Annotated in this window: 86 protein-coding genes and 6 pseudogenes; 44 read left to right on the top strand and 48 right to left on the bottom strand. The window is 55.5% G+C overall.

Going from position 1 to position 98544, the window contains the following annotated elements; translation table 11 throughout:
- Positions 1–239: 239 nt before the first annotated feature.
- Positions 240–1172 (top strand): plasmid replication initiator RepA, encoded by a 933-nt coding sequence (gene repA, locus MHZ97_RS15910; protein ID WP_309242194.1) that lies wholly within the window; start codon positions 240–242, stop codon positions 1170–1172.
- Between the two features lie 1302 nt (positions 1173–2474).
- Positions 2475–3608 (top strand): glutathione-independent formaldehyde dehydrogenase, encoded by a 1134-nt coding sequence (locus MHZ97_RS15905; protein WP_239314994.1) that lies wholly within the window; start codon positions 2475–2477, stop codon positions 3606–3608.
- Between the two features lie 315 nt (positions 3609–3923).
- Here MHZ97_RS15905 and MHZ97_RS15900 read toward each other — a convergent pair.
- Positions 3924–4656: pseudogene (locus tag MHZ97_RS15900) on the bottom strand (mechanosensitive ion channel family protein); the annotation flags it as partial.
- Positions 4657–4850: 194 nt separating this feature from the next.
- On the opposite strand from MHZ97_RS15900, the gene MHZ97_RS15895 reads away from it, so the two are divergent.
- A complete protein-coding gene (locus MHZ97_RS15895) occupies positions 4851–5177 on the top strand; it encodes a four-helix bundle copper-binding protein (RefSeq protein ID WP_103793601.1) in 327 nt (108 codons plus the stop codon).
- Between the two features lie 529 nt (positions 5178–5706).
- Here the strand turns inward: MHZ97_RS15895 and MHZ97_RS15890 are convergent.
- The 4 genes from MHZ97_RS15890 to MHZ97_RS15875 form a co-directional block, all read right to left on the bottom strand.
- Positions 5707–6006, bottom strand: coding sequence for an XRE family transcriptional regulator (locus tag MHZ97_RS15890; RefSeq protein WP_071668522.1), 300 nt, complete (start codon positions 6004–6006; stop codon positions 5707–5709).
- Positions 6003–6362 carry a type II toxin-antitoxin system RelE/ParE family toxin gene (locus tag MHZ97_RS15885; protein WP_239314993.1) on the bottom strand — a complete coding sequence of 120 codons (360 nt, stop codon included), beginning with the start codon at positions 6360–6362 and terminating at the stop codon, positions 6003–6005. Before MHZ97_RS15885 ends, MHZ97_RS15890 begins: the two co-directional genes overlap by 4 nt.
- Before the next feature lie 401 nt (positions 6363–6763).
- Positions 6764–7498: a metallophosphoesterase gene (locus tag MHZ97_RS15880; protein WP_239314992.1), complete on the bottom strand. Its 735-nt coding sequence runs from the start codon at positions 7496–7498 to the stop codon at positions 6764–6766.
- Positions 7499–7950: 452 nt separating this feature from the next.
- Positions 7951–9390, bottom strand: a complete 1440-nt coding sequence (locus tag MHZ97_RS15875; protein WP_239314991.1) for a PLP-dependent aminotransferase family protein — start codon at positions 9388–9390, stop codon at positions 7951–7953.
- A 96-nt stretch (positions 9391–9486) separates the two neighbouring features.
- Here MHZ97_RS15875 and MHZ97_RS15870 point away from each other — a divergent pair, with 96 nt between their 5' ends.
- Complete coding sequence (locus tag MHZ97_RS15870; protein WP_239314990.1) at positions 9487–10257, top strand: arylamine N-acetyltransferase; 771 nt, start codon at positions 9487–9489, stop codon at positions 10255–10257.
- Between the two features lie 143 nt (positions 10258–10400).
- On the opposite strand, the gene MHZ97_RS15865 is transcribed toward MHZ97_RS15870, so the two are convergent.
- Positions 10401–11270 (bottom strand): MBL fold metallo-hydrolase, encoded by an 870-nt coding sequence (locus tag MHZ97_RS15865; RefSeq protein ID WP_239314996.1) that lies wholly within the window; start codon positions 11268–11270, stop codon positions 10401–10403.
- 24 nt (positions 11271–11294) lie between these two features.
- Positions 11295–11804 (bottom strand): annotated as a pseudogene (locus MHZ97_RS15860) (sugar ABC transporter); the annotation flags it as partial.
- 163 nt (positions 11805–11967) lie between these two features.
- Here MHZ97_RS15860 and MHZ97_RS15855 point away from each other — a divergent pair.
- A complete protein-coding gene (locus tag MHZ97_RS15855; protein ID WP_239314989.1) occupies positions 11968–12867 on the top strand; it encodes a LysR substrate-binding domain-containing protein in 900 nt (299 codons plus the stop codon).
- A 777-nt stretch (positions 12868–13644) separates the two neighbouring features.
- A complete protein-coding gene (locus MHZ97_RS15850) occupies positions 13645–13830 on the top strand; it encodes a general stress protein (RefSeq protein WP_239314988.1) in 186 nt (61 codons plus the stop codon).
- A gap of 171 nt (positions 13831–14001) precedes the next feature.
- Here MHZ97_RS15850 and MHZ97_RS15845 read toward each other — a convergent pair whose 3' ends face one another.
- Both MHZ97_RS15845 and MHZ97_RS15840 read right to left on the bottom strand, forming a co-directional pair.
- Complete coding sequence (locus MHZ97_RS15845; RefSeq protein WP_239314987.1) at positions 14002–14760, bottom strand: alpha/beta fold hydrolase; 759 nt, start codon at positions 14758–14760, stop codon at positions 14002–14004.
- Between the two features lie 302 nt (positions 14761–15062).
- Positions 15063–15640, bottom strand: a pseudogene (locus MHZ97_RS15840) (hypothetical protein).
- A gap of 607 nt (positions 15641–16247) precedes the next feature.
- Between MHZ97_RS15840 and MHZ97_RS15835 the strand changes: the two are divergent.
- The gene (locus tag MHZ97_RS15835; protein WP_239314986.1) at positions 16248–16412 is read left to right on the top strand and encodes a hypothetical protein; all 165 of its coding nucleotides are present in this window, start codon (positions 16248–16250) and stop codon (positions 16410–16412) included.
- Between the two features lie 979 nt (positions 16413–17391).
- On the opposite strand, the gene MHZ97_RS15830 is transcribed toward MHZ97_RS15835, so the two are convergent.
- From MHZ97_RS15830 to MHZ97_RS15820, 3 genes are all read right to left on the bottom strand, one after another.
- Positions 17392–18240 carry a hypothetical protein gene (locus MHZ97_RS15830; protein ID WP_239314985.1) on the bottom strand — a complete coding sequence of 283 codons (849 nt, stop codon included), beginning with the start codon at positions 18238–18240 and terminating at the stop codon, positions 17392–17394.
- 166 nt (positions 18241–18406) lie between these two features.
- On the bottom strand, positions 18407–19504 hold the full coding sequence (locus MHZ97_RS15825; RefSeq protein WP_239314984.1) for a DUF3696 domain-containing protein: 1098 nt from the start codon (positions 19502–19504) through the stop codon (positions 18407–18409).
- Positions 19497–20699 (bottom strand): DUF262 domain-containing protein, encoded by a 1203-nt coding sequence (locus tag MHZ97_RS15820; protein ID WP_103797209.1) that lies wholly within the window; start codon positions 20697–20699, stop codon positions 19497–19499. The genes MHZ97_RS15825 and MHZ97_RS15820 overlap by 8 nt, the downstream gene beginning before the upstream one ends.
- Positions 20700–21084: 385 nt before the next feature.
- On the opposite strand from MHZ97_RS15820, the gene MHZ97_RS15815 reads away from it, so the two are divergent.
- On the top strand, positions 21085–21261 hold the full coding sequence (locus tag MHZ97_RS15815) for a hypothetical protein (protein WP_158253405.1): 177 nt from the start codon (positions 21085–21087) through the stop codon (positions 21259–21261).
- Positions 21262–21367: 106 nt separating this feature from the next.
- On the opposite strand, the gene MHZ97_RS15810 is transcribed toward MHZ97_RS15815, so the two are convergent.
- The 3 genes from MHZ97_RS15810 to MHZ97_RS15800 all read right to left on the bottom strand — a co-directional run bounded on the left by MHZ97_RS15810 (position 21368) and on the right by MHZ97_RS15800 (position 25967).
- On the bottom strand, positions 21368–21655 hold the full coding sequence (locus MHZ97_RS15810) for a hypothetical protein (protein ID WP_239314983.1): 288 nt from the start codon (positions 21653–21655) through the stop codon (positions 21368–21370).
- A 244-nt stretch (positions 21656–21899) separates the two neighbouring features.
- Complete coding sequence (locus tag MHZ97_RS15805; RefSeq protein ID WP_022542389.1) at positions 21900–22904, bottom strand: IS110-like element IS4321 family transposase; 1005 nt, start codon at positions 22902–22904, stop codon at positions 21900–21902.
- A 78-nt stretch (positions 22905–22982) separates the two neighbouring features.
- Positions 22983–25967 (bottom strand): Tn3 family transposase, encoded by a 2985-nt coding sequence (locus MHZ97_RS15800; RefSeq protein ID WP_021242989.1) that lies wholly within the window; start codon positions 25965–25967, stop codon positions 22983–22985.
- Between the two features lie 159 nt (positions 25968–26126).
- On the opposite strand from MHZ97_RS15800, the gene MHZ97_RS15795 reads away from it, so the two are divergent.
- The 4 genes from MHZ97_RS15795 to MHZ97_RS15780 all read left to right on the top strand — a co-directional run bounded on the left by MHZ97_RS15795 (position 26127) and on the right by MHZ97_RS15780 (position 28520).
- Positions 26127–26711: a recombinase family protein gene (locus tag MHZ97_RS15795; protein ID WP_012695450.1), complete on the top strand. Its 585-nt coding sequence runs from the start codon at positions 26127–26129 to the stop codon at positions 26709–26711.
- A gap of 185 nt (positions 26712–26896) precedes the next feature.
- Positions 26897–27454 (top strand): OsmC family protein, encoded by a 558-nt coding sequence (locus MHZ97_RS15790; protein ID WP_000108589.1) that lies wholly within the window; start codon positions 26897–26899, stop codon positions 27452–27454.
- Positions 27455–27595: 141 nt separating this feature from the next.
- Positions 27596–28177 carry a TetR/AcrR family transcriptional regulator gene (locus MHZ97_RS15785; protein WP_000210409.1) on the top strand — a complete coding sequence of 194 codons (582 nt, stop codon included), beginning with the start codon at positions 27596–27598 and terminating at the stop codon, positions 28175–28177.
- A 4-nt stretch (positions 28178–28181) separates the two neighbouring features.
- Positions 28182–28520 carry a carboxymuconolactone decarboxylase family protein gene (locus tag MHZ97_RS15780; RefSeq protein ID WP_000888080.1) on the top strand — a complete coding sequence of 113 codons (339 nt, stop codon included), beginning with the start codon at positions 28182–28184 and terminating at the stop codon, positions 28518–28520.
- Between the two features lie 29 nt (positions 28521–28549).
- On the opposite strand, the gene MHZ97_RS15775 is transcribed toward MHZ97_RS15780, so the two are convergent.
- On the bottom strand, positions 28550–28879 hold the full coding sequence (locus MHZ97_RS15775; RefSeq protein ID WP_002431133.1) for a co-chaperone YbbN: 330 nt from the start codon (positions 28877–28879) through the stop codon (positions 28550–28552).
- A 213-nt stretch (positions 28880–29092) separates the two neighbouring features.
- Between MHZ97_RS15775 and MHZ97_RS15770 the strand changes: the two genes are divergently transcribed.
- The 3 genes from MHZ97_RS15770 (at position 29093) to MHZ97_RS15760 (ending at position 31805) form a co-directional block, all read left to right on the top strand.
- Complete coding sequence (locus MHZ97_RS15770; RefSeq protein ID WP_006687059.1) at positions 29093–30199, top strand: alkene reductase; 1107 nt, start codon at positions 29093–29095, stop codon at positions 30197–30199.
- A gap of 65 nt (positions 30200–30264) precedes the next feature.
- Entirely contained in the window at positions 30265–30966 is a 702-nt protein-coding gene (locus MHZ97_RS15765) for a DsbA family oxidoreductase (protein WP_001194072.1), read from the top strand.
- Between the two features lie 65 nt (positions 30967–31031).
- On the top strand, positions 31032–31805 hold the full coding sequence (locus tag MHZ97_RS15760) for an SDR family NAD(P)-dependent oxidoreductase (RefSeq protein WP_004729618.1): 774 nt from the start codon (positions 31032–31034) through the stop codon (positions 31803–31805).
- A 210-nt stretch (positions 31806–32015) separates the two neighbouring features.
- Here MHZ97_RS15760 and MHZ97_RS15755 read toward each other — a convergent pair.
- Positions 32016–32363: pseudogene (locus MHZ97_RS15755) on the bottom strand (EamA family transporter); the annotation flags it as partial.
- A gap of 240 nt (positions 32364–32603) precedes the next feature.
- Here MHZ97_RS15755 and MHZ97_RS15750 point away from each other — a divergent pair.
- Together MHZ97_RS15750 and MHZ97_RS15745 are read left to right on the top strand one after the other, a co-directional pair.
- On the top strand, positions 32604–33356 hold the full coding sequence (locus tag MHZ97_RS15750; protein ID WP_065884240.1) for a S9 family peptidase: 753 nt from the start codon (positions 32604–32606) through the stop codon (positions 33354–33356).
- 26 nt (positions 33357–33382) lie between these two features.
- Positions 33383–33696 (top strand): annotated as a pseudogene (locus MHZ97_RS15745) (Tn3 family transposase); the annotation flags it as partial.
- A gap of 17 nt (positions 33697–33713) precedes the next feature.
- Here the strand turns inward: MHZ97_RS15745 and MHZ97_RS15740 are convergent.
- Positions 33714–33980: a hypothetical protein gene (locus tag MHZ97_RS15740; RefSeq protein ID WP_239314982.1), complete on the bottom strand. Its 267-nt coding sequence runs from the start codon at positions 33978–33980 to the stop codon at positions 33714–33716.
- The gene (locus tag MHZ97_RS15735) at positions 33973–35286 is read right to left on the bottom strand and encodes a nucleobase:cation symporter-2 family protein (RefSeq protein WP_239314981.1); all 1314 of its coding nucleotides are present in this window, start codon (positions 35284–35286) and stop codon (positions 33973–33975) included. Before MHZ97_RS15735 ends, MHZ97_RS15740 begins: the two co-directional genes overlap by 8 nt.
- A gap of 107 nt (positions 35287–35393) precedes the next feature.
- Here MHZ97_RS15735 and MHZ97_RS15730 point away from each other — a divergent pair, with 107 nt between their 5' ends.
- The gene (locus MHZ97_RS15730; RefSeq protein WP_239314980.1) at positions 35394–36308 is read left to right on the top strand and encodes a LysR family transcriptional regulator; all 915 of its coding nucleotides are present in this window, start codon (positions 35394–35396) and stop codon (positions 36306–36308) included.
- A 214-nt stretch (positions 36309–36522) separates the two neighbouring features.
- Positions 36523–37797: an amino acid permease gene (locus tag MHZ97_RS15725; RefSeq protein WP_239314979.1), complete on the top strand. Its 1275-nt coding sequence runs from the start codon at positions 36523–36525 to the stop codon at positions 37795–37797.
- Between the two features lie 39 nt (positions 37798–37836).
- Here MHZ97_RS15725 and MHZ97_RS15720 read toward each other — a convergent pair whose 3' ends face one another.
- Positions 37837–39390 (bottom strand): sensor domain-containing diguanylate cyclase, encoded by a 1554-nt coding sequence (locus MHZ97_RS15720; protein ID WP_224481799.1) that lies wholly within the window; start codon positions 39388–39390, stop codon positions 37837–37839.
- A 271-nt stretch (positions 39391–39661) separates the two neighbouring features.
- Here MHZ97_RS15720 and MHZ97_RS15715 point away from each other — a divergent pair, with 271 nt between their 5' ends.
- A complete protein-coding gene (locus MHZ97_RS15715; protein WP_033755676.1) occupies positions 39662–40027 on the top strand; it encodes a hypothetical protein in 366 nt (121 codons plus the stop codon).
- Positions 40028–40076: 49 nt separating this feature from the next.
- Positions 40077–42131 carry a pyrroloquinoline quinone-dependent dehydrogenase gene (locus MHZ97_RS15710; RefSeq protein WP_369799195.1) on the top strand — a complete coding sequence of 685 codons (2055 nt, stop codon included), beginning with the start codon at positions 40077–40079 and terminating at the stop codon, positions 42129–42131.
- Positions 42132–42208: 77 nt separating this feature from the next.
- Here MHZ97_RS15710 and MHZ97_RS15705 read toward each other — a convergent pair whose 3' ends face one another.
- From MHZ97_RS15705 to budA, 3 genes are read right to left on the bottom strand one after another with little or no spacing between them, the layout of a single operon-like run.
- Positions 42209–42982: a (S)-acetoin forming diacetyl reductase gene (locus MHZ97_RS15705; RefSeq protein WP_033792418.1), complete on the bottom strand. Its 774-nt coding sequence runs from the start codon at positions 42980–42982 to the stop codon at positions 42209–42211.
- A gap of 23 nt (positions 42983–43005) precedes the next feature.
- Complete coding sequence (gene alsS, locus MHZ97_RS15700; RefSeq protein ID WP_033755671.1) at positions 43006–44685, bottom strand: acetolactate synthase AlsS; 1680 nt, start codon at positions 44683–44685, stop codon at positions 43006–43008.
- A gap of 14 nt (positions 44686–44699) precedes the next feature.
- Positions 44700–45482, bottom strand: coding sequence for an acetolactate decarboxylase (gene budA / locus MHZ97_RS15695; protein WP_103797213.1), 783 nt, complete (start codon positions 45480–45482; stop codon positions 44700–44702).
- Positions 45483–45586: 104 nt separating this feature from the next.
- Between budA and MHZ97_RS15690 the strand changes: the two genes are divergently transcribed.
- Positions 45587–46510, top strand: a complete 924-nt coding sequence (locus MHZ97_RS15690) for a LysR family transcriptional regulator (protein WP_033755669.1) — start codon at positions 45587–45589, stop codon at positions 46508–46510.
- A gap of 3 nt (positions 46511–46513) precedes the next feature.
- Here MHZ97_RS15690 and MHZ97_RS15685 read toward each other — a convergent pair whose 3' ends face one another.
- Complete coding sequence (locus MHZ97_RS15685; protein WP_103797214.1) at positions 46514–47377, bottom strand: SDR family oxidoreductase; 864 nt, start codon at positions 47375–47377, stop codon at positions 46514–46516.
- A gap of 108 nt (positions 47378–47485) precedes the next feature.
- Here MHZ97_RS15685 and MHZ97_RS15680 point away from each other — a divergent pair, with 108 nt between their 5' ends.
- Positions 47486–48361: a LysR family transcriptional regulator gene (locus tag MHZ97_RS15680; RefSeq protein ID WP_033755664.1), complete on the top strand. Its 876-nt coding sequence runs from the start codon at positions 47486–47488 to the stop codon at positions 48359–48361.
- 37 nt (positions 48362–48398) lie between these two features.
- Here MHZ97_RS15680 and MHZ97_RS15675 read toward each other — a convergent pair whose 3' ends face one another.
- Both MHZ97_RS15675 and MHZ97_RS15670 read right to left on the bottom strand, forming a co-directional pair.
- Entirely contained in the window at positions 48399–49181 is a 783-nt protein-coding gene (locus MHZ97_RS15675) for a carboxymuconolactone decarboxylase family protein (RefSeq protein WP_224481800.1), read from the bottom strand.
- Complete coding sequence (locus MHZ97_RS15670) at positions 49159–49644, bottom strand: cupin domain-containing protein (protein WP_103797216.1); 486 nt, start codon at positions 49642–49644, stop codon at positions 49159–49161. The genes MHZ97_RS15675 and MHZ97_RS15670 overlap by 23 nt, the downstream gene beginning before the upstream one ends.
- A 134-nt stretch (positions 49645–49778) precedes the next feature.
- Between MHZ97_RS15670 and MHZ97_RS15665 the strand changes: the two genes are divergently transcribed.
- Complete coding sequence (locus tag MHZ97_RS15665; protein WP_103797217.1) at positions 49779–50675, top strand: LysR family transcriptional regulator; 897 nt, start codon at positions 49779–49781, stop codon at positions 50673–50675.
- Positions 50676–50924: 249 nt separating this feature from the next.
- On the opposite strand, the gene MHZ97_RS15660 is transcribed toward MHZ97_RS15665, so the two are convergent.
- Entirely contained in the window at positions 50925–51956 is a 1032-nt protein-coding gene (locus tag MHZ97_RS15660) for a tyrosine-type recombinase/integrase (RefSeq protein ID WP_239314978.1), read from the bottom strand.
- Positions 51957–52374: 418 nt separating this feature from the next.
- Positions 52375–53658, bottom strand: coding sequence for an oxalate/formate MFS antiporter (oxlT, locus tag MHZ97_RS15655; protein WP_103797219.1), 1284 nt, complete (start codon positions 53656–53658; stop codon positions 52375–52377).
- Positions 53659–54101: 443 nt separating this feature from the next.
- Between oxlT and MHZ97_RS15650 the strand changes: the two genes are divergently transcribed.
- Positions 54102–55175 carry an aldo/keto reductase gene (locus tag MHZ97_RS15650; RefSeq protein ID WP_239314977.1) on the top strand — a complete coding sequence of 358 codons (1074 nt, stop codon included), beginning with the start codon at positions 54102–54104 and terminating at the stop codon, positions 55173–55175.
- Positions 55176–55338: 163 nt separating this feature from the next.
- On the opposite strand, the gene malG is transcribed toward MHZ97_RS15650, so the two are convergent.
- Genes malG through malE form a run of 3 tightly spaced genes read right to left on the bottom strand, consistent with a single transcriptional unit; the run spans position 55339 to position 59021 of the window.
- Entirely contained in the window at positions 55339–56229 is an 891-nt protein-coding gene (gene malG, locus MHZ97_RS15645) for a maltose ABC transporter permease MalG (protein WP_033792433.1), read from the bottom strand.
- Between the two features lie 9 nt (positions 56230–56238).
- Positions 56239–57771 (bottom strand): maltose ABC transporter permease MalF, encoded by a 1533-nt coding sequence (malF, locus tag MHZ97_RS15640; protein WP_084885377.1) that lies wholly within the window; start codon positions 57769–57771, stop codon positions 56239–56241.
- 59 nt (positions 57772–57830) lie between these two features.
- Positions 57831–59021, bottom strand: a complete 1191-nt coding sequence (gene malE, locus MHZ97_RS15635) for a maltose/maltodextrin ABC transporter substrate-binding protein MalE (protein WP_146053864.1) — start codon at positions 59019–59021, stop codon at positions 57831–57833.
- A 362-nt stretch (positions 59022–59383) separates the two neighbouring features.
- On the opposite strand from malE, the gene malK reads away from it, so the two are divergent.
- From malK to MHZ97_RS15610, 5 genes are all read left to right on the top strand, one after another.
- A complete protein-coding gene (gene malK, locus MHZ97_RS15630; RefSeq protein ID WP_033755647.1) occupies positions 59384–60493 on the top strand; it encodes a maltose/maltodextrin ABC transporter ATP-binding protein MalK in 1110 nt (369 codons plus the stop codon).
- Positions 60494–60534: 41 nt separating this feature from the next.
- Entirely contained in the window at positions 60535–61836 is a 1302-nt protein-coding gene (locus MHZ97_RS15625; RefSeq protein WP_033755645.1) for a maltoporin, read from the top strand.
- 118 nt (positions 61837–61954) lie between these two features.
- The gene (malM, locus tag MHZ97_RS15620) at positions 61955–62869 is read left to right on the top strand and encodes a maltose operon protein MalM (RefSeq protein WP_103797222.1); all 915 of its coding nucleotides are present in this window, start codon (positions 61955–61957) and stop codon (positions 62867–62869) included.
- 143 nt (positions 62870–63012) lie between these two features.
- Positions 63013–63243 (top strand): type II toxin-antitoxin system VapB family antitoxin, encoded by a 231-nt coding sequence (gene vapB / locus MHZ97_RS15615; protein ID WP_048782087.1) that lies wholly within the window; start codon positions 63013–63015, stop codon positions 63241–63243.
- Positions 63240–63656, top strand: a complete 417-nt coding sequence (locus MHZ97_RS15610; RefSeq protein ID WP_103797223.1) for a type II toxin-antitoxin system VapC family toxin — start codon at positions 63240–63242, stop codon at positions 63654–63656. Before vapB ends, MHZ97_RS15610 begins: the two co-directional genes overlap by 4 nt.
- Before the next feature lie 71 nt (positions 63657–63727).
- On the opposite strand, the gene malQ is transcribed toward MHZ97_RS15610, so the two are convergent.
- Together malQ and malP are read right to left on the bottom strand one after the other, a co-directional pair.
- Positions 63728–65797, bottom strand: a complete 2070-nt coding sequence (malQ, locus tag MHZ97_RS15605) for a 4-alpha-glucanotransferase (RefSeq protein WP_103797224.1) — start codon at positions 65795–65797, stop codon at positions 63728–63730.
- Between the two features lie 8 nt (positions 65798–65805).
- Entirely contained in the window at positions 65806–68208 is a 2403-nt protein-coding gene (gene malP, locus MHZ97_RS15600; RefSeq protein WP_239314976.1) for a maltodextrin phosphorylase, read from the bottom strand.
- Positions 68209–68489: 281 nt separating this feature from the next.
- Here malP and malT point away from each other — a divergent pair, with 281 nt between their 5' ends.
- The gene (gene malT / locus MHZ97_RS15595) at positions 68490–71192 is read left to right on the top strand and encodes an HTH-type transcriptional regulator MalT (RefSeq protein WP_103797226.1); all 2703 of its coding nucleotides are present in this window, start codon (positions 68490–68492) and stop codon (positions 71190–71192) included.
- Between the two features lie 172 nt (positions 71193–71364).
- Here the strand turns inward: malT and MHZ97_RS15590 are convergent, their stop codons facing one another.
- On the bottom strand, positions 71365–72795 hold the full coding sequence (locus MHZ97_RS15590) for a cytosine permease (RefSeq protein ID WP_103797227.1): 1431 nt from the start codon (positions 72793–72795) through the stop codon (positions 71365–71367).
- 310 nt (positions 72796–73105) lie between these two features.
- On the opposite strand from MHZ97_RS15590, the gene rluF reads away from it, so the two are divergent.
- The 3 genes from rluF to MHZ97_RS15575 all read left to right on the top strand — a co-directional run bounded on the left by rluF (position 73106) and on the right by MHZ97_RS15575 (position 75776).
- Positions 73106–73981, top strand: coding sequence for a 23S rRNA pseudouridine(2604) synthase RluF (rluF, locus tag MHZ97_RS15585; protein WP_033755631.1), 876 nt, complete (start codon positions 73106–73108; stop codon positions 73979–73981).
- Positions 73982–74391: 410 nt separating this feature from the next.
- Positions 74392–74997, top strand: coding sequence for a TetR/AcrR family transcriptional regulator (locus MHZ97_RS15580; protein WP_103797228.1), 606 nt, complete (start codon positions 74392–74394; stop codon positions 74995–74997).
- A gap of 98 nt (positions 74998–75095) precedes the next feature.
- On the top strand, positions 75096–75776 hold the full coding sequence (locus MHZ97_RS15575; RefSeq protein ID WP_103797229.1) for a type 1 glutamine amidotransferase domain-containing protein: 681 nt from the start codon (positions 75096–75098) through the stop codon (positions 75774–75776).
- Positions 75777–75861: 85 nt separating this feature from the next.
- Here MHZ97_RS15575 and MHZ97_RS15570 read toward each other — a convergent pair whose 3' ends face one another.
- Positions 75862–76611, bottom strand: coding sequence for a DeoR/GlpR family DNA-binding transcription regulator (locus MHZ97_RS15570; protein WP_103797230.1), 750 nt, complete (start codon positions 76609–76611; stop codon positions 75862–75864).
- Between the two features lie 81 nt (positions 76612–76692).
- On the opposite strand from MHZ97_RS15570, the pseudogene MHZ97_RS15565 reads away from it, so the two are divergent.
- Positions 76693–77276, top strand: a pseudogene (locus tag MHZ97_RS15565) (NUDIX domain-containing protein).
- Entirely contained in the window at positions 77273–77632 is a 360-nt protein-coding gene (locus MHZ97_RS15560; RefSeq protein WP_239314975.1) for an NUDIX hydrolase, read from the top strand. Before MHZ97_RS15565 ends, MHZ97_RS15560 begins: the two are co-directional and overlap by 4 nt.
- Before the next feature lie 73 nt (positions 77633–77705).
- On the opposite strand, the gene MHZ97_RS15555 is transcribed toward MHZ97_RS15560, so the two are convergent.
- Positions 77706–78632, bottom strand: coding sequence for an Rpn family recombination-promoting nuclease/putative transposase (locus tag MHZ97_RS15555; protein ID WP_033755621.1), 927 nt, complete (start codon positions 78630–78632; stop codon positions 77706–77708).
- 183 nt (positions 78633–78815) lie between these two features.
- Here MHZ97_RS15555 and MHZ97_RS15550 point away from each other — a divergent pair, with 183 nt between their 5' ends.
- From MHZ97_RS15550 to MHZ97_RS15535, 4 genes are read left to right on the top strand one after another with little or no spacing between them, the layout of a single operon-like run.
- Complete coding sequence (locus MHZ97_RS15550) at positions 78816–79379, top strand: peroxiredoxin (RefSeq protein WP_216493880.1); 564 nt, start codon at positions 78816–78818, stop codon at positions 79377–79379.
- Between the two features lie 23 nt (positions 79380–79402).
- Complete coding sequence (locus MHZ97_RS15545) at positions 79403–80641, top strand: protein-disulfide reductase DsbD (protein ID WP_103797232.1); 1239 nt, start codon at positions 79403–79405, stop codon at positions 80639–80641.
- A gap of 60 nt (positions 80642–80701) precedes the next feature.
- Positions 80702–81256, top strand: a complete 555-nt coding sequence (locus tag MHZ97_RS15540) for a sigma-70 family RNA polymerase sigma factor (protein ID WP_033792446.1) — start codon at positions 80702–80704, stop codon at positions 81254–81256.
- Entirely contained in the window at positions 81243–81896 is a 654-nt protein-coding gene (locus tag MHZ97_RS15535; protein WP_033755617.1) for a DUF1109 domain-containing protein, read from the top strand. The genes MHZ97_RS15540 and MHZ97_RS15535 overlap by 14 nt, the downstream gene beginning before the upstream one ends.
- Before the next feature lie 23 nt (positions 81897–81919).
- On the opposite strand, the gene MHZ97_RS15530 is transcribed toward MHZ97_RS15535, so the two are convergent.
- Positions 81920–83071: a glycosyltransferase gene (locus MHZ97_RS15530; protein ID WP_084885405.1), complete on the bottom strand. Its 1152-nt coding sequence runs from the start codon at positions 83069–83071 to the stop codon at positions 81920–81922.
- Between the two features lie 443 nt (positions 83072–83514).
- Here MHZ97_RS15530 and MHZ97_RS15525 point away from each other — a divergent pair, with 443 nt between their 5' ends.
- The 3 genes from MHZ97_RS15525 to MHZ97_RS15515 all read left to right on the top strand — a co-directional run bounded on the left by MHZ97_RS15525 (position 83515) and on the right by MHZ97_RS15515 (position 85292).
- Entirely contained in the window at positions 83515–84735 is a 1221-nt protein-coding gene (locus tag MHZ97_RS15525) for an MFS transporter (protein ID WP_048782062.1), read from the top strand.
- Positions 84735–84905, top strand: a complete 171-nt coding sequence (locus tag MHZ97_RS15520; protein WP_071997469.1) for a DUF2256 domain-containing protein — start codon at positions 84735–84737, stop codon at positions 84903–84905. Before MHZ97_RS15525 ends, MHZ97_RS15520 begins: the two co-directional genes overlap by 1 nt.
- Before the next feature lie 162 nt (positions 84906–85067).
- The gene (locus tag MHZ97_RS15515) at positions 85068–85292 is read left to right on the top strand and encodes a hypothetical protein (RefSeq protein WP_033755612.1); all 225 of its coding nucleotides are present in this window, start codon (positions 85068–85070) and stop codon (positions 85290–85292) included.
- A 232-nt stretch (positions 85293–85524) separates the two neighbouring features.
- Here MHZ97_RS15515 and MHZ97_RS15510 read toward each other — a convergent pair whose 3' ends face one another.
- The 11 genes from MHZ97_RS15510 to MHZ97_RS15460 form a co-directional block, all read right to left on the bottom strand.
- Positions 85525–86535 (bottom strand): substrate-binding domain-containing protein, encoded by a 1011-nt coding sequence (locus MHZ97_RS15510; RefSeq protein ID WP_033755610.1) that lies wholly within the window; start codon positions 86533–86535, stop codon positions 85525–85527.
- Between the two features lie 29 nt (positions 86536–86564).
- Positions 86565–87974, bottom strand: a complete 1410-nt coding sequence (locus MHZ97_RS15505) for a sucrose-6-phosphate hydrolase (RefSeq protein ID WP_033755608.1) — start codon at positions 87972–87974, stop codon at positions 86565–86567.
- The gene (locus tag MHZ97_RS15500) at positions 87974–89344 is read right to left on the bottom strand and encodes a sucrose-specific PTS transporter subunit IIBC (protein ID WP_103797233.1); all 1371 of its coding nucleotides are present in this window, start codon (positions 89342–89344) and stop codon (positions 87974–87976) included. Before MHZ97_RS15500 ends, MHZ97_RS15505 begins: the two co-directional genes overlap by 1 nt.
- A gap of 66 nt (positions 89345–89410) precedes the next feature.
- Positions 89411–90964: a carbohydrate porin gene (locus MHZ97_RS15495; protein ID WP_255729601.1), complete on the bottom strand. Its 1554-nt coding sequence runs from the start codon at positions 90962–90964 to the stop codon at positions 89411–89413.
- Positions 90965–91095: 131 nt separating this feature from the next.
- Positions 91096–92022, bottom strand: a complete 927-nt coding sequence (locus tag MHZ97_RS15490) for an aminoimidazole riboside kinase (RefSeq protein ID WP_373688006.1) — start codon at positions 92020–92022, stop codon at positions 91096–91098.
- Between the two features lie 270 nt (positions 92023–92292).
- Positions 92293–93030: an anti-sigma factor gene (locus tag MHZ97_RS15485; protein WP_048782055.1), complete on the bottom strand. Its 738-nt coding sequence runs from the start codon at positions 93028–93030 to the stop codon at positions 92293–92295.
- Entirely contained in the window at positions 93027–93536 is a 510-nt protein-coding gene (locus tag MHZ97_RS15480; RefSeq protein WP_227741457.1) for an RNA polymerase sigma factor, read from the bottom strand. Before MHZ97_RS15480 ends, MHZ97_RS15485 begins: the two co-directional genes overlap by 4 nt.
- Positions 93537–93545: 9 nt before the next feature.
- Positions 93546–94085: a cytochrome b gene (locus tag MHZ97_RS15475; RefSeq protein ID WP_033755600.1), complete on the bottom strand. Its 540-nt coding sequence runs from the start codon at positions 94083–94085 to the stop codon at positions 93546–93548.
- Positions 94082–95140 carry a catalase family peroxidase gene (locus tag MHZ97_RS15470; protein ID WP_048782053.1) on the bottom strand — a complete coding sequence of 353 codons (1059 nt, stop codon included), beginning with the start codon at positions 95138–95140 and terminating at the stop codon, positions 94082–94084. The genes MHZ97_RS15475 and MHZ97_RS15470 overlap by 4 nt, the downstream gene beginning before the upstream one ends.
- 138 nt (positions 95141–95278) lie before the next feature.
- Positions 95279–96295 carry a substrate-binding domain-containing protein gene (locus tag MHZ97_RS15465; RefSeq protein ID WP_048782051.1) on the bottom strand — a complete coding sequence of 339 codons (1017 nt, stop codon included), beginning with the start codon at positions 96293–96295 and terminating at the stop codon, positions 95279–95281.
- Positions 96296–96369: 74 nt separating this feature from the next.
- Positions 96370–97869: a PTS transporter subunit EIIC gene (locus MHZ97_RS15460; protein ID WP_239314974.1), complete on the bottom strand. Its 1500-nt coding sequence runs from the start codon at positions 97867–97869 to the stop codon at positions 96370–96372.
- 609 nt (positions 97870–98478) lie between these two features.
- On the opposite strand from MHZ97_RS15460, the gene MHZ97_RS15455 reads away from it, so the two are divergent.
- Positions 98479–98544: IS1 family transposase (locus MHZ97_RS15455; RefSeq protein WP_239315659.1), on the top strand; the 66-nt coding region annotated here is incomplete at its 3' end.

Here is a 98544-nt window from a genome sequence, read left to right as displayed (position 1 = left end):
ACTGAGCGGATTCGCGTTTAAACTCTGCGCTGAAATTTCTTTTTTTCATTGAGGCACCTGTAATGTTCTGAGGTGAGCATATCACCTCTGTTCAGGTGGCCAAATTCAGTAAACCACTTCACGGGGCACAAGAGAACCGCATAGCACGATTGCTCTATGCGGGGAGTATAGATTTATGCCCGGAAAAAGACAATCCGTTCTGTGCATACTCCTCCCGTGCAATTTAAGCGCAGGGCGGGGTGGATAAAAACATTTCACTTATTCAGGCTAAACGTCCTGATAACCGCCACCGTGGCGATCATTCCACTGCCTGCAAATGCTCTAATCCAGAGTGGTTCGCACCAGCAGGTTACCGGCGTCTTCCCGGACAGATGGGGCACGCCATGAGCCGACTCGTGGTTAAGGACAAACGTACCGGCAAAATGACACTGCGTCAGCGCATGTCACGCCATCCCTATTTTGTGCAGCTACGCGAAGCTGCAGGACGTAAACGCGATTTTCGGCCCGAAAAGCAGGCGCTATATGACGCTATGTGGCCGCTGTGTGTCCAGCGCGCGGATCTTGCCACCTCTGTTGTAACCTTTAACGGCAGCAAGCTGGCCGACGAACTGAGTCCGAAAGACGAAAACGGCAACGTCATTCCGGAAACGCGTGTAGAACCCAGCCGGTTGTCACGCCTGTTTGAGGAGTGGGAGCGTTACGGCCTGATTGAGCGGCCAAACCTTGAAATGGATCCCGTAACCGGTTACTGCATGCCGCGCCATATCGTGCTGACCGACCAGTTCTGGCAGCTGTGCGGCATCGACATGGACAAATTTCTGGCGGAGCGCAACGAACGCCTTGCCGCGGAGGCTGACGGCATTATTGAGCCGGGTACACACGCCTCTGTTCGCGCAGCGCGCCGGCGCTGGTATGAAAATATGCGCATGGCCACGTTGATTAGCCGCCGTGATAAAGCTTCTAGGCAGAAGCGTCGTAAGCGGCTCAGTAAACTGCCGATCGATGACAGGCGTAACGCAATGGCCAAACTGCTGCGCGCACGTCCGGTCCACGAGTGGAAAACACTTCCCCCTGAAGACTTTGACCGCCTGGTGTGGAAATGTCTGCGGCAGCTGGAGCTGGGCCTCGACCATGAGCCCGCGCGGCCAGAGATACCCGCTATCGTTCACTGACGTTTACCTCTTGTTTTTACCGCCTTGACTGGCGGTGGTGGCGTTTGTGCAGGGAGCTGAAAGCGCGCAGCGGTGCCGGCAGCGGGTCACAGGAAGCGGAGAAAAGTGGCCACGCGCAGCATCCGCATTTTTTTATCACAGTTACCTGCAATCAACATCAGAAAATTACCAGCAACTACAGCCAGCACTACGCGCAAAACAGTCCTGACTAACGTCAGAAAGAATAATCAAAATAATAAATAAGGTTTTCATTCTGACATCTGTCGAGGATAAATTTGATGACTTCGCTTGCAGCGGCCGCAGGCGTCCGCGCCGCTCAGAACCTGAAGTAGCTCCCGCCGACAGGCGGCGGGCAAAGCTTATTAGTTACATCATTCATAAATGCTTCCTTTTAACCCCCATCCGAGCAGAACCTGAAACCCCGCGCCCCTCTCCGGCAAAACCCCAGAGTCGGACCTGAAGCCCGGTTGCCCCCACTGACCAGCCCCGGCCGCCCGGCCCGCAGGGCCGGTACTGCAGTGGCTGATTAATGGGTGCTGTAACTAATTGCTTGGGTGTCGCTGTGGGTGATGCCGCGGGGGCTTTCTTTCGTCTGCGACCGTCTGGCTTCTGTGTGCCTGACAGGCCGCTGCTTCAACGGCGGTCGGGCAGGGCGTGGTGGGGCCGGGGATATACGCGTCGAAGAGCTGCGACTTTGCGTTACATTAGAAAGAAAGGTTGAAATAACCTGTGGCAATGAGATAGCTCATCAAGCGAAGCCCTCCTCTGTTTGTCCGGTAACCTTTGAGTCTTAATTAACACATGCACGTCGCTAAAATCAGGACACAGGTCACCGCTCCAGTTTCAACGTCATCTGGGCGCAGATTTTCAGCAGTGCCGACGGCAGGTACAAAATTATAAAACGTGTGCGGTTTACAACTATGAGGGGAGAGTTTTGAATATGACATCATGCGTGGTCTTCATCCTGAAGTATTAGAGCGAGATATCAGCCAACCCTTAGCAGGAATAAGTGAACTCTCCGTGTGGGCTCGTAAATCCATTTCAGGCAGGAAAATCGGAAAATTGCCTTGTGGTGCTGAGGTTTCGCTTGGCGAGAATACAACCGGGCTTTGAGCGAAGCGGTTATATATTTCAATTAGTTACATAGTATTAATCTCGTCCGACTGTTCCATGAGCTGTTCTACACTTATACCTTCAGTCACACAGCCTGATTGAAAAAACAGCATCAATTAGAGGGTGGCGACAGCAACGAGTCACGCAATCGCAGCCATCAAAACTGATCGTGCATGAGAGGAGAACACCATGAAAGCAGTTGTCTATAACGGGCCTTTTGACGTTTCAGTAAAAGAGGTTCCGGACCCCAAAATAGTGCGCCCAACCGATGTGCTTGTCCGTATTACCACCACCAATATCTGCGGTTCCGACCTGCATATGTATGAAGGGCGAACCAGTTTCGAACAGGGCCGCATCTTCGGCCATGAGAATCTGGGACAGGTGATTGAGATCGGCAGCGGTGTTGAGCGGATTAAAGTCGGTGATTACGTCTGCTTGCCCTTTAACGTCGGCTGCGGATTCTGTGAAAATTGCGAGAAAGGGTTAACCGGCTACTGCCTGACGGCAAACCCGGGTGCGGCCGGAGCCGCCTATGGTTTTGCTGAGATGGGGCAGTGGGACGGCGGACAGGCAGAATTACTTCGCGTTCCCTTTGCTGACTTTAACTGTCTGGTGCTGCCTCCGGATGCAGTTGAGAAGGAAGAAGACTACGTTATGCTTTCCGACATCTTCCCGACCGGCTGGCATGCCACTGAGCTGGCAGGATTACGCCCGGGAGAGAGTGTTGCTATTTACGGCGCTGGCCCGGTCGGCTTAATGGCTGCGCACTCGGCCATGATTAAAGGCGCATCACAGGTGTTTGTTGTCGATACCCATCCCGACAGACTGGCGTTAGCCGAACAAATTGGCGCTGTGGCGATCAATGGCGTGGGTGATGATGCGGTAAATAAAATTCTCGAATTAACCGATGGGCGCGGCACGGATTGCGGCTGCGAATGCGTAGGTTATCAATGCTGCAATAAGCATGGCCACGAGGATAACTCCGCCACCTTGAATAGCCTTGTCGCGTCAACCAAAGCCACGGGCGGCATTGGTGCGGTAGGTGTTTTTGTTCCTCAGGATCCTGGGGGGGCGACCGATCTGGCTAAAGAAGGTAAAGTGCCTTTTGATTTTGGTACTTTCTGGTTCAAAGGTCAGTCAATTAAGACCGGTCAGTGTAACGTAAAAGCCTACAACCGCCAGCTCGCAAGGCTTATCCATCAAGGGAGAGCCAATCCGGCGCAGATCATCTCACATCGTCTCGCGCTGTCAGAAGCCCCTGAGGGATATAAGCATTTTGACGATCGTGATAATGGCTGGACAAAAGTCATTCTGAAACCCTGAATTATGAACCAACAGAATAAAAGCCATATTCAGGCCGTGGTGATAGTGAGAATAAAAACCGTCTGTCTGTGGCTTAATGTTTTACATCGCATATTATGGAAAAAAGGAGAAGTGAAAGAGTTAAAGTGTCTCGCAAATCAAGCTTCAAGGACTTTATTTAAAAAAAATTACGTTAAGCGAAACATGATAGTAGTAATGGCCTTTAAGTTCTTTCCCTGCAAATTTTGAGTCACATTCCAGACTTCTAAGCACGGCCAACATACAAGGGTGGGGTTGGATTTGCAGTATATGAAGGGGGAGGGCGGCTGCGCCGCGCTACCGGCGCCGTTCAGCTACCGGGTGATATGTAGGACTGGCTGGCGCCTTCATGCCGCTGCGCGGCATAGGGAGGGCAATCGGGTAAAAACATAATCGCGTCTGAATGCTGGCAAATTGCGAGGCGGTATCCGGTTTCGCTGGAGGCGTAAACCAGTCCGGCCTGGTCACAATCACCGGCTGATCAGGCTGGCTGACGAAGTTAGGCGACATGATCTGCACGCCGAATTCACTGAACACATCCTGTATATAGCCATGAAGAATACTCCTTACCCCGGCCAGTGATTCACCTGCCTGAAGCCGGACCTGCAGTTCGTATGCCACATACCAGTCCTGCAGCGCCAGCTGACGTACCAGCGGAGCAATGCTGTGGTTAATCCCCGGAGTGCGACTGGCGGCCAGCTCCAGCATCGCTTCAACCTGCCGCCAGAACCGTAACCTCGTAGTTCTCGCGGGTCAGAATTTTCGTTGCCAGCATGCCAACCTCGCTGACGACGCCCTCATGATCGGCAATCCTGATCACTTCGCCTTTGCGCAGCGCGCGGGAATAGGTCAGCACCAGGCCGCTCATGGCATGGTTCATCACGCCTGCCGCTCCGGGCGTCAGCATCAGTCCGAAGAAAACGCTTATTCCTTTGAAGGCGAGCGAGTCAGCGCCGGGCAAAAACGGATAAGCCGCCGACAAGGCGAATAACCATATGACGACGCTGATGAGTTTACGGATAACGCCGACCTATCTTACCGTTCGCTCCTGGCGCTTGTGTCTGTCCGCTCAGTGCCAGAAGCGGACATTGGTGCTTAAGTAATCCTAAATTTGCATTTAAAATTAAAAGCGTGAAACATTGAAAAGGTTATTACCTAATTCCAAAATTGCATAATCAGTTATCTCATCCATGTTTAATATGTAACCTTAGCTGAGGAGATATTATGTTAGACGAATATAAAAAATGCATCGAATCCTGTTACCTATGCGCAACTGCATGTGATAACTGTGCGGCTTCGTGTCTCGAAGAAGAGAATCTTGAGATGATGCGCGAGTGCATAAAACTGGATATGCAATGTGCAAATATCTGCCGTCTTGCAGCTCAATTCATGACACTAAATAGCGATTCAGCCCAAGCGCTCTGCCGTCTTTGCGCTGACGTTTGTCAGAAGTGCGGCGATGAGTGTGGAAAGCATGAACATGACCATTGCCAGGAGTGCTCCAGAGCTTGTCATCACTGCGCCGAACAATGCAGAAAGATGGCCGCCTGAGAATAAATTCAAATTACTAAACCCGCTTCGGCGGGTTTTTTAATCCCAGTGATAAGCCGTAGGTGGGTGAGACAGGTGAGTTTAAAGGGGCGGGCGGGAAATGGATCTACTCGAAAGGGCTGGCCTTAATGACAAATTCTGGCACAGATTATTTGAATGACTCAATGTCCGCTTTTCGCTCTTAGCGGACTATAGGCCAGCTGCAGAGCTGTTTGCCATCAGACCCAGCCGGGACCCTCTGGCGACGACGCTTGTGACGTCTGGCGGAGCTTACTGATTCTGCCGGTAGTGCATCAGGGTTGATGACCTGGCCCTACCGGGGAGCTGGAGAACACCAGCAGGATGGTTATGCTTTTAATCATCAGAGGAAGAAAACCGGTGGAGCTGCTGTCACACAGCAGCATTAAGTGAAGAAAGCAGACCGTGAGACAGCGCGTTGGAGAGAGGAAGCGCAGGCGAAGGGAAATAACCGGTACGTCAGTCCCACCTTTCCAGGGAACACCGTAAACGACCAGACTTACGGGTGCAGTTAAAGTGTGAAATCGACGTGCTCGCCGCCGGGCATATTAACACCGATAGTTAGCTGGCCGCCGAGCGCTTCAACATATCGTTTGAGCGTCGCGATTTTCAGATCCTCGCCTCGCCCTTCGATAGCCGCCACAGAAGGTTGCGCGATCCCCATAGCTTCTGCCTGCTGCTTCTGCGTTTTAGCCAGCGCCTCGCGAAGTTTATACAGCTGAGAATCAAGCCGCATTTCTGCAACTTTATCATTCACCTGAGTCAGTTCCTCGGGTGTCAAATCAGCCATCAGATCATCCAGCGTTTTCATTTTCCACTCCGTTTCAGTTGGTCCAGGTGTCGGTGATACTCGCGTTCAGCCGTTTTAATCATGGTCTTGTAAAAACGCTTTTCATCAGCGCCTTCTTTGTTACCCGCGCAAAGGATGATGGCTTTGCGAAGAGGATCGAACACAAAAAATCCTCTTACAGGTCGGCCGTTGCTCTGTACTCTGAGCTCTTTCATATTGGGGATTTTCGAGCCGTACAGCGTATCGACATGCGGCCGCCCGAGGTGTGGACCTTCCTGCTTCAGAAGGTTCAGTGCGGCAATAAAGTCCAGCTGCATTGCTCTGTCCTGCTCTTTCAGCCATTCAGCGAACAAATCCGTGGTTTCAACAATCCACACAGGCCCACCTTTATAAATTACAATCTATATAGAATATATATTAGAGTCTATATTTTCAACGCTGTTCTGTATCAGTTTGAGCATGTGATGGTGGGCTTTGCTGCTGGCGGGTTCTGTTACAAATTCTGGACAGACCGGAGCCGCCTCGCTACTCGGGCCTTTTGTGTAAAACCTGCGGCGTCATTACCGGCCCAGCCCTCAGCGGCTGAATCTTTCTATGGTCTGAACGCGCTGCTGCTGGCCCGCTGCAAGGGTTGATCTAAAGTGCGCCATCGGAGCCGGCAAAACTGGAAAATTGGGAGCCTTAGAATTTTGATGCTAATGTCCGCTTTGTACCAGAAGCGGACGTTGCAAAGTCCATAACGGTTCATTGAATGACAGGGGATAAAGCAGGACAAAGCTTACATACGTCCTGTTCTGAGCGCATTTAACCAGTCGGGACGGTTATTCGCGCTCGCAACTAAAGCGGCTGATTCCCAGTCATACTCAACCGCTCTGAGTTCTGCATTCCATAACCCGTTATGTTGCTCCACTATTGCATAGCGGGCATGGGGAGAACCACTTTCCATGACATGCGCACAGGGTGTGTCATCATCATAGGCCTGTAACCCTACGCTGCCAGGGTTGACAATCAGTCGGCCGTCAGCCAGCCGCATTTTTCGGGGGATGTGCGTATGGCCGCACAGGATGAGCGATTCGCTTCTGCTTGCAATAAGCGCTAAAACGCGCGCTTCAGACGACGGCCGCACACCTGAAGCAGTGACTTCTTCGAGAAGATAAACAAGGTCGTCACCCGGGACGCCGTGCACCATCAGTATGTCCTCACTAAAAGTTAACTCTGCCGGCAGGTTTTTAAGCCATCTCCAGTGCGCAGCCTGAAGGCTTTTGAACGCATGCCTGTCAGACAAGCTCATATCTGAAAAATCCAGTTCGAGGAGTTGTCGTTCGTGATTACCTCTTACAGTTGGAATGTCAAGAGGCATCAGCCTGTCAGCGGTTTCCGCAGGGAACAGCCCTCCCGAAACAATATCGCCCAGGTTCACAATCTGATCGACTCCCTGAGACTGAATGTCCGCCAGCACAGCATCCAGCGCCGGAAGATTCCCGTGAATATCTGATATCACTGCCAGTTTCATACTGTTTTCCCGGTTATGTTTAATCTCACAGATTCCCTCACCTGAGCGGCCTGCAAAATGGATAAAGACACTGTCTGCGATTAACCTGTCCGAAGAATAACGCGGCGTCTGTCCTGATGCACAGTTCAGAAGTATGGGCAGTCAGCTGAAAGGTTGTATGACGGCTTTGCAGATTATTTCCCAGTATATGAAGCGCTTATCACGCTTGCACTTCTCATGTCGGCTAACAAAGGCGGTGTAAGCCCAGGTCTACCTTGTCAGGGCTGGCACAGCAGCTCTGAGCCAGAAACAGACGTTGAAAAATCCATAATGTTTCATGCTGCTTCCCCCTGTTTTGTCTTTACTCACCCGACTTATCATTCGGGCATTCTGTAAGCTGACAAGAGATCCCCGCATTATATTCATTACGGGGAACAGGCATGAGGGTAACCCTTATCTCTGCCCGGTATGATTCACCGGGACTTACTGGCCAGTTCGATGCAAAGCGCGCCGATCTGCTGCACAGCCTTCAGAAGTTCAGGTGTGGGTTCATTTGCGCAATTCAGTCGAAGAAAATTATGTAAGTCGCTCCCACCAGGAGAAAACAAAGCGCCTGGACTTACGCCAATGCCCAGCGCCAGCGCGCGGCGATGCACCTCCAGGGTATCTATCGGGTGCGGGAGTTCTACCCATAGCAGAAAACCCGCTGCTGGCATGGCAGCATGCGTTCCCGGCGGGAAACTCGACCTGACCTGTTCCAGGACAGCCCGCATCCCCTTTTCAATCCGTAACTTCAGATGTCGCAGGTGACGCTCGTAGTGACCACTTGCCAGAATCTCACCCGCTGCTGCTTCAAGCTGCGGCGCGCCCGCCCAGTCGCCAGCCATGCGAGCCTGCAAAACCTGATTATGATAGCGGCCAGCCGCAACCCATCCGATTCGCCAGCCCGGAGCCAGCGTTTTGGACAGGGAACTGCAGTAAATAACATTCCCGCTCTGGTCGAATGCCTTACATGCCGGAGGACGTTGCTCCTCACCAGCCAGGTCACCATACACATCGTCTTCGATGAGAGGTATGCCCGCTTGTTCAAGCAAAGCAACAAGCTTGCGCTTGCGTGTGACAGACATGCTGGCCCCAAGCGGGTTCTGCACCGTAGGTGAAGCCAGCACAGCAGCAGGCCGGTGAATGCAGACAGCTTCGGCAAGCGGTGCCAGCATTAAGCCCTCAACAGGATCGGTAGGAATTTGCAATGCTTTCAGACCTAAATCCTCCAGAAGCAGAAGCGTTCCAAAGTAAGCAGGCTGCTCAATCGCCACCGCATCACCTGGCTGGCATACTGCCCGCAGAGCCAGGCGCAGAGCCTGGGTTGCGCCTGCAGTAATGATGAGATCATCTGCATTAAAACGGGCGCCCCACAGCGCTGCGCGTGTAGCAATCTTACTGCGTAGTTCTGCTCTCCCGGGCGGCAGGCTGTAGCTCTGCCCGCCTGCTTTAAGACGGCGACCTGCAGCCTGCAGCGCCCGCTGCAGAGTAACAGCAGGCAGCCAGTCTGCATCAGGCAGCGCTGCGCCAAGTGGCACCAGACGAGTCTCTGCGTTGCTGAACAGTGAACGCGCTATGGCTGACATGGTGACGGGCACAGGACCACGCAAGGTATGAAGAAGCTGTATGTCCCGGGAATCCTTTATCTGACGCACAAAGTAGCCCGAGCGCGGTCGCGCTGTAATCAGGCCCTCTGCCTCAAGACAACGGAGTGCCTCCAGTGCTGTCGGAAGGCTGACCTGCTCGCGTTCAGCCAGCTTACGTGTGGAAATCATCCTGTCGCCGGGCCGCAGGACTCCTGACGCAAGGGTGAGCCGTAGCATCTCAGCAATGCGGCGATAATGAGGTAGCGACGTGAGCGGAGCAGACATTGCAATCTGTATAGTCGGTTTTTTGATAAATCTGACTATACAGACGATGAAGCACCGCATCTATAGTGTCGAATATGATTCAGACAAGGAGGGACTATGCTTAGCAAGAACTTTGATCTTTCTACCTATTTCCGTCGTATTAACTATACCGGAGCAGCGACCGCTGATACTGCCACTCTGCATGCTATGATGCGCCATCAGCTCTTCTCGATACCCTTTGAGAATCTGGATGTGCAGGCAGGTAAAATCGTCTCGCTGTTACCTGAAGATATTGCTGACAAGTTGCTGCAACAAGGCCGGGGCGGCTACTGCTATGAAGTCAATGGATTGTTTGCCATGGCGCTGGAAGCATCAAACATCCCGTATCGTTTCGTTGCAGCGCGACCCATGTTCTATCCGGCCAGGCGCCCCAAAACCCATATGGCGTTAATTGCTGAAGTTGATGGTCGACAGTGGCTTTGCGACCTCGGTTTTGGCAGTTATGGCATCCGCGCACCCGTGGCCCTGGACATTCTTGATACTGAAATCAAACAAGATTTCGATACCTTTCGACTTACTCGTGACAAGCATGATAACTATCTGCTGCAGGCGAAGGCAGAGGGTGAATGGTGCAACCAGTACAGCTTTGACCTCTCACCCTGTGAGTGGACAGATTTTGTTCCGGCGAACTACCTCAACTCTACTCACCCTGACGCCATCTTTGTGCAGAAACTGCTGGTTATACAGCACCGGCCTGAAGGACGCCTGATTTTGCTGGGCGATATGCTGAAATGGGTTTCAGCGGATGGAGTAGAAAAGCAGCAGCTGAAGCAAAGCGAGATCTTTTCTGTGCTGAAAAACCGCTTTGCTTTGCAAATGCCGGAATAAACCAGAGGCCATCTTATTTTTATAACACTTCCTGCTTCCGTAGTTTGAAAAGACAAAGGGCCGCGTGGATACGCAGCCCTCTGGCCGGCTCCCTGCTCAGAACAGACCGCAGTCTCGCTTAATCCGCCAAAAGTTCGAAATGTTTAAAGGGAGGCAACGGCGTCAGTTTCGTTTGCTGCAATGGCGATATGGTATCCATTACCACTCCTGCCAATACGTGCGAAGCCGTCCGGGCCTAAGTGCATGCCAGCCACCAGCGTTTTTTCTCTGAAGACGTGTCCCAGCAATGCTTTCCGCGTTTCCCTGGCTTGCACAGGATTTGTGTCAAAGGTAATGGAAACATCCGGATGTGCGGATTGAATATGGGGAAAGTGAACGATATCGCCCCAGATTATTAAACGGCTGTCACCGGAATCAATACGAAAACCGGTATGCCCGGGCGTATGGCCGGGCAGCCACACAGGCGAAATGCCTTCCACAATTTCTTCATGGCTCAGGAAGTGCAGATTATGCGCATAAGCCTCTAACGTCCGGCGAGCCAGTATAAAATTGCGCTGAACGCGTTCACTGGCTCTTTCTTTTTCTTCCTCGTTCCACCAGTAACCTGCTTCAAGAGGATGCAGATGAAGTTCAGCATTTTTGTAGACAGGTAATCCTTTATCATCCAGCAGGCCGCCAATGTGATCAGGATGAGCGTGCGTCAATAAAACGGTATCGATATCGTCAGGGCTGACTCCGGCGGCCCTGAGGCTTGATTTAAGCATGCCACCCGCATTATTGCTGCCTCCTGTACCGGCATCGACAAGGATGGTTCTTCCCCTGCCGCGAATGAGGTAACAATTAATGTGAATATCGCCAGGTTCAGTGATACCTGTACTGAGCTGAATATTTTCGGCATCCGCCGTTTTGATGTCTGACAACAGCGCCAGGCTGGCTGACATCACTCCATCACTGAGAGCAGTCACCAGAAAATCACCGATCTGACGCGACTTCAGCGTCAGCTGCTTCCTCATCTCGCCCTCCGCAACGGCCTTATGAAGCTGCGGCGTGACAGGTTCATAAAGGCGAGCATCAGGAACAGACTGAGACAGTCGTACCGCAGCGTCGCGATCAAGCACACAGGCAAAGCGCCGTTGCTGAACGTCGGCCTGTCCTGTCGCATTCATCACCGTTGCCGGGCATCCTGTTTCCTTCCTGATGAAGTCAATTGGCTGCGTGCTCAGCAGCAAAACCTGCCCGTCTGATACTGCCGGAGCCAGTCCTTCACATTCATACAGGCTGCGCTGCCAGTCAGTGACAGAGGCCTGCCAGTGAGAAAAATTACCGCCGCCTTTCAGACGGTATTCTTCGCCATTAAGTACCCGGGCATCTGCAATGGTATGAATGGCGAGGTAAGCAGGACAGCCAGTACCGAGTGCGCGAAAGCGCTGAGAAGTGATGAATCCGGTTACAGAGATGAGCGCTGGCAATTTTTCCAGACTGTAAAACGTATTCCAGTCCTTCTCGCTGGCGGGGTCGGCATATGAGCATTCTACGGTATACAACACGGGCTATCCTCGGCATCAACAAACAGCAGGACTTGCATGACCTGCTTAATGAATTTTCATCATGCTAAAGGCGTTTTATTACTCTTTATATCGATACTTTCTCACCATGCGTTTACATTCAGTCACTGAATGAATTTTAGCTAAAAGGGGAGGGAATAAATTTATGCGCAGAAAAATCCCGAGTAGCACTTCTCTACAGGCATTCGAAGCTGCGGCCCGGCATAACAATTTTGCGCGTGCGGCGGAAGAACTGTCGCTAACGGAAGGGGCCATCAGTCGCCAGATCGCACGTCTTGAATCGCAGCTGAACTGCAGGCTGTTCGACAGAACGGGAAGTCGTGTAAAGCTCAACCCTGCCGGAGCGCGTTATGCACACCATGTCCGCGAAACGCTGGAAAGGATTGAACGAGACACTCAGTACATAATGGGAATGCCTGCGGGCAGTACCAGTCTGGACATTGCCGTATTACCTACATTTTCCACACGCTGGCTCATTCCCCGTCTGAGTCGCTTTAAGGCAATGCATCCGGGAATAACGTTGAATATCGCAGCCAAAACAGACCCTTTCATTCTTACCGAAAGCGGCTTCGACGCCGTCGTTCATTTTGAGCATTCTTCATGGACCGGTATGCGGACACGCTTCCTGTTACAGGAAAAGCTGGTGCCGGTATGCCATCCCGGGCTGCTGACGGGTAAAGATATTAACGTTCAGCTGAACGAACTGCCGCGAATCCACCGTCGGCAAAATCCGGATGCCTGGCATCACTATGCTAATGAACACGATATAAAGCTGGATAATCCGGCGCAGGGTTCCCGATATGACCTTCATGAAATGGCAATAGCCGCAGCGCTGGCAGGGCAAGGCGTAGCATTAGTACCGCACATGTATGTTGAAAATGAACTCCACAGCAGAGTACTTGTAGCACCATGGCCCGAATCGAACAGCCTGAGCAAACGTTTCTGTCTGGTTAAACCGGTGGAAACAGGACTGAATGAAGCGGCCCTGCAGGCTTTTGAAAGCTGGATGCTGGCTGAAGCCACCAGCAGGAATCTCACTACATGAGAGTAACGTCCGCTTTGTGCCAGAAGCGGACTTTTCCCACATCTGCATGCACTAATCCCTGGAGAACAGATTTTACTGCGTGGCCATGAAGACGCGCCGAAATCATCAGGCGCGTTTTTTCACAATATGGACAGGGAAAGGTGCCGAAAACGGCCCGCTCGCATCAGAAGCGCGCTGAGGGCCTCTTAGGGGATGCGCCCAAGAACTCTTATCTTAAATCCGGGTGCCTGGCCGGTTCACCCGGGGTTGCCGCGTTCGGTGCAGAATTGACGCCTGTTCTGTTGCCTTCCAGGACTGCCGCCTGAACGCTTCTGATGGCGTCGCGTATTACAGTCTCTCGCCACGTTTCGTCTGCAGCGAGCAGAAAAAGCGCAGCTTCAGGAGCAACCGGGCGTTAGTACAGGTGCGCGCTCATCGAGTAGCGCAATCACGGCCTCACCCATTACTGTGTCAGACAGCCTTTTCTCTTCGTTGCTGTACATGCGTGAACTGCTTGCTGTGAAAGCTCTGCCCGTACGGCAGGAGAAGTTTACAGAATACGTGAAAACTGCCACTCAGGCAGGGAAGGAACTTAAATAGTTTCACGTTGCCCTATTAGAGACAGAGATATTCCTCTGTAACGAATTTTCCCCGCCCTGAGCGGGTTTTTTTTGCCTTAAAAACGTCAAAAAACGATCGGTGCGGCCGTCTGAACGCTGCGCACGCCTTATCAGGCGCAGAGAGTAAAGGTTAAGGCTATGCTTTATCTGACTTTACTTAACTCAAACCGGAGGCGTTATGGCGGTACGTAGAGGCGGTGCCGGCAATTTTGCGGAAAATCCAGAGCGGGCTGCAGAAGCTGGCCAAAAAGGTGGCCGTATAAGCGGTGGGAACTTCAAGAATAACCCAGAGCGAGCCCGTGAAGCGGGCAGAAAGGGAGGGCAGATCAGCCGGAAAGGTGCTCCTGAGCGCAAGGTTTCCTGAAATAAGTTGCTGAAGACCCGCCCTGGCGGGTCTTTTCATGCCCTGCGTAAAAGGGTTGTTATGTTTAATGTGGCAGAGCTTCCCTGTCACTGTCATTTTGACGTTCGCTTTTCGCTCACAGGCGACAACCCTACACATCCCCTGGCTTAATGAAAATATTTCCCCGAAGCGTTACTTATTCAAAAATGCCTCAACCGCGCTGGAGAACCGTTCTGGCTGATCGAGCATGATAAAGTGAAAACTGTTATCAATACGCGTGAAATGAATATCCGGTGCAGAGACATAAGCTTGACGGTACATTGCATCCACGCCGGCGGCAGACACCCCGAACAGGGTATCCCAGGCGTAGACGAGCTCAATCGGCGCTTTAATGCGAAAAAGCTCCGGACGCAAGTCGGTAATCATCAATTCATACACCGCATCGGCAACGGTTTTGCGATCGGAATTGATCCCCGCAGCGACCAGAACAGGCCTCACCGTCTCGGTTTTTGTTAAGCGAGCTACGGATACCTTCTGAGACGCCATCCTTTGCTCTGGCGACTGCGCGAGTAGCCAGTCTCGCGTAGCGGTGGCCTGACTCACAGCCTTTTCACTGGTCGCCGCAGGGTCAATCATTAACGTATAGAACGGCAAGGCATCGACAATCATCAGGCGACCAACCTGGTCGGGATGGCGGGCACCCAGCATCAGGGCAATTTCCCCGCCGAGAGAGTGGCCAATAATCGCCGGTGCGTTGATTTGCTGGGTGCGGATGTATTCTGCGATGGCGTCAACTGCCGGAGCAATAACCTTTCCATCTGGGTTAGAAATGGCTGGCGTGCTGGCAAAGCCCGCCAGTTCTACCAGATGAATGCGGTGGCGCTTACGTAAATCTGCTGCTAAACCGGCCCAGACGTCGCGTGACGAGGCCAGTCCTGGAATCAATATCACATCCGATCCTGAGCCTTGCGTCTGTACAGAGATACGCTGCGAGTCTGGTTGTTCTGAAACTATAGCCGGTGACTGAGCTGTGGACGCCGAAACGCAGAGTGACGTCAGTAAAAGCGTTGATACGAATGTGGTACAGATATTTACGGTATGCATCATACTTCCTTGTTTACGCTAAGCGGTATGAGAGTAACAAGCACCGCGCTCGGCCGCGAGTCGCGAATGCATTGGCGTAATGGCCAGTCTTTGATAGTAAGGTCCGCTTTTCGCTCATAGCGGAAGATGTTTTGCGCCTGTCTCTGTTATCAAACGCTGGACTGAACAGCCATAAGCGTCCTTTTTCGTATCCATCCACTGCCCGCCCGTATTGCCAGCCAGTAAGCGGTCATTTTCAGCTGTGTAGCTCGATCCGGACAGTAAATGAACGTTTCAGTTCGCAACTCATGTTGCCCTTCTTTGATTTCCGTTAGCCGATAGCGCAGTAAAAGCTTTGCGCTGCCTGGAGTGACAGGCGCCAGATAAGCGTCAGTATCCGGCACGTTTTCCAGGCCGAAATCTGGACGCCAGAATTGTCCGCGCAAGCCATAGCAGAGCTCGGATGCTGACTTTTCCAGGAGAGTAAAACTGTTCAGGCCAAAGTTTTTAACCGACTGGGATGGTCTATTACGCCGAAATTTTGCGGAATTTGTCGCACAGACATTAATAGTCGGATGACGGCGTCCTGCTGAATATCGAATCCTGCCACTAATGGCAGAATTTTTTCAGGCGAATACGTTTTGATGACGGCCTGATGTTTTTCATAAAACTGAAACTGTGGCAAAAAAATAGGGATATTCTGCCATTGAGTAAGTGCTCTGCTTGTAACGAATCCGGGGTTCAGCATGTGACCTCCTTGTTATTATTTCAGCTTAGTCAGAGTAACAGATGCCTTTTCACAAACAAGAACCTGCAGAAGATCTTGTGATTTTTAGAAGCGTTTACGCCAGTAATGCCTGATGCCAGCTATAGAGAAAAAAGCCCTGCACGTATCTTCTGCATGTGGTTGGAACATAATGTCCGCTAATCGCTCATAGCGGACTTTAAGCGTTAGCAGGGATTTCCCTGACCATTTGCCATCAGGGTGTTGATGGGGACAAACCCCGGCAGGTAGCCGTAACTCAGCTAAGAGAGAAAGTGGAAAGACGGCAAGGATGCATGCAAAGCCAGGAATCTTTTGACTGCTTAATCAGTCATTTGTTGCTGAAGGCAGGACGATAAATTTTTATCATACCCCTGAAAAAAACGGCCCTCCTAGGGCCGAAATTTGGTGGTAGAGTCTATTTTGTTTTTGTACTGTCTTCACATTTTGGTACTCATTTTCTTTGCCACAAGCACAGGCGGCTAAAAAATAAATTTATTTACGCTTAGCTCACATACCGGTTAAACAGCCGCCATTTCTTTAGTTTGTGCATATACAGTTAAAGCCCCCCGGCAGAAAACCTGAGGTCACTATGTCTGAACGTCCCGATCCTGATTATGTAGAACCGGTGCCTGATGATGCTGAAAGCCCGGCTTATCGTGATGAAGACGATGAGGAAGAAGAACAAGACGAAACAGAGGACAAAAATCCTTTCCATGAAGATGTCGATTTCCCGAATCCAGCGAAAGATATCTAAGACCGCCTCCGGGCGGTTTTTTACTGACGTCTGTAATGCCTCTGTGAGGCCAGGGTAATTCCTTGCGTTGAAATAAATCCGCAGCAACAGACGGGAAACATAAACACAAAATCATCAGGCAGTATGGAAGCTGCCGACAGCCGTTTTACATATTTCTATTCGAAGATTAAATAAAAAGGCTGTTGTGCCAGTTAAACGGCGCGGCTTATCGCCGCTCCGGTCCCCGGTGGCCACAACTTTTCGTGACCAGCCCGCTGCAGGGGGTGACCTTGCCGTTGTCATCAGACCTCAGCTGGCAGGCTCCGAACGCCACGCTAACCGGCTCTGCCGGTTAGTGCACCAGAGCTGACGAACGGGCAGCGGCGGGAAGCCGGAGGGGGCCATCGTGCTGTTCATGCTTTCAACCTTTCAACCTTTAAAGAAAGGGAAATCAAGAAGCAGCTGCAGCCCAACAGGAAGCAGAAAGAAGGCAGGGAGACAGCGTCCATGAGAGAGAAAGCGAAGGCGAAGCGGTCGACCGGTGCGTCAGCACCGGCTTTCCCCGGCCCGCAAGGCCGCCAGGCTTTTAGCTGCAGAGGAGAAGCCGACACATAATCTCCTGCAAAGAATATGCGCTCTGTATGGTAGCTTCCTAGACTGAAGAACTTTCGCAACCGGCCAAAGGGTTGGTGAAAGATACAGTCAGATATCAGAGCGGTACGGGCGGGTGAGAATACAGTTGATTGCAGGGTGTCAGCCTTGCGCTTATTTAACAGAAACTGCGGTATGCGAACTGATAATATGGTAGCTAAATTGTGATGTCCGCATCTGACCATATACATGTCCGTGCTATAGCCTCACTCCAGCGATCATTGCTTTCAAAGGATGAGACACGGAATGGAGTTTTTTTCGATGAACGATGTGAACCGACTCGGGATCCTTCAGGACGTGATTGACCGGCGTCTTACTACACGTCCCGCGGCCAGCCGGCTCGGTACATTTATTTATGCTTGGGCAATGATAGATGCTTACAAAAAATAGCAATAATAAATTTCCCTGCAGAATGTGATGTTGGGCCATGTACATGAATTCTGTTTTGATGTGGCTCAAACTTACCATGCCATTCACAATAATGCGTGGTTTTGTTAATAACAATCTCTCTTTCTTTTCGACATTTTTCATTTTTTCTAACATCTGGTTTTTCAGGCGCTACACATAATCCTAAGGCTTGGAATCGTTCTTCAATTAGTTCATTGGTTGGCTTCTGACCTATTGTTGAATTAATTGTATCGCTAATATGTATCGCAGGAGGTGGAGCGGAATAAATCCAATTACCATAATCGTTGAATATTTCTAAATATTTTTTCAGTTTTTGATAAACAGAAGAATAGCCGCCCTCAAACGAGTCTATTCCGTCCCAGACACCTTTGAAGAAATATAAATCAGGATACAGATGGCTTGAAAGAATATGTAAGTTTTCCTTGGTATCCCTTACTGTCGATAATGCACACTCTCTCCAGAATGTTAAATTGCTTTTTTCAGAATTAACAAAGTAAATTTCTAATTGCCCATATGTTGACGAAACCGGAAGCTTTGATTTATCCCTGAGTGATATACAGGCGAAAGGGGTATTGTTAATCAAGTTATGATAAGCATAAGCATAAGCATAATCAAGTCCGACAATTGTACCAGAACTATCACTGACATCACTTTTTAGAAAGGTAGGGGGCCATAAATTTTCCACATCCTCATAAAAACATCCACGATTTATATATGACGCTAATTCATCTTTGATTCCCTTGTCGATTTCAGCTGATTCTGGAGAACAAAGGAATGTCCAAAGATCCATTCCCCTACATACTTTTTTGCTCTGAAATTCATTTCCGAAAAAGAAATCTTCTCCACGTTCCTTAGCGATATATAGTCTATCTAGGAAGTTTTATAAAATATTAGCAATTTCCGGACATGAGAGATTTATAAAATCCCAGTCAGATGAATCAATAACGAATGACATTTTATATTCTGCTCCGTCTAAATTTACCGAGAGTAGCTGTATCTATTTGGTATTGATCGAAGAAAGAGTTTGGCCATCCAGATAAACCGCCATATTCAGTAAAATGTAACTCAGTAATTGATGGTTCTTTTGCGTTATTATCAAAAAATAAAACATTTGCATCTTTATGTGAAATGTTATTTTTAGCTGCTATAGATTTTCTTATACCATTAAGGACATGATCTGAGTGAGTCTCCACTAAAACCTGAACCCCTTTCGCAGATAACCAACCAATATACTCTCCAATTTTTGATTGGCCAGCAGGATGCAAATGAGCCTCTGGATTTTCAATTATAAGCAGACCATTCTCTTTAATCACTAAACCTGCAAGAATTATTGGTAAAACATATGTTACCCCAAACCCCATATTTGAAGCTTTAACCCACTCCCCATTTTCAACTTTGAATTGTAGTGAGGAAGATGTATTAGAGCCATATTTTTCTGAGCGTACTTTAATAGGTCTAAAAATTTCAGAAAGCCATTTTTCCAATTGGTAATTCAAAAAAACAGCTTCATTTTCTGGGGTGTCAGGATGAGTTCTGGAGGCATAATTAATAGGCATTAAACCAATGCTATCTATAAGCTGTGCACAATATTCCCCTCTAATTCCAAGCTCTAGTTCTTGATGATGCTTTGACGTGAATTTATATTCTGTTTTTGGGCCAAATCGTTCCGCTGACAAATATATAAATGATCTATTTCCTGTAATAAAATGCTCTCCAGAGTAAAAATACTTCACATCCAAATATAAAGAAAATAAATTTGAAGATGTAAATTTGAACTCACCATGCACTCCATTATTAAATTCAAGGGAGATATCAATCTCTTCCTTTCCGTTACGCCAGTTCATTATATCTTGTACTGTCCCAAGATCAACGCCATAAGCGGTGTCTAATGGTACTGTATTGTGACCTTTAGAAGCTTCATGAGATAACAAAATTGCTTGAATAAATGATGATTTACCTGCACCATTTAATCCAGCTAAAATTGTTAGATTTTTTAGTGGAAAGGTTTCACAAATGAATCGCTTGAAACCTTCAATCTTCACTGTTTTAATCATTAAGTATACTCTTTAACTCATTTATTGGTTTGGTTAATCTTGCTATTACCGCGCTAGGTGATCCGGTGCTCACAGTTACAGACTTCAGATAGTTTTCATCTTTGAATAGCTCAAGTAAGGATTGTTTTACTTCCTCTTTCTTATCTAGAAGTTTGTTATAAGAAAATAAAGACAAAGCGATACTTTGAGATTCAAAAATAGCTCTATTTATAGGTCCTCGTTTTTTACCTTCCTCTATTCTTCGAAATGCGTTATCGCCAAGAATATCATATGCACTTTTCATTGACGATATGAAGTTTTGATAAAGTAAACCTAACTCATCGTCACTAATAGGGGCTAGATCTGACTCCTCAGATTTTTTTCCATCAAGCCGACGTGTGAAATCAATCAAAAAACGGTCTAAGCTTGCATAATTTTTATACTCATCAATAGAAGTCATTTTGAATGCGCAATACCGTAAGACCAGCTCCTGATTAGTCATACGTCCGCTATCGCGTACTTTTATACCATCAACTGAACTCCAAAAATTCCAGCCGGTAGCATTATCAAAAAATTCATTCTCTGAAAGTAATTTCAAATATTCTCTTGCACGTGAGGTGCTCATAGCATGTCTTATTTCTTGCGGCTTGAGCGGGCTACCTAAAGTATTTACCCTGCTAAATATATCGTATTTAATACCATTGGGTGTTGATGGTTCTATTACATGAACTACAATTTGAGTAGCCCTGAAACGCCTCAATTCTAGAGAAGGAAGATTTTCAAAATTAATTCCATCTAAATGCTTAAGATACTCTAAATGTTGGGATTGCAATGAATATAAATTATTCATGAAAGAAGATATAGTACTTAATCTTTGCACTCCATCGACTATCTGAAATGATCCGTCAGATTCCTGATTGAAATAGAAAGCTGGCAAAGGAATACCTAATAATACTGATTCAATCAATCTAATCTTTTGTTGAGTGCTCCAGACGTAATCACGTTGGAAGTCGGGTGAGAGATCAATATCCTTATCGTTTATTTGGTCCACTACTTCACGTAGAGAAAAATGCTTTGTTGTAATTCTTATTTTTTCAGGATCCCAAGGATGTGCAGATGGAGAATCATCAAGTTTCTCCATTTCGACTTTCAGTTCTTTGTCTATGGGTACTACAACATTAGCGTTCGCTTCGTCAAATTGTTCATCAGCAATCATTTTTTATCTCACATAACTAAGCTTGTATTTTACATTATATCTTTAAAAAGTTGCTCTGGAAAACCCGTGTATGATTTTGTTCTAAAACATCTAAAATTTTCTTTTCTACTTACTAAAATGTATGTTTGAATAAGTAGTTTTACCAGAACCAATCAGGCAGGAGATAGTCCGGTCAGATTTCAGCCTGTAGCCAGGCGGCTCACCCCATCAGACTCAGGGCCAGCATGACTGACTCTGTCAACAGCAGCGTCATTCCGTGCAAATTGTCGCTTTACTCTACAGAAACTCTAGACGTGTTCGCTCTGGTTGCTATTAACAGCAGCTCCTCACTGAACCCGGCACAGTCCTACCTGATTGGTCTGTCGTCTGCGCCAGCTTGCAGACGATGAAGTCATTTCTGAACATCATTGCGGGCATGCCCGGCTTTACCTCTCAGCACAGCTGCGCCAGGGACAGCCTGCGCAGTCACTATATTCGCGGCCTGCTGGAAATGCTACAGGCCAACGGCAGGGCACTAACCACCATCAATACCGAGCTGCTTTTGCTGTCTACTCACCCGTAGCCGTGACGAAATATTACTGCTATTCTGACCATCATTGTCGTTGAGAACGTCACTGAAATATTTAAAGCTGTTCGTATAAGCTGCAATGCCTTCACGATGTTTTCATTTACCCTCTCGCCTGCCAGAATGCCTGCTGCAACGACAGCGTTTCCTCTTCAACCTCCTGAACCGGCCCGATCAGCACAATATCTTTCTGCCCGTGCGCAAATACCGACGAGGCTGGCAGACTCATGGTGGGATTTTCATGATGGTTGCCGGTGCACGCCAGCAGGCGCGCTTCGCTCATGCCATACACCACCCGGCCGATATTCGCCCAGTAGATTGTGCCGGCGCACATGCAGCACGGCTCGACGGCGGTATAGGGGTCCGCTTGGAAAACGGAATCTATGGTCACTCCCGTTTTTGCAACACCGATTTTGACGACAAGTTGGCTTGCTTGAATCTATCCGGCGTCTGAATGGGATTTTATTCCCGCGCCTTGATGAGTTCCGCGCCTGATGAACCTCCAGAAAATATACGGCTTCAATGAGCCTTTCCGTTTTACAGGTTCCTCAACAGGCCGGTGGGCCGTTAGTATCATCAATATCAGTATTCGCAAAACCAGATCAGTAATTCTTTAAACCGGTGTATTTCTGCCGTTATGCTACATAAGTTTGCTGTCGTGCCGTTAGGGCCCAGGCTATTCTGGCCAGCTTGTTTGCCAGAGCACAAGTGACGACAAAGTTGCTTTTCCGGCACAGTAAATCCCTGACCCAATCGGCCAATTTGCCAGACTGGTGTTCCAGTTTTTGTATGAATACCCTGGCACATTGAACCAACAAAGTTCGGATCTTTTTATTACCTCGCTTACTAATTCCCAGCAATGTCGTCCTACCTCCCGTGCTGTACTGCCGAGGTACAAGCCCTGTTGCCGCCGCAAAGTCACGGCTGCTGGCGTACTGCTTCCCGTCGCCAATCTCAGTTGAAATAGTACTCGCTGTCAGTGTTCCGACGCAGGGAATGCTCAGCAAGCGCTGTCCAACCTCATCTTCGTCCAACTTTCGTTTCAACTGGGATTCCAAATCTTTAATCTGCTCAACAAGATAGTGATAATGCTGTTGTAATTTCAGCAATAACTGGCTGAGGTAAAGAGGCAAACTATTGTCCTCAAGAAGGGTACTCAGTCGGCTAATAACGGCAGCTCCTCGGGGAACGCTAATGCCAAATTCCAGCAGAAAAGCATGCATTTGATTGGTTGTTTTTACCTTATCCTGAACCAGGGATTCACGGACACGATGCAGAGCCCGCATTGCCTGCTGAGATTCCGTTCTGGGCTGCACAAAACGCATAGACGGACGCGATGCAGCTTCACAAATAGCTTCGGCGTCGACAAAGTCGTTTTTATTGCTTTTAACGAACGGGCGGACAAATTGTGGTGATATCAGCTTTGGGGAATGCCCCAACTCTTCCAACTTGCGTGCCATAAAGTGAGAACCGCCACAGGCTTCCATTGCGATGGTTGTAGCGGGGCATGTCGCCAAAAATTCGATCAACTTTGGCCGGGTAAATTTTTTACGGTAAACAGCCTTCCCGCGACGATCCTGGCAATGAATATGGAAAGAGTTTTTACCCAGATCGATACCAATGAGCGCAATGTTTTCCATGATAGTTCTCCGAATGAAAGCCTGTCCTCAGCATAATACCGGGAAGGAGGGAGTGACCATCTCATTAATTATCCCACGCTAAGACTGTTTTTTGTACAAAGCGGTATCGACTGTACGTAATGAGCGGTATTTTCCGGATCCCAGCTTAAGATTATTACGCCAGACGTAATCTCCACTCAGATTGATATGTTCCCAGCCCAGGGGAGAAAGATGAGAGACCAGTTGCTCATTTATCGGGATACCCTTTCGTTTTAGTGACTCAATAGCTCTTTCTATATATACCGTGTTCCACAACGTGATCGCTGCTGTCAGTAATGTCAGCCCGCTGGCGCGATAACTCTGATTCTCCAGCCCACGATCCCTTATTTCACCCAGACGGTGCAAAAAGACCGCTCGCGCAAGGGCATTACGGGCCTCACCCTTATTCAGCCCCGCCTGCACGCGTCGGCGCAGACCGGGATCACGGAACCAGTCCAGCATAAATAGTGTCCGTTCGATGCGGCCAATCTCTCTCAGCGCTTTGGCAAGTCCATTCTGTTTTGGGTAACTGGCTAACTTTTTCATCATCAGTGATGCGGTGACTGTCCCCTGCTTAATCGAGGTTGCCAGGCGCAATACCTCATCCCAGTGCGACTCAATGTCTTTGATATTCAGGCAGGTTGTTGATATGACAGACTGAAGCCCCGGATAGCGCTCGGCCTTTCCATGAATAAACAGCCGCTTGTCATGAAGATCACGGATCCTTGGCGCAAAAGCGAATCCCAGCAGGTGCATCAGGGCGAAAACATGTTCAGTGAAGCCTGCGGTATCGGTGTAATGCTCGGTAATTTCCAGATCGCTTTCATGGTACAGCAGGCCATCAAGCACGTGGGTTGAGTCGCGCACCCGGCTGATCACTTTGGCGTAGAACGGGCTGTATTGGTCTGAGATATGCGTATAAATCTGCACGCCCGGCTCCTGACCATATTTAAGATTGACCTGACCGGCATAACGTCCGTGACTGCCTACCCGAAAGTTCTGCCCGTCTGACGACGATGTTGTCCCGTCGCCCCAGAATGCGGCCAGAGGCCGCTCTTTCTGTGCGTTGACCAGCTCGGCCAGTGCCGCTGAATAAGTTTCATCCCTGATGTACCATGCCTGAATACCTTCGAGTGACGATCTTGTGGCCCCAGGGCAGGATTCCGCCATTTTTGTCAGCCCAAGGTTGATGCCGTCAGCCAGAATGGTGGTCAGCAACAGTCTTCCGTCTTTTGGTCTGACGTTATTATTTTTGAGGTGCGCGAAGTGACGCGTAAATCCCGTCCAGCTATCAACTTCTTCCAGTATCTCCGTAATTTTCGGATGGGGAAGCATGCCATAAACCAAATCTGCAAAGGGCGAAACACCTGAAGGAACGCTGTTCTCCAGTGGAGTGATTTTTACGCCTTTATCTGAGATATCTACATCGGGCAAATCACCGGCAAGCGCCATCGCGTTAACTTCTTCCAGCCGAGATGCAAGAAGAGTCATACGGGCCTGAAGGTATGCCTGGCTATCGGTCTGAACGGCCAACTGTAACTGGTCATTATGTCGGGATTTCTCAAACTCAGCAGTCGGGATGAGATAATCATCAAAATTTTTGTAGCGGCGCGATCCTTTTACCCAGATATCACCGGAACGTAATGCACCCTTGAGTTCATTCAGTACGCAAAACTCGTAGTACTTGCGGTCGATGCCTGAAGGCGTGAGCACCAGTTTTCGCCAGCTTTCAGGGATAAACCCTGTTGGCGCTGATGGCGGCACTTTACGAAGTTGTTTACGGTACATTTCCGTTATGGTGTCCAGCGCATCGCTGAGCGCCTGCGCCGCAGGTGTCGCCATGAACTGCAATGCTGACAGCATACGCGGGGCATATTTACGCAACGTACTGTATTTTTCGGTGATCAGATGAAGCGCGTCGAAATTGCCCTTACGGGAAAGAAACCGCGTTTCTTCCACGCTGTTGATGAATTCCTGCCAGGGAAGGACATCTTCTATTGCAGTCCAGGGATCTTCCCCGGATTCTCTGGCGTTAAGTAACGCCTGCCCGACGGTAACGTACTGCTTCAGCTTGCTCTGAATAAGCTTTCCCGTTTGCTGGAGCCGTTCGGCCTGCGTGCGTTTTGCCCTGCTGAACAGACTACCCAGGATACGCTCGTGCAGATCAATCACTTCGTCAGTCAGGGTGGCCCTGGCCTCTGTTATTATACAAACCAGCGTAGCGTAACGTCTGACATCGGTGAATTTTGCCAGGTCCCTGCTGCTCATTTTCCGGCCCTCACGCGCCAGTTTAAGCAACCTGTTCTGGTGAACGGAAAGTGCAATACCATCAGGCAACCCCAGCGCAGCGATGGAATTAAGCCGGTCGATATGTTGCAGCACATTTTTACCGTTTATTTTACCCGGAGGCTGTAGCAGCCATGCCAGACGGGAAGGTTGTTCACCCTCTGATATGAGCAGGCTGTCGAGTGCTGATTTATGCTGCTTTTCCAGTTGCGCGGTAAGTGTCGAAAATACCGATCTGTTAGCGAGCGTGACGACTTCGGCAAGCGTCCGTTCGATCACTTCAACAGAAGGGAAAATAACATTATTGTTATGTAGCCAGCTGAGCATTTCTTCCGCCAGCATAAATCCTTTGTCAGTTCGCATGGCATAGGGGTGCAGATGACGGATACAGTCTTTTTGCATTGACCGGCTGAACGGGGATAGTTCCAGGTAGCGATAAAGTTCGGTCAGATGTTCCCAGCGGGTTTGCTCTCTGGATGCATATTCCGGCCATAAATCAGGCTGAAGTTTCAGTCGGGAAGCAACCCTGGATACAACGCCATTGTGAGGAGCACTGCTTTTGTCCGGAATAAATCCAGGTCCACGCAGATAACAGAGTAATACAGCAAAGCCCAGGCGATTCGCTGGCCTTCGGTGCTTATTAATGAGCGCAATATCCGGTTCGTTCAGAAAACACATTCGGGTCAGAATAATTTCATCATCTGGTATAACCAGTAAGCGTTCCTGCTCTTCGCTGCTCAGTATCTGTCGCCGTGGCATAAATGCCTCCCTCGCGTATAGTTTTCATCTGTTATTTGTTCGCTGTGACCGAAACCGGTCGGTTTCGTACACCACTTACAGCACATGTCCGAAACTTAGTGAAATTAATTTCGGACACACGTTATAATTCGGACACCCATTTCGTACGGAAAGTTTCCCATGTCACGTGTTTTTGCCTACTGCAGGGTCTCAACTCTGGAACAGACCACAGAAAACCAGCGTCGTGAAATTGAAGCGGCGGGTTTTGCCATCAGATCCCAACGACTTATTGAGGAGCATATCAGTGGCTCGGTTGCTGCCAGCGAACGCCCCGGATTTATCCGGTTGCTAGATCGCATGGAAAATGGGGATGTACTGATTGTCACCAAACTTGACCGTCTGGGTCGTAATGCGATGGATATCCGAAAAACAGTAGAGCAACTGGCGGCTTTAGATATTCGCGTTCATTGTCTCGCACTCGGAGGCGTTGACTTGACCAGTCCGGCCGGAAAAATGACTATGCAGGTAATTTCTGCTGTAGCGGAGTTTGAGCGGGATTTGCTGCTTGAGCGAACGTATTCAGGTATTGCGAGGGCAAAAGCGGCTGGAAAACGCTTCGGTCGCCCCCCCATCCTGAGCGAGGAACAAAAGCAAACAGTGACAGAGCGCCTAAATGCTGGCATCAGTATCAGTGCTATTGCCCGGGAATTTAATACCACCCGCCAGACTATCCTTCGGGTAAAGGCTGGATTGCTGCAAGAGTGAGCGGCTGGGAAGATTATAAAAAAAATCAAATGGTTATTATGAAATAAAACAGCCTGCTGGGTTCTTTCCCCCCTATTTTTTATAAAAGAGTAGACAAAAGAGGTTCGCGATATTAATCTACCAACTAGATGGTTTGTACTGATTACACCAGCTATACCTTTTATCAAGAAATTACAGGAGCCATTATGTCTACTACCGTTAAACCTTCTGCAGACGCAGCTGCGATCCACAATACCCGTGAAGCAGTTCGCAGCCAGCCTGGCCTGGGTAACCTGACTTTCCAGATGAAAGCCCGTTCCAGCGGCGGATTAACCGTTCGCACAGAGACCGGCGCCACAATCCAGAACGGCGTTATCGATACCAGCCGTGTGGGGAAATTTTCTAATATCGGTGATGAACCCGCAGGTTTACTCGGCACCGATACCGGCATGAGCCCGACTGAATACATCATGCAGGCGCTGGCTGGCTGTTATACCGCCACCCTTACCATGATGGCTGCTGAAAAAGGGATCGACCTGGACGGTATCGAGCTGGATCTTAATTTCGATATCAACCTCAACGGCTTCCTTGGGCTGGACAGCAACGTGCGTAAAGGTGCGAAATCTATTCGCGTCGATGTTCACCTTACGAGCAAGACCGCCAGTCGCGAGGAGTTAGAAGCGCTGGTCAGCGAAATGCAAAAGAATTCGCCAATCCACGATACTCTGGCTAATCCGGTTGAAATGATTACACGCCTGGCGTGATGTCAGAGATGTAATGCTGCCATTCAGAATGCAGGATGGCAGTGACGTTCAGCTCTGCACGATACTGAGTCAGTGATACAACTTGCTACGGAAAAATAGCAACAATATAATCTATCAACTAGTAGATTATATGGAGTAATTATGACAACCATGACACGGGAACGGCTGCTCAGCGAAGCAGAACACCTGATGCGCGAAAAAGGGTATTCAGCATTCAGCTATGCTGATTTATCAAAAATAGTGGGTATCACCAAGGCCAGTATTCATCACCATTTCCCGACCAAAGATATTCTGGGTGAGCAGGTGGTAATACAGGCGTTCTCTGATACACAACGCGTATTTGAGCAGATAGAGGCGACTGAGAAAAGCGCGGAGAGGAGAATTGCGGCTTACATCGATATCTTCGCGCAAAGCCATAAAGCTTCGCTACTGCCACTGTGTTGTGCGTTGTCAGCAGAGACCGCCAATCTGCCTCAGGCAATTACTGTACAGACATCACTTTATTTCGATATGCAAATCGAGTGGCTCACAAAAGTCGTCAGGGCGGGCATGGAGTCAGGTGAGTTTTCATCCCATGCCGAACCATCAGATATTGCTTTGATGATCATTAATGTCTGTGAAGGCTCAAGCGTAGTGGCGCATGCAACGGCCAGACCCGAAGTCTTCGCCAACAGCCTTAAGTATATAAAACTGCTTCTTAATACCCCTCATTCAGGAGAATGACACTATGCTGGACTGGAACAACTATCGCTCAGAGTTAATGCAACGTTTAGGCGAGTTGGGCAAACTGACCCCCGAGACCATGAAAGGCGTGGTTGCCCTGGGCAACGCAGGTAACAAAACTGACCTTTTGGGCGCAAAAGTGCGTGAACTCATTGCCCTGGCGTGCGCAGTCACAACCCGCTGCGACGGCTGTATTGCTTTTCACGCCGACGCCGCTGTGAAAGCCGGTGCAACCGACGCTGAAATTGCTGAAGCGCTGGGCGTGGCGATTAACCTCAACGCTGGCGCGGCGGTCATTTATTCAGCCCGCACTCTGGATGCCGTCGGTCAGGCACGCGGTTAAGCATTAATAAATTCCACGTTAAAAGGGCATTACTGCCCTTTTTTTATGTCCGCAATAGCCTGAGCATATACCGATGCAGGTTTCACACCCGGTATGCGTTTAACTAATTGCCCTTCATGAAATATCAGCACAGACGGCAGCCCCCAGATCTCGTATTTGGTTGTCAGCACCGGCGCCTGATCTACATTGACTTTCCCCACCTGAATATCTCTATCGAGCCGGTCTGCAAACTGACTGAACATTTCTTCGCTGGCCTGACAGGGCGGACACCAGGGTGCAGAGAAACGTACCACCGATATTCCTTTGTACTGCTCTATCTGGCGGAAATTATCTTCGTTATAAGCTGTTAATGTACGCATGGTGATGACCTCGCAAAATGAGTGACAATTCAGAAATGGCTGCGTTATGACAAAAAAATACGACACAGCCATTGACCTTCCTACTAGATGGTTGGTATATTGCCACCCATCAGATGTTTATGCAACTCCAGTGCGCGACGTCCAGTCGATGATACTGCCGGGCTGTGCAAATCCCTGCCGGGATACTCCTTTTTGTTTTTTGTGAGGTATACGATGAGTAAGCTTTTCACCCCCTACAATCTGTCTGGCCTGGCGTTAAAAAACCGTGTAGTCATGGCACCGATGACCCGCACCCGCACCATGAATGACGTGCCGGATGAGGTCGTGGCTTTGTACTATGCACAGCGTGCTTCTGCTGGCCTGCTCATCACCGAAGGGATGCCGGTTTCAGAAGAAGGCCGGGGTTACCTTTATACCCCTGGTATCTACAACGACGAACACGTCCAGGGCTGGCGTAAGGTGACACAAGCGGTTCACGCCAAAGGTGGCCGTATTTTCGCGCAGCTCTGGCACGTCGGCCGTATGTCTCACGTCTCTCTTCAGCCAGGCCACATAGCGCCGGTTTCAGCGGGCACCGTTCAGGCGGTCAATACCACCGTTTTTGCGCTGACCGAATCCGGAGAACCGGGCCCGGTTGTACCAAGCCAGCCACGCGCGCTGGAAACGCATGAAGTTAAACGCATCACTGCAGACTTCGTGCACTCCGCACGCCTGGCGATGGAAGCCGGCTTTGACGGCGTGGAAATCATGGCGGCAAACGGATTCATCTTTGACCAGTTCCTCAGTAGCGAACTGAACACCCGCACCGACGAATACGGCGGCTCGGTGGAAAATCGTCAGCGTTTCCTGCTGGAGACCATTGACGCCGTGGCGGAAGCCGTGGGTAACAGCCACGTTGCCGTGCGCCTGTCACCGTTCGGCCGCATTTATGACCTCGCGCCGTATGAAGGTGAAGAGCAAACCTGGTCAGCCATCACCGACGCGCTCGGTCAGCGGGAACTGGCCTACGTACACCTTTACTATCAGCCGGTGTACACCAAAGCGCCACTTCCGGAAGGCTTCCGCCGCCGTTTTCGCAACACGTTTAAAGGCACCATCATCGCTGCCGGCGGTTTTACCCGTGATATCGCAGAGCAGGCTCTGGAAGATGATGAGCTGGATCTGGTGGCATTTGGTGTGCCCTACATCGCTAACCCGGATCTGGTTGAAAGAATGCAAAACGGCTGGCCACTGGCAGAAAGTGACCGCGCCACCTACTACGGCGTCAGTGGTTCCCCGGAAAAAGGCTATACCGATTACCCGGTCTGGCAGGCGCAATAAATCCCATACGGTCGCGGTTCTCTGATAAGTGAGATCCGACCGCCCAACGTCTTTGAGGAATCATTATGCAAACGCTGAAACCCACCCTTACCATCGATATCTGGTCAGATTTGGTCTGCCCGTGGTGCTGGATTGCTAAAAAAAGATTTGAACAGGGTCTGAATCGCTTTGAATTTCGCGACCAGGTGGTGATCCGCCATCACAGCTACCGTCTGGCCGGTGGTACTCCCGCGATGCCTTTTAAGGATGCCATCGTTAAAAAGCTGGGCAGTCAGCATTCAGCGGAGCTGATGATGAATCAGGTGGGCACCGCCGGTAAATCTGAAGGTCTGATCTACAACTTCGACGGCATGATGTTTGGTGATACAGAAGATGCACACACCCTGCTGGTTGCCGCGCGTAAGGCCGGAATTGCGGACGCGGTGGAAGAACGTTTTTATCATGGCAGTATCACCGAAGGTCGCTCTCTCTTTGACCGTCAGCAGCTCGTTGCCATGGCCGTAGAAGCCGGTATGCCGAAAGCTGACGCTGAAGCCGCCCTGGAAAATGACGATTTTCGCGCCACCGTTTCCGACGATGAAGCCCACGCACAGTCTATTGGCCTCAGCGGCGTTCCGGTTTTTGTGATGAACGAAAAATATGCCATCAGCGGGGCTCAGGCAGCAGATAACTTTTTGAATGCCCTGCGTCAGGTCTGGGATGAACAGCAAACCGAATTTTCAGCCACTGCGGGTCAGACCTGCGGAACGGATGGCTGCAGTATTTAATCCGTCAACCGCCGGCAGTTTCACGCTGCCGGCAACGTCTTACCCACCAGTAATGGAGTCAGAAAATGAACACTTTTTTCAAAGGTAAAAAACTGCTCGTCGTCGGCGGTACCAGCGGCATGGGCCTGGCCGTGGCACGCATGGTACTGGAAGCGGGCGGCAGTGTCGTGCTGACCGGGAATAAAAAAGACAAAGCCGAAGCGGTGCAAAAAGAACTGAGCCCTCTGGGACCGGTTGCGGTCATCGCGGCGAACCTGATGACCGAAGAAGGTATGGAAACTATCCGTCAGGAAATTAATGCTCACCATCGCGATATCAGCCTGATGGTGAATGCCGCCGGTATCTTCATGCCCAAAGGATTTACCGAGCACAGCTTTGCCGATTATGACATGTATCTTTCGCTGAACCGAGCCACGTTCTTTATTACACAGGATGTCGTGAAGAACATGCTCGCCGCGAAGCTCGAAGGGTCTATCGTCAACGTCGGTTCGATTGGTGCTCAGGCTGCACTGGGTGACTCGCCGGCCTCGGCCTATTCAATGGCAAAAGCGGGTCTGCATGCCCTGACGCGTAATCTGGCGATTGAGCTGGCCAGCGCGGGTATTCGTGTCAACGCGGTGTCTCCCGGGATTGTTCATACGCCGATATACGAAGGCTTCATGGACAAAGCGGATATCGCAGATGCTATGAAGTCGCTGAACGATTTCCACCCGCTGGGACGCGTCGGAACTGCCGAAGATGTGGCAAACACTATTCTCTTCCTGTTGTCTGACAAAACCTCATGGGTGACGGGCGCTATCTGGGATGTCGATGCGGGCATCATGGCGGTCAGACGATAACCCCGTGACGCTGGCATAAGCCGCCCCTTAAGGGCGGCATTTTTTTGTCGCCAGACATGTCATCAGCAGGCTTCACTAAGAATATTCACGACCTGTTCATCCGTGCCTTTTGTGTTCCCGGCACAGGGTGTTATGCCGGGTTCTGACGACATCCTGACAGGACAAAACGGCCAGAGAGAAAGGGGTTATACACGATGAGGAGCCGGTAACGGAGAGTGATTCCCCTTTAAATAATCCGTGGATCACCATCGCAAACTGCACGGCACCAAAAAGTAACAGCGCACCTGCCCCGGTATCGAGATGGATATAGGCGACAGAGAAGAGCACTGCGTACACCATGAGGTAAAATCCGCTCAGCGGACGGCACAGCGATAATGTAGTTTTTGCGTGATAAAACAAGAAAGGTGACAGGACGAGTGCACCACTGGCCAGCCTGAGGCTGCTGAATGAAAGGGGATCAATGTGGCCTCCCTGCAGGGCCAGACGGCACAGAATAGAGTTTGCAGCAAACGCCAGCATTGCCAGGGATATTTTAAGAATGAGCGCGCAATTGGCCATTCAGTGAGACCTCATAAAATTCTTGTAAACTACCATCTAGTTGGTAGTTTAGCGTAAGTGATCACCGAACAGGAAGCAATAATCAGCTTTCAAACTGGAAGGTGAGGACAGGCATTCGGAATGAATTCTGTTTCACATCCCCAGTAGAGGAAGGAAAACGCGTAATGCCAGATGCAGAGCAGAAGATTATTTTTCCCTGCGATCAAACATATGAAATCAGTTTAAGACCTGGAATATCCTATGAAAAAACTAAAATTTACGTTCAAAAATGCGGCTGGTGAAGAACTGGCCGGATTGCTTGAACTTCCTGAAAATCCTAAAGCGTTTGCGCTGTTAGCTCATTGTTTTACGTGTGGCAAAGACCTCAAAGGCGCGGCGCGTATTGCGCGGAAACTGACAGAGAATGCTATCGCCGTTCTCCGGTTTGATTTTACTGGTCTGGGAAACAGCGAAGGGGATTTTTCCAACACCAACTTCTCATCCAATATTTCGGACCTGCTTTGCGCGGTAGATTATCTCCGCCGACAGTACGAAGCGCCTTCTTTGCTCATCGGCCATAGCCTGGGGGGAGCGGCCATTCTGTCTATTGCCGGCGAAGTTCCTGAGGCAAAGGCCGTTGTCACCATAGGATCACCCGGAGAACTGACACACGTAAAACGTCTTTTTAAGGATGATGTTGAAAACATTAACCAGCATGGAGCCTATCCCGTTGAGCTGGCCGGGCGGGTATTTACCTTAAAGAAACAGATGCTGGACAATATTCAGGAACACAAAATCGCTCATAAGGTGTTCGCCATGAACAAGCCTCTGCTTATTTTTCATGCGACTGAAGATGATACTGTGTTAATTGAGCAGGCCGAAAAAATATTCAAAGCAGCAAAGCATCCCAAGAGTTTCATTTCGTTGGGTAAGGCGGATCACCTTCTGACTCATGCTCAGGATGCTGAATACGTTGCCGATATCATTATATCGTGGAGCGAATGTTACCTATAAACAGAGTAAATGCGTTCAAACTCGTAGCGCAGAGGGCGATTTTCTGCAGAGATCGGACGCTGTTTATGCTGGACTGATTTTGCGATAAAGGCTTAGGCCGATGCATACAGGCGGGGCTGAATAAGGGTGAGGCCCTTGGGCGAGCATCCTTCATGCACCGGCTGAATGAAATCAGGGATCTGGGGGTGGGAGGATCAGCGTTACCACGCCACCGGCGCTGACACTACATACGGCGGCGATAACACTCTGGAATACGGTTTATATAGAAAGAACCATTGAGCCGCTTAAGCAAAAAGGAGTCCCTGTTAATGAACTGCTGGTCTCTCATCCTTCTCCACTGCTGTACAAAATATAGTCTTAGCGTGGGATAATTTCCGTTTTCCAAGCGGACCCCGTATAGAGCGTACAGTCCCAAAGATAGTCAGGGGTAAAATTACTCGCGGCTATTCGAGCGAGGGTTGACTCGGCATGATTAACGGTATCGATATTACACTGCGTCAACAGGACAGTCTCATTATCAGGCGCCACCAGCACCGCGCCGAACGGGTGATTGCCCAGGGCGATAGCGCGCCTTGCAACTTCGTTAGACAGCCGCAAAAATTTAATATCGGCGGCGTTATGCATTTTCATCCTCTTTTTTAGTATTCAGTAAGCTGTTCAGCACTACGGCAGTAAAACCGCCCATAAAAATACCGCTGTCGAAAATTAGCCTTAACGATGAGGGCAGCGATGTAAATAACGCCGGAAACGCCATGGGAATGACGCCAACGCTTATCGAGACGGCAACAATGAGCATATTGTTGTCATTTTTAAAACTGACCTCTTTCAGCTGCTGAATGCCGGCGGCCAGCGTCATGCCGAACATCAACACGCCAACGCCGCCCAGCACCGGACGCGGGATCGCCGATACCAGCGCGCCCAGCTTAGGAAACAGGCCGAGTAACACCAGTATCAACCCGGCAGCAGCCAGCACCGACCGGCTGGTGATACGCGTCAGCATAATCAGCCCGGCATTTTGCGAAAAAGCGTTGTAAGGAAAACTATTGAGACAGCCGCCGACCATAGTGGAGAGACCGTCGGCGCGGATCGTATCGGCAAGACGCTGCGGGGTCGTCGGGCGTCCCATTAGCTTGTCTATCAGCAGGACGTTGCCGGTTGTCTCTGTCATCACGATGATCATCGCCAGGCAGGAGACCAAAACAGGCACGGGGGAAAACGCCGGCAGGCCAAAAGAGAAGGGCATGCTGATGCCGAGCCATGCAGCGTGACCCACCGCGGAGAAATCGGTCAGGCCTGCGAACCAGGCGATAAGGGTCCCCGCCAGCATGCCTGCCAGGATGCTGAAGTTGCGGATGATGCCTTGCGTTTTGCAGTAAAAAAACAGCGTGATCGCCAGGGTGGCCAGACCCAGCAGCAGGCTGGACGGGCTGGCAAAGTCGGGCGCATCGGGGTTGCCGCCGCCGATCCAGATTGCCGCGGCGGGCATCAGAGAGATGCCGATAATGGTAATCACGCATCCCGTCACTACCGGCGGAAAAAAGCGGATCAAACGGCTAAAAAGCGGCGCGACCACCACGGTGAACAGGCCGCAGGCAATCGCGGAGCCGAATACCGTGGTGATGCCATACTGCTGACCAATCCTCGCCATCGGCGCCAGAACGATAAAGGAGCAGCCCTGGATTAACGGCATCCGTCCGCCAAAACGCCCGACGCCCACCGACTGCAGCAGCGTGGCGAGTCCGGAGGTCAGCAGGCAGGCGTTCACCAGCGTCACCGTCTCCGCCCCGGTCAGGCCCATCACCGACGCGAGGATCAGCGGCACCGTCACCGTCCCCGCGTACATCACCAGAACATGCTGTAAGCCCAGCGAAGCGATGCGCCTGGCGCTGAGCGAGCCTTCAGGTTTTTTTTCAGCTATTACCGTTTCCATAAACACCTCTCGTCGCACTGATAAAGCGCAGGAAGCCCACTCTATAAGTAAAAAAGTGATACAAGTAAGCGAGCTGTTTTCAGGAAAATTGAAAGCCGGGGGGCGTTTTGAAATATTCATTGGAACAACTTATGGTGTTTGAGCAGGTAGCCAAATCGGGATCTTTCTCCTCGGCCGCGCGTCAGCTGAAAAAATCCCAGTCCTCTGTGAACATGGCGATGAGCAACCTGGAGCTTGAGCTCGACCTCTGCTTGTTTGAACGCACGCCGCGACAGGTGCGGCTAACGCCGGAAGGCGAAGTGCTGCGCGAGTATGTCAAAACCATTCTGGAACGATGTCAGGCTTTCGATCAGCGCGTAACGGCATTCAACCAGCAGATTGAGAACCATGTCAGCCTCGCCATCGAGCTTCCCTATGTCACGATTGCGCCCGTGCTATATGAATTCTCTATGACCTTTCCTGAGGTCGATATCCATATCAAAGAGCCTTTTCGCGGCGATGTGGAGGCGATGGTGAAAAATGGCGAAGTCGATCTGGGCATCGCGCTCTCTCACCCCGTTGAGAGCGAGAAAATTCAGTTTAGGCAGCTGGGGAAAGTGGTCATGGTGCATGTCGTCAGCGCCGCGCATCCGCTGGCGCAGCGCATCCCCGTCTCCTTTGCCGATTTGCACAGCTGGCGGCACATCACCTTTGGTTCCCAGGAGACAAGGATCGCCACCACCGAATACTTAGGCAGTCCCATGCTCTGGCGGGTGGAAAGCTACAGCGCGATGCTGGAGGCGGCGCTGGCCGGTCTCGGATGGGCGTCGCTTCCTCGCGAGTTCGTCGATCGCGAATTGCGCGCAGGGACCTTGATCGAGCTACGGCAGCAGGAGTACCCCCATACCGACTGGATCGTCGGCATTGATCTGCTCTGGTCTAAACAGGCGCCCGCCGGCAAAGCGCAACGCTGGCTGCGCGACCGTCTGGTGAAACATAAAATTTTTGAGCAGGACAGGGCGGGGAACCGAACCACGCTATAACGGTTAAAAATAGTTATCCAGACGTAAACGCCCGGGTTTTTTTCACCGAAATCATTTGGCCTGCTCGCTTTTTTACCAGACAATCTGCCGCCTTGTTATGTGTCTGGTCTGGCGCGGATGTCCGGTCTCCTTCGCTCTGTTCAGTCTGGCCAGACAAAGAGTGATCAATCCTGTTGCGCCGGCATCTGAACAACCAGTAATTCAAAGTGTAAAAATGACTATTCAAGCAAGTACGGAAAACGCAGTAGCAAACAGACCATCCTGGTCGCTGAAAGATACCATCTGGATGATGGGGGTATATGGCACCACGGTGGGCGCCGGCACGCTATTTTTGCCGGTGGAGGTGGGAACGCGCGGGCCGCTGGTGTTTTTTATGATGCTGCTGCTGGGCCTGCCGCTGTCGCTGATACCGCACGTGCTGATCTGCCGCATCTTCATGCGCGACCATCAGGCGGAAAACGCCGCTCTTCCGCTCTTCGGTAAATTCTTCGGCCCAAAAGGGCGTCAGGGCATTAAGATCTTTTTCTGCGTTGCCCATTTTCCCGTCACGCTGGTGTACGTCGTCTCGCTGGTCAATGCGTTAGACAACTATGTTACCGCCCACCTGCATGTCGCCGCGCTGAACCGCGCCGTGCTGGCTTTTATCGCGGTGTCGTTACTCTATCTGGTGTTAAGCAAAGGCCGCGACCGCGTGGTCACCACCATGAGCACGCTGGCGATCCCCTTTGCCCTCTCTCTGCTGTTGATTGCCATGATGCAGATCCCGTCGTGGCATCTCTCCAACCTGATTCAGGCGCTGCGCGAGACCACGGCCGCACCTGCTGGCGAGTCGCTGAAGGCGCTCTGGCTGGCGCTTCCGCTTATCACCTTCTCATTCTGTTCCGCGCCGATGATGTCGCCGCTCTCCTCCTGGTACCAGGAAAAGGGGAAGGGCGGCGAGCAGAAAGCCGTACGCGTGGTCCGTCTGGCTTACTGCGCCATCTTTTTCAGCATCATCTTTTTTGTGCTGAGCTGTGTGCTGAGCATGCCGCGCGAGGTGTTTATCGCAGCCAAGACGCAGAACCTGAACGTGCTCGCGGTGATGGAAGGGAACGGTGGCGCAGGTCTGCTGTTTATCGTTGCGCCCTTTATTGCGATGGTGGCGATGACCAAATCGTTTCTGGGGGTTTGCCTGCCGGTCGCCGAAACCTTCGCTACGCTGATCGGCGACGCCGCCGGGCTGAAAGATCAATCCGGGCGCAAGCGAGCCAAAGCGGTGGCCTTTGCGCTGATGTTTGCGGTGTCGCTTGCGGTGGCCTACTGGAACCCGGACGTGATTGCGCTGATTGAAACCGTCTGCGGGCCGCTGATCGCGATCTTCCTGTTCGTGATCCCCGCCTGGCTGGTGTACACCCGAAACGAGCTGCAGACGCTGCGAGGCGGCATGTCGCTTATCGTCATCGTCGGCGGCCTGCTCACCGTGTCGGCGCTGATCTACGGCATGCTTTAACCCGCGCCCCCTGGAGAAACGGGGGGCGCGGTCGGGCGGTCAGACCTGGCCGCTCGCCTGATTCCGGCCGTTGCGCTTGGCTCTGTAAAGCGCGCGGTCGGCCTCTTTTTTCAGCTGTTCAGCCTCTGCCGGTTTGCCTTCAGAGACCAGCGAACTGTAGCCGGCGCTGATGGTCACGATACCGAGCGAGACTTCCGTACTCTCATGCGCGATGCCCATCTCCATCACGCTCCTGACGGCGCGCTCTGCCACTATCTTCGCCTCGGACTCGTCGGTGTTCGGCATAATAATCGCGAACTCTTCGCCGCCGTAGCGCGCGACCACATCGCCGTGAAAATGAACGCTCTCTTTCAGCGCGTGGGCGACATCCTGCAGACACTCGTCGCCGGCCACATGTCCGTACGTATCGTTAAAGCGTTTAAAGCAGTCGATGTCGATCATCACCAGCGCGATCGGGTCGCCGGTTTTCAGCGATTTAAGTAACCCCTGCTCAAGCAGCGCATCAAACTGCCTTCGGTTGGCCAGGCCGGTTAAGCCGTCGACCAGCGCCAGCGACTGCAGCGTGTGATTGATGTTGGTCAGCTCATCGCGCACGTAGGTTAATTCAATCTGATTTCTGACGTTGGCGCCCACCTGGCGCAGCAGCATGATGCCCATGCCGGTAATAGCGCAGAGCAGAGCCAGGTTAAGCAGCAGGTTAACCAGGTTTCCCGCCAGCCATTCCCGACGAATGCTGTCGCGGTCGTAGCCCGCCGTGACGATCAACGGATAGCGCTCCAGCCGGGTGTAGCCAAACACGCGCACCACGCCGTCCAGCGTAGAGCGCCAGGTGGCGTTGCCGCTTGAGGCGGCCTTAAGCTCCGTTTTAAACAACGGGCTGGACGCCAGCGTCCGGCCGATAAAGGCGTCAGGGAACGGGCGAATATATAAGACAGAGGAATCCGCCAGGATCAGCCCCAGGGTGTCTTTATTGCCCAGGGCGAAATAGCTGTAATACTGACGGAAATAGTCAACCCGCACGGTGGCCAGCGCGACGCCGGCAAAATGGCCCTGGCTGTCGTTCAGGCGAACGGAAACCGGGATCACCAAATCGCCGGTTGAGCGGCTGCGGATGACCCGACTGATAAGCAAATTCGTATCGTTATGGGTCCGATGCCAGATGAAATAGGCGCGATCGGCATTACTGGCGTTCGTCGGAACAAAATTGCCGGAGGAGGCGATCCAGTGCCCCTCGGTGTCGTAAATGAAGAGCCCGTGCAGCTGCGGTAGCTTAGCCTGCTGCTCTTTTAGCTGGTGCAGGAAAGCCGGCGTTGCGGCGTACTCATTGCCCCGCTGCCGGAGCTGCCGGACCGCATCCGCCAGGGTGATATCTACCTGCAGAAACGCATCTTCCGCCTGCTTCGCCAGCGAAACCGACAGGTTGCGGGCGTCGTCGTTTTTTTCGCCCACCGTCTGCTGCCATGAGTTCCATAACGACCAGGCGTTAATGGCGATAACAAAGAGGCTGGTGAGCAACAAAAACACGGCCATGCTTTTGCCGAGAGAGGTTTTTAACAGGGCGACGCCGGAAGCGCCTGATTGAGTTTTTCGCATAGTTAAGGGGGATATCAGCGCATGCGGCAAAGGTCAGTAACGCATAATACATTAATTATGCTCAGGTCATAATGGTTAGCCGCATGCATTCTGAGCGCGCGCAGGTGCATGAGTCGCCTTTCAAAAAACGAATAAGTCATTCTCGCCTATACTTCACCGCGTTTGCTGGAATGTTCAGTCGCGCTCAGGTTTGCCGTTCGCGCGGCGGCGTATTCAGGCATAACGAGACGCATGATTTTTATCATTTTATTCTTACAGGGGATTTGCTGCCATGTTGCATTCTCAACCTTCACGCGCCGGCACGCTGCTGCTCCTGCTGGCGGCCGCGATCGGCTTCGCGCTGGCGCTCTACGCCTGGCTGACGCCTCTGACTGGCGTCACCGGCACCATCGGCGCGCTCGGCGTGGCGATCGCCAGCGTAGTTCTGGCTTTGCTGACGCTGATTTTGCGCGCCGCGTCAGGGCGCGGCGCACGCATTTTCTGGGGCATCGTGACGCTGATTGTGCTGGTGGGTATCGGCTTTGCCGCCTTACTGCTCCATCAGGGGATCATTACCGCCGCCATGGTACTTGGTCTGGCTGGTCTGATCCTTCTCGGCCGCCGTCCCGCCCGTCACACCACACCTGCCAGAGCCTGAGGAATTGCCCGTGCATAGCGATAAACAAAAGCAGCTGATGAAAGTCAGCATGACGGCGCTCGCGCTGCTGATGACGCCACTCACATTACAGGCCGAGGATAAGGCCGCCGAAGCTTCTCAGGGAACGCAGGAGAAGCTTAATGTGGATGCCGCCGATCAGCAGTCGCCCGGCACCACGAACACAACTAAAGAAGCCTCTTCCGAACAGGATGGCAAAAAGGTCGCGTCCGCCGCTAATACGGCGTCGCCGCTGGTGCCGGAAAAAGCGACCTGGGACAGCTTCCACGGCCAGCTTAACGCCCAGAAGTACAGCCCTCTCAAGCAGATCACGGCCGATAACGTCAGCAAGCTGGAAAAAGTATGGGAATTTCATACCGGCGACGTCTCCGACGGCAAAGGTAAAACGCCTGCCACCGTCTGGTCGGCCACGCCGGTGTTCGCCAACGATACGATTTACATCGGCACGCCTTTTTACCGGCTGATTGCGCTCGATCCCGGCACCGGGAAAGAAAAGTGGCATTACGATACGAAAGCGCCGCGCGAAGCGCTGACTCAGCCGGTCCTGAAGAACCGCGGCGTCTCTTACTGGCAGGCGAAAAACCCGGTTGCCGGGCAGGCCTGCCAGAAGATCGTTTATATGGGCACCGTTGACGGCAAACTCTATGCGCTGGATGCAGACTCCGGCAAACCATGCGAAAAATTTGCCGATAAGGGCGTGCTGAACGTCGAGCAGTGGAACACCCTGAATGCGAAATTTCCGCTGTCGCTGCTGCAGCCGCCCACCGTGGTCGGCAACCATCTGATCGTCGGCTGGGCGGGTAAAGACTGGGCCTATGCCGAAGCGCCTCCGGGCACCGTCTTCTCCATCAATGCCGAAACCGGTCAGCGCGAGTGGACCTTTGACGCCATTCCCGCCGACATCAGAAAGCGCACCGGCACCGCCAACGTCTGGACCCATATGTCCGCCGACGAGGCTAACGGGCTAGTCTATCTGCCGGTCTCTTCGCCTTCGCCTAACTACTGGGGCGGCAATCGCGTCGACGCCATTCCGCTCGGCACCTCAACCACCGCGCTTGATGTGAACACCGGCAAAGTCGTCTGGTCGCGCCAGTGGGTGCATCATGACGTCTGGGATTACGACATCAACTCCGCGCCGACGCTGATGGACATCACGGTCAACGGCAAACCGATCCCGGCGCTTATCCAGGCCACTAAACAGGGCTTCCTGTTCGTCGTGAACCGCCTGACCGGCGAAGATGTCTGGCCGATCGAGGAGCGTCCGGTCCCGCAGGGCGACGGCTCCGTTCAGGGCGAGAAACTTTCGCCTACTCAGCCGTTCCCGACCAAACCGGCGCCTTTGCTCGATCAGTCTAAAAAACCGGAAATCTGGAAGCTGGCCGATATCGTCGGCGCCGGGCAGTGCTCGCGTCTCTGGGATAAGCTGACCTATGAAGGCATGTATACGCCGCCAACCACCAAAGGCGAGGGGGCATTAACCTATCCTGACAGCGCCGGCGGCGTGCAGTGGGGCGGTGTCGCCTTCGATCCGCAGAATCAGATTGCGGTGGTGAACACCTCGCACATCGTGCAGTACGTCAAGCTCTACAGCCGTGAAGAGTATAATAAGGCGGATAAAGACTCCGGTAATGAGAGCGGATTCGCGCCGCAGGAGGGCGCGCCTTACGGGATGCGCCTGAACGTGGCGAATAACTGGCTCGGCATGCCGTGCTGGCAGCCGCCGTTTGGCGAGATCGTGGCGCTGGATATGCACACCGGCGACGTGAAATGGCGACGTCCGGTTGGCGCGTCTCAGCAGTACGGGTTCTTTATGCCGGAAAGCTGGGGCTCGCCCACTATCGGCGGCCCGGCGGTCACCGCAGGCGGCGTCATCTTTATCGGCGCCTCGATGGACGCGAAAGTCCGCGCTTACTCGCTGGCGAGCGGAGAGGAGCTTTGGTCCGATCAGGTTGAAGCGCCAGCCGTGGCAAACCCCTCGGTGTATGAATACAAAGGACGCCAGTATGTCGCCTTTGTCGCCGGCGGCAACACCATACTGAAAGATCAGGTCGGCGACCAGGTCGTGGTCTACGCGCTGCCTAAATAACCCTGCTGGTAAGTTCTGAACGAGAGCAAAGCGATTTGCTCTCGTTCAGAACGTAAAGAAGGCAGGCGACGCGGACGTTAGTTAAACACCATACCGCCGTCGATTAATAAGGACTGCCCGGTCATATAGTCGGAGTCGGGACCCGCCAGGAAAGAGACGCAGGCGGCGACATCTTCCGGCTCGGACAGTCTCCCCAGCGTAATGCGTTTAGCAAATTCCCGCGTGCCGTATCCCGCCGGCTCTCCCGCCGCCTCCGATATCTGCTTGTCGATCGCTTCCCACATCGGCGTTTTTACAATGCCGGGACAGAACGCGTTGACCGTAATGCCCGCAGCAGCCAAATCTTTAGCCGCCGTTTGCGTCAGCCCGCGCACCGCGAACTTGCTGGAGCTATACACGGCCAGCTCTGGGTTGCCGACGTGGCCCGCCTGAGAACAGGCGTTGATAATTTTCCCGCCGTGGCTTTCCGCGGCGAACGCCTGGATCGCCGCCTGCATGCCCCAGATAACGCCCTTCACGTTGACGTTATACACCTTATCGATCACCTCTTCGGTGATATCGGCGATCGGCGTAGAGGGCGCGACGCCGGCATTGTTCACAATGACGTCGAAGCCGCCCAGCGCGCGTCTCGCCTCCTCGACCGCCGCAAAGACGCGATCGCGCCGGGCGACGTCGACCTGCAGCGCAACCGCCTTGCCGCCGGCGCGGGTAATCGTCTCCGCAACCTGCTGCGCGGTGTCGGCATTATAATCGGCGACCGCCACGGCAAAGCCGTCTTTCGCCAGGCGTAATGCGATCGCCGCGCCGATGCCCTGACCGGCGCCGGTAACAAAAGCCACTTTATTTTTCATAACGCTATCCTTTTAAGGTTAGATCAGAGCAGCTGGCTGAGATGAAGCTGTCCCATCAGCAACGGGTTGTCGCTGTAGTCGACGGGAAGGGCAACCACAGCCGGCCCGTTCACATCCATCGCTTTGCGCAGCGTCGGCTCCAGCTCTGCCGCGCTGTTTACCGCAAACCCGGCCGCGCCGAAGGCTTCGGCATAGGCTTTAAAGTCGACCGGGCCGAAGTTGACGCCGGAGAGGCGCTGGTACTTTTTCTCCTCCTGGATGGCGACCATGTTGTAGGCGTTATCGACCCAGATAATGTGCAGAATGTTGGCCTTCAGCCTGACGGCGGTTTCCAGCTCCATGCTCGACTGCAAAAATCCGCCGTCGCCTGAGACCGACACCACTTTGCGCGACGGATCCACCAGCCAGGCGCCGATAGCCCACGGCAGCGCGACGCCCATCGTCTGCTGCCCGTTGGAAATCATGATTTGACGCGCGCGGAAGCTGTAAAGATAACGGGCGATCCAGATATGAAAGCTGCCCATGTCGACGGTCAGGCTGACGTCGTTGTTGATGATGTCCTGCATGGCGCGCACGATGCGCAGCGGATGCAGCGCGAACTGATCCAGGCTGGCGCCCTGCATCGCCAGCAGCTGCCGTTGCTGGCGGCGATCCTCCAGCACGGCGGCGGCCGCCTCGCTGAGCTGCAGCGGCGAGGCGATGCGCGCGGCGATTTTACGCACGGTCTGGGCGATATCACCCACCAGCTCGGCGTCAGGCAGGTAGAGATTGTCAGCCTCCGCCGGCAGCACATCGATATGCACCAGCATCGCTTTTCCGCTGTTCCACATCGCGGGCTCATACTCAACCGGGCTGTAGCCGATGGTGATGATCAAATCGGCCTGCTGCAGCAGACGATCGCCCGCCTGGTTGTTAAACAGGCCGATACGTCCGGCAAAGCGCGAAAAGTGCTCCTGACGCACCGCGCCGGCCGCCTGATAGGTGCTGGTGACGGGAATGCGGCTTTTGCTCAGCAGCTCGTGGATCGCCTCGCTGTTCTCTGGCTGGCTCGCCATCAGGCCCAGCAGGATCACCGGATTTTTGGCCCGGGCGATTTCGCGGCTGACCGCCTCGACCAGCGAATCGGGCGCGGCGCCCAGCGTGACGCGTCCCTTGTGCTGCAGCGGCGTGCCTGACACCGGCTGGTCGACGATATCCTGCGGCAGGCTGATAAAGGCGCCGCCGCCGCGGCCGTTCTCAGCATGGCGAAAAGCGTTGGACACGCATTCGGCCAGCGCAGAGGCGTCGGTAACCTCGACGGCGAATTTCGTCACCGGACGAAACATCGACACGGTATCCATGCTCTGATGAACCTGCTTGGCGCTGTCGGAACGCTTCACCGCGCCGCCAATCGCCACCACCGGATCGCCTTCGCTGGTGGCGGTGGCCATGCCGGTCACGAGGTTCGAGCAGCCCGGCCCCGAGGTGACCAGCGCCACGCCGGCGCTGCCGGTCAGCCTGCCGACCGCGGCCGCCATAAAGGCGGCGTTCGCCTCATGCCTCACCGGGATTAGCTGAATAGGGGAATCCACCAGCGAATCGAATACCTTGTCGATTTTGGCGCCGGGAATGCCGAACACATGGTTGACGCCCTGCGCTTCAAGCTGCGCCACCACGAGATCGGCGCCGCTGTTCCAGAGCACGTTGGTTTTTAGCGTTTTCATCATCACCTCAGTTGTTAGCTTTCGACAGCCCGAATGGCTTCATCCAGATCCTGCGGGTTCAGATCCGCCTGCAGAAAATCGCGGTCCTGCGGCAGATCGATCACCAGCTGGCTGATGGCGCCGAACGTCAGCTCTCCTCCTTCCAGCACATAATCGAGGATGTGGCCGCCGCCCTGGCGATCGCCGGTAATAAAGTGTTCGTGGTAGCCTGCGACGTTGATGCCCTGCATATACTGCGGCGTGCGGAAGCCAATCAGTTCGCCCTCCGCCTCGCGAAAGTCGAAGGTGGGCTGATTGCCGAGCACTTCAGGCATGGTGCGATAGGGGCGACACTGGCAGGGCACGGTGCGCGTCTGTACGGCATGAAAGCGGCCACTGATGCGCAGCGCGCAGAACTGGTTATCTGAGGTGATTTTGCTGTCGATAACGCGGTGCACATCGTCACGCGTGGCGGTTTCAGCGAAGCGGTGCTGGTATTCAGGTTTGAAAAATGTCATCACCGCAAAAGGCGTTTTCTGATCGGGCCTGGCAGGACGGGCGCTGCCGTCGGAGCGGAGCTGATACACCTCGCTGTCAAAAGCGATCAGCTCGCCGTCGAGCTGATTAAAAGTGCCCAGACCAAAATCGCCTTTGCGCAGCAGATCCGCAACCGTGGTCGATCCGTCGTAAACCCCGTTAAGAAGCGCGCTCATCAGCGAGGTCTGATAGATAACTTTTTCTGGTGATTTTTCCGCAAGTTTGCCAAGGGTTTCCTTGAACTGATCCTCACATGAACAATCAGATACAATATTACACATATGGTGCCTCACAAACCCATAGTTAAGCCGTGTTAATATCATGTTGGGCCAGTTGGCTCGCAGAATCCAATAGCGAAACCTGTTAACTTTGAGACGTTTTTGATATGGAACTTCGGCATCTACGTTATTTCGTTGCTGTGGCCGAGACGCTGCACTTTACCCGCGCAGCGGAAATGCTGGGCATTTCTCAGCCGCCGCTAAGTCAGCAAATCCAGCGTCTGGAACATGAGATTGGCACGCCGTTGCTGAAGCGCTTAACGCGTGGGGTCGAGCTGACCGAGGCGGGCAGCGCGTTTCTGCCTGATGCGATACAGATTGTGCAACAGGCCGATAATGCGCTGGAGAAGGCGCGCGGCGTGGCGCGAGGCATCAGCGGGCAGATGTCGCTGGGCTTCGCCAGTTCGGTGGCGTTTGGTCAGCCGGTATTCGATTTGATCCGGCGTTTCAAGGCGCGCTATCCCGCCATCACCCTGACCACGCGGGAGGAGAACATGGCGCTGCTGATGCAGGATTTACAGGAAGGACTGCTCGACGCGGCGTTTATTCGCCTGCCCTGCGAAAGCAGCAAAGCCTTTAATCTGAAGGTGATCGCCACCGAGAGAATGCTCGTCGCCTTGCCCGCTGGCCACGCGCTTGGCCATCAGCGAAGCGTGGCGCTGTCGCAGCTGGCGGACGAAACGCTGATTATCTTCCCGCGCGACGTCTCCCCGAGCCTGTATGAACTTATCGTCAGCACCTGTCTGCGCGCGGGCTTTTCCACGGCGCGATTTCAGCAGGCGCCGCAGATCGCCTCCTCTCTCGGCATGGTGGGCGCCAACTGCGGCATCGCGCTGGTGCCGGCCTCTATGTGCTGCGTCAATAACCCGCAGATTGTGTTTTGCGAGATCGAGAACAACACGCTTTATACGGATATCGCCTTTGCCTGGCGACGCAGCAGCACGGCCAGAACGGTATCGCACCTGCTCAGGCTGATTAACGACGCTGAGCAGGCCGCGTCGGGCGAGCCCTCTCCACCCGACGGCGAGTGATCTTCAGCCCGCCAGCGCCGCCGCAAAGTCGCGGTACGAATACAGCGGACGGCCCAGCAGCGCCACCAGCCGCTCGCGATCGCCAGTCTGCGGGATCATGCCGTCGCTAACGTAGCGCTCGGCCATCAGACGCATTTCATAGGCCATCCATTTCGGCATAAATCCCGCCATGTTCGCTTCAAACGCGGCAGGATCGTCGCCGCCGTAGTTAACCGGTCGCCCGAGCGTCTCAGCCCATACCGCAGCGGCCTGAGGTCCGGTAAGGGTATCGGGTCCGACAATATTGATGGTTTCGACCGGCAGTTTGCCGGGAGCCCGGTCGCGTCGTATCAGTTCGATAGCGGCCACCTCGGCAATATCGCGCACATCGACCATCGCCAGCCCGACGTTTCCGATCGGCATCGGATAAACGCCGTGGTTGAAGATGACCTCTTTAACCATCGCGTCGTTATCGATGTAATAGGTCGGCCGCAGGATGGTGGCGCTAAAATTCATCGCCGCGAGCATCTGCTCCGCGCCGTACTTAACGGCAAAGTGGGGAACGTTCACCGCTTTATCCGCCTCGAACACCGAAAGATAGACGATCCGTTCAACGCCGCATTCGCGGGCGACGTTCAGGGTAATGATGGCCTGCGTAAACTCATCGGCCGTGACGGCGTTCAGCAGGAAAAGCGTGCTAACGCCCGAGAAGGCGGCGCGCAGGGCGTCGAGATCGAGCAGCTCGCCTTTAACCGCCTCGACGCCTGGCCCAAAGCCGGCAGCGTCAGGGTTACGCGTCAGTATGCGAACAGCAGCGCCGCGGCTGATAAGCTGGGCGACGACATGGCGGCCGACACGGCCGGTGGCGCCGGTAACAAGAATAGTCATGATGTTTACTCCGTGATGTCAGGTGGGTGTAAACAGAGATTAGGGTGTTTTGTTTAATGGCGGAAGACGCTATTCTCGAGACTCTTTGTTCCATAAATGAGACAGCGTATGGATCTTAACGCCTTAACAGATTTTCACCTTATCGCCGCCTCGGGCGGGTTCGGCGCCGCCAGCCGCGCCAGCGGGCGTTCAAAGGCAACACTGTCGCGGCGGCTGGCCGATCTTGAAGAAACGCTTGGCGTCCGCCTTATTGAGCGCGGTAACCGTCGGCTTGAAATTACCGAGGCAGGTAAACTTCTGCTGGCCAGAACGGCCGGGGCCATGCGCGAAATCAGCGAAGCTGTCGTTATGACGCAGGAGGGCGCGACCCGTCCCAGAGGATGCCTGCGTATTGCAGCACCGCTGCTGTTTTCACAGGTGGCGCTGGGCCAGCTCACAGCCCGATTCCGCACGCGTTATCCCGACGTCCGGATTGAGTCCGTGGCAGAGGACAGGCTCAGCAATCTGGTTGAGGAGCATTTCGACGTGGCAATTCGCATTAATCCCCCACCGGACAGCGCGCTGGTGGGCAGATGCTTTGCCAGAGACAAGCTCATGCTGGTCGCCGCTCCCGGGTTTGAGATGCCGCTCAGCGACGGCGGCCGCCCGCTCCCGGTTGCTGCGGTCGTGATGCCCACGCACAGGGAAGGCGAAATCTGGTCGCTGGATAACGGGCGACGCTGCCTGGTCCCGCAGCCGGTGGCGCAGTTCTCTTCCCTGCTGGCCGTGCGTGACGCCGTAACTGCGGGCGCCGGCGCGGCGATGCTGCCCCAGTCGATTGTCAGTAATCTGCTGGAAAAAGGCGCGCTGATCGCATGGGGAGAGGCTAACGAGACGACAGAGCTGTGGGTGCTGCACACCTCTCGCCGCCTGCAGAGCCCAAAAGTCAGCGCCTTCGTGGCATTCATCTGCGAGCAATATCCCGGCGGCTGGTTTACAGCCTGAACCCGCGGGTTTAACCGGCGGGTTCAGGTGCATGCCGTTATTGTGCGCTGCCCGACTCCAGCGCACGCTGCAGCCGTTGCGCCGTGTTTTGCTCGCCCCGGCTCTCAAACAGCGGCACCAGTTCGGCCAGCTGCGCATCCGTCAGCCCTACGTTCCGGCTGATATTCAGGTGCGCTTTTAGCTGGGACTCCACGCCGGTCATGGCTGCCAGCGCGCCTACGGTCGCCAGCTCCCGGCGTTTCCAGTCGAGGTTGTCGCGGCTGAAAATATCGCCGAAAAGATGAACCTTCAGATAGCTATCGATGGCTGGCGCGAAATCGAAAAGCGCGCCTTTGACCGGGCCGCCAGCGAGCGTGGTTTGGTTCTGCGTGCCGACCGCCAGCATCTCTTCAGGCTTCGGCAGCGGCCCTGGCGGGTTGCCCTCTGCATCGTTTTTACCCTGCTCACGACGCGCCTCAACGACTTTCATCAGCTCAGCCAGCGCATTCAGGCTACGGGGAAAACCGGCATAGGCGTAAAGCTGGACCAGGATCTCACGACAGTCGCTGATGGTGAGACCGGCATCCAGCCCCTGGTGCAGCGCAGCGTTCAGTGCGGGTATGTCGCCCGTCGCAGCGCTGGCGGCAATCGCCGCCGTCTGCTTCTGCGGCGCGGTAAGAGGATGTTGCTGCTGGGTCAGCATGGTTCTGTTCCTTATCGAAGTGGGACGGGAAGCTTCTTCGGCAGCGCCGCTGGAGCAAAACAGCGCGACGCAGAGCGCCAGCAGGCTCCCCATGCGCCGCCGAATCGTTATGCCGTCAAGATTTATCACGAGACGCATACTGCTCGTCGCTGACGTGCTCCATCCAGTCAACCGCTATGCCTTCCTGCGCCTCGGCAATGGCGATATGCGACATGCTGTTCTGCGGCGCAGCGCCATGCCAGTGCTTCACGCCCGCCGGGATCCAGACGATATCGCCAGGCCTGATCTCGCGCGCCGGACCGTCCCATTCCTGAACAAAGCCGAGCCCTGAGATGACAATAAGCGTCTGGCCGAGGGGATGGGTATGCCACGCCGTACGGGCGGAAGGCTCAAACGTCACGGTCGCGCCGCCCACGCGCGCCGGATCGCCTCCCTGAAACGGCGAGTCAATGCGCACCGTTCCGGTGAAATAGTCTGGCGATCCCGGTACCGAGGGTTTTTCTCCACTTTGCATGATGGTAATCACAGGTGTCTTCTCCTTTGAGTAAGCAGCTGAACAGGCCAGTGCGAGGGACATCGCAGCAGCGGCAAGGGTCTTCATATGGCTCCAGTTCTCAGTACAGGGAGCAACGTCAGGCGCCAGCCCCGCTGGTGGATAGTCAGTTCAGTGTAGGCTCCGTAAGATTGTTTGATAAGATGGTCAAATGTGAATGCGTATGTGCAGAATATTCAACAATGGTCCCTGAAAATCTCAACGACCTGCGCGCCTTTCTTCATGTGGCGCGTGAGAAAAACTTCACCCGAGCGGCCGCGCAGCTCGGCATGTCGCGCTCTGGATTGAGCCATGCGATTACGGCGCTGGAGGCGCGCCTTGGCGTCAGACTGCTGACGCGCACCACGCGCAGCGTCTCCCTTACCGAAGCTGGCGCGCGGCTCTATAACATGCTGCTGCCGATGCTGCGCGAACTCGACAGCGAACTTGCCTCGCTTCGCGCGCTGGGTAAAAAACCGGCGGGCACCGTGCGCATAACCGCGCACGATCACGCCATCGAATCCGTGCTCTGGCCGCGACTGCGGCCGCTGCTGAAGCGCTATCCCGAGATGCAGATCGAATTAAGCGTGGACTATGCGCTGACCGATATCGTGGCGCAGCAGTTTGATGCCGGGGTGCGGGTCGGCAACGTGGTCGATAAGGATATGATCGCCGTCAGGATCGGTCCTGACTTTTATATGGCGGTAGTCGCCTCGCCAGATTATCTGCAGGATAAAACGGTGCCGGAAACGCCAGCTGAGCTGACGACGCATCAGTGCATCAATCTGCGGCTGCCGACACGCGGCGGGATCTACGCCTGGGATTTTGAAAAAGCGGGCAAAGCGTTATCGGTGCGGGTGCAGGGACAAACCGTTTTTAACACGACCGGGTTGATGCTGCAGGCGGCGCTGGATGGGCTGGGGCTCGCTTATGTTCCGCTGGATCTGGCGCAGCACTATATCGAAAGGGGAAAATTAGTGCCGGTTCTGCAGGCGTGGTGGCCGCTTTTTCCGGGATACCATCTTTACTACGCCAGCCGCCGTCAAATGATGCCTGCGCTGACTGAAGTGATTAACGCGCTGCGCTACAGGGAAACCTGACGTTAATAAAGCGTGCGAATAAGCGAATTTAGCTGAACCATCATGGAAAAAAACGGTCAAAGGCTGTTGGCTGCACACCTCCAGGCATGACATTAACGCATGGCTAAACAACAGGGGGATAACCTGATGTATTTGCGTGTTAATTCAGCGCTAAAATCGCCCTGTTTCCTGCATTACTGTACCGTTCAGCGCATCTTTTCCCGGAGTTTCACACAGGCTGTCCACTTTTTCTGTGGATAACTTAGCGGCTTACTCTTCACTGTTTTCCATCAGATCAACCATTGCGCCTTTGTGCGCTTCCACATAGCGGATATAGCGCATCAGGGTTTCCGGTTTTTTCCAGGTCCCTTCCTGCATGATTTGCGGAACAGAATAGCCTTTGCGCGCCAGATCCTGCGCGGCGCCCACGCGCGCGCTGTGGCCGCTCCAGCGGCGATAGCGATTTTTGTTCGGCTTCATGGTCGTGATATGCCCGGCAGCCTCCCACGCACGGGTGAAAATACTCTTCAGCGCGGGCGTGCTCATGGGTTCGTCGGTCACGATCATCACTTTGCCTGAGCGGTGCACCGGCGCAAAGAGATAGGCATCGGGTTCATTAATCAGTCCCGATGCCATAATCCACTTTGTCAGCACCGCTGACGACTTCGACCCCAGCGCTTTCACCAGGCTGCCGGTGTCCAGAATGGTTTTGGTCCAGGAACCTTCCAGGATGATGCGGCCATCTTCGGCGCGAATTACGTCGCCAACGCGAAAGCGCGCCACTTCACTGATACGCATTAACGTACTGTACGCCACATGGAGAAAGGCGAGATCGCGCAGGTGACGCAGGCTCGCATTTTCTGCCCATGCAGCTTCCACCTTTTGCAGATCGCTTAGCCGGAAAGGAACCGCCTGGCCGGTGCGCTCGCCGGAGACCACCGCCACGCGATTGATCTTTTTTACCGCACGCGAGACCAGCGGCGAGGTCGATGGCGGCACCAGCCCGGCGTTACGGTGTAACATCGTGATCAACGACTGATGCGTGCCGATAGTCGATGACGCGCGCCCGATAGACTGCAAATAGCTCAGGTAGTCGCGCAGATCTTCAGGCGACATAGGAAGCAGCACGCGATTGTTGGCCAATGCCCAGCGGTGACAGACGCGCATTACGCTCATCAGCTGTCGCCAGGTATTGGGCGCAAACGCATCTTTATCCTGTACGAACTCGCGCAGGCGTTGCGCAAGGTCGTCATCCGACTGAGAAAGCGGGAGCAGGGCGTGTGAGGTAATTAATCCATCCATATCTGTTCAATTTGTCCGCAATTCAGCTGGGGATCGCGCTACGTGAATTCTGAAAAAAAAGCAGGGGTAAACTGCTGCAGATTTTGCGTAGCGTTGTCATTTTAAGGCACATTGGTTGCCTGTTTTAATGTCCGGACATCGTTTTCAAGAGAAAGACGGAGGGCAAATAGCGCTTTCGCTCAGGATCCAGACCGGATCCGCATGATAGCGGGTTTAGGAAGGGATGTCGCTGGGTTTGTATAAGTCTTGTTATATGAAGTTAGAAATTTAGCTCACCCATGATGGATAGTGAGCAGGAGGCACAGGCAGAATCAATATTTAAATATGCTGACAGTTTCAAATAAAAAACAATTCAGTTAGAGGCCTAAAATTGCAGATTCAATAACAAATACTGAACCTGCAACTCACCGGCTTTAAATCAGGCTTTGGCTAAAAATCGCGCCCGCCAGGGCTTAAGTACCCATATGGCAAGTAAAGCACAGGCAATGTCCAGAGTAATGGCGCTGCCAAATACTATGCTCCAGTTATGCGTATGCTGATAAAGCAATGCCGCTACGGGACCACCGAATATAGAACCAATACCCTGAGAAATATAAAGCCAACCGTAATTCTCCGTAGCGAAGCGAGTGCCAAAGGTGTCCGTTAAGGTTGCCGGGAATAAAGAAAATATCTCTCCCCAGCCAAAGAAAACTACGCCGGAAAGTAAAACAAATAACACAGGATCACTTTTACATAACAGCCACAACGTCATAGCAATGCCTTCAAGACCAAAAGCAAAAAACATCATTTTTTCACGACCAATACGATCGGAAATGTAACCACAAAAGGGTCGTGTAAGGCCATTCATCAAGCGGTCTATGGTCATGGCCAAGGGTAAAGCCGCCATCCCCAAAATTGTTATTGAAGTGATGCCAAAGTCTTCAGAAAATATAGCCATCTGTGACGTAACCATAAGTCCTGATGTAGACATCATGGTCATCATGATAAACATCAGCCAGAATATGGGCTGCCGTAGCATTTCTTTTGAGCTGAAACTTTTGGGAGCGTCAGCTGATCGCTGCCCTGCGCGCGATTCAATACTATCTTTTGGCATCCTTAGCCCCTGGCTGGCAATAAATCCAACGGATGCCATCATAATGCCAAACTGCCAAAACGTCTTTTCCAGTCCTGCTGTAGCGAGCGAGGCGGTGACAGGAAAGGTTGTTAAAATGGCCCCCATTCCATAACCTGCTGCCACCATGCCCGTTGCAAATCCTCTTTTTTCAGGGAACCAGCGAACCATTAATCCGACCACACCGATATAAACGATGCCCGTGCCAAGACCACCAATTACTCCATAATAAAGGTAGAGTTCAAAAAGCGAGTCAAGCCGTGAGACGAGCATCCAGCTAATACCGGCCATCAGCGTCCCGATGGTGATAAGCACGCGCGGGCCAAAACGGTCAATTAATTTTCCCTGAAGCGGGGAGAAAAACGTCTGAAGGATGATTAAAAGTGAAAAGGTGATCTGAATTTCTGCCAGTGGCGCGTGTAATTTTTCCATCAAAGGTCGGGTAAAAAGCGCCCAGACATATTGCGGGCTGGAGATTGAAATCATGCACACCAACCCCAAAAAGAGTTGCGCCCATTTCTTTCTGTAGTGGGAAACCTCTACCTCTGATAATACTGAACTTGACATCATCACACTCCGGCTTAAACGCATTTTACTTTTTAAAGCATTTACCGTGCCATGCCTGAACAGAACGCTAATATCGCTGTTTTATAGAAATTTAATATACATGAGGAAGATTCTTGCCCTAAAATGTGGCGTCTCGCATCAAAAATGTGCGAGTGAATATATTTATAGCATTACCAGGGCTCATCTCCCCAAACAAACTGTTACGCAAAGTGATGGTTTACATGTTTATCTATTTTTTGCGCGAAAATATTGCGCATTTTAGCTAGCAGATCGTGATTTATTTTTTTACAAATACCTTACTTCAGCATTTAATGTAGTTGTTACAAGGAAAAAATAAATTGCACCTTTGCTGACTTGCTTTTGAACAATTTGCACCCCTCCCAATCCTCTCCTACGCTTTTCCCCCTGAACACACAAAACCCATTGCGACTACGATCGCCTTTTTAAGCTGTAAAGGAGGAAAGTAAATGCAATACCGTAAACTGGGCCACTCGGGCCTGCTGGTCTCGAAATTCGTGCTGGGCACCGTGCCGTTCGGCGGCAAAGCCGGCTTTGAAAAAACCGGCAACGTTAACGCCAGCGAAGCGCGCCGCTTTATCGATATCGCGCTAGATCACGGCGTTAATATGATCGACACCGCCGATCTCTATTCGATGGGCGGCGCGGAAGAGGTGGTCGGCGAAGCGCTCGGCGATAAACGTGACAAGGTCATTCTGGCGAGCAAAGCGCGCAGCCCGCTGGGCGATGGCCCGAATGAGAGCGGCGCCAGCCGTTACCATCTCGTCAAAGCGTGCGAAGCGAGCCTGCGCCGCCTGAAAACCGACCACATCGACCTTTATCAGATCCATAACTGGGATGGCGTCACCTCGGTTGAAGAGACGCTGCGCGCGCTGGAAGATCTGGTGAAAAGCGGCAAAATCCGCTACTTCGGCACCTCCAACTACACCGCCTGGCAGATGATGAAGACGTTAGGCTGCGCCAGCGAACAGCAGCTGCTCAAGCCTGTTAGCCAGCAAATCTACTACACGCCGGAATCGCGCGAAGCGGAGTTCGAGCTGCTGCCGATGGCGATCGACCAGCAGATCGGCACGCTGATCTGGGGGCCGCTGGGCGAAGGCCTGCTGACCGGCGCGGTCAGCCGTCACGGCAAAGCGCCGGCATCCACGCGTCAGGGCAGCGGCTGGCCGGAACCCTACGTCCACGATATGGAGCACGCCTATAACGTTATCGAGGTGCTGGAGCAGGTCGGCAAAGAGATTAACGCCTCTATCGCGCAGGTCTGCCTGGCCTGGCTGGCGGAGCGTCCCGGCGTCAGCGCGCTGATCGTCGGCAACCGCAGCGAAACGCATCTGCGTGAAAACCTCAACGCCTTCGAACTCACCCTGAGCAATGAGCAGCGCCAGCGCATTGAACGCGTGACGCGTCCGGCGCCGCGCTATCCCTACTGGCACCGCTTCACCAGCGGCATGGACCGTATCGATCCGGCAGAGCAACCCTTCCTGGACGAGTACCGTCAGACCCTCGACGAACGTAAAGATTAGGCGCAGAAATAAGCCGCACGCTGGCCGCGCGATGTGGTCAGCCTTTATTTTTATGCCGTAAGCGCCTCTTTCAGCACAAATAAAAACGGCGGCCCTAAGGCCGCCAAAAACCCTCAATTATGGTTAGTATTGAGGAAGCAGTGGCACTGCAATGATGAAGAGATTAGCCCTTAACGCCGCCCGCCGTCAGGCCGCTGACCAGCCAGCGCTGCGCCAGCAGAAACACCAGCGTGATCGGGATGGCGGAGAGCACGGCGGCGGCGGCGAAGTCGCCCCACAGATAGTTCTGCGGGTTGAGATACTGCTGCATCCCCACCGCCAGGGTATAGCTGTTGACGTCCCGCAGCAGCAGCGAAGCGACCGGCACTTCCGTTACCGCGGCGATAAACGCCAGAATAAACACCACCGCCAGGATCGGCACCGACAGCGGCAAGAGCACCAGTCGGAACGCCTGCCACGGCGTCGCGCCGTCCAGCGCGGCCGCCTCTTCAAGCGAGCCGTCGATGGTTTCGAAATAGCCTTTAATCGTCCAGACGTGCAGCGCGATACCGCCCAGGTAGGCGAAAATCACGCCGCCGTGCGTATTCAACCCCAGGAAAGGCAGATACTGCCCCAGCCGATCGAATAAAGCATAAAGCGCCACCAGCGAAAGCACAGCCGGGAACATCTGAAAAATCAGCATCCCTTTCAACAGGCTGGCGCGTCCGGCGAAGCGCATGCGAGCAAAAGCATAGGCGCAGGTGGTGGAAAGCGCCACTATGCCGAGCGCGCTGATGCCGGCGATCTTCACCGAGTTCCACAGCCACAGCAGCACCGGGAACGGCGGCGGCGTGACGCGGCCATCGGCATGGGTCACGCTGAAGCCCAGCGCCAGCCGCCAGTGCTCCCAGGAGATCTGCTCCGGGATCAGGCTGCCGGTGGCGAAGTTGCCCGCGCGCAGCGAGATCGCCACCACCATCAGCAGCGGGAAAAGAATCGCGGCGATAAACGCCAGCAGCAGCAGATGGGTCAGCAGCAGACGCAGCTTCTGCGATTTAGGTTGTACCATAGCCATAACGCCTCCTTAGTCGAACTTCATCCGCACGGCTTTCAGGTTAATCACCGCCAGCGCGCCCACCAGCAGGAAGATCAGGGTGGCGATCGCCGCCGCCAGACCAAAGTCCTGTCCGCCGCCCCCCTCGAAGGCGATGCGCCACGTATAGTTCACCAGCAGATCGGTATAGCCCGCCGGCGTGGTGGTGCCAAGGCGATCGGGGCCGCCGTTGGTCAGCAGCTGCACCAGCACGAAGTTGTTAAAATTAAAGGCGAAGCTGGCGATCATCAGCGGCATCAGCGGCTTCAGCAGCAGCGGCAGGGTAATCAGAAAGAAATTCTGCATCGGCCCCGCGCCATCCATCGCCGAGGCTTCGTAGAGATCGTCCGGAATCGCCTTCAGCAGCCCCATGCAGAGGATCATCATATAGGGATAGCCCAGCCAGGTATTGACGATAACCAGCATGGCGCGCGCCAGCAGCGGGTCGCTGAACCAGGCGGGCTGCAGGCCGAACAGGGCGTTGAGCAGCACGTTGATCTCGCCGAAGCTCTGGTTAAACAGCCCCTTGAAAATCAGTATCGAAATAAAGGCCGGTACGGCGTAGGGCAGGATCAGCATCACGCGATAAATCGCTTTGCCTTTCAGCGCCTCCCACTGCACCAGACAGGCGAGCACCATACCGACGGCGACGGTCAGCGCCACGGTCAGCAGGGAGAAGAGCAGCGTCCAGCCGAAAATCGCCAGGAAGGGCTTCTGGATGCCTTCGTCGGTAAAGACGCGCACAAAGTTCTTCCAGCCTGCGCCAACCGTAAAGCCCGGGCTGAGCTGCTCGCTGCCCCAGCTGCCGTCGGCGTTGACGCGCTGAAAGAAGCCAGTTTGATCGTTCGCCTGATAGATCTCGCCGCTCTGCTGATTTTTCAGCCGCTGGTCGGCGGTGAGCTGATAGAGCGGCCGCGTGCCGGAGAACTGTCGCAGCGAACTCATCACCAGTTCGCGGCCGTCCGGCAGCCTGGCGCGGAGTTGACTGAGCGCCTGCCGGTTGCCGGTGACGACCTTCAGCGTCGCGCGCTGGCCCGCCGGCGGCGCGGCAGGGGTCATGCTGAGCTGCTGTTCGCCGCCAAAAGCGAACGGCGGCGAGACATAGCTCTCGCTGTCGGCGGAGAGCACCAGCTGCCAGCGATCGCCCGCAGGATAGAGCGCGAAGTTCATTCCCGCGCCGTCCTGATACTGACGGCTCAGCAACACCTGCTGCGCGCGCGCCTGGGTGAGCTGGTTGGTGCTGCTGTAGTTGGTAAAGGCGATCGCCACGGTACAGGCGAGGGGAAAGAGCACAAACAGCGCCATCCCGGCGAGACCGGGATAAACATAGCGCCAGGCGTAGGCGCGCCGGTTAGCGTAGATCCAGATGCCCGCCGCGCTGACGATCAGCGTCAGCAGCGCAAACAGATATTCGCCCTGCGCATACATCAGCACCAGAAGGTAGCCGACCAGCAGACAGCAGATCCCGACGAGAACGCGCTTCAGCAGCTGGCCCGCGCCTCCTGTTTTCGGTTTTCCTGACATGATTCGGTGTTCCTTAACAACCAGTGGTAAGCCGGCGCGAACCGGCTTTGGGAGAGGCGTTACTTGTTCAGGCGCGCCTGCGCATCTTTCAGCGCGGCATCGACGCTCTGACGTCCGCTCAGGGCGTTAAGCGTGGCGGTGCGCATCGCATACCAGAAGGCCGCCATCTGCGGGATATTCGGCATGATGTCGCCGCTGCGCGCGTTGTTCATGGTAGCGGCGATGCGCTCGTCTTTTTCCAGCGCCTGCTGGAACGACTTCAGCGTGACTGCGCCCAGCGGTTTGTCTTTATTCACCGCGTCCAGACCGGCATCGGTCAGCAGGTAGTTCTCAAGGAACTCTTTCGCCAGCTCTTTATTGGGGCTGGCGGCGTTGATGCCCGCGCTCAGCACGCCGACAAAGGTTTTCGACGGTTTGCCGTTCAGGGTCGGCAGCAGCGTGACGCCGTAGTTGATGCCGCTCTTGTCGATATTGCTCCAGGCCCAGGGACCGTTGATGGTCATCGCGGTCTGGCCTTTATTGAACGCCGCTTCGGCGATGGAGTAGTCGGTGTCGGCGTTGAGGGTTTTGGCTTTAACCTGATTGACCAGGAACTGCATGCCCGCTTTCGCGCCGGCGTTATCTACGCCGGTATCTTTGACGTCGTAGCCGCTGTCGCTCTTTTTAAAGGCGTAAGCGCCGCCTGCAGCCAGCAGCGGCCAGGTGAAGTAGGGTTCCTGCAGGTTGAACATAATGGCGCTCTTGCCTTTGGCGCGCAGCTGTTTGTCGACGGCCGCCATCTCTTCCCAGCTTTTCGGCGGGTCAGGCAGCAGATCTTTGTTGTAGATCAGCGACAGCGATTCCACCGACACCGGGTAGCCGATCAGCTTGCCGTTAAAGCGCACCGCGTCCCAGGTAAAAGGAAAGAGCTTCTCCTGGAAGCTTTTATCCGGCGAGATCTCCGCCAGCAGCCCCGACTGGGCATAGCCGCCGAAGCGGTCGTGCGCCCAGAAGATAATGTCCGGGCCGTCGCCGGTGGCGGCCACCTGCGGATATTTCTCTTCCATTTTATCCGGATGCTCGACCGTGACTTTAATGCCGGTATCCTGCTCGAACTTCTTACCCACTTCGGCTAGCCCGTTATAGCCTTTATCGCCGTTGATCCAGATAACCAGTTTTCCCTCTTCGATCTTCGCGATTGCCGAGGCCGAAAACAGCATGGCCGTAAGGGCGGAAAGGGCAAAAATGCGTGCGCCGGTTTTCATTGTCATAACTCCATCCTGTTAGCGGAAACGGAAATCGTTTTCCCGCACATTGTGACCATCCGCCGCTGCTTCTCATCCTCCCGCGCTCTACGCCTGCCGACGCTAAGCCGTGATCTCCGTTGCAAAACCGGGCGGTTATCACGGTCTGGCGCACACTCCGGTCGCCGCGACTCTGCGCAGTCGATCACAAAAAACCGCGCGCCGCCGCCGTTGCAGGGAGAGGCGCGGCGATCTCCTCCTCCTCTCTCATCCCCCAGCTAAAGCGCCTGCGGCGGAGGATGCGCGCGCCCGGAACCTTTCCCATAGTGGACGCCGGAGTCTGCCTGCGGCGATGCAGGCAAGAATGAGCAAGCGGAGAGGAAAGCATCATGGCGAGCGTCGCGTTACGCAATGTCACCAAGGCCTGGGGCGACACCCTGGTCTCGAAGGACATCAATCTGGAAATCGGCGAAGGAGAGTTTGTGGTGTTCGTCGGCCCGTCGGGCTGCGGCAAATCCACGCTGCTGCGCATGATCGCCGGTCTGGAGACCATTACCCGCGGCGAGCTGCTGATCGGCGGCCAGCGAATGAACGAGGTGCCGCCCGCCGAGCGCGGCATCGGCATGGTGTTTCAGTCCTATGCCCTCTATCCGCACCTGTCGGTGGCGGAAAATATGTCTTTCGGCCTGAAGCTGGCGGGCGTCAGGCGTGACGAGATCCAGCATCGCGTTAATCAGGTGGCGGAAGTGCTGCAGCTGGCGCATCTGCTCGACCGTCGGCCCAAAGCGCTCTCCGGCGGTCAGCGCCAGCGCGTGGCGATCGGCCGTACGCTGGTCGCCGAGCCGCGCGTCTTTTTACTCGACGAGCCGCTCTCCAACCTGGACGCCGCGCTGCGCGTGCAGATGCGCATCGAGATTTCGCGCCTGCACAAGCGCCTGAAGCGCACCATGATTTACGTCACCCACGATCAGATCGAGGCGATGACCCTGGCGGACAAGATCGTGGTGCTGGATGCCGGGCGCATCGCCCAGGTCGGCAGGCCGCTGGAGCTCTATCACTATCCCGCTAACCGCTTCGTCGCCGGATTTATCGGCTCGCCGCGCATGAATTTCCTGCCCGTCAAAGTGACCGCCACCGCTATCGATCAGGTGCAGGTCCGCCTGCCTAACGATCAGCGCATCTGGCTACCGGTCGAGAGCGCAGGCGTCCAGGTGGGCAGCAATATGTCGTTAGGCATCCGACCTGAACACCTGCTCTCCAGCGATATCGCCGACGTCACGCTCGAGGGCGAGGTGCAGGTGGTCGAGCAGCTCGGCAACGAAACGCAAATCCATATCCAGATCCCCGCTATCCGTCAAAACCTGGTTTACCGCCAGGAGGACGTCGTGCTGGTAGAAGAGGGCGCCCTGATGGGCATTGGCCTGCCACCGGAGCGCTGTCACCTGTTCCGCGAGGACGGGAGCGCCTGTCGCAGGCTGCATCAGGAGCCTGGTGTTTAGCCCTGCAAAACAATAAAAGCAATGATCTCAGGAGATAGAAAATGATAACTCTGCGCAAACTTCCCGTCGCTATCGCCATCGCGGCGGGCACGATCTCTGCCTCGTCGATGGCGGTCGACTTTACCGGCTACGCCCGTTCCGGCATCGGCTGGACCGGCAGCGGCGGCGAACAGCAGTGCTTTCAGGCTACCGGCGCGCAAAGCAAATACCGTCTGGGCAACGAATGCGAAACCTACGCCGAACTGAAGCTGGGCCAGGAAGTGTGGAAAGAGGGCGACAAAAGCTTCTACTTCGACACCAACGTCGCCTATTCAGTGGCGCAACAGAATGACTGGGAGGCGACATCCCCCGCCTTCCGCGAGGCGAACGTCAAAGGCAAAAACCTGATCGACGCCCTGCCGGGCTCCACTATCTGGGCCGGTAAGCGCTTCTACCAGCGTCACGACGTGCATATGATCGACTTCTACTACTGGGATATCTCCGGCCCGGGCGCCGGTCTGGAAGATGTGGATCTCGGCTTCGGCAAGCTCTCTTTCGCGGCGACGCGCTCCTCAGAGGCGGGCGGCTCCTATACCTTCTCCAGCGATCGCATCCGCGATTACGCCACCAGCACCGCCAACGACGTCTTCGACGTGCGCCTGGCCGGACTGGAAACCAACCCGGACGGCGTGCTGGAGCTGGGTGTCGATTATGGCCGCGCCAACGCGCGCGACGGCTACCGTATCGAAGACGGCGCGTCGAAAGATGGCTGGATGTTCACGGCGGAGCATACCCAGAGCATGCTCAAAGGCTACAACAAATTCGTGCTGCAGTACGCCACCGATGCGCTCACCTCGCAGGGCAAAGGGCTGCCGCAGGGCACCAACATCAACAACAACGGCAGCATGTACCGCGTCCTCGATCACGGCGCCATCTCGCTCGCCGATCGCTGGGACCTGATGTACGTGGCGATGTACCAGAACACCGATCTGGACAACAACCGCGGCACCGAGTGGTACACCGTCGGCGTGCGCCCGATGTACAAATGGACGCCGATCATGAGCACCCTGCTGGAAGTGGGCTACGACAACGTGAAGTCGCAGCAGGTCAGCGAACGCAACGGCCAGTACAAAATCACCCTCGCTCAGCAGTGGCAGGCGGGCGACAGCATCTGGTCGCGCCCGGCGCTGCGCCTGTTCGCTACCTATGCCAAATGGGATGAGAAGTGGGGCTACAGCAAAGATGCCTCCGGCGATCTGACCTCGCTGGCTTCCGCAGACAGCACCGGCAACGGGCTCTTCACCAACAGCCGCGGCGACAACGATGAGTGGAGCTTCGGCGCGCAGATGGAAATCTGGTGGTAAACCCTACCGACCTGTAACGCAAACGGCCGCCGTGCGTTCAGCGCACGGCGCTTTCTGAGCAGCCGCGGCCATTGCCTGGCTTCAGCGGCTGTCCGACAGCCTGTTGAGAATATAAAAAATGAAAAAGAAAACGCTTACCGCACTCTGTCTGAGCGCCGCGCTGCTGACGAGCCTCGCACTGCCAGCGCATGCTGAAATTAACCTGGTGCCGCAGGATCTCTCCGCCGCGCCGACGATCCCGACCGCGAGCCTGCAGCGACTGAGCTGGCAGCCCGTCGACACCTCGCGCCCGCAGAGCATCTCGCTGTCGCAGAGCGGCACGCAGCTTGACGTCAGCGGCATCACCGGTCCTGTCGCCGCGTTTAGCCTGCCTGCCAGCCAGGGCGAGCTGACGGTGACGCTGAGCAGCGAAGTGGCGCACAATCAGGTATTCGCCCCCAATGTGCTGGTGCTCGACGAGAATCTGCGTCCCGCCGCCTGGTTCCCGAGCCGCTTTTTTACCTATCAACAGCCGGGCGTGATGAGCGCCGACCGCCTGGAAGGGGTGATGAAGCTGACGCCGGCGCTGGGCCAGCAAAAAATCTATCTGCTGGTATTCACTACCGCGCAGGATCTCGGCCAGACCACCACGCTGGTGGATCCGGCGAAAGCCTACGCCAGAGGCACCGGCCATGCGGTGCCCGATATTCCCGATCCGGTCGCGCGTCACGGCGTGGACGGCAAAATAAAGCTGAAAGTCTCCACCAGCTCCGCCTCCTCGATTCTGGTCGGCCCGCTGTTCGGCTCCTCAGGTCCGGCGCCGGTTACGGTCGGCAGCACCCAGCCGGTTGCGCAGGCGGCGGCACGCACCGCGCCCGCCGCGCCGTCGGCGCCGCTGGTGGAGGATACCGAAAGTTACTTTAATCAGAGCATCCGTCAGGCGGTGGATCAGGGCAATATCGATAAAGCCCTCAAGCTGCTGGACGAGGCGGAACGCCTGGGTTCGACGTCGGCGCGCAAAACCTTTATCAGCAGTGTTAAAGGCAAGGGGTGAAGCTGCCCCGACAGTGCTGAGTTGCCCCACCTGGTGCGCTACGGCGCACCTTTTTTTATGGAAAAATAACGTATGAAGGGCGGTTATACATCACGCCTTCCTCGGCATATTCTTGGCATATGTAAGGATGGGAGGACAAAAAAATGCGTACGGTATCGATATTCAAAAACGGTAATAATCGGGCGATTCGCCTGCCGCGCGATCTCGATTTCGACGGCGTAAACGAACTGGAGATTATTCGCGAAGGCGACTCTCTGATCCTGCGACCAGTCAAGCCGAGCTGGGGGTCATTTCGCGAGCAAGAAAAGGCTGACGCCGATTTTATGACGGAGCGTGCAGACGTTTTCAGCGATGAAGGGCGATTTGAGCTGTGATTAAAACCTATATGCTCGATACAAATATCTGCTCTTTTATTATGCGGGAACAGCCGGAAGCCGTACTCATGCGGCTGGAGCAAGCTGTGCTGCGTCGTCATCGAATTGTTGTGTCGGCGATAACCTATGCGGAAATGCGGTTTGGCGCTGTTGGCAAGAAAGCGTCGCCTCGCCATGTACAGCTGGTTGAAGCGTTCTGCGCGCGCCTGGATGCCATTCTGGCCTGGGATCGCCATGCAGTGGACGCAACCACAGAAATCAAGCGTGCGCTGACCGCTATTGACAGGCCCATTGGCCCGAATGATACCGCCATTGCCGGGCACGCTATTGCGGCTGACGCCATGCTTGTTACCCATAACGTCAAGGAATTTGAGCGCGTGCCAGGGCTTGTTTTTGAAGACTGGAGCAAATGATCGTCTGACGGTGATGGAAATAGCGCAGTCCATAATCGTCAGCCCGCGCGCGGCGGGCTAACGTCTCTCTTCTATTTCATTCCCTTTCTGCCGCGATCCACCGCCGCCAGCAGCGCATCGACCGCCGGATCGCTGAACATCTCCTCCAGCGTCGCGCTGAGCTTGCGCCGCCAGTTAGGCCAGGCGTCGACGGTGCCGGGCACGTTTACCGGCGTCGTCATATCCAGCCACTCTTCCGGCTGCAGGCCGAGCAGGGCGCTTTGCGTGTCGGCCAGATAGCCCAGAATCGCCTGGCTGAGCGCGCGGGTCATACGCGCGCCGCCCCGCTGAAAGCGCCGGCGCGGGGGCAGCGCGCCGCTGCGCAGCAGGGTCTGCAACAGCGCTTTCCTTGCCGCCTGCCTGTCGCGATACAGCCCCGCCAGGACGTCCTTATCGGGATAGAGGCCCAGCTTGCTGCCCAGACGAAGATCGTCGCTGCGCCACCAGCCGCGCAGCGTCGGCATATCGTGGGTGGTGGCGACCGCCATCGCCTGGCGCGGCCACTGCCCCGGCGCGCGGAACGCCTGCTTCGACGCCTGCTCGAAATAGAGCACCTTGTAGGAGTAGACGCCCGCGTCCCGCAGTTTGTCGACGATCGCCGCCGGCACGGTGCCTAAATCCTCGCCGATCACCATACAGCGGTGGCGCTGACTCTCCAGCGCCAGAATTGCCAGCAGCGCGTCCACCGGATAGTGCACATAGGCGCCTTCCGCCGCGCTTTCGCCCTGCGGGATCCACCAGAGGCGCAGCAGCGCCATCACATGATCGATACGCAGCGCGCCGCAATCCTGCATGCTGGCGCGCAACAGGGTGATCCAGGGCTCAAACGCGCGCGCGGCCATCACCTGCGGATCCATCGGCGGCAGCCCCCAGTTTTGCCCCAGCGGACCGAGAATATCGGGCGGCGCGCCGACGCTCGCCTCAAGACAGTAAAGCTCCCGCTCGCGCCAGGTTTCGGCGCCGTCGCGCGCCACGCCTACCGCCAGATCGCGGTACAGGCCGATCGCCATCTCATGCTGCCGACAGCGCTGCCAGCACGCCGCGAACTGCCGGGCCGCGAGCCACTGCAGCCAGAGATAAAAGCGCACCTCATCGCTCTGCTCAATGCGAAATGCCAGCACGGCGGCGCTGTCGGGATGCTGAAAGGCGTCCGGCCAGCTTTGCCAGCCGTGACTGTCACCATCCTGCTTACGTTGCTCGGCATGCAGGGCGTCAAACAGGCCCTGGCAGAGCAGGCTGTCGCCGCCCGCCTCGACAAAATCCTCAAACGCCGCCGCCTCCGCGTCATCCGCGTCGCGCAGTCGAAACGCCTGCCAGGCCAGCCGTAAGCCCTCCAGTTTCAGGCGCGTCACGGCAGGGTAATCTACCCATTCCGCGCGGCGCGCCGCCTGCAACGCCTGCTGGGTCGCCTCAAGACGCCACCAGGCCCGCGCCGCCTCGCTCTGCTGAAAGTCCGGCACCGCGTTGACGTCGATGTAGAGAATATTGAGCCAGCGGCGCGACGAAGGACTGTACGGGCTGGCGCTCTCTGGCTCGGCGGGAAACAGGGCGTGCAGGGGGTTCAGCCCGACAAAGGCGCCGCCGCGGCGCGCCGTCTCGTCGATCATCCGCCGCAGATCGCCAAAGTCGCCGATGCCCCAGTTATGTGCCGATCGCAGCGTATAGAGCTGGATGCAGCTGCCCCACAGCGATTCGCCCGCCAGCAGCGCGGGCGGCTCATAGCAGCGCGGCGGCGCGACGATAACGCAGCAGCCGTAGCGCTGCGCCTCATGCTCCAGCGTCAGCTGGTGGTAGCCGTCCGGCAACGGCGGCAGCGTCAGGGTTTCGCCCGCCGCGCAGCGGCCTGACCAGCACGCGCCCCCTTCGCTGGTCAGCTGCCAGCTGGCCGCGCTGAGAAGCACCGGCGAGAGCGTCAGCGGCTCGCCCTGGCGTAAGATGGCCGCAGGCGGCAGCGGAGACGCGCCCGCGTTCTGAGGCTGCATCAGCCCCAGCAGACGCTCGCGGGTCAGCGTAGAGACCTGCTGCGGCCGGCCGTGGGCATCAATGTAATCGGGCGCAATCAGGCCGTCTGCGGCGCGATCGAGATGATTTTTCGGTTTCATGGCGTTCCTCAGCGCGCGGCCTGCCAGATACGTTGCTGATAATCGCGGATGGCGCGGTCGGCGCTGAACATGCCGCAGCGCGCGGTGTTCAGGATCGCGGCGCGCGTCCAGGCGTCCGGATCGGCCCACAGCGCTTCGACCTGCTGCTGGGCGTTGAGATAGTGGTGGAAATCGGCCAGCACCAGGTAGGGATCGCCGCCCGTCGGGCCCAGGCTGCGCACCAGCGCGTCGAAGGCCGTCGTGTCGCCGTCGCTAAAGGTGCCGTCCTCCAGCGCGGTCAGCGCCCGATCCAGCTGCGGATCTTTTTTGCGCCAGGTCGCCGGCGCGTAGCCCGCCTGCTTCAGCGCAGTCACCTGCTCGACGGTATGGCCGAAAATAAAGATATTCTCCTCGCCGACCTGCTGGGCGATCTCCACGTTCGCGCCGTCCAGGGTGCCAATCGTCAGCGCGCCGTTAAGCGCCAGCTTCATGTTGCCGGTTCCGGAAGCCTCTTTGCCCGCCGTCGAGATCTGCTCGGAGAGATCGGCGGCAGGAATGAGCCGCTCCGCCACCGAGACGTTGTAGTCGGGAATAAACACGATTTTAAGGCGGTCGCCGACGCGCGGATCGGCGTTAACCACGGCCGCCACCTTGTTAATGGCGTAAATGATATTTTTCGCCAGCGCGTAGCCCGGCGCCGCTTTGGCGCCGAACAGCATCACGCGCGGCGTCAGATTCGCCTGCGGATCGCTGACCAGCGTTTGCCACAGGGCGATGATATGCAGCAGCATCAGATGCTGGCGCTTATATTCGTGGAGGCGCTTGATCTGCACGTCGAACAGGGCGTCAGGCTGAACGCGGATACCGGTCTTTTCGGCGATCCAGCGCGTTAACGCCGCCTTGTTCTGCTGCTTGATGGCGCGATACTCCGCGCGAAACGCGGCGTCGTCCGCCAGCGGCGCCAGGTCGCTGAGCGCATCCAGATCGTTAACCCAGGGGCGCGACAGCGTATTGTCAATCAGCGTGGCCAGCGCCGGATTGCACTGCTGGATCCAGCGACGCGGCGTAATGCCGTTAGTGACGTTGTGAAACTTCTCCGGCCACAGCGCGTGGTATTCCGGGAAGAGATCCTGCACCACCAGCCGGGAGTGCAGCGCCGCCACGCCGTTGACCGCAAAACCGCTGACCACGCAGAGGTTAGCCATGCGCAGCTGCTGATTGTGCACCACCGCCAGCTTCGCCCAGATCGCCTCATTGCCGGGCCAGCGCGCCTCAACCTCTTTTTTGAGCTGCGCGTTCAGCGTATTGATAATCATCATATGGCGCGGCAGCAGCGCGCGTACCAGACGCAGGTTCCAGCACTCCAGCGCCTCCGGCATCAGCGTATGGTTGGTGTAGGCGAAGGTGCGCTGCGTAATGCGCCACGCCCGATCCCAGGAGAGCTGATGCTCGTCGATCAGCAGGCGCAGCAGCTCCGGGATCGCCAGCGTCGGATGGGTATCGTTGAGCTGGATCACTTCATAGTCGGGCAGCGTCTCGATGGCGCGGCCCGCCTGATGGTGACGACGCAGGATGTCGGCCAGCGTGCAGGCGCACTGAAAATATTGCTGCATCAGGCGCAGCTTTTTCCCGGCCTGATGATTGTCGTTGGGGTAGAGCACCTTCGTCAGCTTCTCCGCATCGATGCCCTGCTGTTCGGCGCGCAGGAAATCGCCGTCGTTGAAGCGCTGCAGGTTGAACGGACGCGCGTGTTTCGCCTGCCAGAGGCGCAGCGGCTGGGTGACGCCGTTGCCATAGCCGACGACGGGCAGATCCCAGGCCTCGCCCTGCAGCAGGAAAGCGGGCTCCCAGCGCGGGCGCCCCTCTTCCGTCACCACCTTGCCGCCCAGACCGACCTGCACGGTCAGCGCGGCGTTGTGACGAAACCAGGGATAGCGGTCGCGTCCCCAGTCGTCAGGCTGTTCATGCTGCGCGCCTTCGATAAAACGCTGGCGAAACAGGCCATATTGATAGTTCAGGCCGTAGCCGATGGCGGGCTGGCCGGTGGTGGCCATCGCGTCGAGAAAACAGGCCGCCAGCCGTCCCAGGCCGCCGTTGCCGAGCGCCGGATCGGTCTCGCGCTCCAGCACGTCGCTCAGGGCGATGCCCCAGGCGGCGAGCGCGTCGGCGACCGCCTGATACCAGCCCAGGTTGAGCAGGTTATTTCCCGTCAGCCGGCCGGTGAGAAACTCCATGGAGAGATAGTTAACGTGGCGCTGCGGCCCGGATGCGGGCTGCGCAGGCAGTTCGGCCAGCAGTTCGGCCAGCGCGCCGCTCAGCGCCTGCCACCACTGCTGTTGCGTCATCTCCTGCGCGTCGCGCAGGCCGAAGCGTTGCCACTGCCGCGTGAGTGCGGCGGTAAAGCGGGCGTGATCGAAGGGTTGCGAATTCATGTCGTGTGCTTCCTGTCAGAACGAAAAGGGATTGCCTGCCAGTTTGCCTGCCGCCTTTCGGGCGCTCCTCCTCCTGCATGAAATTCAGCAGGGAGGATAACGAGGGCGGAGAGGCCAGGGTAAATCTGAAAGCGGCGCAGGAGTGTGATTGCACTCGCTTTTGTTAAGCCTGCCTTACAGGTTCGCTTGCATTCAGCTAACGGATCCGTGAACGTGTATGAAGATTAATTACGAAGCGTAAAAAAATGATGCGCTGAACGTTAATGGAGAAGCGTGCGCCCATGTTAATTCCCTCGAAGCTCAGTCGTCCCGTACGCCTTGAAAGCACCGTCACGCGCGATCGCCTGCTGCAAAAGCTGGGCGCAGCGGGCAATTACCGGCTGGTGTTGATTACCAGTCCGGCGGGCTACGGCAAAACCACGCTGGTCTCGCAGTGGGCGGCGGATAGAAAGGATCTGGGCTGGTATTCATTAGACGAGGGCGACAATCAGCCGGAGCGCTTCGCCGACTATCTTATCGCGGCGCTGCAGCAGGCGACGCAGGGCGGCTGCAGCCGCAGCGAAACGCTGGCGCAGAAGCGGCAGTACGTCAACCTCAACGCGCTTTTCGCGCAGCTGTTTATCGAGCTGGCCGACTGGCGGCAGCCGCTGTGGCTGATCGTGGATGACTATCACCACATCGCCAACCCCGCCATTCATGAGGCGATGCGCTTTTTCCTGCGCCATCAGCCCGACAACCTGACGCTGGTCGTGCTGTCGCGCAATCTGCCGCAGCTCGGCATCGCTAATCTGCGCGTGCGCGAACAGCTGCTGGAGCTGGGCAGCCAGCAGCTGGCGTTTACCCATCACGAGGCGAAACAGTTTTTTGACTGTCGCCTGAGCGCGCCGCTCGCCTCTGAAGAGAGCGGGCGCCTGTGCGACGACGTGGCGGGCTGGGCGACGGCGCTTCAGCTGATCGCTATTTCCGCGCGTCAGGGCGCCGGCTCGGCGCAGGACTCCGCGCGGCGGCTCTCCGGCATCAACGCCAGCCACCTTGCCGACTATCTGGTGGAGGAGGTGCTGGACAATATCGACGACGCGACGCGTCATTTCCTGCTGAAAACCGCGCTGCTACGCTCGATGAATGACGCCCTGGTCGCCTGCGTGACCAGCGAGGCGAACGGACGCATGCGGCTGGAGGAGATTGAGCGGCGAGGGCTCTTCCTGCAGCGTATGGATGATTCGGGCCAGTGGTTCAGCTATCACCCGCTGTTTGGATCGTTTTTGCGCCAGCGTTGTCAGTGGGAGCTGGCAGCCGAGCTGCCCGCGGTGCATCGCGCAGCCGCGCAAAGCTGGATGGCGCAGGGATTCCCCGGCGAAGCGATCCATCATGCGCTCGCCTCAGGCGACGTCGAGATGCTGCGCGACGTGCTGCTGGCGCACGCCTGGACGCTGTTCAATCAGAGCGAGCTGGCGCTGCTGGAGAACTCGCTGAGCGCGCTTCCCTGGGCGACGCTGGTGGATAATCCACGCCTGGTGCTGCTACAGGCCTGGCTGATGCAGAGCCAGCATCGCTTTTCCGAGGTTAACCGCCTGCTGGCGAAGTTCGAGCAGGCGTGCAGCTGCGAGATCGACGCCGCGCTACAGGGCGAATTCAACGCCGTGCGTGCGCAGGTGGCGATCAACGACGGCAACACCGAAGAGGCGGAGCAGCTTGCCCGCCTGGCGCTGGAAGCCCTGCCGGAAAGCCGCCGCTACAGCCGCATCGTCGCTACCTCGGTGCATGGCGAAGTGATGCACTGCAAAGGCGAGCTGGCGAGTTCGCTGGCGCTGATGCGTCAGACCGAGCAGATGGCGCGCCGCGACGAAACCTGGCACTACGCGCTCTGGAGCCTGATCCAGCAAAGCGAAATTCTTTTCGCGCAGGGATTTCTGCAGGCCGCCTGGGAGATTCAGGAGAAAGCGTTCGTGCTGGTTGGCGAGCAGCATCTGGCGCAGTTTCCGCTGCACGAGTTTCTGCTGCGCATTCGCGCCCAGCTGATGTGGGCGTGGGGCCGGCTGGACGAGGCGGAGCAGGCGGCGCGCGAAGGTATGAAAGTGTTGAAGGGCTACCCGCCGCAGCAGCAGATCCAGTGTCTGGGCCTGCTGGTGCAGTGCTCGCTGGCGCGCGGCAATCTGGATAACGCGCGCAGCTACCTGAACCGTCTGGAGAATCTGCTCAACAACGGCAGCCTGCACAGCGACTGGATCGCCAACGCCGACAAGGTGAGGGTGATCTACTGGCAGATGACGGGTGACGTCCAGAGCGCCAGCCACTGGATGCGGCACACCGCGAAGCCCGCCTTCGCCAATAACCACTTCCTGCAGGGGCAGTGGCGCAATATCGCGCGGGCGCAGATCCTGCAGGGCGATCTCAGCCAGGCGGAAGTGGTGCTGGAAGAGCTCAACGAAAACGCACGCGCGCTGCGTCTGATGAGCGATATGAACCGCAACCTGCTGCTGCTCAATCAGATCTACTGGCAGACCGGACGCAAAGCCGAAGCGCAGCGCGCGCTCATCGAGGCGCTGAAGCTGGCGCGCGGCACCGGCTTTATCAGCCATTTCGTGATCGAAGGCGAGATCATGGCGCAGCAGCTGCGCCAGCTTATCCAGCTTAACGCGCTGGAAGAGCTGGATAATCATCGCGCGCGCCGTATCCTGAATGAAATTAACAAATACCATCGCCATAAGTTCGCCCACTTCGACGAGGGATTCGTCAGCCGACTGCTGAATCATCCCGACGTGCCGGAGCTGATCCGCACCAGCCCGCTGACGCAGCGCGAATGGCAGGTGCTGGGCCTGATCTACTCCGGCTACAGCAACGACCAGATCGCCGGGGAGCTGGATGTGGCCGCCACCACCATTAAAACCCATATCCGCAACCTCTATCAGAAGCTGGGCGTCTCGCATCGCGCCGAGGCGATGCATCAGGCGCAGTCGATGCTGAAGCTGATGGGGTATGTGTGAAGTTGCCCGCCCTGTGCTCGAGCGTGATAGCCTCATGAAAATGAGCGGGATTTCCGGAAAGGGTCTGGCACAAATCCGCCACTGAGGCTCTTTCCCGCCAGCCTGCGGCCAGAAATGCCCCCCTCACAGACACCCCTTTTTTACGGCTGTGAGAGGGTCACACCGCTTTTACTCACTGTACCGGATAGCGCGTCGCGCTCAGCGCACCGCGGCGGTCGAAACGCCGCATCCCCAGCCACAGCAGCGCCGTAGCGAACCAGCCGATAACCCACGAGACGTCATTCCCGGCGAAAATCCAGGTCAGCGAGCCGTGGTGCAGCGGATTATCGATAAAAGGCAGCTGGATCAGCACGCCGATAAAATAGGTGGCGATGCCCGGCCAGTTCCAGCGGCCGTAGCGCCCGTCCGGCTGCGACAGCGCGGGAATGTCGATATGGCCTTTGGTAATAAGGTAAAAATCGGTCAGGCTGATGGCGCTCCAGGGCACGAAAAAGGCCAGCAGGAACAGCAGAAAGTGGGTGAACGATTTAAGAAAAGCAGGCTCGCTGATCAGCGCGATACCGCAGGAGATCGCCACCATCAGCACTACGAAACCAATCCGTCCGCCCCGGCTCAGGGAGGTTTGCCGGCTGAAGCCGGAAACGATGGTGGTCAGCGACATAAAGCTGCCGTAGGCGTTCAGCGTGGTAAAGGTGATCTTGCCGAAGCAAATGGCAAAATAGATCACCATCGCCATGGTGGCGCTGCTGCCTAAGCCAACGATATAGCCCACCTCATTGCCGGAGAAGGCGCTGCCCGCGATAGCCGCGACGATAACGCCCAGCGTCATCGACGCCTGGGTGCCGAGCACGGTACCGAAGAACACCGCGCTGAACAGACGTTTCGCGGAGACCTCCTGCGGCAGGTAGCGCGAATAGTCGGAGACATAGGGGCAAAACGCGATCTGCCATGACGAGGAGAGAGAGACGGCGAGTAAAAAGGTTGAGAAAGCGAAGTGGCGATTCTGCCAGAGCGGCGCTAAATCGTGGGTTGAGAGCAGCGTGACGAACAGATAGAAGAACGCCAGCACGCCGATGACGCTGGCTACTTTGCCCAGCTTATGAATAACGCGATATCCCAGCACCGCAATCACGATAATGATCAGGCTGAACAGGATCATCCCGGCGGCGTTATTAATATGCAGCAGCTTCGCCATCGCCTGACCGGCCAGCACCGTGCCGCTGGCGGAGAAGCCGATATACATAATGCATACCAGCACCAGCGGGATCACCGCGCCGAAGACGCCGAACTGAATGCGGCTGGTGATCATCTGCGGCAGGCCCAGTCGCGGTCCCTGCACGGCGTGCAGCGCCATCACCGCCGCGCCGATGATCTGGCCCACGAGCAGGCCGATAATCGACCAGACCACATCGCCGCCCAGCACCACGGCGAGCGCGCCTGTGACGATAGCCGTAATTTGCAGATTGCCGCCGAACCATAGCGTGAACTGGCTGAACGGATGTCCGTGACGTTCGCGGTGGGGAATAAAATCGATCGATCGGGTTTCAGAAAGCCGCTGGCTCTCGCCGTCTGAACGCGCTGATGCAGGAAGTTCCGCTGACATAGGTTCCTCGCCAGGTTGAAGTGTTAATTATTATCTGCCCTTTGTTAACCGTTGCGACGCTACATGTATATACATGTACGGATGTTGTCATGCCGTTTTAAAAGTTACAAGGCGGCGGGTCATTGGAAATTGTGATGGCGCTGGCAAGCCTGGCATGACGAACAGAGAGAAAAGCGCGCAAGAATATGCTACATAAGCGCAGTCTGCCGCCGCGATAAAAACAGCAGATGAGAAGAACGGGCTAACCTGCAGTAAGCGCAGGATTTACCCGCAAGATTATTGTATAGTCCGCGCTTTTTGGAGGTTTCCCTTGCTTAACGCATCCACGCGCCTGAACAAATACATCAGCGAGAGCGGAATCTGTTCGCGCCGCGACGCCGATCGCTACATCGAACAGGGCAACGTGTTTATCAACGGCAAACGCGCTGCCGTCGGCGCGCAGGTCTTTCCGGGTGACAGCGTCAAGGTAAACGGCCAGCTGATTGAGCCCCGCAGCGAAGAAGATCTGGTGTTGATCGCTCTGAACAAGCCGGTCGGTATCATCACCACTATGGAAGAGGGCGAACGCGACAACATTCGCGACTTCGTTAACCACAGCGAGCGCATCTTTCCTATCGGCCGACTGGATAAAGATTCCCAGGGACTGATCTTCCTCACCAACAATGGCGATCTGGTGAATAAAATCCTGCGCGCGGGCAATAACCACGAGAAAGAGTATGTGGTCACCGTTGATAAGCCGATCACCGACGACTTTATCGCCGGTATGGGCGCAGGCGTGCCGATGCTCGGCACCGTCACTAAAAAATGCAAAGTGGTGAAAGAGTCCACGTTTGTCTTCCGCATTACGCTGGTGCAGGGCCTGAACCGTCAGATCCGCCGCATGTGTAAGCATTTTGGCTTTGAGGTCACGAAGCTGGAGCGCACGCGCATTATGAACGTCAGCCTGAAGGGCATTCCGCTGGGCGAATGGCGCGACCTTACCGACGACGAGCTGGCGGAGCTGTTTAAGCTAATCGAAAACTCCTCTTCGGAAGAGAAGCCCGCAAAGAAAAAGACGCCCGCGAAAAGCAGCGCGGTGAAAAAGCCGGTTATCAGCAGCGCGCCGAAGAAAAGCGAAAAGAGCGACGACCGCGCCGGCAACCGCAAACGCTTTGTCCAGCCAGGACGCAAGAAGAAGGGGCGTTAACGCCCGCGCCATAACGGCGGCAGCGCGTTGATAAGCGGTTCGGGCGATATTGACGCGCTGCCAGGCGGGCTGGACGTCGGCGATCTCAATGCCTGAAAAAAGCGCTCTCCGCGAGCGTATCGCAGTCCAGATGAAGATACACCGGCCGTCCAGCACCAGCCGATCGAGGCGAAGCCCGCTTCCCGGCCCGGAGAACCGCAGGTCAGCCGGCGCCGGGTATCGCCAGATCGTTGTGATCGCCGGCGCCGCCCTGGCAAACCGTTACGGCTATTTTCTTTTCATCATGCTGCTTCTTTTATCCCGTTGATTAAAAAGCTTTTTAACGCTTTAGCATAATCCATGATAAAGTAGACGCAAAAAAATCGCGCCCGCGTCTAGACGACCGGTCTAATAAAGGCTATTTTGAATTCATGAACACAGTCGCTCACAAGCACAGAGAAGGCATTCGCGAACATATCCTGGACACCGGCCAGCGCATTATGGCCAGCAAAGGATACTCGGCTGTCGGTCTCAACGAAATTCTGACGGAAGCAGGCGTGCCGAAAGGCTCGTTCTATCACTACTTCGGTTCGAAAGATGCCTTTGGCGTCGCTATGCTGGAAAGTTACTTTGACGACTATCTGGCGAATATGGATGAGACGCTGAGCCAGCCCAACTGCACGATGCAGCAAAGGCTGATGCACTACTGGCAGCAGTGGCAGGATACGCAATCTTTTCAGGACTGTCAGGGCAAATGCCTGGCCGTCAAGCTGGGCGTCGAAGTGGCCGATCTCTCGGAAGCGATGCGCCATACGCTGGAAAAGGGCACCGCCGGCATCGTGGCGCGCCTGACGGACGCCATTGAGGCGGGCGTAGCGGAAGGGTCGCTGCGCACTGAAGAGAAGCCGGCCGTGGTGGCGGAAACTCTCTATCAGCTCTGGCTCGGCGCCAGCGTGATGGTCAAGATTGTACGCAACAAGCGGCCGTTTGCATCAGCCATGGCGCTGACGCAGCAAATGCTTAACGCTGCCTCCTGAGGGGCGGCAAAAAAGGTCGGCAACGACTTTTTTTATCAGCAGAATCTAGACGACTGGTCTACTATTTAAATGGCAACTTCATTAAGCGGAGAACAGACATGAAAGTATTAATGGTTTTGACCTCGCACGATCGGCTGGGCGACACCGGACGTAAAACGGGTTTCTGGCTGGAAGAGCTGGCCGCACCTTACTACGCCTTTAAAGACGCCGGCGCCGAAATTACCCTGGCCTCGCCGCAGGGCGGCAACCCGCCGCTGGATCCGAAAAGCAATGAGCCTGATTTCCAGACCGATCTGACCCATCGCTTCGAGGCGGATGAAGAAGCCAAAGCGCAGCTGGCGTCAACGGTACGCCTGGAGAGCGTTTCCGCCTCCGACTTCGATATGGTGTTCTACCCAGGCGGCCACGGCCCGTTATGGGATCTGGCGGAAGATCAGCACTCCATCGCCCTGATCGAAAGCTTTATTGCCGCTCAAAAACCGGTTGCGCTGGTTTGTCATGCGCCGGGCGTGCTGCGCCATGTGAAAACCGCAGAGGGGCGTCCGCTGGTCGAAGGTAAAAAAGTGACCGGCTTCGCTAACAGCGAAGAAGAGGGCGTCGGCCTGACCAACATCGTGCCTTTCCTGGTGGAGGATGAGCTGATCGCCAAAGGCGGCCTCTATTCCAAAGGCGAAGACTGGGGCTCCTGGGTAGTGCAGGACGGCCTGCTAATCACCGGACAGAACCCGGGCTCATCGGCGGCAACGGCGGCGCAGCTGCTGAAAGCGCTAGCGAAGTAATCGCTTATTCTGCGGCGGCGCACCTTAGCCCGGACGAGGGTGCGCCGGTCGTCTCCTCGCCGTTTTCGCCCCAGATGCGTCGCCTTTAAATCACTGTAATCTGCTTTTGCGCCAGCAGCCTCTTCATCTCCGCATCCGGCTCGCCGTCGACCACCAGCGTGCTGGCCAGCGTCAAATCGCCGATGGCAAACGCCGAGGCCGAATTCATCTTCTCCTGCGATACCATTACCACGGTTTCCGAGGCGCGCGCCGCCAGCGCCCGTTTAATTCCCGCCTCTTCATAGTCGCCGGTGGTCAATCCTGCGTTCTTATGAACGCCCGTGACGCCCATAAAAAAAAGATCGGCATTGATGCGTGCGATAGCCTCCAGCACCGCTGCACCTACCGCCACGACAGAGTGACGATAGAGCAGTCCGCCAAGCATAATCACCTCGACCTGAGGGAAGTCGACCAGCGCCACGGCAACGCTCGGGCTGTGGGTGACGGCGGTAAACGCCAGATCCGCAGGCAGCTGCCGCACCATCGCTTCGGTGGTGGTGCCGCCGTCGATAATCACGACCTGACCGGGCTGGATAAGTCTGACTGCTTTTTGCGCGATAAGCTGCTTGGAGCCGGCATGCACGTTTTTGCGTGTTTCAAAAGGGGCCACCGCTGCAGATACCGGCAGCGCGCCGCCGTGTACGCGCTGCAGCAAGCCTTCCGCCGCCAGCTCGCGAAGATCGCGCCGTATCGAGTCCTCTGAGACGCTAAAGCGCTGGCTCAGCTCGCTGGACATCACCTGTTTTTCCTCGGCGAGTATCGCCAGGATCTGCTGCTTGCGCTGTGAACTCAGCATAAAGAAACGCCTTTGTTTTTTCTTGATGTTGCACGATTATGCATGATAGCGTGTTTTTTGTCACCTTCCTGAGGAGAAAACATGCAGCCGAACATACGTCACCTGCACGAGCAGGTGTTATCCGATAACTGGTACACGCTGAAGAAATATACCTTTGAGCAGCAGCGCGCAGCTGGCAAGAGCAGAGCCGTGAAGCCTACGATCGCGGCAACGGCGCGGTCATTCTGCTTTACAACCGCGCGCGTAAAAGCGTGGTGCTGACCCGCCAGTTTCGCCTGCCGGTCTATATCAACGGCCATAGCGGCTATTTAATCGAGGCGGCGGCTGGCCTGCTCGACAATGCCTCGCCCGAAGCGCGCATCCTCGCGGAGGCGGAAGAGGAGACCGGCTTCCGGGTTACGCATGCGGAGAAGGTGCTGGAGGCTTATATGAGCCCCGGATCCGTTACGGAAAAGCTCTACTTTTTCATCGCCGAATATCATGACGACGATCGGCGCGGCAAGGGCGGCGGGCTGGCGGAAGAGGGCGAGGATATCGAAGTGCTGGAGTGGCCTTTCGCCCGCGCGCTGGCGGCGATCCGCAGCGGCGAGATTGAAGATGCCAAGACCATCATCTTGCTGCAGCACCTGGCGCTCAGCGCCGTTTTCGAAGGGGACAGCCAATGATGATTTTGATCGCGGGCCCGGTTCGCAGCGGCACGAACGGCGATCCGGCGTTGATCGATGCCAACCTGGCGAAGATGAACCGCATGGCGCTGGAGGTTTATCAGCGCGGACATACGCCGGTGATCGGCGAGTGGCTGGCGCTGCCGCTCGCGGCCGCCGCAGGATCGGCCCACATCGGCGACAAGATCAGCGAGAGATTTCTCTATCCGGTCGCGCATCGCTTAATCGCCTGCTGCGACGCCATTTTGCGCATGCCGGGCGCGTCGCAGGGCGCCGACAATGACGTGCGCCTTGGCCAATCCCTCGGGCTGACGATCTTCACCTCGCCAGAAAGCCTGCCTGTCATCAAGCCGTAGTAAACAGAGCGAAGCGGGTGACAGCTTAGCCGCCGGAAGGCGCGGCGGCTAAGCGTAATGAGTCAGGCAGGACTTAGTGGCGGATTTGCTGCAGATCTTCTTCGGACAGGCCCGTCACTTTCATCACTGAAGGCACGTCCATACCGTTTTTCAGCAAGTTTCGGGCGATATTGAGGCTGGCTTCACGCTCGCCAAGCTGGCGGCCTTGTTCCAGCCCTTGTTCCAGTCCTTTTTTCAGGCCTATCTGCTCAAGCTGTTGTGCAAGGGTCATCAGTTCATCCTCATGCTGCGGCACGCGCTGTGCCAGTTCGCGAATCATCGCTTTCGCGTCCGGCGTTTCGCCGGCCTGAAGCATATAGTTTACCAGCGCCATCACCTGCTGTCCGGTCATAAATTCCGTCAGCATTAGCGTGGCCAGCTGATCGAGCAGTCCTCGAAGATCGCGCTGGCGAATATGCTTTTGCAGCAGGGTCAGGGCCGCCATGCTGCGGTGCTGCATAATCTCTTCATCCGGGATCACGGTCACGTCCACCAGCGGAAAATGTCCGCTATAGAGCGCCGCGGCCCGCTCACGTTCGCTAAACGAATCGAGCCAGTTCATCGAGTAAGGATAAGGGCTGCGCTTGCCCTGGTAAAAAAGTACCGGGATCACCAGCGGCAGGGTTTTATGCCCGGCATCAAGATGACGCTGCATCGCCGCCACGGCATAGCGCATCAGCCGAAACGCCATATGCTTATCCGGCGAGCTCTGATGCTCAATCAGGACGTGCACATAGCCATCCCCGCCGCCGGTTTTCAGCGAGTAAAGCACGTCGCTGTAGTAAGGACGCAGGTCATCCTCGACGAAACTGCCGGATTCCAGCTTCAGCGTGGAGAGATCGCAGATCGCCAGCAGCGCGGGCGGCAGATGCAGCGCCATGAAGTCGCGCGCCGTCTCAGGGTGCGAGAGAAAGGTTTTGAACACCGCGTCGTGCGGGGTCGGCGTACTGTTTTTATGCATCCCGATGCGCCTCATGCGGTCTGAAATCCGTTCGGCGCATAGTATCACAAGGTACCCGCGCCGGTTCAGGAATCGCCCTGCCGCAAAAATATTTTCCGGCAGCGAAACTTTTCCGCAGCGGCTGACGAACCTTTGATTATATCCTCCAGGCATGTCGCCTGATTACCCACGGAGAAGAATGAGATGCCGATGAAAAACAACCTGAAAACGCTGGCGGCCGCCACGCTTCTCGCCCTGAGCCTGCCTGTCGCCTCGGCGTTCGCCGCGCTGCAGGTCGGCGACAAGGCGCCCGATTTCAAACTCGACGCGGCGCTGGCCGGTAAAGCGACCACCTTCTCTTTGCAGCAGGCGCTGCAGAAAGGGCCGGTAGTGCTCTATTTCTTTCCGGCGGCCTTCAGCGCGGGCTGCACGCTGGAAGCGCACGATTTCGCCGAGGCGACTGACGAATTCAACAAGCAGGGCGCGACGGTCATTGGCGTGACCGCGGGCAATACCGACCAGATTGCGAAATTCTCGCAGCTCGAGTGCCGCGATAAATTCACCGTTGCGGCCGATCCCGGCGCCAAAGTGGCGGCGGAATACAAAAGCACTATGGATTTTAAAGGGAAAACTTTTTCCGATCGCACCTCTTACGTGATCGCCCCGGACGGCAAAATTCTGCTCAGCTATACCGACAAAAATCCGGATGCGCATATCCAGAAGGCGATGGACGCAGTGAAAAAATATCGTCAGGCCAATCCTGCCTGACCCCTGAACCAGGTGAAATTATCATGCTGACAGCTATCGCCGCCGCGTTTCTCGGCGGCCTGATACTCAATCTTATGCCGTGCGTATTCCCGGTGATTTCGCTGAAGGCGCTGAGTTTGATCCGCCATCACGACAAACCGGCGCACGCCCGCGCCGAGGGGCTGGCGTTTTTACTGGGCGTGGTCGTGACGATGCTGGCGCTGGTGGGGGTACTGCTGCTGGCGCGAGCGGGCGGCGCCTCGGTCGGCTGGGGCTTTCAGCTACAGTCGCCGATGGTCATCGCGCTGCTGATTCTGGTGATGCTGGCCTCGGCGCTTAATCTCTTCGGCGTGTTTGAAATTGGGCTTTCCCTGCAGCGGGCAGGCGAGGTGGGCGGCAATCGTGGCGGCTTAGTGGGGTCGGCGCTCACCGGCGCGCTCGCTATCGTCGTGGCGACCCCGTGCAGCGCGCCCTTTATGGCCAGCGCCGTTGGCTATGCGCTGACGCAGCCGCCCGCCGTCAGCCTGGTGATTTTTATCGCGCTGGCGCTCGGATTCGCCGCGCCCTTTACCCTGATCGCCTTCTTCCCGGTACTGGCGCGCGTGCTGCCGGCACCCGGCGCCTGGATGATGACGCTGAAACACGGGCTGGCTTTCCCGATGCTGGGCGCCGTTGGCTGGCTGATTTGGGTGCTGGAACGCCAGGCGGGTTCGGCGGCGCTGGCGGCGATCCTCGGCTGCTGCCTGCTGCTCAGTTTTGCCGCCTGGCTATATGGCATGGCGCAGAAACGCCGTATGATGGGACGTCGCCACTGGGCGCTGCATCTGACGACGGCGGTTTTCCTGCTGTTGCTGGTGCCGCCGCTGATCAATCTGAAAAGCGTTGCCGCGCCTGAAGAGAACGTCGGGAGCGCCGTGGCGGCGGCGGCCGTCGCCTGGTCGCCGCAGAACGTGGATGCGATTAAAGGCCAGGGCAAGCCGGTACTGGTGAACTTTACCGCCTCCTGGTGCATCACTTGCCAGGTTAACGACCGCACCTCTTTGTCGACTCAGGCGGTGAAAGCGGCGATGGCGCGCACCGACACCATCTATATGGTCGCGGACTCCACGAAATATAATCCGGACGTCGAGCAGGCGCTCAGCGATTTCGGGCGAGGCGGGCTGCCGCTCTATGTGGTTTATCCGGCAAACGGCGGAAAACCGCTGGTGCTGCCGCAGGTCCTGACGCCGGGCATCGTTATTTCGGCGCTTGAGCAGGCCGCTGAAAGCGGAAAGAAAACGTGAACGGGTGAATATTGATTAACCTCTTAGCCGGGCGGATGGTTCAGCCTTTAAGCGCGGGCGATGCCCGCCACTGACGCGCGCGCTCAGCACTGGCCTCTCTTAATGGCCCGCGCGCAGGCTGGCGATAAAGCCGCCTATAACCAGCTTCTGAAAGCGATGGTGCCCGCCATCCGTGCCCTGGTGCGCAAAAAAATCGCCGACGACGCGCTGGTTGAAGATGTGATTCAGGAGACGCTGCTGGCGATACATCGGGTGCGCCACACTTACGATCCGCGCCGTCCCCTGCTGCCCTGGGTGGCGGCTATCGCTTCGGCAAGGGCGATCGACGCCCTGCGTCAGCGTGGCCGCCAGCATGAAGTGCAGGACGAGGACGTCCTTCACCGCCAGACGACGGAAACGAACGAGACCGATGCGGGCGAGGATGCGCTAAACGACTGTTTAGGCGCGTTGCCGGCACGTCAGCGACAGATCGTCGAGTCCGTTCACCTGCGCGAACAGAGCCTGGCCCAGGCGGCGGCTGAGGCCAATCTTTCGCTTTCTGCGGTCAAATCGCTTTTGCACCGCGCAATGCTCAACCTGCGTAAATCTGGAAGTGGCAAGCATGAGAAATCATGACCAACTTATCGAACAGCTCAGCGCGTCAGCGCAGCCGGTCAGACGCATCTGGCCAACGGCATGGCGCGTCACTGGCTGGATCGCGGCGGCGCTGCCCTGCGGCGCGCTCGGCAGCTGGGCGCTACACAGCCGCTACACCGACTGGTCGCAGCCCGGCGCGCCGCTGGCGATAGCGGCCTTGCTGTTGTCTTTTATGCTGGGCGTCGGCGCTATCGCCGGAGCCTTTACCCTTAGCCTGGCGGGACGGAAGCCGCCCGCGCTGCGTTACCTTCTTTTGCCGGCGCTGGCGTGGCTGGCGCTCAATCTCGGCAACATGACCGCCGCGCAGGTGCCCGCTGGCGCAGGACGCTTTGGCGAGGGCATTCACTGCTATCTCTTTATGCTGTGCGCGGGCCTGCCGATGATGGCGATCTCGGTGTTCAGCCTCTATCGTACCCGCTCGCTCTTTCCGGCAAAAAGTCTGGCGCTGGCGGGATGCGGCATCGCTTTTATGTCGTCGATGCTGCTGTCGCTCTGCCACGACACGCAGCTGCATATGATCGATTTTTTAATGCATCTGGCAGCGGGCCTGACGCTGGTTGCGCTCACGGTGGCGACCGGACGTCGCTGGGTCCGTCTGGAAGGCGACGCGCGAATCTGACTCTCGCGGCCCTGCTGCTTGCATCACCGCGCCAGCGCATAAATTGCGTCGAGGCTCTCTTTAAAACGCGCCGGATTATGGTGCGTCTCGATTCGCCGCAGGGCGTTTTGAGAACGGGAGAGAACAGACGCCCGGTCCGCCAGGATCGCCAGCACTTGCGCTTTCAGCTGGGCCACCATCAGACGCCTCAGCGCTATTTTATCCTCAACGGACGCCACGGTGAGTTCAAACATCGCGTTCAGAGGACAGGCGAGGGTCCAGCCCGCGGCGTCCGGATTTATTTCAGGCAGCGCGCGCACGTTGGTGGTGATAACGGGACAGCCGCACGCCTGCATTTCCAGAACGGAAAAGCCATAGGTATCTTGCCAGCTAGGCAGCAGCCCGACATGGGCGCGCTTAAATAACGCGATGAGCTCGCTGTTGGGTCTGGAGGTAGCATGAGTAAAAATATTATATCGCGTTAGCGATTGTTCAATTTTACTGTAAAAAGCGGCTTCATCCTGATATTTGCCATGCGCGATGTTATACCTATTGTTAAGATCGCCTGTTATATTCACCTCGACGGTATCGGCATTAATTACCCCTTCTTCGGCCAGCTCGCTAAAAGCGAGCACCACCTCGGCGCCGCCTTTGCGATAAAATTCATTACCAACAAAGGTAAAAATTAGCTTTTTGTCAGGCGTATCGCGCGGCCCGTCATAAAGCACCGGCTGCGGGGGATGCAGCTTATGCATTTTAGGGATGATGGCTGCCGCCTCGTCAGGAAAGGCTTCCAGCAGTTTTAGCTGAATCTGCCTTGCGGCTTCAGACATCGCCACGATCGCCACACACTGCGGCGCGGCGACCAGCCTGAGCGCCTTCTTTAGCGCGGGATTGGCGAGTTTGGGCACGCCCGGCACCGGCAGAACGCGTGGCAGCTCGGTTTCAAAGGTGGCGATCCAGCGCTGCCGGGTCTGAGCCACCTCGTTAAACAGATGGATGACCTGGGTGTCCGCCGGCATAAGGAAACGGAAAGGCCAGAAGATAAAGACCTTATTAGCACGCGCCAGCTTCTGTCTTATTTTATTGATGTAAAGCCATATATTTTTATAACGAAAATCAAGGTAGGTGTACTGCTCGTTAACGATAATGTTTCTTTTTTCCGGGTAGCCGCGCCCGCTCACTATTATTTTCATATAAGCCCCTGATAAAATTCCGGAAGCAACAGGTGACACGCTGAAAAAGCACGCTCAGGTGAAGTGATTATATAATCAACATCTTTTTAATTCCGCCACCGAGTAAAGCAAAGCATAATTATAGGAACATTCCCTTTTTCATTTAATTTATTTAATATTTATTCCTTCGCTCTCGCCTTATCTCTATTTATTATCAGCTAATCCGGTTTGAGCATTTGTCTTTTTTGGTTACACCGGGACGCTATTTATTACTTCTTTACTTAATGCAAACTGATTTATTTATCAGTTAATTTTTTTTATGCGTTATAGACGCGGGTGACAGGGTAGCAGGGCGTTTAGCTGGCCAGTGACCCCTGTTTTTTACGCAACCTCGCTTTCCGTGCCAGGCTTAAACGAAGCGGGGTTTATCCCCGATAATCGTAAACTTATTAACGAGGATGTGTATGACGCTGCGATCGCTTCAGGCGCTCTGTCTGGTAAATTTTTTTATGGCGGACGTGCGGGACGGACTGGGCCCGTTTTTGGGCATCTTCCTCACCGAACATCACTGGCGAGCGGATGATATCGGCTGGGTGATGTCTGCCGGCGGTCTGGCGGGCCTGTTCGCCACGCTTCCCGCCGGACTGATAACGGATGCGACGCGCCATAAGCGCCTGCTGCTGATTGTCGGCTCGCTGGTCATTACCGTGTCGACGCTGCTGCTCTGGTATTTTCCCGATTCATGGGTAACGCTTTTTTCGCAGATCCTCACCGGCCTTGCAGCGGCATTTATCGCGCCCGTGCTGACCGGCATCACGCTTGGCCTGACTGGGCCAGATGGATTCAGCCGCCAGATGGGCCATAACGAAGCCTTTAACCACGGCGGCAATATGACCGCGGCCATTATCGCCGGGATTTCCGTCGCCTGGTGGGGAACAGGCGCCGTCTTCGTTTTGATGACCGCCATGGCGCTCTGCGCGGCGCTTTCCGTTTTAGCTATCCGGCATGAAGATATCGATCATCGCCTTGCGCGCGGATTAAGCGGCGATGACCACCGGCTTGCGGTGCCCAGGCTTTCGGTTATTCTGCGCAACCCCGCCATTATCATCACCGGATTGACGCTGCTGCTGTTCCATCTCAGCAATGCCGCGCTGCTGCCCATGCTGAGCATGCGTGCCGCCGCCGCCCATGACGGGACGATGCCTGCCGGCGTTTATGCAGCCGCCACCGTGGTGATTTCGCAGTGCGTGATGATCCCGGTAGCCCTGTTTGCCGCCAGCCGCGCGCAAAAGTCGGGCTATTCACTACTGATTACGGCGGCGCTGCTGGTGTTGCCGCTGCGCGCTGCTATCGCCTCTGCCTGGCCTGGCGCCCTGGGGATGATCCCGGTTCAGATACTGGATGGCCTGGCGGCCGGACTGCTGGGCGTGGCGGTGCCGGGCTATATTGTTAACGTGCTGGCGGGAAGCGGGCATACCAATGCAGGGCAGGGCGCGATTATGCTGATGCAAGGGGCGGGCGCCGCGATGAGTCCGGCGCTGGCGGGCACCATTGCCGCGCGTTACTCCTACAGCACGGCATTCGCGGCGCTGGGCGTTATCGCTCTGACGGCGCTCGCGCTCTGGTGGGTGGGCGGTCGGTTCGAGCGAAGAAGCGATAATGCTGAACCTGAGAGAGGCAAATAATGCGCGTTTTTAAGGGAAACAAACAGTCGCTGCCGGTACGCTATTGTAAAAACTGCAAGAAGCCGATGACCTGGCGTAAAAAATGGGAAAAGTGCTGGGATCAGGTGCAGTACTGCTCCGAACGCTGTCGCCGGGAAGCAAAGCGCGGCGCCGACGCTAACCAGGCGTGATGCCGAGAAGCGCAATGGGTGCTCTTCACATAAACATGCAACGATTCCTCAACAGAATGACAACGGTAGTCGTATTACCCTCTACGGGCCTAACATTGCGACTATGCTCATCGGGCTGCTTATCGGCAATGTGCTGTTAATTCTTATGAGGATAGCGTTCAAATGCGTAAACTGTCGTGTTTAGTGATTACCCTGGGCCTGCTGATGTCGGTCGCCTCCCAGGCTGAGGCGAAGGGCTGCCTCAAAGGCGCAGCGGTCGGCGGCGCGGCCGGGCATATCAAAGATCATGCCGTCGCCGGCGCGGCGGCGGGCTGCGCCGTAGGCCATCATATGGCCCATAAAAAAGAGAAAAAGGACGCGGAAAAGAATCAACAGCAGGCGCAGTAAGCTGGGTTTCAGGGCTGCCCGGGCGGCCCTGAGTTCGCCGTGCAGGTGAGGCTGTAAGATCTGAACGGCGCTGTGAGCTATCAGGCGCAGTAAAATAACGGGTAGCGCGGGTTTTGCATAAAGTAGGGTAGCGGACAGAACATCGAGGCGGTATGAATATCGCGATCACATTTAACATAATTATGATTATGCGAATTATGATCCAGTGTATACACAAAAGGCAAGCCTCAGATTAATGTTTACCACGTAATTTAACGGTTGCCGGTAATACCGTTTGCTGGTTAGTAGGTTCTTCGCCGCCAATCATCGCAGTCAACAGAGTGAAACATTCTTGGGCCAGTCTGGGAACATCTTGCTCAATAGTATCAATCGCGACAGAGAGCGAGTCATAGAGATAGTGATCGTCGAAGCTGGCCATACGCATATCGCTACTGAGCAAATGGTGCTGGCTCATATAGCGCAAAACGCCTTCCATCAGCCCGCAGGCAGCAGTGAATATCGCTTTAGGAGGACGGCCCAGTCTGGCACAAAGCGCTGCAAACATTTCGTAACCGCTGCTGGGGTGATAAGTACCATGAATGATCCACTCCGGACGAGGCGTAACGCCTGCACGTTCCAGTCCCGCCATAAAGCCCGCAAGACGGTCTCTGGTAGGAGAAAGGCGCGACTGCCCACCCAAAAAATAAATCTCGTCGGGATTAGCGCGCGCCATCCTTTCAACCAGGTCGGAGGTAGGCGTCACAGAGTCGGTGATCACCAGCGGCAGCCTGGTATCGCTCATGTAGCGGTCAAACAGCACCACCGGCAGTTGTTCGCTCAGCTTCACATAGTCGCTGTCGCTGAGCATGCTTGATGCCACAATTAATCCATCTACCTGACGCGCCACAAGGTTATCCACGACCACCCGCTCCTGCCCGGCATTTTCATCCGTACAGGAGATGAGCAACTGTAAACCCGCCTCGCGGCAGAGATTTTCCAGGGCATGAGAGAAAACTGCGAAACCATAATTAGTGATCTCAGGCACCACCAGACCCAGCGTATGGCTACGATTCTCACGTAACAGGCGCGCATGGATACTCGCCTGGTAGTGATGTTCACGCGCCAGCGTTAGTACTCTTTCGCGCGTCTCTTTCGCTACGCGCAACTCTTTGCCCCGGCCATTCAGTACCAGGCTGGCGGTTGCTTTAGATACGCCTGCCAACGCGGCGATATCGGCAATGGTAACGCGTCTGGTTTTTTTCACATCAATGCGACATTTAATGAAACAATGACTTATTCTACCATGAGGTGACGCAACGGCCAGTAGCGGGCATTCACTTCTTCGTCGCCGATCAGCGTGAGTTGCGCGTGATGCGCCGGAAAATAGCGGCTGCTCATCACGCCTTCACCCTCATTGATAAAAATTTCAACGCTGGAGTGATCGCATAATATATGCAGCTCAGTAACCGCTCCACGCCAGTAGCGATAGTGCCATTCGCCGCTCACCAAACTGCGCCGGGCGAGACGCAATCCTTCTCCATGCCAGTCCAGATACAAAGTTTCAGCAAAATTCAGCGTAATACCGCCCGACCCCGTAAGCACCAGTTCCAGCCGCTGCGCTGCTAACACCGGGGCGCCGCTTGCCCGACCGTAATAACGGTGTTCGTCGCCGCGCAATGCCTGCAATTCAGCGACCGGTCGCTGCAGAAGACGACCATCACGCGCGTCGAGTTCGCGCACGCAAGTCATCTGGTGGAGCCAGGATTGCGCAATTGTTGGCTGGTACATCTCTTCGCCGTCCGGCACGCCCATCCAGCCAATCAACAGCCGCCGTCCGTCGGCGGTAAGCGTGGTTTGCGGGGCGTAGAACTCAAAGCCAGCATCAAGCTCGTGAAAGGGTCCATGAGCGAAGTCGGCGGTGTCGTAATTAAAATTGCCAGCGAGCCAGGCACTGGCATGTGCGTTGAGAAAGCGCTGCTCTTCATGTGCAATGCCCTGCGGGCAGCAAATCAGGAAAGTCGTCTCCCCAAGAGTAAACAAATCTGGGCATTCCCACATATAGCCAGCGTCGCCCAGCCCGTTCAGACCGCTGCCGGCAATCTCGCCTAAAGGGTGCCAGTGATGCAAATCTGCAGAGCGCAGCAGCAGCACCTTGCCCTGCTTATGGCTGTCTTGTGCCCCGAGCACCATGTACCACTGATCGCCATGCCGCCATACTTTTGGGTCGCGAACATGTCCGGTATATCCCTCCGGCAGCGCGATAACCGGCCCCAGCTTATCGAAACAGCCCGCCTCATTTTGGACGGCCAGACATTGCCAGGCGGTGCGCGATCCGTCGTCAAATTTCACGTTGCCGGTGTAGATCAGCGTCAACACGCCGTTATCATCCACGGCGCTGCCAGAGTAGCAGCCGCTGCGGTCAAAGGCTTCATCAGGCATCAGCGCAATCGGCTCATGCTGCCAGTGGAGCAGATCGGTGGAACTCCAGTGTCCCCAGCATTTAAATTTGTGTTCACAGCCCAACGCATTCCACTGATAGAAGAGATGATAGCGACCAGCGAAATTGATAAAGCCATTGGGATCGTTAAGCAGCCCCGTTACCGGCGCAAGGTGCCAGCCAGGATAGTGGGGATCGCTGAGTGCCTTCGGCTGACCACGCATCACTGCGTTAAGAATTTGGGGTAACAGTGTGGTCGAGCCCATTAGTCTGCATCCGTTTTGTATTTGAGCAAATAAGAGAGAATAAACGCAGCGCTAAATGCGATCACCATGCCAGTCGCATAATTGAGCAGTGAGCTTGCCTGCACGATCGCGATGCCGGGAATACCGGTCAGGCCTACTGCGGTCATTGAAACATGCATTGATACCACCCAGGCCCCGCCTAACGCGCCGCCGACCAGTCCGGCAATGAACGGCTTCATAAAGCGCAGATTAATACCAAAAATAGCCGCTTCCGTAATGCCGAGCAGTGCGGAGAAGCCGGATGGCAGCGAAATCGCCTTGATTTTGACATCTTTGGTTTTGAACCAGACCGCCAGACAGGCGCCGCCCTGCGCCACATTCGCCATTGCCCAGATCGGCAGCAGGAAATTAACGCCAATCGACGGATTGCCAAGCAGCCCTGCCTCTATGGCATGGAAGCTGTGATGCACGCCGGTAATAACAATCACCGAGTACAGGCCGCCGAAGAGTAATCCAGCCAGCCAGCCCGCATGAGCAATGAGTGTGCTGAGCACAAATGAAATGCCGTCACCGAGCATACGGCCTGCCGGACCGATAATAAGTAGCGCAATGAAGCCGGAAATGATTACCGTCAGGAACGGCGTCAGGATCAGATCAAGTGCATCCGGAATCACTCGGCGCAGCTGTTTCTCCAGAATACTCATAAACCACACCGCCAGCAGTACCGGGAATACGGTGCCCTGATAGCCGATCATCGCCACTTCTATGCCGAAGAAGTTCATTGTGTGGTATCCGGCCGCTACGCCCCAGGCATTTGTCAGCGCAGGGTGTGTCAGAATGCCGCCCAGCGTGGCGCCGAGGAACGGGTTACCGCCAAATTCTCGCGCAGCGGTGAAGCCAATCAGGACTGGCAGAATGATGAATGCCGCCGAGCTGCACATATCCAGCATGATATAGAGCGCATTGTCGGGGTTTACCCAGCCGTAAGTTTTTACCATTCCCAGCAGTCCCATCAGCAGGCCGGATGCAACGATGGCCGGAATGATTGGGACAAATATATTCGACAGCAGACGCGCGATGCGCTGGAAGGGGTTGAGCTTGCGCGCGGCGATATCAGCCGCTTCTGACTTACTGGCTTCACTAATGCCGGCTTCGCGAATAAAGGCAGCGTAGACTTTATTAACCACGCCGGTGCCAAAGATCACCTGCAATTGTCCCGCATTGCGAAAACATCCTTTAACTCCCTCAATTTTTCCAATTGCGGCGGTATCCGCTTTGGCATCATCCACCAGCACCAGGCGCAAGCGCGTTGCACAGTGCGCCGCGCTGGCAATATTTTCTCGGCCTCCTAGCAACGGCAGCAGCGCGCGCGAGATGTTCACAAAATCCATAATGACCTCAGTTTTTCATTTTAATGCCAACAAAAGGGAACAGGGCCCCCGTGGGGGGCCGCAATATCAGAACCAGGTTTCCATCTGTACGCCGACATTCCACTCACCACCGGCCTTAAAGCCGCTGCTGCCAAAGGCATCATCTGTGGCGTAGTTATCCAGGCGGTGATCCCAGTCCATCCAGCTGGCGAACAGGCGGATTTCAGGACGTTTTAGAAATTCCCCGACGTCGCTCGCCTTCAGCGTCGGCGCCACGGTTAATTTGTAGAAGTTGCCGCTAACGGCGTTGCGGTTGTTGTAGCCTGCAGGACGCAGATCCATATACTGCCAGGAGCCTTCATACTGCATCTCGAAATTCTGGGTAATTTCCTGAATCAGACGCAGGTTAGCGGTAACCCATTTATAGCTGTCGCTTTTGACGTAACGGTCTTTACTGCTTTGCGCCAGTAGCGCCGGTGCGACATGCCAGCCCTCGCCGAGCGGCGTCATGCCATAACTGGCCAGACGCCAGGTATCAGCTTCCGGCAGCAGTGCGCCATCGGCACCGATGGTTTTCACCTCAGCGCCTAAGCCGTGACCATAGAGCAGCGCGGTTTTCGATGACCCTTCACGCAGGCCATAGAAGCTATCGCTGTGTAGTCCGATTAGCGCATGCACACCGTTGTTCGCTGCATCGTTTTTAACGCGATTGCCGTCAATATCGGTGCGCTCATTATTATCTTTAGCGCGCATGCCGCTCACCATCAGCTGCAGCGGCCCTACAAAATTATTCAGAGACAGAATGTAATTCTGTGCGGTGTTGTCATTATTCTCGATATCACCGAAGGTACGACCGTAAATCGCCAGGTTGCTGCGCGCTTCGTCGCTCCACTTGACGTCATAGATGCCTGCGCCGGTGCCAGCAAGAAACACCACGTCAGAATCAATCCAGTGAATATCGAAGTTATCGCGATCAAAGCGCTTACCAGCCCAGACGGTACTGTCTTTGAAGGCACCAGTGAACGTGGGCAACTGTCCAAGTTCCACGAAAGCCTGACGCAGGTTGAGATCGCTGCTGGCGGCACTCCAGTCATTGTAGGTTCGCTGACCGTCGGCCAGCATCGCCTTGAACCTGGTCGTCGCGCCGTTAGCGAGGATTTGCTTATGTTCGAGATTAAGCTCAACGTAGGTATCGGGTTCGTTGCCGAGTCGGCCAACGTGACCGCCGGTTTCTCCTGCCGGCGTGACGGTCGGGCCGCCCTGCGTTTTTGCTGCGGAGCTATTCATCAGCAGCCCTGAACGCGCGTAGCCATGGAATTCAAATCCATCTGTATTATTCCTGCTACTCTGTTCTGGTTTCTCGGCGCGCGGTTCTCTCTGTTCGTTCACGATCTGGGGCTGCTGTTGCTGCTGTTGCGTGGCAGTCAGCTTCTGTGCCTGATTCTCAGCAGCCAGCGCGCGGTATTCCGCAGCACTGGCCCGCTGTTCAGCTGCAGCCAGGCGTTTTTCCATTGCCGCGAGACGCGCTTCAATACTTTCCATAGAGTTAGCCGCCCAGGCGGGGCCAGAACTCAATAATGTGCCGAGGCTAAGCGCTAAAAGACGTTTTTTCACTGGTTTGCATCCCTGAGGTAAGGCCATCATCAATAAAACGTTATTGCTAAACCGATTTAGGTCAGCATCATAGTTGTGCTGATTTTGAAAGCGCAACGGAATTTGCTAAACCGGTTTAGTTGATGTGAGGCATGTCTCAAAACAGGGAGTAAAAGCGATTACTGATTGAGGTGATCCTGCAGTTGCGGGTAATCAGGCAAAGCTGTCATTGCCCCTTTGGCTGTTGTCGCAAGCGCGCCGCATGCCTGTGCGCACTGCAGACGTGCCGCCAGTTGCGCAGCATCAGCAGGAAGCCCGTTCTGCGCAAGTCCCCATAACAGCCCTGCGACAAAGGCATCTCCAGCACCGGTTGTATCGATGCTGAGTACGGGCTTCGCCGGATAGTGAACAAGCCCGTCGTTATACCAGGCCCATACGCCTGCGCTACCCTGAGTGACCAACAGTAATCTGATCGCAAAATGCTTCGCCAGCTCCTCGATAGCGGCTTCAACGTCGGCGCAATCCGCTATCCATATCAGCTCTTCCTCGGAAAGCTTCACAACATCTGCCAGTTGAAGTGCCTGCCTGATACAGCGATGGAGTTCAGCTTTATCCTGCCAGAGATCGAGTCGAATATTGGGGTCAAAACTGACATAGCCGCCTGCGTCACGCACTGATTTCATTGCCTGTAAGGTGGTGCTTCTAGAGGGTTCCTGAAGCAGTGCAATTGAGCAACAGTGTAACCAGTCGTGAGGGATAAACTGAGGAAGATCATGGCGTTCCAGAAATAAGTCCGCGCCTGGGCGAACCATAAATGTGAAGGTACGTTCACCCTCGGCGTCCAGTGCTACTACCACGGTTGAAGTGCGGTGCGTCTTATCCATCAACATGCAGGAGACATCCACATTTTCCCTCTCAAGCACTTGTCGCAAAAAGCGTCCGAAAGGATCGTCTCCCACACGGCCAATAAATCGACTGTTTCCTCCAAGCCGGGCGATTCCCACCGCCACGTTAGCCGGCGCGCCTCCAGGACATTGCAGGAGACGCCCGTCCTCTTCAGGAAGCAAATCAACCACCGCATCACCTAAACACCAGATTCGATTCATCAGTAAACTCCAGTAAAAAGCTAAACCGATTTAGCTATGTGGCGATAGTATGCATTAAGGATTTGGACATTGTCACGGCTGTTAATAATGCCAGGCAGCAGGTAAAGGCAGATAACAGATTTGGATAGCGCTCTTACAAAGGACGCCCGGTTCCATGATAGTGTCCCCAGCCCCTCCTCCGGCTCAAACAACCGGGATAAAGAGAGAGTCGGGCATGTTGGCGTAGCGGTTATGATTTAGCTGACGTTATTGTCGATGGGCTTCCTGATATCACCCCGTTACTTCTGAGAGCGCTTTACGCACGTCGCCGGTCGCCGCCGCATCAAGCGGCGTGACCAGGGCATAATTGTAATGCTCATCACTCCAGTACTGCGCCATCACATTCTCGGCTTTGCGCTCGCCGTGCGGCAGCTTAACCGGACTGAGCGGCCGGATATACCAGGCGAGGCGGGTGCCGTGCGCATCCTGATACATCACCAGCGCCGCCGGGCCCTGCGCCGTTGCTATCAGGCGCGCGCCGAGCGGTTTAAAGCCATACTGCTCCAGATTAGGCGGCAAATTGCCGTTGATAAAATAGCGCCCGACCCAGCTCGCCAGCTCGTTTTGCTGGCTGGCGACCACGTCCATCGGCGTCAGCGTCGCATTGCCGAACAGCTTATAGGCCTGCACCGCATCTTCCATCGGCAAATGACCGGCCATTTGCGAATCTTTCAGCTGCCAGCCGGTAAAGCCGCCGACGCTAAGGGATAGAACCAATACGCAGGCAAGCGCCAGCTTTCGCTGCCGCTGCTGCCGCGCACGGCGGCGAAAAGCGTGCGGCTCGGGCGTTTCCAGCGTCTGCTTTTGCTGGTGCATCGCCTGCCGCAAAAGCTGCATCTCATAACGCATCTCCGCCACGCGTTCGGCAGCCTGAGGATCCTCCGCCAGATAACGCTCGACGCGTCGTGCGGTAGCGTCATCCGCTTCGCCATCTATCCAGGCGTGCAGATCCTCTTCGTCGGGTTTCATTTCAGTCTCCTTAGGGGTAACGGCTTGACCTTGCCTTCTAATTTCTCATGCAGCAGTTTTCGCGCCCGGGAGAGACGCGACATCACCGTTCCCAGCGGGATATCCAGCGTCTCGGCCGCCTCTTTATAGCTCAGCCCCTCCACGCTCACCAGCAGCAGTATGGCGCGATAATCGGTCGGCAACGTCGCGAACAACGCCAGCGTATCGTCTGCAATCGCCATCGACTCGGTAGAGCTACTCAACGCCTCCTCGCCGGTAAAAAAGGCGAGAAGCGTTCGATAGCGCTTTCGCCGCCGTTCGCCGTCGATAAACTGCCGATAAAGAATGGCAAACAGCCAGGCGCGCAGGCTCTGCTCATCCCGGCTCTGCGGCGTTCGCGTCAATGCCTTGATTAAACAGCTTTGCACTAAATCATCAGCGCTGTGCGGGCTGCGGGTCAGCCACAGCGCGAAGCGTTGCAGATGCGGCATCACGTCCCGGATCTCTTCGTCAGTCAGCTGCGACACAGGCTTTCCTCAGCGTTTGCGGGTTCCCGCCATACTGTTAAACACACCGTCGCGCAGTACCAGCGCATGCAGTAACGCCGCCGCCAGATGCGCCATGATGGTCAGGAATAGCAACAGCGCGACGATGGAATGCAGCGGACGCAACAGCGCGTACCAGTCGTTATTCACCGGCACGATGGCCGGCAATACGAATCCGCCGCCGAGGGTCACCGGATAGCCCGCCGCCGAAAGCATCGCCCAGCCAATCAGCGGTTGAGCCAGCATCATTGCATACAGCGCCCAGTGCGACAGGTGCGCCAGGGCGCGCTGCCAGGCGGGAATCGAGCCGGGCAGCGGCGGAATGGCGGTATAAAAGCGCAGCCACAGCCGAACCACCACCAGCACAAATATCATCAGGCCCAGCGGCTTGTGAATCGCCACCAGCAGGCCGTGCAGCGAGGAGACGGTCGACACCATCGCCACACCGATAAATAACATAGTCATTATCGCCAGCGCCATTAGCCAGTGCACCAGACGCAGCGCGGGATGAAAATAGGTTACCTGTTTCATAATGGATGACCTGCCTGTTCAGACTGTTCGCGGGTGCGCTGGTTATAGGATTTGGCATAGGCTGCGGAGCGCGCATTCAGTAAGGGATCGTCGGAGGCGGCGATGCCATCGGGCAGAATCAGCGGATCGTAATTGATATCGTTGCACGGGCCCTGCTGCTGAGGCAGCGAACGGGTCACTACCAGCGTCCCGGCATTAATGGTCTGGCGATCGGCAGGCCAGACTTTCGATGCGTCGTTACCCGCATCGCCCGCGCCAGCCAGGGTTACCATCAGATCCCATTTCAGCGGCCCGTTCGCCAGACGCTGCGCAAGATCCTTTTGCAGGAAATCTTTGTCGGTTTTCTCTTCCGCGGTCTCTGGCTGACGGGGCGTTTGCGCCACCATACTCCAGCGCACCAGATGCGCAGCGCTGGATTTATCGATAAAACGGAAGGCATTCAGGCTGTTGAAGCTGTCGCTGCTCCAGCTGGACGAGGGCACGTACCCTTTTATCCAGGCGAGGAAAGGTTTGATTTCCGGATGCTGAAGCACAAAGGCTTTCATTCTGGCCGGATCGGGTTTGCCGGTAGCCGGATCGGGTCGCGAAGCGACCTGCTGATCGTAGAACCCCTGCACGGTGGCAACCGGAAAGAACGGGATCGCATTCATGCCGGTACGCCACTGCTGTCCGTCCGCCTGTTGAAACAGCAGCGCCATGCTGCGCACCGGAACGGCATAATCGGGCGCCCCGGGGTTGCCGCCGGCGATGGCAAAGCGTCCCGTTACCGGCGTCGTCGCGCCCTGCGCGAACAGCGGCGCGCGCGAGAAGGCGCTGGCGTTGCCGGTTGCCCTAAACTCGCCGATGACGCAGACCCCTTTGGCGTGATTGCGCCGATACCCAGGATGTTCGCCGCCGGACTGCTGCAATGCCGTAACCAGCTTATCGGCGGAGAGACGCTGCGGCGCCAGCCAGCCGCCGGCCCATAAAAACACGATGATCAGCGCCAGCGGAACCACGCCGACCAGCGCGAGGCGCGCGACTTTCTGGCCGGTGGAAAGTGGAGAGTTCGTCATAGGATAGGATCGCCTGTTTGCAAAGAGCGCATAAGACGAACCAGCGACAGCTTTATTCCCGAGGCATAAGATTTTTTTTCGGCTGCGGGGAAACCGCTCAGGCTGTCGGTAACGACGTGGAAAACAAGCGGAGCGGCGTCATGCAGACTCGCGCACGACAAGTTCGCCGCTCAGCAAGATGCGCTGCCTGGGCAAACCAGGATCCCGGATGTTGCTGACAATCAGCTCTACCGCCTGCCGTCCGGTTTCCTCGCTCGCGGATGAGACGTAGGTCAAGGAGGGAGACGTAAGATTGACCTGCAGCATATCCTCAAAGCCGACCAGTGCGACCTGCTGCGTCAGGAAGAGATCCTTGCCTAAAGTGCGCCCGACCTGCTGAATGCCGTTAAGACAGCCAATCAGCGCCGTCGACGAATGACAGAGCAGTGCGGTAAGGGTGTTGTTTTTTTCCAGCAGGTGGCGCGTCGCCAGACTCGCCGCAAAGGTATCGTCGCTGCAGGCAGGCGCGAGCTCGTCCTTGTGCGCAATACCGTTTTGCAGCAGGCTGGCCCGCAGCCCCTGCAGCCGCTGCGTGCGCAGCAGCGAATCCGCTTCGCCGCCGATATAGCCGATATTACGATGGCCGCGATCCAGCAGATAGCGCGTCGCCAGCGCCGCAGCCTGTCGATTGTCGCGCATTACCAGATTGCACGTTTCGCTGATTAGCGTCTGCGAGACCACCACGAACGGTAAAGGGCAGCGTCGCAGCCGCTCCGGCACGGTGGGATTAACGGTGTCGGACGTCAGGTAGATAATGCCTGCGACGCCCTGCTGTTTAAACGAAAGCAGGCAGCGTTCCAGGCTCGCCTCGTCATCGTGCGGCTGACCGAGAAACAGCATAAATCCCTTTTTCTCGAGCTCTTTAACCACGCTCGCCATCACCTTAACGGTATAGCTGTCGCTGAAGTCGCAGAGGATAAGTCCTATCAGATTAGAGGTGCTGGCGCGCAGGTTGGCGGCGGCGACGTTATGCACGTACCCCAGCCGCTGGATAGCGGCCTGAACCTTCTCGATAGTCGCATCGGAAATCTTGCCTTTCTGCCGTAAAACCAGCGAAACGGTAGAGACCGATACGCTAGCCTCTTTAGCCACATCGATGATGCTGACTTTTTTCAAACCTGCTCCTGATAACAATCCGATCCATTATTCCAGCGCGCGCTCCCGCCGTAGCCGGAGAGCGCCGCTGCCTGCTATTTGGCCATCATGGTCGACATCGTCTGCGCGATAAACTGCGCGCGGGCGCCGAAAATAACCTGAATGCCCGTATCACCGACAAAGACCACTCCGCGCGCGCCGACGCCGTTAAGGCCATCCTTATCGACCAGTTCGCTTTTCACTACCTCAAGCCGCAAACGGGTGATGCAGGATCCGACAGTATTGATATTTTGCGCCCCGCCAAGCAAGCCGATAATTTCGGTCGCAATCTCGTTATCCGATTTATCGTTCATATTGGCCGTCACAAGGGTGCGGCCTGGCGTTTTGATATCAAAGCGGCGGATAACATAGCGGAACGTAAAGTAGTAAATCAGTCCCATCGGCACGCCGATGATCACGGCGTTGAGGAAGTGGGTCTGATAACCGTTGAACGAGGGCAGAATGCCGAATGAGAGGTAGTCGATAAATCCGGCGGAAAATGATTTAGCGATATGCGCATGCATCAGATACATCATCATGTAGGCCAGGCCCGCCATGATGGCGTTAAACACGTAGAGGATCGGCGCGACAAAGATAAAGGTGAACTCAACCGGTTCGGTTATCCCCGTCAGGAAGCAGGTGAGCGCGGCGGAGAAGAGGATCCCGGCGGCGATTTTTTTATTGGCCGTTTGCGCTTCGTGATACATCGCCAGGCAGGCGGCAGGCAAAGCAAAGAGCATCAGCGGGAACTCGCCCTGCATGAACTTGCCGGCGTTCTGATAGGAGTCGCTGCTGAAGGATTTAACGCCCTCTTCCAGCATCTTAAACCAGATCGTCTGGTCGCCGTGGATCACCTGGCCGGCGTGCGTGGTGTAGTCGCCGAACGAATACCAGAAAGAGGGATACCAGATATGATGGAGCCCGAGCGGAATCAACGCGCGCTCCACTAACCCGAAAATAAAGGTGGAGGCCGCCTGATTATCGCCGTTCACCACCACAGAAAGCGCATCGATGCCCGACTGGATATGCTGCCAGATATAGGGCAGCAGCAGCCCCATCAGAAAGGATAAGCAGGCCGTAGCGATGGCGACGAAGCGCTTGCCCGAAAAGAAGCCGAGGAACTCAGGCAGCTGCAGAGAGTGAAAGCGGTTATAGCACCAGGCGGCCAGGATGCCGCAGAGCAGACCGCCAAACACCCCCATTTGCAGCGTGGGTATGCCGACCACCATCGCATATTTTCCTCCTTGCGACGCCATCTCCGGGGTAATGCCCATTACCGTGCCGATAGTGATATTGGTAATAAAAACCGAGACGGCGGCGGAGAGCGCCGCAATACCCGACTCAGACGCCAGCCCGACGGCGGAGCCGATGGCGAACAGCATCGGCAGGTTGTCGAAGATGACGCCGCCGGCGTTCATCATCAGCGGCAGATGGAATTTGTCGCCGAATGCCAGCAGCAGACCAGCGGCTGGCAACAGCGAGATAGGCAGCATAAGCGCGCGGCCGATCATCGATAGTTTGGATAACGACTTTATCAATCCTGAGAACAGACTCATGCTGCTTTCCCCGATTTAAGACCCTGGATGACACTTTTTAAGTGCTGTTATAAGTGGTAGAACGTTCTACTAGAACGTTCTACTTATCATTCGAGAAGCCTGTTCAACAGGCAACTGATATTTGGCCTTCAGCCAGAGGATTTACTGATATTTTTGAAGTGGATCGTAAAAGCTGGGCTGCGTACCTGAACGCGCCCGCTTTTTGAGCCAGAGAGTGAAGAGCACGTGCCGAAGGAATGCCTGAGGTCATCGTCACCCCATGAACGGGGTGGAAAGAGGCAGCGTGAGTCGCTTAGCAGGGTGATACAGCGCATAAATACGCTCTGCTAATCAGGGCTCGTCGGTATTGATGAAGCAGAAAAGGCGAATTTTTCCTGTTCACTGCGAACACTTATAAAAAAGCGCGATTTCATTCAACAATGTGAACAACGCTCATTCTGAATGAAAATATTCTCTGTTGCGAAAGCTGTGCAACTTGCATGCTAAAAAAAATTCAAAAATAAAAGGGGTCAACTATCAGCGCTAAAAAACGCTGACAGCTACCCCAAACGCAGGGTGATGCTGCCAACTTACTGATTTAGTGTATGATGGTGTTTTTGAGGTGCTCCAGTGGCTTCTGTTTCTATCACCTGTCCCTCCTGTTCAGCTACTGACGGGGTGGTGCGTAACGGCAAA

Origin of the sequence: Pantoea sp. ACRSC (assembly GCF_022346785.1) — a bacterium.
In the GTDB taxonomy this organism is placed as follows: Bacteria; Pseudomonadota; Gammaproteobacteria; order Enterobacterales; family Enterobacteriaceae; genus Pantoea; species Pantoea alvi.
Note: the sequence above shows the minus strand (reverse complement) of the source record. Positions and strands in the feature narration are given on the sequence as shown.

Bases quoted from the DNA above. Each gene is read 5' to 3' on its own strand.
- MHZ97_RS15895 (WP_103793601.1), top strand. From the start codon at position 4,851: ATGTTAGACGAATATAAAAAATGCATCGAATCCTGTTACCTATGCGCA.
- MHZ97_RS15835 (WP_239314986.1), top strand. From the start codon at position 16,248: ATGTCTGAACGTCCCGATCCTGATTATGTAGAACCGGTGCCTGATGAT.
- malK (WP_033755647.1), top strand. From the start codon at position 59,384: ATGGCGAGCGTCGCGTTACGCAATGTCACCAAGGCCTGGGGCGACACC.
- MHZ97_RS15765 (WP_001194072.1), top strand. From the start codon at position 30,265: ATGCAAACGCTGAAACCCACCCTTACCATCGATATCTGGTCAGATTTG.
- MHZ97_RS15790 (WP_000108589.1), top strand. From the start codon at position 26,897: ATGTCTACTACCGTTAAACCTTCTGCAGACGCAGCTGCGATCCACAAT.
- MHZ97_RS15850 (WP_239314988.1), top strand. From the start codon at position 13,645: ATGGCGGTACGTAGAGGCGGTGCCGGCAATTTTGCGGAAAATCCAGAG.
- malM (WP_103797222.1), top strand. From the start codon at position 61,955: ATGAAAAAGAAAACGCTTACCGCACTCTGTCTGAGCGCCGCGCTGCTG.
- MHZ97_RS15570 (WP_103797230.1), bottom strand. From the start codon at position 76,611: ATGCTGAGTTCACAGCGCAAGCAGCAGATCCTGGCGATACTCGCCGAG.
- malP (WP_239314976.1), bottom strand. From the start codon at position 68,208: ATGAATTCGCAACCCTTCGATCACGCCCGCTTTACCGCCGCACTCACG.
- MHZ97_RS15475 (WP_033755600.1), bottom strand. From the start codon at position 94,085: ATGAAACAGGTAACCTATTTTCATCCCGCGCTGCGTCTGGTGCACTGG.
- MHZ97_RS15675 (WP_224481800.1), bottom strand. From the start codon at position 49,181: ATGCGTCTCGTGATAAATCTTGACGGCATAACGATTCGGCGGCGCATG.
- MHZ97_RS15470 (WP_048782053.1), bottom strand. From the start codon at position 95,140: ATGACGAACTCTCCACTTTCCACCGGCCAGAAAGTCGCGCGCCTCGCG.
- MHZ97_RS15715 (WP_033755676.1), top strand. From the start codon at position 39,662: ATGTTGCATTCTCAACCTTCACGCGCCGGCACGCTGCTGCTCCTGCTG.
- MHZ97_RS15710 (WP_369799195.1), top strand. From the start codon at position 40,077: ATGACGGCGCTCGCGCTGCTGATGACGCCACTCACATTACAGGCCGAG.
- MHZ97_RS15515 (WP_033755612.1), top strand. From the start codon at position 85,068: ATGCGTAAACTGTCGTGTTTAGTGATTACCCTGGGCCTGCTGATGTCG.
- MHZ97_RS15575 (WP_103797229.1), top strand. From the start codon at position 75,096: ATGAAAGTATTAATGGTTTTGACCTCGCACGATCGGCTGGGCGACACC.
- MHZ97_RS15775 (WP_002431133.1), bottom strand. From the start codon at position 28,879: ATGCGTACATTAACAGCTTATAACGAAGATAATTTCCGCCAGATAGAG.
- MHZ97_RS15750 (WP_065884240.1), top strand. From the start codon at position 32,604: ATGAAAAAACTAAAATTTACGTTCAAAAATGCGGCTGGTGAAGAACTG.
- MHZ97_RS15520 (WP_071997469.1), top strand. From the start codon at position 84,735: ATGCGCGTTTTTAAGGGAAACAAACAGTCGCTGCCGGTACGCTATTGT.
- MHZ97_RS15685 (WP_103797214.1), bottom strand. From the start codon at position 47,377: ATGACTATTCTTGTTACCGGCGCCACCGGCCGTGTCGGCCGCCATGTC.
- malE (WP_146053864.1), bottom strand. From the start codon at position 59,021: ATGACAATGAAAACCGGCGCACGCATTTTTGCCCTTTCCGCCCTTACG.
- MHZ97_RS15815 (WP_158253405.1), top strand. From the start codon at position 21,085: ATGAAGTCATTTCTGAACATCATTGCGGGCATGCCCGGCTTTACCTCT.
- MHZ97_RS15485 (WP_048782055.1), bottom strand. From the start codon at position 93,030: ATGAAACCCGACGAAGAGGATCTGCACGCCTGGATAGATGGCGAAGCG.
- MHZ97_RS15590 (WP_103797227.1), bottom strand. From the start codon at position 72,795: ATGTCAGCGGAACTTCCTGCATCAGCGCGTTCAGACGGCGAGAGCCAG.
- MHZ97_RS15500 (WP_103797233.1), bottom strand. From the start codon at position 89,344: ATGGATTTTGTGAACATCTCGCGCGCGCTGCTGCCGTTGCTAGGAGGC.
- MHZ97_RS15720 (WP_224481799.1), bottom strand. From the start codon at position 39,390: ATGCGAAAAACTCAATCAGGCGCTTCCGGCGTCGCCCTGTTAAAAACC.
- MHZ97_RS15535 (WP_033755617.1), top strand. From the start codon at position 81,243: ATGAGAAATCATGACCAACTTATCGAACAGCTCAGCGCGTCAGCGCAG.
- budA (WP_103797213.1), bottom strand. From the start codon at position 45,482: ATGTGTAATATTGTATCTGATTGTTCATGTGAGGATCAGTTCAAGGAA.
- MHZ97_RS15740 (WP_239314982.1), bottom strand. From the start codon at position 33,980: ATGCATAACGCCGCCGATATTAAATTTTTGCGGCTGTCTAACGAAGTT.
- MHZ97_RS15690 (WP_033755669.1), top strand. From the start codon at position 45,587: ATGGAACTTCGGCATCTACGTTATTTCGTTGCTGTGGCCGAGACGCTG.
- MHZ97_RS15530 (WP_084885405.1), bottom strand. From the start codon at position 83,071: ATGAAAATAATAGTGAGCGGGCGCGGCTACCCGGAAAAAAGAAACATT.
- MHZ97_RS15880 (WP_239314992.1), bottom strand. From the start codon at position 7,498: ATGAAACTGGCAGTGATATCAGATATTCACGGGAATCTTCCGGCGCTG.
- MHZ97_RS15460 (WP_239314974.1), bottom strand. From the start codon at position 97,869: ATGAGTCTGTTCTCAGGATTGATAAAGTCGTTATCCAAACTATCGATG.
- malG (WP_033792433.1), bottom strand. From the start codon at position 56,229: ATGGCTATGGTACAACCTAAATCGCAGAAGCTGCGTCTGCTGCTGACC.
- MHZ97_RS15545 (WP_103797232.1), top strand. From the start codon at position 79,403: ATGCTGACAGCTATCGCCGCCGCGTTTCTCGGCGGCCTGATACTCAAT.
- MHZ97_RS15625 (WP_033755645.1), top strand. From the start codon at position 60,535: ATGATAACTCTGCGCAAACTTCCCGTCGCTATCGCCATCGCGGCGGGC.
- MHZ97_RS15705 (WP_033792418.1), bottom strand. From the start codon at position 42,982: ATGAAAAATAAAGTGGCTTTTGTTACCGGCGCCGGTCAGGGCATCGGC.
- MHZ97_RS15875 (WP_239314991.1), bottom strand. From the start codon at position 9,390: ATGTCTGCTCCGCTCACGTCGCTACCTCATTATCGCCGCATTGCTGAG.
- MHZ97_RS15725 (WP_239314979.1), top strand. From the start codon at position 36,523: ATGACTATTCAAGCAAGTACGGAAAACGCAGTAGCAAACAGACCATCC.
- MHZ97_RS15580 (WP_103797228.1), top strand. From the start codon at position 74,392: ATGAACACAGTCGCTCACAAGCACAGAGAAGGCATTCGCGAACATATC.
- MHZ97_RS15770 (WP_006687059.1), top strand. From the start codon at position 29,093: ATGAGTAAGCTTTTCACCCCCTACAATCTGTCTGGCCTGGCGTTAAAA.
- MHZ97_RS15905 (WP_239314994.1), top strand. From the start codon at position 2,475: ATGAAAGCAGTTGTCTATAACGGGCCTTTTGACGTTTCAGTAAAAGAG.
- MHZ97_RS15785 (WP_000210409.1), top strand. From the start codon at position 27,596: ATGACAACCATGACACGGGAACGGCTGCTCAGCGAAGCAGAACACCTG.
- MHZ97_RS15795 (WP_012695450.1), top strand. From the start codon at position 26,127: ATGTCACGTGTTTTTGCCTACTGCAGGGTCTCAACTCTGGAACAGACC.
- MHZ97_RS15560 (WP_239314975.1), top strand. From the start codon at position 77,273: ATGATGATTTTGATCGCGGGCCCGGTTCGCAGCGGCACGAACGGCGAT.
- MHZ97_RS15670 (WP_103797216.1), bottom strand. From the start codon at position 49,644: ATGAAGACCCTTGCCGCTGCTGCGATGTCCCTCGCACTGGCCTGTTCA.
- MHZ97_RS15540 (WP_033792446.1), top strand. From the start codon at position 80,702: ATGCCCGCCACTGACGCGCGCGCTCAGCACTGGCCTCTCTTAATGGCC.
- MHZ97_RS15680 (WP_033755664.1), top strand. From the start codon at position 47,486: ATGGATCTTAACGCCTTAACAGATTTTCACCTTATCGCCGCCTCGGGC.
- MHZ97_RS15870 (WP_239314990.1), top strand. From the start codon at position 9,487: ATGCTTAGCAAGAACTTTGATCTTTCTACCTATTTCCGTCGTATTAAC.
- MHZ97_RS15865 (WP_239314996.1), bottom strand. From the start codon at position 11,270: ATGAGGAAGCAGCTGACGCTGAAGTCGCGTCAGATCGGTGATTTTCTG.
- MHZ97_RS15805 (WP_022542389.1), bottom strand. From the start codon at position 22,904: ATGGAAAACATTGCGCTCATTGGTATCGATCTGGGTAAAAACTCTTTC.
- MHZ97_RS15550 (WP_216493880.1), top strand. From the start codon at position 78,816: ATGCCGATGAAAAACAACCTGAAAACGCTGGCGGCCGCCACGCTTCTC.
- MHZ97_RS15760 (WP_004729618.1), top strand. From the start codon at position 31,032: ATGAACACTTTTTTCAAAGGTAAAAAACTGCTCGTCGTCGGCGGTACC.
- alsS (WP_033755671.1), bottom strand. From the start codon at position 44,685: ATGAAAACGCTAAAAACCAACGTGCTCTGGAACAGCGGCGCCGATCTC.
- MHZ97_RS15660 (WP_239314978.1), bottom strand. From the start codon at position 51,956: ATGGATGGATTAATTACCTCACACGCCCTGCTCCCGCTTTCTCAGTCG.
- MHZ97_RS15825 (WP_239314984.1), bottom strand. From the start codon at position 19,504: ATGATTAAAACAGTGAAGATTGAAGGTTTCAAGCGATTCATTTGTGAA.
- MHZ97_RS15780 (WP_000888080.1), top strand. From the start codon at position 28,182: ATGCTGGACTGGAACAACTATCGCTCAGAGTTAATGCAACGTTTAGGC.
- vapB (WP_048782087.1), top strand. From the start codon at position 63,013: ATGCGTACGGTATCGATATTCAAAAACGGTAATAATCGGGCGATTCGC.
- MHZ97_RS15665 (WP_103797217.1), top strand. From the start codon at position 49,779: ATGGTCCCTGAAAATCTCAACGACCTGCGCGCCTTTCTTCATGTGGCG.
- malQ (WP_103797224.1), bottom strand. From the start codon at position 65,797: ATGAAACCGAAAAATCATCTCGATCGCGCCGCAGACGGCCTGATTGCG.
- MHZ97_RS15490 (WP_373688006.1), bottom strand. From the start codon at position 92,022: ATGAATCGAATCTGGTGTTTAGGTGATGCGGTGGTTGATTTGCTTCCT.
- malF (WP_084885377.1), bottom strand. From the start codon at position 57,771: ATGTCAGGAAAACCGAAAACAGGAGGCGCGGGCCAGCTGCTGAAGCGC.
- MHZ97_RS15525 (WP_048782062.1), top strand. From the start codon at position 83,515: ATGACGCTGCGATCGCTTCAGGCGCTCTGTCTGGTAAATTTTTTTATG.
- MHZ97_RS15890 (WP_071668522.1), bottom strand. From the start codon at position 6,006: ATGAAAACGCTGGATGATCTGATGGCTGATTTGACACCCGAGGAACTG.
- oxlT (WP_103797219.1), bottom strand. From the start codon at position 53,658: ATGCGTTTAAGCCGGAGTGTGATGATGTCAAGTTCAGTATTATCAGAG.
- malT (WP_103797226.1), top strand. From the start codon at position 68,490: ATGTTAATTCCCTCGAAGCTCAGTCGTCCCGTACGCCTTGAAAGCACC.
- MHZ97_RS15735 (WP_239314981.1), bottom strand. From the start codon at position 35,286: ATGGAAACGGTAATAGCTGAAAAAAAACCTGAAGGCTCGCTCAGCGCC.
- MHZ97_RS15650 (WP_239314977.1), top strand. From the start codon at position 54,102: ATGCAATACCGTAAACTGGGCCACTCGGGCCTGCTGGTCTCGAAATTC.
- MHZ97_RS15495 (WP_255729601.1), bottom strand. From the start codon at position 90,964: ATGGCCTTACCTCAGGGATGCAAACCAGTGAAAAAACGTCTTTTAGCG.
- MHZ97_RS15820 (WP_103797209.1), bottom strand. From the start codon at position 20,699: ATGATTGCTGATGAACAATTTGACGAAGCGAACGCTAATGTTGTAGTA.
- MHZ97_RS15800 (WP_021242989.1), bottom strand. From the start codon at position 25,967: ATGCCACGGCGACAGATACTGAGCAGCGAAGAGCAGGAACGCTTACTG.
- MHZ97_RS15855 (WP_239314989.1), top strand. From the start codon at position 11,968: ATGCGCAGAAAAATCCCGAGTAGCACTTCTCTACAGGCATTCGAAGCT.
- MHZ97_RS15505 (WP_033755608.1), bottom strand. From the start codon at position 87,974: ATGGGCTCGACCACACTGTTACCCCAAATTCTTAACGCAGTGATGCGT.
- MHZ97_RS15830 (WP_239314985.1), bottom strand. From the start codon at position 18,240: ATGGATCTTTGGACATTCCTTTGTTCTCCAGAATCAGCTGAAATCGAC.
- MHZ97_RS15555 (WP_033755621.1), bottom strand. From the start codon at position 78,632: ATGCATAAAAACAGTACGCCGACCCCGCACGACGCGGTGTTCAAAACC.